The sequence below is a fragment of the Haloplanus rubicundus genome, from assembly GCF_003342675.1.
In the GTDB taxonomy this organism is placed as follows: Archaea; Halobacteriota; Halobacteria; order Halobacteriales; family Haloferacaceae; genus Haloplanus; species Haloplanus rubicundus.
Genome location: NZ_CP031148.1, coordinates 2,489,756 through 2,599,546, shown reverse-complemented (window position 1 = coordinate 2,599,546; position 109,791 = coordinate 2,489,756). Strand labels below are relative to the sequence as shown.

The 109,791-nt window shown below is 65.0% G+C and carries 119 protein-coding genes, 3 tRNA genes and 1 other RNA gene (2 of these 123 only partly in view); 65 read left to right on the top strand and 58 right to left on the bottom strand.

Annotated elements, in window-relative coordinates; translation table 11 throughout:
* Nucleotides 1-505, bottom strand: partial view of a DUF7408 domain-containing protein gene (locus DU484_RS14410; protein ID WP_114606286.1) — the beginning only. 1,295 nt of this gene lie to the left of the window's left edge; only the first 505 of its 1,800 coding nucleotides appear in the window; its start codon is at nt 503-505; its stop codon lies beyond the left edge, outside the window.
* 146 nt (nt 506-651) lie between these two features.
* On the opposite strand from DU484_RS14410, the gene DU484_RS14405 reads away from it, so the two are divergent.
* The 4 genes from DU484_RS14405 to DU484_RS14390 all read left to right on the top strand — a co-directional run bounded on the left by DU484_RS14405 (nt 652) and on the right by DU484_RS14390 (nt 5,250).
* The gene (locus tag DU484_RS14405; RefSeq protein ID WP_114586653.1) at nt 652-1,140 is read left to right on the top strand and encodes an Lrp/AsnC family transcriptional regulator; all 489 of its coding nucleotides are present in this window, start codon (nt 652-654) and stop codon (nt 1,138-1,140) included.
* The gene (locus DU484_RS14400; protein WP_114606285.1) at nt 1,137-2,276 is read left to right on the top strand and encodes a pyridoxal phosphate-dependent aminotransferase; all 1,140 of its coding nucleotides are present in this window, start codon (nt 1,137-1,139) and stop codon (nt 2,274-2,276) included. Before DU484_RS14405 ends, DU484_RS14400 begins: the two co-directional genes overlap by 4 nt.
* A gap of 73 nt (nt 2,277-2,349) precedes the next feature.
* Complete coding sequence (locus DU484_RS14395; protein WP_114586651.1) at nt 2,350-3,075, top strand: DUF7504 family protein; 726 nt, start codon at nt 2,350-2,352, stop codon at nt 3,073-3,075.
* Nucleotides 3,076-3,126: 51 nt separating this feature from the next.
* A complete protein-coding gene (locus tag DU484_RS14390; protein WP_114606284.1) occupies nt 3,127-5,250 on the top strand; it encodes a CHAT domain-containing protein in 2,124 nt (707 codons plus the stop codon).
* Here the strand turns inward: DU484_RS14390 and DU484_RS14385 are convergent.
* From DU484_RS14385 to DU484_RS14365, 5 genes are all read right to left on the bottom strand, one after another.
* Complete coding sequence (locus DU484_RS14385) at nt 5,247-5,855, bottom strand: hypothetical protein (RefSeq protein ID WP_114606283.1); 609 nt, start codon at nt 5,853-5,855, stop codon at nt 5,247-5,249. The two genes, DU484_RS14390 and DU484_RS14385, sit on opposite strands and share 4 nt — an antisense overlap.
* Nucleotides 5,856-6,014: 159 nt before the next feature.
* Nucleotides 6,015-6,605 (bottom strand): response regulator, encoded by a 591-nt coding sequence (locus DU484_RS14380; protein ID WP_114586648.1) that lies wholly within the window; start codon nt 6,603-6,605, stop codon nt 6,015-6,017.
* A 119-nt stretch (nt 6,606-6,724) separates the two neighbouring features.
* A complete protein-coding gene (guaB, locus tag DU484_RS14375) occupies nt 6,725-8,221 on the bottom strand; it encodes an IMP dehydrogenase (RefSeq protein ID WP_114586647.1) in 1,497 nt (498 codons plus the stop codon).
* Nucleotides 8,222-8,316: 95 nt separating this feature from the next.
* Nucleotides 8,317-9,552, bottom strand: a complete 1,236-nt coding sequence (locus DU484_RS14370) for an ABC transporter permease (protein WP_114606282.1) — start codon at nt 9,550-9,552, stop codon at nt 8,317-8,319.
* Nucleotides 9,552-10,280, bottom strand: a complete 729-nt coding sequence (locus DU484_RS14365; RefSeq protein ID WP_114606281.1) for an ABC transporter ATP-binding protein — start codon at nt 10,278-10,280, stop codon at nt 9,552-9,554. The genes DU484_RS14370 and DU484_RS14365 overlap by 1 nt, the downstream gene beginning before the upstream one ends.
* Before the next feature lie 83 nt (nt 10,281-10,363).
* Here DU484_RS14365 and DU484_RS14360 point away from each other — a divergent pair, with 83 nt between their 5' ends.
* Nucleotides 10,364-11,386, top strand: coding sequence for a LolA family protein (locus DU484_RS14360; protein WP_114606280.1), 1,023 nt, complete (start codon nt 10,364-10,366; stop codon nt 11,384-11,386).
* Between the two features lie 297 nt (nt 11,387-11,683).
* A complete protein-coding gene (locus DU484_RS14355) occupies nt 11,684-12,562 on the top strand; it encodes a DUF5794 domain-containing protein (RefSeq protein ID WP_114586643.1) in 879 nt (292 codons plus the stop codon).
* Nucleotides 12,563-12,584: 22 nt separating this feature from the next.
* Here DU484_RS14355 and DU484_RS14350 read toward each other — a convergent pair whose 3' ends face one another.
* Complete coding sequence (locus tag DU484_RS14350; RefSeq protein WP_114586642.1) at nt 12,585-13,037, bottom strand: universal stress protein; 453 nt, start codon at nt 13,035-13,037, stop codon at nt 12,585-12,587.
* Between the two features lie 90 nt (nt 13,038-13,127).
* Between DU484_RS14350 and DU484_RS14345 the strand changes: the two genes are divergently transcribed.
* Complete coding sequence (locus tag DU484_RS14345; protein ID WP_114586641.1) at nt 13,128-13,406, top strand: acylphosphatase; 279 nt, start codon at nt 13,128-13,130, stop codon at nt 13,404-13,406.
* 10 nt (nt 13,407-13,416) lie between these two features.
* Nucleotides 13,417-13,620 carry a hypothetical protein gene (locus DU484_RS14340; RefSeq protein ID WP_114586640.1) on the top strand — a complete coding sequence of 68 codons (204 nt, stop codon included), beginning with the start codon at nt 13,417-13,419 and terminating at the stop codon, nt 13,618-13,620.
* 6 nt (nt 13,621-13,626) lie between these two features.
* Here DU484_RS14340 and DU484_RS14335 read toward each other — a convergent pair whose 3' ends face one another.
* A complete protein-coding gene (locus DU484_RS14335) occupies nt 13,627-14,118 on the bottom strand; it encodes a pyruvoyl-dependent arginine decarboxylase (RefSeq protein WP_114606279.1) in 492 nt (163 codons plus the stop codon).
* A 169-nt stretch (nt 14,119-14,287) separates the two neighbouring features.
* On the opposite strand from DU484_RS14335, the gene DU484_RS14330 reads away from it, so the two are divergent.
* The 6 genes from DU484_RS14330 (at nt 14,288) to DU484_RS14305 (ending at nt 17,847) form a co-directional block, all read left to right on the top strand.
* Nucleotides 14,288-14,575: a DUF4242 domain-containing protein gene (locus DU484_RS14330; protein ID WP_114586638.1), complete on the top strand. Its 288-nt coding sequence runs from the start codon at nt 14,288-14,290 to the stop codon at nt 14,573-14,575.
* 57 nt (nt 14,576-14,632) lie between these two features.
* Nucleotides 14,633-14,797 carry a lysine biosynthesis protein LysW gene (gene lysW / locus DU484_RS14325; RefSeq protein WP_114586637.1) on the top strand — a complete coding sequence of 55 codons (165 nt, stop codon included), beginning with the start codon at nt 14,633-14,635 and terminating at the stop codon, nt 14,795-14,797.
* A gap of 295 nt (nt 14,798-15,092) precedes the next feature.
* Nucleotides 15,093-15,419 (top strand): 2Fe-2S iron-sulfur cluster-binding protein, encoded by a 327-nt coding sequence (locus DU484_RS14320; RefSeq protein WP_114606278.1) that lies wholly within the window; start codon nt 15,093-15,095, stop codon nt 15,417-15,419.
* Between the two features lie 78 nt (nt 15,420-15,497).
* The gene (locus DU484_RS14315; RefSeq protein ID WP_114606277.1) at nt 15,498-16,109 is read left to right on the top strand and encodes a ferritin family protein; all 612 of its coding nucleotides are present in this window, start codon (nt 15,498-15,500) and stop codon (nt 16,107-16,109) included.
* Between the two features lie 63 nt (nt 16,110-16,172).
* Nucleotides 16,173-17,279 carry a DUF3179 domain-containing protein gene (locus DU484_RS14310; RefSeq protein WP_114606276.1) on the top strand — a complete coding sequence of 369 codons (1,107 nt, stop codon included), beginning with the start codon at nt 16,173-16,175 and terminating at the stop codon, nt 17,277-17,279.
* Nucleotides 17,272-17,847, top strand: a complete 576-nt coding sequence (locus DU484_RS14305; protein WP_114586633.1) for a hypothetical protein — start codon at nt 17,272-17,274, stop codon at nt 17,845-17,847. The genes DU484_RS14310 and DU484_RS14305 overlap by 8 nt, the downstream gene beginning before the upstream one ends.
* Here the strand turns inward: DU484_RS14305 and DU484_RS14300 are convergent.
* A complete protein-coding gene (locus tag DU484_RS14300) occupies nt 17,831-18,403 on the bottom strand; it encodes a DUF7344 domain-containing protein (RefSeq protein WP_114606275.1) in 573 nt (190 codons plus the stop codon). The two genes, DU484_RS14305 and DU484_RS14300, sit on opposite strands and share 17 nt — an antisense overlap.
* Before the next feature lie 153 nt (nt 18,404-18,556).
* Between DU484_RS14300 and DU484_RS14295 the strand changes: the two genes are divergently transcribed.
* Nucleotides 18,557-18,913, top strand: coding sequence for a DUF555 domain-containing protein (locus tag DU484_RS14295; protein ID WP_114586632.1), 357 nt, complete (start codon nt 18,557-18,559; stop codon nt 18,911-18,913).
* Between the two features lie 104 nt (nt 18,914-19,017).
* Here DU484_RS14295 and DU484_RS14290 read toward each other — a convergent pair whose 3' ends face one another.
* Both DU484_RS14290 and DU484_RS14285 read right to left on the bottom strand, forming a co-directional pair.
* Nucleotides 19,018-19,182, bottom strand: coding sequence for a ribbon-helix-helix domain-containing protein (locus DU484_RS14290; RefSeq protein ID WP_114586631.1), 165 nt, complete (start codon nt 19,180-19,182; stop codon nt 19,018-19,020).
* An 86-nt stretch (nt 19,183-19,268) separates the two neighbouring features.
* On the bottom strand, nt 19,269-19,775 hold the full coding sequence (locus DU484_RS14285) for a universal stress protein (RefSeq protein WP_114606274.1): 507 nt from the start codon (nt 19,773-19,775) through the stop codon (nt 19,269-19,271).
* 90 nt (nt 19,776-19,865) lie between these two features.
* Here DU484_RS14285 and DU484_RS14280 point away from each other — a divergent pair, with 90 nt between their 5' ends.
* Both DU484_RS14280 and DU484_RS14275 read left to right on the top strand, forming a co-directional pair.
* Complete coding sequence (locus DU484_RS14280; RefSeq protein ID WP_114586629.1) at nt 19,866-20,279, top strand: VOC family protein; 414 nt, start codon at nt 19,866-19,868, stop codon at nt 20,277-20,279.
* A gap of 188 nt (nt 20,280-20,467) precedes the next feature.
* Nucleotides 20,468-20,743: a HalOD1 output domain-containing protein gene (locus tag DU484_RS14275; protein WP_222844854.1), complete on the top strand. Its 276-nt coding sequence runs from the start codon at nt 20,468-20,470 to the stop codon at nt 20,741-20,743.
* Here the strand turns inward: DU484_RS14275 and DU484_RS14270 are convergent.
* Nucleotides 20,740-21,087: a nuclear transport factor 2 family protein gene (locus DU484_RS14270; RefSeq protein WP_114606273.1), complete on the bottom strand. Its 348-nt coding sequence runs from the start codon at nt 21,085-21,087 to the stop codon at nt 20,740-20,742. The genes DU484_RS14275 and DU484_RS14270 overlap by 4 nt on opposite strands.
* A gap of 285 nt (nt 21,088-21,372) precedes the next feature.
* On the opposite strand from DU484_RS14270, the gene DU484_RS14260 reads away from it, so the two are divergent.
* On the top strand, nt 21,373-22,662 hold the full coding sequence (locus tag DU484_RS14260) for a hypothetical protein (protein WP_114606272.1): 1,290 nt from the start codon (nt 21,373-21,375) through the stop codon (nt 22,660-22,662).
* A gap of 75 nt (nt 22,663-22,737) precedes the next feature.
* Entirely contained in the window at nt 22,738-25,008 is a 2,271-nt protein-coding gene (locus DU484_RS14255; protein ID WP_114606271.1) for an NADP-dependent malic enzyme, read from the top strand.
* Nucleotides 25,009-25,085: 77 nt separating this feature from the next.
* Here DU484_RS14255 and DU484_RS14250 read toward each other — a convergent pair whose 3' ends face one another.
* Together DU484_RS14250 and DU484_RS14245 are read right to left on the bottom strand one after the other, a co-directional pair.
* A complete protein-coding gene (locus DU484_RS14250) occupies nt 25,086-26,111 on the bottom strand; it encodes a hypothetical protein (protein ID WP_157969577.1) in 1,026 nt (341 codons plus the stop codon).
* A gap of 196 nt (nt 26,112-26,307) precedes the next feature.
* Nucleotides 26,308-26,745 carry a universal stress protein gene (locus tag DU484_RS14245; protein ID WP_114586623.1) on the bottom strand — a complete coding sequence of 146 codons (438 nt, stop codon included), beginning with the start codon at nt 26,743-26,745 and terminating at the stop codon, nt 26,308-26,310.
* Between the two features lie 94 nt (nt 26,746-26,839).
* Here DU484_RS14245 and DU484_RS20060 point away from each other — a divergent pair, with 94 nt between their 5' ends.
* Both DU484_RS20060 and dph5 read left to right on the top strand, forming a co-directional pair.
* A complete protein-coding gene (locus DU484_RS20060; protein ID WP_187347710.1) occupies nt 26,840-26,995 on the top strand; it encodes a DUF7563 family protein in 156 nt (51 codons plus the stop codon).
* 27 nt (nt 26,996-27,022) lie between these two features.
* Nucleotides 27,023-27,814 (top strand): diphthine synthase, encoded by a 792-nt coding sequence (gene dph5 / locus DU484_RS14240; RefSeq protein ID WP_114606269.1) that lies wholly within the window; start codon nt 27,023-27,025, stop codon nt 27,812-27,814.
* Between the two features lie 91 nt (nt 27,815-27,905).
* On the opposite strand, the gene artA is transcribed toward dph5, so the two are convergent.
* From artA to DU484_RS14210, 7 genes are all read right to left on the bottom strand, one after another.
* On the bottom strand, nt 27,906-28,850 hold the full coding sequence (gene artA, locus DU484_RS14235) for an archaeosortase A (RefSeq protein WP_114586621.1): 945 nt from the start codon (nt 28,848-28,850) through the stop codon (nt 27,906-27,908).
* 120 nt (nt 28,851-28,970) lie between these two features.
* A complete protein-coding gene (locus tag DU484_RS14230; protein ID WP_114586620.1) occupies nt 28,971-30,044 on the bottom strand; it encodes an iron transporter in 1,074 nt (357 codons plus the stop codon).
* 54 nt (nt 30,045-30,098) lie between these two features.
* Complete coding sequence (locus tag DU484_RS14225; protein ID WP_114606268.1) at nt 30,099-31,394, bottom strand: DUF7405 family protein; 1,296 nt, start codon at nt 31,392-31,394, stop codon at nt 30,099-30,101.
* 74 nt (nt 31,395-31,468) lie between these two features.
* A complete protein-coding gene (locus tag DU484_RS14220; protein ID WP_114586618.1) occupies nt 31,469-31,981 on the bottom strand; it encodes a winged helix-turn-helix transcriptional regulator in 513 nt (170 codons plus the stop codon).
* On the bottom strand, nt 31,978-32,304 hold the full coding sequence (locus DU484_RS14215; protein WP_114586617.1) for a DUF7471 family protein: 327 nt from the start codon (nt 32,302-32,304) through the stop codon (nt 31,978-31,980). The genes DU484_RS14220 and DU484_RS14215 overlap by 4 nt, the downstream gene beginning before the upstream one ends.
* Before the next feature lie 49 nt (nt 32,305-32,353).
* Nucleotides 32,354-32,548 (bottom strand): hypothetical protein, encoded by a 195-nt coding sequence (locus DU484_RS19610; RefSeq protein WP_157969366.1) that lies wholly within the window; start codon nt 32,546-32,548, stop codon nt 32,354-32,356.
* Between the two features lie 48 nt (nt 32,549-32,596).
* A tRNA-Leu gene (locus DU484_RS14210) sits at nt 32,597-32,681 on the bottom strand.
* Between the two features lie 168 nt (nt 32,682-32,849).
* Between DU484_RS14210 and DU484_RS14205 the strand changes: the two genes are divergently transcribed.
* The gene (locus tag DU484_RS14205; protein WP_114606267.1) at nt 32,850-33,410 is read left to right on the top strand and encodes a DUF420 domain-containing protein; all 561 of its coding nucleotides are present in this window, start codon (nt 32,850-32,852) and stop codon (nt 33,408-33,410) included.
* Here the strand turns inward: DU484_RS14205 and DU484_RS14200 are convergent.
* Together DU484_RS14200 and DU484_RS14195 are read right to left on the bottom strand one after the other, a co-directional pair.
* Nucleotides 33,407-33,682 (bottom strand): DUF7521 family protein, encoded by a 276-nt coding sequence (locus DU484_RS14200; protein WP_114586615.1) that lies wholly within the window; start codon nt 33,680-33,682, stop codon nt 33,407-33,409. The genes DU484_RS14205 and DU484_RS14200 overlap by 4 nt on opposite strands.
* Nucleotides 33,679-34,056, bottom strand: a complete 378-nt coding sequence (locus DU484_RS14195; RefSeq protein WP_114586614.1) for a winged helix-turn-helix domain-containing protein — start codon at nt 34,054-34,056, stop codon at nt 33,679-33,681. Before DU484_RS14195 ends, DU484_RS14200 begins: the two co-directional genes overlap by 4 nt.
* Nucleotides 34,057-34,204: 148 nt before the next feature.
* Between DU484_RS14195 and DU484_RS14190 the strand changes: the two genes are divergently transcribed.
* From DU484_RS14190 to DU484_RS14180, 3 genes are all read left to right on the top strand, one after another.
* On the top strand, nt 34,205-34,609 hold the full coding sequence (locus tag DU484_RS14190; protein ID WP_114606266.1) for a ubiquitin family protein: 405 nt from the start codon (nt 34,205-34,207) through the stop codon (nt 34,607-34,609).
* Between the two features lie 151 nt (nt 34,610-34,760).
* Nucleotides 34,761-35,876 carry a copper-containing nitrite reductase gene (gene nirK, locus DU484_RS14185; RefSeq protein WP_114606265.1) on the top strand — a complete coding sequence of 372 codons (1,116 nt, stop codon included), beginning with the start codon at nt 34,761-34,763 and terminating at the stop codon, nt 35,874-35,876.
* 105 nt (nt 35,877-35,981) lie between these two features.
* Complete coding sequence (locus DU484_RS14180) at nt 35,982-36,632, top strand: helix-turn-helix domain-containing protein (RefSeq protein ID WP_114606264.1); 651 nt, start codon at nt 35,982-35,984, stop codon at nt 36,630-36,632.
* Here the strand turns inward: DU484_RS14180 and DU484_RS14175 are convergent.
* The 4 genes from DU484_RS14175 to DU484_RS14160 form a co-directional block, all read right to left on the bottom strand.
* On the bottom strand, nt 36,629-37,393 hold the full coding sequence (locus tag DU484_RS14175; protein WP_114606263.1) for a halocyanin domain-containing protein: 765 nt from the start codon (nt 37,391-37,393) through the stop codon (nt 36,629-36,631). The two genes, DU484_RS14180 and DU484_RS14175, sit on opposite strands and share 4 nt — an antisense overlap.
* Nucleotides 37,394-37,466: 73 nt before the next feature.
* Nucleotides 37,467-38,945: an amidophosphoribosyltransferase gene (purF, locus tag DU484_RS14170; protein ID WP_222844853.1), complete on the bottom strand. Its 1,479-nt coding sequence runs from the start codon at nt 38,943-38,945 to the stop codon at nt 37,467-37,469.
* Between the two features lie 135 nt (nt 38,946-39,080).
* Entirely contained in the window at nt 39,081-39,254 is a 174-nt protein-coding gene (locus DU484_RS14165) for a 50S ribosomal protein L37e (RefSeq protein WP_049936239.1), read from the bottom strand.
* The gene (locus tag DU484_RS14160; protein ID WP_114586609.1) at nt 39,251-39,484 is read right to left on the bottom strand and encodes an LSM domain-containing protein; all 234 of its coding nucleotides are present in this window, start codon (nt 39,482-39,484) and stop codon (nt 39,251-39,253) included. Before DU484_RS14160 ends, DU484_RS14165 begins: the two co-directional genes overlap by 4 nt.
* Before the next feature lie 120 nt (nt 39,485-39,604).
* On the opposite strand from DU484_RS14160, the gene DU484_RS14155 reads away from it, so the two are divergent.
* From DU484_RS14155 to DU484_RS14140, 4 genes are all read left to right on the top strand, one after another.
* Nucleotides 39,605-39,826 carry a YgaP-like transmembrane domain gene (locus DU484_RS14155; RefSeq protein ID WP_114586608.1) on the top strand — a complete coding sequence of 74 codons (222 nt, stop codon included), beginning with the start codon at nt 39,605-39,607 and terminating at the stop codon, nt 39,824-39,826.
* Nucleotides 39,827-39,943: 117 nt separating this feature from the next.
* Nucleotides 39,944-40,363: a universal stress protein gene (locus DU484_RS14150; RefSeq protein WP_114586607.1), complete on the top strand. Its 420-nt coding sequence runs from the start codon at nt 39,944-39,946 to the stop codon at nt 40,361-40,363.
* Nucleotides 40,364-40,396: 33 nt separating this feature from the next.
* Nucleotides 40,397-40,696: a hypothetical protein gene (locus tag DU484_RS14145; protein ID WP_114586606.1), complete on the top strand. Its 300-nt coding sequence runs from the start codon at nt 40,397-40,399 to the stop codon at nt 40,694-40,696.
* An 8-nt stretch (nt 40,697-40,704) separates the two neighbouring features.
* On the top strand, nt 40,705-41,106 hold the full coding sequence (locus DU484_RS14140) for a hypothetical protein (RefSeq protein ID WP_114606262.1): 402 nt from the start codon (nt 40,705-40,707) through the stop codon (nt 41,104-41,106).
* Here the strand turns inward: DU484_RS14140 and DU484_RS14135 are convergent.
* Both DU484_RS14135 and DU484_RS14130 read right to left on the bottom strand, forming a co-directional pair.
* Nucleotides 41,103-42,563: an RtcB family protein gene (locus DU484_RS14135; protein ID WP_114606261.1), complete on the bottom strand. Its 1,461-nt coding sequence runs from the start codon at nt 42,561-42,563 to the stop codon at nt 41,103-41,105. The two genes, DU484_RS14140 and DU484_RS14135, sit on opposite strands and share 4 nt — an antisense overlap.
* A gap of 35 nt (nt 42,564-42,598) precedes the next feature.
* The gene (locus tag DU484_RS14130) at nt 42,599-43,009 is read right to left on the bottom strand and encodes an archease (protein WP_114606260.1); all 411 of its coding nucleotides are present in this window, start codon (nt 43,007-43,009) and stop codon (nt 42,599-42,601) included.
* A gap of 105 nt (nt 43,010-43,114) precedes the next feature.
* Here DU484_RS14130 and DU484_RS14125 point away from each other — a divergent pair, with 105 nt between their 5' ends.
* The gene (locus DU484_RS14125; RefSeq protein WP_114586602.1) at nt 43,115-43,591 is read left to right on the top strand and encodes a GNAT family N-acetyltransferase; all 477 of its coding nucleotides are present in this window, start codon (nt 43,115-43,117) and stop codon (nt 43,589-43,591) included.
* Here DU484_RS14125 and DU484_RS14120 read toward each other — a convergent pair.
* The 3 genes from DU484_RS14120 to DU484_RS14110 all read right to left on the bottom strand — a co-directional run bounded on the left by DU484_RS14120 (nt 43,588) and on the right by DU484_RS14110 (nt 45,589).
* Nucleotides 43,588-44,436: a translation initiation factor eIF-2B gene (locus tag DU484_RS14120; protein ID WP_114586601.1), complete on the bottom strand. Its 849-nt coding sequence runs from the start codon at nt 44,434-44,436 to the stop codon at nt 43,588-43,590. The genes DU484_RS14125 and DU484_RS14120 overlap by 4 nt on opposite strands.
* Nucleotides 44,437-44,473: 37 nt before the next feature.
* Nucleotides 44,474-44,710 (bottom strand): DUF5822 domain-containing protein, encoded by a 237-nt coding sequence (locus DU484_RS14115; RefSeq protein WP_114586600.1) that lies wholly within the window; start codon nt 44,708-44,710, stop codon nt 44,474-44,476.
* Between the two features lie 111 nt (nt 44,711-44,821).
* The gene (locus DU484_RS14110; RefSeq protein ID WP_114586599.1) at nt 44,822-45,589 is read right to left on the bottom strand and encodes an alpha/beta fold hydrolase; all 768 of its coding nucleotides are present in this window, start codon (nt 45,587-45,589) and stop codon (nt 44,822-44,824) included.
* A gap of 158 nt (nt 45,590-45,747) precedes the next feature.
* Between DU484_RS14110 and DU484_RS14105 the strand changes: the two genes are divergently transcribed.
* The 3 genes from DU484_RS14105 (at nt 45,748) to DU484_RS14095 (ending at nt 49,687) form a co-directional block, all read left to right on the top strand.
* The gene (locus tag DU484_RS14105; protein WP_114586598.1) at nt 45,748-45,987 is read left to right on the top strand and encodes a DUF7127 family protein; all 240 of its coding nucleotides are present in this window, start codon (nt 45,748-45,750) and stop codon (nt 45,985-45,987) included.
* On the top strand, nt 45,984-48,251 hold the full coding sequence (locus tag DU484_RS14100) for a CDC48 family AAA ATPase (protein WP_114586597.1): 2,268 nt from the start codon (nt 45,984-45,986) through the stop codon (nt 48,249-48,251). The genes DU484_RS14105 and DU484_RS14100 overlap by 4 nt, the downstream gene beginning before the upstream one ends.
* Nucleotides 48,252-48,373: 122 nt before the next feature.
* Nucleotides 48,374-49,687 (top strand): MFS transporter, encoded by a 1,314-nt coding sequence (locus DU484_RS14095; protein ID WP_114586596.1) that lies wholly within the window; start codon nt 48,374-48,376, stop codon nt 49,685-49,687.
* A 13-nt stretch (nt 49,688-49,700) separates the two neighbouring features.
* Here the strand turns inward: DU484_RS14095 and DU484_RS14090 are convergent, their stop codons facing one another.
* Nucleotides 49,701-50,189, bottom strand: coding sequence for a hypothetical protein (locus tag DU484_RS14090; protein WP_114606259.1), 489 nt, complete (start codon nt 50,187-50,189; stop codon nt 49,701-49,703).
* A gap of 223 nt (nt 50,190-50,412) precedes the next feature.
* Here DU484_RS14090 and DU484_RS14085 point away from each other — a divergent pair, with 223 nt between their 5' ends.
* The 3 genes from DU484_RS14085 (at nt 50,413) to DU484_RS14075 (ending at nt 53,313) form a co-directional block, all read left to right on the top strand.
* Nucleotides 50,413-50,904, top strand: coding sequence for a CBS domain-containing protein (locus tag DU484_RS14085; protein ID WP_114606258.1), 492 nt, complete (start codon nt 50,413-50,415; stop codon nt 50,902-50,904).
* Nucleotides 50,905-50,980: 76 nt separating this feature from the next.
* Nucleotides 50,981-51,928 carry a mechanosensitive ion channel family protein gene (locus DU484_RS14080; RefSeq protein WP_114586593.1) on the top strand — a complete coding sequence of 316 codons (948 nt, stop codon included), beginning with the start codon at nt 50,981-50,983 and terminating at the stop codon, nt 51,926-51,928.
* A 74-nt stretch (nt 51,929-52,002) separates the two neighbouring features.
* The gene (locus DU484_RS14075) at nt 52,003-53,313 is read left to right on the top strand and encodes an amidase (RefSeq protein WP_114586592.1); all 1,311 of its coding nucleotides are present in this window, start codon (nt 52,003-52,005) and stop codon (nt 53,311-53,313) included.
* Nucleotides 53,314-53,401: 88 nt separating this feature from the next.
* On the opposite strand, the gene DU484_RS14070 is transcribed toward DU484_RS14075, so the two are convergent.
* The 3 genes from DU484_RS14070 to DU484_RS14060 all read right to left on the bottom strand — a co-directional run bounded on the left by DU484_RS14070 (nt 53,402) and on the right by DU484_RS14060 (nt 55,731).
* Nucleotides 53,402-53,896 (bottom strand): hypothetical protein, encoded by a 495-nt coding sequence (locus DU484_RS14070; protein WP_114606257.1) that lies wholly within the window; start codon nt 53,894-53,896, stop codon nt 53,402-53,404.
* 122 nt (nt 53,897-54,018) lie between these two features.
* Complete coding sequence (locus DU484_RS14065) at nt 54,019-55,074, bottom strand: sensor histidine kinase (RefSeq protein ID WP_114586590.1); 1,056 nt, start codon at nt 55,072-55,074, stop codon at nt 54,019-54,021.
* Between the two features lie 435 nt (nt 55,075-55,509).
* Complete coding sequence (locus tag DU484_RS14060) at nt 55,510-55,731, bottom strand: hypothetical protein (RefSeq protein WP_114586589.1); 222 nt, start codon at nt 55,729-55,731, stop codon at nt 55,510-55,512.
* Nucleotides 55,732-55,920: 189 nt separating this feature from the next.
* Here DU484_RS14060 and DU484_RS14055 point away from each other — a divergent pair.
* From DU484_RS14055 to DU484_RS14035, 5 genes are all read left to right on the top strand, one after another.
* Nucleotides 55,921-56,004: transfer RNA gene (locus DU484_RS14055), tRNA-Leu, on the top strand.
* 405 nt (nt 56,005-56,409) lie between these two features.
* Nucleotides 56,410-57,576 carry a tubulin/FtsZ family protein gene (locus DU484_RS14050; RefSeq protein WP_114606256.1) on the top strand — a complete coding sequence of 389 codons (1,167 nt, stop codon included), beginning with the start codon at nt 56,410-56,412 and terminating at the stop codon, nt 57,574-57,576.
* A gap of 121 nt (nt 57,577-57,697) precedes the next feature.
* The gene (locus DU484_RS14045; protein WP_114586587.1) at nt 57,698-58,726 is read left to right on the top strand and encodes a hypothetical protein; all 1,029 of its coding nucleotides are present in this window, start codon (nt 57,698-57,700) and stop codon (nt 58,724-58,726) included.
* A 129-nt stretch (nt 58,727-58,855) separates the two neighbouring features.
* The gene (gene dph2, locus DU484_RS14040) at nt 58,856-59,890 is read left to right on the top strand and encodes a diphthamide biosynthesis enzyme Dph2 (protein WP_114606255.1); all 1,035 of its coding nucleotides are present in this window, start codon (nt 58,856-58,858) and stop codon (nt 59,888-59,890) included.
* 42 nt (nt 59,891-59,932) lie between these two features.
* A complete protein-coding gene (locus DU484_RS14035) occupies nt 59,933-60,307 on the top strand; it encodes a TrmO family methyltransferase domain-containing protein (RefSeq protein WP_114586585.1) in 375 nt (124 codons plus the stop codon).
* Here DU484_RS14035 and DU484_RS14030 read toward each other — a convergent pair.
* Nucleotides 60,304-60,750 carry a TIGR00725 family protein gene (locus tag DU484_RS14030; RefSeq protein ID WP_114586584.1) on the bottom strand — a complete coding sequence of 149 codons (447 nt, stop codon included), beginning with the start codon at nt 60,748-60,750 and terminating at the stop codon, nt 60,304-60,306. The genes DU484_RS14035 and DU484_RS14030 overlap by 4 nt on opposite strands.
* A 91-nt stretch (nt 60,751-60,841) precedes the next feature.
* Here DU484_RS14030 and DU484_RS14025 point away from each other — a divergent pair, with 91 nt between their 5' ends.
* Nucleotides 60,842-61,741, top strand: a complete 900-nt coding sequence (locus DU484_RS14025; protein WP_114586583.1) for a DUF7847 domain-containing protein — start codon at nt 60,842-60,844, stop codon at nt 61,739-61,741.
* Here the strand turns inward: DU484_RS14025 and DU484_RS14020 are convergent.
* Nucleotides 61,738-62,235: a LabA-like NYN domain-containing protein gene (locus DU484_RS14020; RefSeq protein WP_114587278.1), complete on the bottom strand. Its 498-nt coding sequence runs from the start codon at nt 62,233-62,235 to the stop codon at nt 61,738-61,740. The genes DU484_RS14025 and DU484_RS14020 overlap by 4 nt on opposite strands.
* Before the next feature lie 103 nt (nt 62,236-62,338).
* Here DU484_RS14020 and DU484_RS14015 point away from each other — a divergent pair, with 103 nt between their 5' ends.
* Nucleotides 62,339-62,746, top strand: a complete 408-nt coding sequence (locus DU484_RS14015; RefSeq protein ID WP_114586582.1) for a DUF7548 family protein — start codon at nt 62,339-62,341, stop codon at nt 62,744-62,746.
* 63 nt (nt 62,747-62,809) lie between these two features.
* Here the strand turns inward: DU484_RS14015 and DU484_RS14010 are convergent, their stop codons facing one another.
* A complete protein-coding gene (locus DU484_RS14010) occupies nt 62,810-64,063 on the bottom strand; it encodes an MgtC/SapB family protein (RefSeq protein ID WP_114586581.1) in 1,254 nt (417 codons plus the stop codon).
* Nucleotides 64,064-64,154: 91 nt separating this feature from the next.
* On the opposite strand from DU484_RS14010, the gene ffs reads away from it, so the two are divergent.
* From ffs to DU484_RS13990, 6 genes are all read left to right on the top strand, one after another.
* An RNA gene (gene ffs, locus DU484_RS14005) (signal recognition particle sRNA) lies at nt 64,155-64,465 on the top strand.
* Nucleotides 64,466-64,576: 111 nt separating this feature from the next.
* A complete protein-coding gene (locus tag DU484_RS20475) occupies nt 64,577-64,702 on the top strand; it encodes a hypothetical protein (protein WP_262342796.1) in 126 nt (41 codons plus the stop codon).
* A 127-nt stretch (nt 64,703-64,829) separates the two neighbouring features.
* Nucleotides 64,830-65,003 carry a hypothetical protein gene (locus DU484_RS19605; protein ID WP_157969365.1) on the top strand — a complete coding sequence of 58 codons (174 nt, stop codon included), beginning with the start codon at nt 64,830-64,832 and terminating at the stop codon, nt 65,001-65,003.
* On the top strand, nt 65,000-65,908 hold the full coding sequence (locus tag DU484_RS14000) for a DUF7551 domain-containing protein (RefSeq protein WP_114606254.1): 909 nt from the start codon (nt 65,000-65,002) through the stop codon (nt 65,906-65,908). The genes DU484_RS19605 and DU484_RS14000 overlap by 4 nt, the downstream gene beginning before the upstream one ends.
* Before the next feature lies 1 nt (nt 65,909).
* On the top strand, nt 65,910-66,698 hold the full coding sequence (locus DU484_RS13995; RefSeq protein ID WP_114606253.1) for a DUF7260 family protein: 789 nt from the start codon (nt 65,910-65,912) through the stop codon (nt 66,696-66,698).
* 187 nt (nt 66,699-66,885) lie between these two features.
* Nucleotides 66,886-67,284, top strand: coding sequence for a metal-dependent transcriptional regulator (locus tag DU484_RS13990; protein WP_114586578.1), 399 nt, complete (start codon nt 66,886-66,888; stop codon nt 67,282-67,284).
* Between the two features lie 15 nt (nt 67,285-67,299).
* Here DU484_RS13990 and dpsA read toward each other — a convergent pair whose 3' ends face one another.
* Entirely contained in the window at nt 67,300-67,845 is a 546-nt protein-coding gene (dpsA, locus tag DU484_RS13985) for a DNA starvation/stationary phase protection protein DpsA (RefSeq protein ID WP_114606252.1), read from the bottom strand.
* A gap of 839 nt (nt 67,846-68,684) precedes the next feature.
* Between dpsA and DU484_RS19600 the strand changes: the two genes are divergently transcribed.
* Both DU484_RS19600 and DU484_RS19595 read left to right on the top strand, forming a co-directional pair.
* The gene (locus tag DU484_RS19600) at nt 68,685-68,858 is read left to right on the top strand and encodes a hypothetical protein (RefSeq protein ID WP_157969576.1); all 174 of its coding nucleotides are present in this window, start codon (nt 68,685-68,687) and stop codon (nt 68,856-68,858) included.
* 573 nt (nt 68,859-69,431) lie between these two features.
* Nucleotides 69,432-71,300, top strand: coding sequence for a hypothetical protein (locus tag DU484_RS19595; RefSeq protein ID WP_157969575.1), 1,869 nt, complete (start codon nt 69,432-69,434; stop codon nt 71,298-71,300).
* Nucleotides 71,301-72,009: 709 nt separating this feature from the next.
* Here the strand turns inward: DU484_RS19595 and DU484_RS13970 are convergent.
* Nucleotides 72,010-72,366, bottom strand: coding sequence for a hypothetical protein (locus DU484_RS13970; protein WP_114606249.1), 357 nt, complete (start codon nt 72,364-72,366; stop codon nt 72,010-72,012).
* A 523-nt stretch (nt 72,367-72,889) separates the two neighbouring features.
* Here DU484_RS13970 and DU484_RS13965 point away from each other — a divergent pair.
* Nucleotides 72,890-73,090: a hypothetical protein gene (locus DU484_RS13965; protein WP_114606248.1), complete on the top strand. Its 201-nt coding sequence runs from the start codon at nt 72,890-72,892 to the stop codon at nt 73,088-73,090.
* 346 nt (nt 73,091-73,436) lie between these two features.
* On the opposite strand, the gene DU484_RS13960 is transcribed toward DU484_RS13965, so the two are convergent.
* The 3 genes from DU484_RS13960 to DU484_RS13955 all read right to left on the bottom strand — a co-directional run bounded on the left by DU484_RS13960 (nt 73,437) and on the right by DU484_RS13955 (nt 79,853).
* Nucleotides 73,437-75,251 carry an outer membrane protein assembly factor BamB family protein gene (locus tag DU484_RS13960; RefSeq protein WP_114606247.1) on the bottom strand — a complete coding sequence of 605 codons (1,815 nt, stop codon included), beginning with the start codon at nt 75,249-75,251 and terminating at the stop codon, nt 73,437-73,439.
* Nucleotides 75,252-77,069: 1,818 nt separating this feature from the next.
* A complete protein-coding gene (locus tag DU484_RS19590) occupies nt 77,070-77,528 on the bottom strand; it encodes a hypothetical protein (protein ID WP_157969574.1) in 459 nt (152 codons plus the stop codon).
* A gap of 459 nt (nt 77,529-77,987) precedes the next feature.
* Entirely contained in the window at nt 77,988-79,853 is a 1,866-nt protein-coding gene (locus DU484_RS13955; RefSeq protein ID WP_114606246.1) for an outer membrane protein assembly factor BamB family protein, read from the bottom strand.
* Between the two features lie 199 nt (nt 79,854-80,052).
* Between DU484_RS13955 and DU484_RS13950 the strand changes: the two genes are divergently transcribed.
* Nucleotides 80,053-82,680, top strand: coding sequence for a hypothetical protein (locus tag DU484_RS13950; protein WP_114606245.1), 2,628 nt, complete (start codon nt 80,053-80,055; stop codon nt 82,678-82,680).
* 891 nt (nt 82,681-83,571) lie between these two features.
* On the opposite strand, the gene DU484_RS13945 is transcribed toward DU484_RS13950, so the two are convergent.
* The 5 genes from DU484_RS13945 to DU484_RS13925 form a co-directional block, all read right to left on the bottom strand.
* A complete protein-coding gene (locus tag DU484_RS13945) occupies nt 83,572-85,278 on the bottom strand; it encodes a hypothetical protein (RefSeq protein WP_114606244.1) in 1,707 nt (568 codons plus the stop codon).
* Between the two features lie 336 nt (nt 85,279-85,614).
* Nucleotides 85,615-87,039: a PDDEXK family nuclease gene (locus DU484_RS13940; RefSeq protein ID WP_114606243.1), complete on the bottom strand. Its 1,425-nt coding sequence runs from the start codon at nt 87,037-87,039 to the stop codon at nt 85,615-85,617.
* A gap of 187 nt (nt 87,040-87,226) precedes the next feature.
* On the bottom strand, nt 87,227-87,550 hold the full coding sequence (locus tag DU484_RS13935; RefSeq protein WP_114606242.1) for a hypothetical protein: 324 nt from the start codon (nt 87,548-87,550) through the stop codon (nt 87,227-87,229).
* 4 nt (nt 87,551-87,554) lie between these two features.
* On the bottom strand, nt 87,555-88,700 hold the full coding sequence (locus DU484_RS13930; protein ID WP_114606241.1) for a tyrosine-type recombinase/integrase: 1,146 nt from the start codon (nt 88,698-88,700) through the stop codon (nt 87,555-87,557).
* 186 nt (nt 88,701-88,886) lie between these two features.
* A tRNA-Gly gene (locus DU484_RS13925) sits at nt 88,887-88,957 on the bottom strand.
* A gap of 114 nt (nt 88,958-89,071) precedes the next feature.
* Between DU484_RS13925 and DU484_RS13920 the strand changes: the two genes are divergently transcribed.
* Complete coding sequence (locus DU484_RS13920) at nt 89,072-89,455, top strand: Rid family detoxifying hydrolase (RefSeq protein WP_114586565.1); 384 nt, start codon at nt 89,072-89,074, stop codon at nt 89,453-89,455.
* A 32-nt stretch (nt 89,456-89,487) separates the two neighbouring features.
* On the opposite strand, the gene DU484_RS13915 is transcribed toward DU484_RS13920, so the two are convergent.
* From DU484_RS13915 to DU484_RS13905, 3 genes are all read right to left on the bottom strand, one after another.
* Nucleotides 89,488-90,531: an NAD(P)/FAD-dependent oxidoreductase gene (locus DU484_RS13915; protein WP_114606240.1), complete on the bottom strand. Its 1,044-nt coding sequence runs from the start codon at nt 90,529-90,531 to the stop codon at nt 89,488-89,490.
* A gap of 76 nt (nt 90,532-90,607) precedes the next feature.
* On the bottom strand, nt 90,608-92,713 hold the full coding sequence (locus DU484_RS13910) for a type II secretion system F family protein (RefSeq protein ID WP_114586563.1): 2,106 nt from the start codon (nt 92,711-92,713) through the stop codon (nt 90,608-90,610).
* Nucleotides 92,710-94,329 carry a type II/IV secretion system ATPase subunit gene (locus tag DU484_RS13905; RefSeq protein ID WP_114586562.1) on the bottom strand — a complete coding sequence of 540 codons (1,620 nt, stop codon included), beginning with the start codon at nt 94,327-94,329 and terminating at the stop codon, nt 92,710-92,712. The genes DU484_RS13910 and DU484_RS13905 overlap by 4 nt, the downstream gene beginning before the upstream one ends.
* Nucleotides 94,330-94,451: 122 nt before the next feature.
* On the opposite strand from DU484_RS13905, the gene DU484_RS13900 reads away from it, so the two are divergent.
* Entirely contained in the window at nt 94,452-95,087 is a 636-nt protein-coding gene (locus tag DU484_RS13900; RefSeq protein ID WP_114606803.1) for a DUF7504 family protein, read from the top strand.
* On the opposite strand, the gene DU484_RS13895 is transcribed toward DU484_RS13900, so the two are convergent.
* Nucleotides 95,081-95,470 (bottom strand): hypothetical protein, encoded by a 390-nt coding sequence (locus DU484_RS13895; protein WP_114606239.1) that lies wholly within the window; start codon nt 95,468-95,470, stop codon nt 95,081-95,083. The genes DU484_RS13900 and DU484_RS13895 overlap by 7 nt on opposite strands.
* A 311-nt stretch (nt 95,471-95,781) precedes the next feature.
* Between DU484_RS13895 and DU484_RS13890 the strand changes: the two genes are divergently transcribed.
* Both DU484_RS13890 and DU484_RS13885 read left to right on the top strand, forming a co-directional pair.
* Nucleotides 95,782-96,183: a helix-turn-helix domain-containing protein gene (locus tag DU484_RS13890; RefSeq protein WP_114606238.1), complete on the top strand. Its 402-nt coding sequence runs from the start codon at nt 95,782-95,784 to the stop codon at nt 96,181-96,183.
* Between the two features lie 114 nt (nt 96,184-96,297).
* Complete coding sequence (locus DU484_RS13885) at nt 96,298-97,251, top strand: transcription initiation factor IIB (RefSeq protein ID WP_114449882.1); 954 nt, start codon at nt 96,298-96,300, stop codon at nt 97,249-97,251.
* On the opposite strand, the gene DU484_RS13880 is transcribed toward DU484_RS13885, so the two are convergent.
* Nucleotides 97,248-98,933: a flippase activity-associated protein Agl23 gene (locus DU484_RS13880; protein ID WP_114586559.1), complete on the bottom strand. Its 1,686-nt coding sequence runs from the start codon at nt 98,931-98,933 to the stop codon at nt 97,248-97,250. The genes DU484_RS13885 and DU484_RS13880 overlap by 4 nt on opposite strands.
* Before the next feature lie 82 nt (nt 98,934-99,015).
* Between DU484_RS13880 and DU484_RS13875 the strand changes: the two genes are divergently transcribed.
* The 3 genes from DU484_RS13875 (at nt 99,016) to DU484_RS13865 (ending at nt 102,616) form a co-directional block, all read left to right on the top strand.
* Nucleotides 99,016-100,392: a phosphohexomutase domain-containing protein gene (locus DU484_RS13875; protein WP_114606237.1), complete on the top strand. Its 1,377-nt coding sequence runs from the start codon at nt 99,016-99,018 to the stop codon at nt 100,390-100,392.
* 93 nt (nt 100,393-100,485) lie between these two features.
* Nucleotides 100,486-101,847, top strand: coding sequence for a geranylgeranyl reductase family protein (locus DU484_RS13870; RefSeq protein ID WP_114586557.1), 1,362 nt, complete (start codon nt 100,486-100,488; stop codon nt 101,845-101,847).
* Nucleotides 101,848-101,929: 82 nt separating this feature from the next.
* Nucleotides 101,930-102,616, top strand: coding sequence for a hypothetical protein (locus DU484_RS13865; RefSeq protein WP_114606236.1), 687 nt, complete (start codon nt 101,930-101,932; stop codon nt 102,614-102,616).
* Between the two features lie 7 nt (nt 102,617-102,623).
* Here DU484_RS13865 and DU484_RS13860 read toward each other — a convergent pair whose 3' ends face one another.
* Nucleotides 102,624-103,895: an amidohydrolase gene (locus tag DU484_RS13860; RefSeq protein ID WP_114586555.1), complete on the bottom strand. Its 1,272-nt coding sequence runs from the start codon at nt 103,893-103,895 to the stop codon at nt 102,624-102,626.
* 149 nt (nt 103,896-104,044) lie between these two features.
* On the opposite strand from DU484_RS13860, the gene DU484_RS13855 reads away from it, so the two are divergent.
* From DU484_RS13855 to DU484_RS13845, 3 genes are read left to right on the top strand one after another with little or no spacing between them, the layout of a single operon-like run.
* The gene (locus tag DU484_RS13855; protein WP_114606235.1) at nt 104,045-105,244 is read left to right on the top strand and encodes an MFS transporter; all 1,200 of its coding nucleotides are present in this window, start codon (nt 104,045-104,047) and stop codon (nt 105,242-105,244) included.
* 57 nt (nt 105,245-105,301) lie between these two features.
* Nucleotides 105,302-106,840 (top strand): Na+/H+ antiporter NhaC family protein, encoded by a 1,539-nt coding sequence (locus DU484_RS13850; protein WP_114606234.1) that lies wholly within the window; start codon nt 105,302-105,304, stop codon nt 106,838-106,840.
* Nucleotides 106,837-107,094, top strand: a complete 258-nt coding sequence (locus tag DU484_RS13845; protein WP_114606233.1) for a DUF7513 family protein — start codon at nt 106,837-106,839, stop codon at nt 107,092-107,094. The genes DU484_RS13850 and DU484_RS13845 overlap by 4 nt, the downstream gene beginning before the upstream one ends.
* 6 nt (nt 107,095-107,100) lie before the next feature.
* On the opposite strand, the gene DU484_RS13840 is transcribed toward DU484_RS13845, so the two are convergent.
* A complete protein-coding gene (locus tag DU484_RS13840; protein ID WP_114586551.1) occupies nt 107,101-107,433 on the bottom strand; it encodes an uS10/mL48 family ribosomal protein in 333 nt (110 codons plus the stop codon).
* Between the two features lie 104 nt (nt 107,434-107,537).
* Between DU484_RS13840 and DU484_RS13835 the strand changes: the two genes are divergently transcribed.
* Together DU484_RS13835 and DU484_RS13830 are read left to right on the top strand one after the other, a co-directional pair.
* Entirely contained in the window at nt 107,538-108,002 is a 465-nt protein-coding gene (locus tag DU484_RS13835) for a bis(5'-nucleosyl)-tetraphosphatase (protein WP_114586550.1), read from the top strand.
* A gap of 86 nt (nt 108,003-108,088) precedes the next feature.
* On the top strand, nt 108,089-109,063 hold the full coding sequence (locus tag DU484_RS13830) for a DUF5787 family protein (protein ID WP_114606232.1): 975 nt from the start codon (nt 108,089-108,091) through the stop codon (nt 109,061-109,063).
* Here DU484_RS13830 and DU484_RS13825 read toward each other — a convergent pair.
* On the bottom strand, nt 109,060-109,551 hold the full coding sequence (locus DU484_RS13825; protein ID WP_114606231.1) for a DUF5797 family protein: 492 nt from the start codon (nt 109,549-109,551) through the stop codon (nt 109,060-109,062). The genes DU484_RS13830 and DU484_RS13825 overlap by 4 nt on opposite strands.
* Nucleotides 109,548-109,791 carry the final stretch of an efflux RND transporter permease subunit gene (locus tag DU484_RS13820; RefSeq protein WP_114606230.1) on the bottom strand. The gene runs 2,243 nt beyond the window's last position, so the window shows 244 of its 2,487 coding nt (coding positions 2,244-2,487); the start codon falls outside the window, past its right edge; its stop codon occupies nt 109,548-109,550. Before DU484_RS13820 ends, DU484_RS13825 begins: the two co-directional genes overlap by 4 nt.

Genomic DNA, 109,791 nt, shown 5'->3' with positions numbered 1-109,791 from the left:
CGCCGAGGTCGGTCGGCGTGTCGACGACGGCGAGTTCGTCGAGGGTGCGACCCACCTCGTCGCCCCCGCCCGAACGGAGGACGATCCGGCTCTCGCTCCCGGCGAAGACGACGGCGTTGGTGCCGGTGGCCGCCTCGCGGGCGTCGGCGACGGCGGCAGTAAAGCGCGTCCCGCCGTCCGTCTCGACGCCCATGCTCGCGCTGCCGTCGAGGACGATCACCGTCTCCTCGACGGTCTGACTCTCCGAGACGGAGACGTAGGGGCCGGCGAGCGCGAGCGCGAGCGCGACGATGACGAGCAGTTGCAAGAGGAGGAGGGCGCTGCGCCGGAGCCGTTCGAGCAGGGGATTCGACGCGTCCCGCTCGTCGTCGTCGAGCAGGAGGCGGAGGGTGGGGAGTTCGATGCGGCGGGGGTCGGGCTGGACGAGATAGAGGACGACCACGGGGACGACGGCGAGGAGGGCGACCAGCCCCAGCGGTGTGAGAAAGGCGTCGGCGAGGGCCATATCCGAAACTCGGCGGCGCCGCCTATCGGTCTTTCGCCGCCGGTTCGGACCGCGCCGACGGTCCGCTCCCGGTATCATCCACCATCGTTCAACACGGATACTGACGCGTAGACAAACCCTTTTAGGCAGGCGATCAACTTCCGCGTATGGATACGAAACGGGAACTTGTCGACCTGCTCTTGGAGGACGCCCGCGAAGATACGGAGACGATGGCGCGCCAACTCGGCCGGTCGCAGGCCGAAGTCGAGGAGATGCTCGACGAACTCGAAGCCGAGGGGTCCATCGTCGGCTACCAGGCCGTCGTGGACTGGAGCAAGGTCGACGAAGACCACGTCACCGCCGAAGTGGAACTGAACCTCGAACTCGACCGTGACACGACGTACGCGCAGGTCGCCCGGCGGATCACGAAGTTCGACGAGGTGACCGCGCTCCATCTCGTCTCGGGCGACTACGACTTCGACGTGACCGTCGAGGCCGAGTCGATGCGCGCCGTCTCGATGTTCGTCTCCGAACAGATCGCACCGATTCCGGAGGTGACCCAGACGGTCACCCACTTCGTGATGAAGACCTACAAGAACCGCGGCCTCGAACTCACCGACCGCGACGACGACGACCGGCTGTCGGTTTCGCCATGAAGCTGTCGGACCGCGCGGCCTCGACGCCCCCATCGGGCATTCGACGCTTCTTCGAACTCGCCGAGGAGATGGACGACGTCATCTCGCTCGGCGTGGGCGAACCGGATTTCAGCGCGCCGTGGAAGGCACGCGCCGCCGCCATCCACTCCCTAGAGCGCGGGCGCACCTCCTACACCACCAACCGCGGGATGTACGACCTCCGGGCGGCCATCTCGGAGCACGTCACGCGGTACGACCTCGACTACGGGCCGGACGAGGAGATTCTGGTGACGACGGGTGCGAGTGAGGCGGTCGACCTGGCCCTCCGTGCCGTCGTCGATCCGGGGGATACCGTGGCGATTCAGTCGCCGGCGTACATCTCCTACGGTCCGGGCGTGCGCTTCTCCGGAGGCGATCCCCTCCCCGTCTCCACGCGCGCGGAGAACGACTTCGTGCTCACCTACGACGACTTGGAGCGTGCCGGGGCCGCGGACGCCGAGGCGCTGATGATCTGCTATCCGAACAATCCGACGGGTGCGACGGCTACGGCGGACGAACTCGCGGAAATCGCGACGTTCGCCCGCGAACACGACCTGACGGTGCTGTCCGACGAGATTTACGCGGCGCTCACCTACGAGGGCGAACACACGTCCATCGCGACCCTCCCCGATATGCGCGAGCGGACGGTCGTGTTCAACGGGTTCTCGAAGGCCTACGCCATGACGGGGCTCCGACTCGGCTACGCCCTCGGCCCGGCCGAGGCCATCGACGCGATGAACCGCATCCACCAGTACACGATGCTCTCGGCGCCGACGACGGCGCAGTACGCCGCCCTCGAAGCCCTGCGGTCCTGTGACGACGACGTTGCCGACATGCGCAACCAGTACGACCGCCGCCGGCGGTTCGTCATCTCGCGCTTTCGGGACATGGGTCTCGACTGCTTCGAGGCGACGGGTGCCTTCTACGCCTTCCCCGAGGCGCCGTACGACGACGAACAGTTCGCCGAGGACCTCCTCCACGACCAGGGCGTCGCACTCGTCCCCGGTCGGGTCTTCGGCGAGGAAGGACACGGCCACCTCCGCGTGTCCTACGCGACGGGGATGACGGCGCTGAAGGAGGCGCTGAACCGCATCGAGGCCTTCCTCGACGCGCGCTGAGCCGCCCGGCCGAATATTATCCGTGATTCTGTGATACGAAGTATTATTTGTCGGGATTCCGTTCACCCAATTGATGGTTGCGGGTGGTGGGATGGGGCCCGACGACGACGGTGCTAGCTTCGCTCACGCGCTGGCGACGCTGAAAGAGCAGGGTAGCGCACTCCTCGTCGTGGGCTCCGTCCCCGAAGAGATGTTCGCAGACGCGTCAGCGACGATGCTAGGCGATCCATCCGCCGACCCCCCGCGGCGGCGTCTCGTCGTGACGCCGGAACCGAACCTGTCGAGCGCAATCCGCCGGTTACGCGAAACCGGGCCGCTCTCCTCCGAGTACGCGCGACTCATTACGCGTGGGGAGGAAGCGCGAAGCGCCACGGCAACACAACAGTCGCTCGATCAGGCCAGGCCACGGACGCACGTGATCGACGGCTCGATCCGTGATCTCGGCACCACGCTCGGCGCGGTGATCGAGGAGTTCGATCTGTTCGCCGGCGGCCTCGACGCCGCCGAGTTCCGGATGGCGTTCGACTGCCTGCCGACGCTGCTCTCGACGTACGGCCGCGAGACGACGTTTCGGTTCCTGCACGTCGTGATCGCCCAGGCCCGTGCGGTGTCCGGCCTCGTCCACTTCCGGCTCCCGCGGGAGTTGAACTCGGAACTCGTCCGCCTGTTCCGGCCGCTGTTCGACGCGACGGTCGAACTCCGGATCGACGGCGGCGGACTCGATCAGCGGTGGCACTTCCGCGACCGTGATCTCACGTCGGACTGGCTGCCCCTCGAACGCCCGTCGAACGGAGTTTAATGGCAATGAATCAACAATATCCTTTTGTGAACGACGCCTGAGTTACGTACGATGAGTCGGAGCGACCGGCCGCGTGCGGACCACTTCGAGCCGGAGAGTGACACCCTCGAAGTGTCGTTCTCGACGCTCGAAGACGAGGCGGGGCTGATGGTGTCGGATCTGATCGAGCGCAACCAGTTCCGACTGTTCACCGACTGCCCCGTCTCGCCCACGCCGGTCGATCCGGACGAACACCAGTTCCCGGTCGACGCCGCCGTTGCGGTCGCCGCCGCCGAAATAGCCCTCCCCACCGTCGTCTCGGTCTGTGTGCGGAACGAGGCGGGCGAACTGCTGGCCGAGACGGACCACTCCGCCTACGAGGAGTTCCCCGACGGACGGTACAGCCTCGAACTCTGCGGGCCGATCAAGATTTACCTCCGCGTCGACGGCCCGGTGACCGTCGCCTCGGACGTGAACCGAACCCACATCGGCTTCGACGGCGTCCGCGAGGTACGGGTCGGTGCCCGCTCCCACCACGAGGGGCCGGCGGCGACGCTCACCACGACGTCGAACCCTCTCGACGTGATGGCGGCGGTGTCGGAGTTCTCCTCGGCGCTGAAGACCACGTCGCCCGAGCGGTCGTACCCGACACTCAGGGGTCACCCGCCGCTCGTCGAGTTGGGCGAACAGTTGGAGGTGCCCGACGGCGTCGCCTCGCCCGAGACGGGCGTCCAACTGGAACTGCCGGCCGAGTACGAGTCCATCTACGTGGCGGCACCGCTCGCGTACTACCTCGCCGCCGACGTGGTGCCCGGCGACCGGCCGCGGCTCGTGACCGACGACGGCTTCGAACACGACTTGGATACGGTTCGGGGCTTCGAGACGGAGGTCGAACGCGTCCTCAAGCAGACGTTCTTCCTCGACTGCGTGACGCGGACTGAGGGGTACTACTCGGTCGACCTCCACGAGCGCGGCGCCGTCGAGGCCGATCTGGATCTGAATTTCGAGTGGCTGTACGACCAGCCGCTTCGTACGCAGGTCGAGGAGTATCTCTCCCTCCCCTTCGGGGTCGTCGAGGACGAACTCCCCGAGTGGCGGATGACCTCCCACGTCGCGCCGACGCCGGAGAACGTCGAACTCCTGCCCTTCGTCACCAACGACCTCGCCGTCGTGCGGACACCGCAGGATCAGCCGGAGCCGAGTTCGGAGGTACAGACGACCGCCGCGAACGAATTCTTCCGCGACGAGTCGTTCACCCGGAGCGCGTCGGCGGACGGCGCGGCCCGGTCGTACGTCCAGCCCGAGGCGACGGACTCGCTCGAACAGTCGTGGATCGGCGACGGCGCCCCGATCGGAGCCAGCAAGGCGACGACCAACGCCTTCTACAACCGCCTCGACCGGACGCCCGCCGAGGGCAACATCGGCATCACCGTCGTCTGCAACGACCCCCGGATGGCCGACGAGCGCGACGTGGTCGACGAGGTGTACGCTTCCCGCGACGAACTCCCCTTCGACGTGCGCGTCCACCACGACCTGACGCGGGCGGAACTCCGGGAGGTACTCTCCGCGGAGGCCGACCTCCTCCACTACATCGGCCACATCGACGGCGAGGGGTTCGAGTGCGCCGACGGCAAACTCGACGCGACGACGCTCACGGCGGCCGGGCCCGACGCCTTCCTCCTCAACGCCTGTCAGTCGTACGAACAGGGGTCGGCGCTGATCGACGCGGGCGCCATCGCCGGCATCGTCACGCTGTCGGACGTGATCAACAGCGGCGCGGTGCGGATGGGACGGATGCTGGCTCGGCTGCTCAACCGCGGGTTCACCGTCGGGAGCGCCCTCGAAGTCGCTCGCGGCGATTCGATCATCGGCGATCAGTACACCATCATCGGCGACAGTAGCCTGTCGCTGGCCCGGACGGACGGCGGCCCGCCGAACGTCTGTGTCGTTCGGCGACGCTCCGGCGACCGATACGAACTGGAGTGGCAGACGCATCCGTCGACCTCCTTTGGGATGGGCAGTCTCGTGATCCCTCACCTCGACGGCGTGGACGAGCATCACCTCTGGTCGGGTGACTCTCGGACGTTCGACCTGACTCGCGAGGAGCTACGGCAGTTCCTCTCACTGGAGACCGTACCGGTGAAAATAGACGGCTCCCTCGTCTGGAGCGACGAACTCGATTTCTCGAAACTTTAGGGACCGGAGATGCCGCTGCCGTTGCCGTCGGCGGTCATGGGGCCGGAGATGCCGCTGCCGTTGCCGTCGGCGGTCATGGGGCCGGAGATGCCGCTGCCGTTGCCGTCGGCGGTCATGGGGCCGGAGATGCCGCTGCCGTTGCCGTCGGCGGTCATCGGTCCAGAAATGCCGCTACCGTTGCCGTCGGCGGTCATGGGACCGGAGATACCGCTACCGTTGCCGTCGGCGGTCATGGGACCGGAGATGCCGCTGCCGTTGCCGTCGGCGGTCATCGGTCCAGAAATGCCGCTACCGTTGCCGTCGGCGGTCATGGGACCGGAGATACCGCTACCGTTGCCGTCGGCGGTCATGGGACCGGAGATGCCGCTGCCGTTGCCGTCGGCGGTCATCGGTCCAGAAATGCCGCTGCCGTTGCCGTCGGCGGTCATGGGGCCGGAGATACCGCTACCGTTGCCGTCGGCGGTCATCGGTCCAGAAATGCCGCTGCCGTTGCCGTCGGCGGTCATGGGGCCGGAGATGCCGCTGCCGTTGCCCGCTGCTTCGGTACCGAGCTGCTGGTTCTCGTCGAGGGCCGTTCCTTCAGATTCGTTGTCACGTTCGGACATTGCAACTGGACTGTCGGCCGACGATGAATTATAATTTTTCGAGAATATCTGATAGTAAATATAATCAATTAAATGAGTTGATCCCTGACATAAAATAGGCGGAAAAAGAAATCGGCGGACGGAGCGGGGACGTACGTCGACGGGGAGCCGTGTCTCCGGTTACTCGTCTCGATCAGCGTCGTCCCGCGCCAGATCCTGGTAGATCAGCGTGAGGTCGTCGCTCTCGCTGAGTCGAGCGAGTTTGTCGTCGAGATCGGAGCGAAGATCAGTGAGATCCGCACAGAGCCGCTGGTAGTCGCTGTTCGATTCGAGTTCGAGTAGATCCTTCTCGGATTCGAGGAGCGCCTTCTTCGAAGCGAGCGAAAAGAGCCGTTTGACACCGCCATCGTACTCGTCCCGGATGCGGAGGTTCTCGACCGTCCGGACGAGTTCCTCCTCGGAGACCGGCTTGACGAGATAGTCGTCGAACGCCATGTCGACGATGTCGGTGTCGGGTTCGACCGCCGTCACCATCGCGATCCGGCAGTCGAGGTCACGTTCTCGGATTCGATCGAGCACCTCGTCGCCGGAGAGGTCGGGCATCCGACGGTCGAGCAACACGATGTCGACCTCGTCGTCGAGTTCGTCGAGCGCCGTTCGGCCGTCGCGTGCCGTTCGCACTCGGTAGGATTTGGCGAGCCACGTTCGGTAAAGATCGGTCAGATCACGTTCGTCCTCGACGACGAGGACGAGAGGGGTGTCGTCGCTCATGTGTGCACCCGAAGAGGAACCCAGCCACTCACGATAGCTAGTGGTTCGTCGACGTATATCAAAATACCCCTTGCGGAAACCCCAGAACGGGCCGTTTCCACCGCCGTCGTCGCTCGTCACTACTCCTGTGGGCTGTAGTTCGGCGCCTCGTCCGTGATCATCACGTCGTGGGGGTGGCCCTCGGTCTGTCCGGCGGCGGACACCCGGACGAACCGGGACCGTTCTTTGAACTCCGGAATCGTCGCCGCACCGACGTAGCCCATGCCCGACTTCATGCCGCCGACGAGCTGGTGGAGCTCGGAGGCGAGCGTGCCCTTGTACGGGGTGGCGGCCTCGACGCCCTCGGGGACGAACCCCTCGTCGTCGTCCTCCTCTTTCAGGTAGCGGTCGCCGCCACCGGACCGCATCGCGCCGACCGACCCCATGCCGCGGTACTGCTTGTACTTCTTGCCGTTCATCGTGATGACGCGGCCCGGCGCCTCGTCGGTGCCGGCGAAGTAGGAACCGAGCATGACGGCGTCGGCGCCGGCGGCGACGGCCTTGATCGCGTCGCCGGAGTAGCGGATGCCGCCGTCGGCGATGACCGGCACGTCGTGTCGACTGGCCACGTCGGCCACCTCCGAGACGGCGGTGATCTGGGGCATCCCCGCACCGGTGACGACCCGGGTCGTACAGATCGATCCCGGTCCGATGCCGACCTTCACGCCGTCCGCGAAGTCGACGACCGCCTCGGCGGCCTCGCGGGTGCCGATGTTGCCGACCACCACGTCCGCCGCGACGGACTCTTTGATCTCGCGGGCGCTGTCGATCACGTTCCGGTTGTGGGCGTGGGCGCAGTCGATGAAGAGCACGTCCGCGCCGGCCTCGTCGGCGGCGCGGGCGCGGTCGTCCTCGAAGGGTCCGACGGCGACGCCGACGCGGAGCGCGCCGTCCTCGTCGCGGGCGGCGTTCTCGTGTTCCCGCCGCTGGAGGATGCCCTGCATCGTGACGAGGCCGACGAGGCGGTTCTCGTCGTCGACGATGGGCACCCGTTCGATCTTGTGGTCGTACATGAGTTCCAGCGCGTCACGCGCCGTGACGCCCTCGGCGGCGGTGATGACCTCGTCGGTCATCGCCTTGCGCACCTCGTCGGACTCGCCGACTTCGAGGTAGGGCCGGATGTCGGTGCCCGAGATGATGCCGAGGACCGTGTCGTCCTCGTCGACGACGGGCGCCCCGCTGACGCCCTCGCGCTCCATCATCTCGTCCACCTCGCGGACGGTCTGGTCCGGCTCGGCCGTCACCACGTCCTCCCGCCGGATCACGAGTTCGTCCGCGCGTTTGACGCGCTCGATTTCGACGATCATCTCGTCGACGGTCATGTTGCGGTGGAGGACGCCGATACCGCCGTTGCGCGCCATCGCGATGGCGAGGTCGCTCTCGGTCACCGTGTCCATGGCGGCCGAGAGGATGGGAATGTTGAGCGTGACGCTCGTCGACACCTGCGTCGACACGTCCGCCTCGTCCGGTTCGACGTGGCTCTCCATCGGGCGGAGGAGCACGTCGTCGAACGTCAGCGACTCCGGTACTCGCAGTTTCTCCGAGAAGGGTCCCGCGTCGGGAACGTCGTTCGCCATGTAAACTGTCCTCTCGCCGCCGGGAAAAACGTTGCGAGACGGCGTCTGCGGGTGTGTCGCGTACACACACCCCGATCGCGGTCGGGTCGGCAGTCTCACTCGTACCGGAGCGCGTCGATGGGGTCGACCCGCGCCGCCCGCCACGCCGGATACAGGCCGGCGACGACGCCGACGACCACGCCGACGGCGACGGCCGTGACCATCCACACCGGCGCCAGCGCGAAGGTCACCTCCGCGTACCGTGTCGCGGCGTAGCCCACGACGAGTCCGACCGGGAGCGCCAGTACCGCCCCGATAGTCCCGAGCAGCCCCGCCTCGACGAGAAAGAGGACGAGTACGTCGCGGTTGCGCGCCCCGACCGCTTTCATGACGCCGATCTCTCGCGTCCGTTCCGTGACGCTCACGAGCATGATGTTCGCGATGCCGATGGCGCCGACGACCAGTCCGATCACCGCCACGCCCGTCACGAACCGCGTGATGCGCTCGATGACCGACGCCACCTGCGCCACGAAGTCGCCGCTCGTCCGCGCCGTCAGCGTCGCCCTCTGCGGGAGCAGTTGGCGGGCGTCCGACTCCTCGCGCAGGTACGACTCGACGGCCGCCCGCGTCGCCTCGGTCGTCGTCGGATCGGTTACGACCGTCACCTGCGGGTACGCCCGCTGGCGCACGCCCACGCTCGGGCTCTCGACGACCGTCCGGTAGAAGGGGTCGACCGGTACGTACACCCGCGACCCCTCCGCGAAGTCGCTGACGGGCAACTGCCCTTCGGTGCCGTTGACGATGCCGACGACGGTCAACTCGGCCGTCCGATTCTCCGCCAGCGAGAGCGTCAGCCGGTCGCCGACGGTGACGTTCTCGTCGAACGACTGCGCCGCCCGCTCGTTGAGCACCACCTCGCTCGTCCCCGAACGGAACCCCCGGCCGGCGACGACCGACCCCTCGTCGAACGTCTCCGGCGTCGTCGCCGTCACCCGTTGTCGGGCTATCGTGTCGTTCCCGAAGGTTAGGGAGTTCGCGTCCACCGTGCCCCGCGGGATGACGTTCGTCACCCCCGAGAGCGATTCGAGTGCCGACACGTCCCGTTCGGTGAACACCGGCTGGATCACCTGATCGAACCCCTCGTCGTCCTCGGGCGTCGCGAAGGCGTAGACGTTGTTGGCGCTCGATCCCTCGATGTCGCCGATCACCTCCGCCTTCACGCTCGCGCCGAACGTGGCGAAGACGATGACCGACGCGATGCCGATGACGAGACCGACGACGGTCAGCGTCGACCGCAGTTTGTGGCTCCGGATCGAGCGGAGAGCGATCCGGACCGCCTCGCGAGGGTCCATCAGTCGTCCGCCTCCGCGCCGAGGTCCTCGACCCGGACCAGTTCGCCGTCCCTGACGTGGACGATTCGCTCGGCCCGTTCCGCGACGTGGCGCTCGTGGGTGACGAGGAGGAGCGTGTTGCCGCGGGCGTGCAGGTCGTCGAAGATGTCGAGCACCCGCCCGCCGGTTTCGGTGTCGACGTTCCCCGTCGGTTCGTCCGCGAGGACGAGGGCCGGGTCGGCGACGAGCGCGCGGGCGATGGCGACGCGCTGGCGCTGGCCGCCCGACAGTTCGGTCGGGAGGTGGTCGGTCCGGTCGCCGAGCCCCACGTCGGCCAACAACTCCCGGGCGCGCGCCGTCCGCTCGTCGCGCGGGACGCCCGCGAAGACGAGCGGCAGGGCGACGTTCTCCACCGCCGTCAGCCGCGGGAGGAGGTTGAACGTCTGGAAGACGAAGCCGACTTCGGTGCCGCGGAGGCCCGCCCGTTCCGCCTCCGTGGCCGTCCCCACGTCCTGTCCGGCGACGACGACTCGACCCTCGGTGGGCGTATCGAGCGCGCCGATCAGGTTCAACAGCGTCGACTTGCCGGAGCCGCTCGGCCCCATCACCGCAGTGTACGACCCCTCCGGAAGCGTGAGCGAGACCCCCGCCAGCGCCTCCACGACGCCGCCCAGATCGTAGGTCTTCGTGACGTCGGTCAGGTCGACGACGGGGACCTCGTCGTCCGTCGCCGCGTCGGCGGAACTCATCGCCCCCCGTTCGGACGGGAGGCTTATGAGTCGTGTGCCACGCCGGGCGCCACCTTCTTTGAGACGTGCCCGTAACGTCACCCATGCAACCCACGTTCGGCGACTGGCGACGGCTCGTGCTCGTGGTCGTCGCGGTGTCGCTCGTGGTCGGCGCCGGCGCGGCGATCACGGGCGGCCAGTCCGGGCAGCCCTCCGGCGACGCGGTGCTCAACGACACCCGCGACCGCTACGCCGACGCCGAGAGTCTCGTGACCACCGCCGAGGTAACCGTCAGCAACGACACGGCCAACCGGACGGCGACGGTCGACGTCGCCGCCGCCGGCAACCAGTCCCGGACGGTCGTCACGACCGACAACGGAACCTACCGGACCGGCGTGAACGAATCCATCGCGTGGTACGTCGGCCCCAACCGCACCGCCGCGTGGGACCGCAACGCGTCCGTCCGTCCGACCGATACCGCCTCCGTGCCGACGAACCTCACCGACCACTCGCTCGACGGCTGGGAGAACGTCACCGCCGAGTACCTCCGGAGCGATAGCGACGACGGGACCGACGCCCACGTCGTCGAGGTGCGTCACGACGACGGCGAGGGGACCGCGACGCTCTGGATCGCCCAGTCCGATTCCCGCCTCCTCCGGGCGGAACTGACCGACGGCAGGAACCGGACGACGGTCGACTACGGCGACACGCAGTTCAACGTGAGCGTCCACGACAGCACGTTCGACCCGCCGGCGGACCGGATCGCCGTCACGTCCGTCGAGCGCTACGACTCCTTCGCGGCCGTGCAGGCAAACACGACCCTCGACCTGCCGACACTCGACGCCACCTTCCGCGAGGCGAGCGTGCTCACACGGTCGTCGTCGACGACGGTCGCTCAGGAGTATCGCGACGGCGGCGATAACGTGACCGTGATTTCGACGACGAGCGACCGCGAGTTCGACCGTGAGAACGCGACGGCGGTGACGGTGAACGGCCACGACGCGAACGTCACCGCGGTTCGTGACCGCGCCGTCGTCTACTGGACTGACGGCGGCGTGACCACGGCCGTCGTCGTCGACGCGGGCGAGGACCGGGCCGTCGAGGTGGCCCGCCGGCTGGACGAGTGAACGTCACGCAGAAGCCGTCGAAACCCTCCCTTTGTCCACCCATGACGTGGTGGAATCGGTCGTGTGTCTGCCTCCCACGCAACGTTTAATACTTCCGTGGCCCACTTTTCGGACATGGCTTCGAAGCGTTCCACCGCCACGCGTACTGCCGTTCGGACGAGTTCCATCGCGGACTCCGGCATCTCCTTTACACGCGTGGCCAATTTCAAACGCTTCGGAACCGAACACGTCGTCGACGCGGGCAGATCGAGGGCGTTACACCACCGGTCGGCCGATGGTTACGGCCGCTAGCGTGGCATGAGCGTCTCACAGCATCCGGTCGCACTCCGCCTCGAGCGACAGGTGGGCGGCGCGACCAAGCTCCTCGCCACGGTGATGGCCCTCCCGCTGATCGACGGCATCTTCCCGGCGTTGATCCTGGCTGGCGCGCTCACGTACCCGTTCGGCATCCTCGAGGCCGGCCTGCTCATCTTCGGTGGATCGGCGACCGTCGCCGTCGTCCTCGCGGAGATGGACGGATCGCCCCGCGAGCGGATGCGGGCCATCGCCCTGTTGGGCGTCGTCCTGCTCCCCGCGGCGGCCATCGAGGCGGCACTGGCGCCGACGGTCCAGACCGTCATCGATATGGCCGTCTTCCAGCGGTTCGCCGGGCTGGTCATCCTGACCGTCGCGGCGAAGACGGCGAGTGCCCGGGTCGGCGAGTACCTGCCCCGGCCGGCGGTCATCATCGGTCTCGGCCTCGTCGCCAGCCTCCAGCCCGCCGGTGCGTCGGTGACGTTCGTCACCGACTCCGGCCTCGTCCTCCGCGGCGTCGCCGCCGCGGGCGTCGGCGTCGGCTTCGCCATGCTGGTCGCGGCGCTCGGGCCGGTGCTCCAGGAGTCGGTCGACCTCGACCTGTTCCGGTTCGGGAGCGCCGTCGCCCTCGGGATGCTCGCCCTGTCGGTCCTCGGCCTGATGCCCACCGAGGCGCCCGTCGCGCTGGGCGTCCTCTGTGTGACCGCGGTGTTCTCGTACGATCCCGACGCCGCCTCGGCGGCCGAGGCGGACGGCGACGTGGATCAGGACGGGGACGCCGCCGACGCGAGCGACGAGGACGACGCCCCGGCCACCGCCGACGACGACGCCCGCCCGTCCCCGTTCCCCATCGAGGACGAGTCGCGGGCGCCGTGGCTCTGACGGCCCCGTCCCCGGCTCCGGTCTACGGTCGCGTTTCGTCCCCGTCCGTCGGCCGCTGTCGCACCGTCAACACCGGCACGGGCGACGACCGCACGACGCGCTCGGTAACGCTTCCGAGGATGAGGCGATCCAGCCCCCGTCGCCCGTGCGTGCCCATCACAATCAGATCGATGCCCTCGTCGCCCGCGTAGTCGATGATGCGTCGGTGGACGTCGCCCTCGACGACGCTCGTCCGCACGTTCACCCCGGCCGACTCGGCCGCCTCCTCGACCGACGCCACGGCCGCCGCCCCTTCGTCGTGAAGCCTGTCGACGACGATGGACTTCCCCTCCTCCACCAGGCCGTACGGCTCCCAGTCGACGACGTACAACCCGTGAACGCGAGCGTCGTACCGTGCGGCCAGACTCAGCGCGTGGTCGAGCGCCACCGCCGACGCGTCGCTGCCGTCCGTCGGCACGAGAATATCACTATACATACAGTAACGTATGTTAGCTAATCAATATAAATCTCCGCTCGCGGCGGCCGTGCGGTTCGGGTTTTTACCGATGGACCCCAATGGTCGCCCATGAGCGACCGAACGCGGGCCCGGGTGTTCGTTTCCGGCCGGGTCCAGGGCGTCTACTACCGGGCGAACACCCGCGACGCCGCACGCGCCAGAGACGTCGACGGCTGGGTGCGCAACTTGGCGGACGGCCGTGTCGAGGCCGTCTTCGAGGGCAGCGAGGCGGCCGTCGAGGAGATGATCGAGTGGTGTCACACCGGTAGTCCCGCCGCCACCGTCCGCGACGTCGACGTATCGTACGAGGAGCCACGGGCCGAATCGGGGTTCTCGATCCGGCGATGACGGGGCGACGGTGACCTCGCTCGCCCAGCTCGTCGCCGGTGTCGTCGGGGCCGTCGGCCTCGTCGTCTCCCTCGGTGCGGGTTATCTGGTCGTCCGCGGTCCCTTCCTCGGCGGTCCGACGCTCGCCCCCAGACCGTTGCTCGCGACGCTCACCGTCTTCATCGTCGGCGTCGCCGTCTTCGCGTGGGGGATCACGCAGTACGCTCGGCTGTGATTCGGTCTACCGGTCGTCGTCGCGGTAACCGCCCGAGATGGGGTGGAAGACGGCGGCGACCACCGCCGCCCCGGCGCCCGCGTCGCCGACGACGCCCTCGACGACTTGCCGCTCGCTCTCGCCCGTCCAGTGCCAGTCGCGAATCGACCGCGCGTCCGCGAGGTTCGCGTCTAGGAGCCGCTCGCACGCCGCGGCCGTCGGCGCGTCGTTCTCGACGAAGACGCCGCCCTCCTCGGCGAGCGCCCAGCCGAGGCCGGCGGCGACCCGTTCGCCCGGCGTCGACGACGTCCGCGACGCCAGGACGACCGCCACCAGGTCGCCCGTCGTCCACCGCCCCGAGTCGAGCGCGCCGACGCGTTCGACCGTCGCCCCCTCGGGGACGATGGAGGAGAGTTCGACCAGGTTGTAGTTGTGGACGTTCGCGTCGCTCAGGGCGGCGTCGAAGGCCCCGAGTTCGGTCCGTCCCGACCCCGTTCCCCAGACGACGTCAATCGGCATTCGTGCCTCCGAGCGGGGTGGGCGTCGCCACGACGGGTCGCGTCATCGACACGCGCTTTGCGGTTGCGTCTCTTAGGACTTGCTACTCACCGGTTCTCCGGGCATCCGTCGCGTGTCGGCTCCCCGTCCCCGGGTTTTAACTCCGGGCGGGCGTTTGTTAGGATCGAGTATGAACGACTACCTCATCCTCCGCGAACTGCCCGAACCGATCAGCCGTGACGACCTCCACGCAGCCGCCGAGCAGTCGGGCGAGACGCTCGAGGAACTCCGCTCCGAGGGCGTCGACATCCGCTGGGTCGACTCCGAGGTGCTGACGAACGACGACGGCGAGGTGACGGGCACCTTCTGTCACTATCAGGCCGAAAGCGAGGACGCGGTGCGCGAACACGCCGACCGCGCCGGTCTCCCGGCCACGCGGATCGACCGACAGGGCGAACCCCTCGCCGGCGAGGACTGAGCGGTCGCGGCCGAAAGGCATCCTTCAAGTCCCCCCACCACCAAAAGCCGGCCGAACATGCCCGAGTGCGTCGAATGTGGGGCCGAAGTAACCCTGCACGAGGATCTGGAAGTCGGAGAGATCGTCGACTGTGGGACCTGTGGCGCCGAACTCGAAGTCATCGGTGTCGATCCCGTCGAACTGGACGCCGCCCCCGAACTCGAAGAGGACTGGGGCGAGTAGACACGCCCGTCGCCGCCGGCGACCGATCCGTTCTTTCGTCAACACCGCGCCGCCGCTGCCGACGTATCGCCGATAAAAGACCACCCGCAGGCGTCCGAGGACAGGAAGTACCCCTACCAACTGCCCCCGAGCCCCTGCGTCTCATTACGTAGGCCGGACCGTATCGGTATATATTTTGTGTCAGACGCCAGTCCGACACGCCGGTTCGATAGGGTGAACGGCTCACACACGGACGAACTGGGTCGTCGTCGGCCCACAATAAAGAGTTTTGAGCGGGTCGGACGTACGCCGCGTCATGACCGACTACACCGTCGAGTTCGTCGGCACCGGCGAGACGATTCAGGTGCCCGAGACGCGGACCATCCTGTCGGCGTGTCTCGACGCCGGCATCGCACAGGAGTACTCCTGTCGCGTCGGGATGTGTCTCGCCTGTTCGGCCGAAATCATCGAGGGAGAGGTGACCCAGCCGGCCGCGCGGGCGCTGACCGAGGAAGAGGCCGAATCGTACGCCCTGACCTGCATGGCCCGCCCGCAGAGCGACCTGGTCCTGCACCGGGGCAAGTACCCGCCGAGCATCGAGGACGCGTCGGCGACCGACGCGGCCGCCGCGGACGACGACTGAGCGGCGGCCCACCGGAGGGGGCGCCGTCGTGATTTCTCGACCCCCGCTTTGAAATCGACCCCGTCCGTATCCGCGCGCATGGACGCCGATGGCCTCCGGGCGGCGGTCGAAGCCGAACACGCCGACGGGCTTTCCCTCCTCGGCTCCCCCGACCTCCTGGTGGCGCTCTCGGGCGGCGACCCCGACCCCGCGGCGCTGTTGCGGGCGGCCGCGGACAGCGAGTACGCCGCCCGCGAGACGTTTCGCGAGTGGGCCGACGCCGCGGCCAACCCCGCCCTCCGCGAGACGTTCGCCGGGGTGGCGGACCAGGAGGCCGACCACTTCCGACGGGTCCGGGCCGCGATGGCCGACCCCGCCGATCACGACGCCGAACGCGCCGGGCCGATGCACGCCTACCTCCGGGGTCGCGAGGACCCGATCCAGCAGGTCGCGGGCGGGATGGTCGGGCGGACGCTCGTCAGCCTGCGCACCCACGAACGGCTGATCGACTTCTTCGCCGCCGCCGACGACCGCGACCGGGCCGACCTCTTTCGGGACCTCCGGGCGGAGACGGCCGCCTGTCTCGACGACGGTCTCGCGACGCTCGACGAACGGGCCGAGGGCGACGACTGGGCGGCCGCCGAGGCCGTCGCGGGCTACACGATCCGCCTCGCGGCCGACGACCTCCGGGACGCCCTGCGGGACGCGTGACGCTGTGTACGCGCCGCGCACTGCCGTGGTACCTTTTTTCGCGCTGGCGACCTCAGATGTGGTATGAAATCACGACACACGCGGCGTGGAGCGCTGGCACTCGGCGTGGGTGTCGTCGGCGCGCTGGCGGGATGTCTCGGCGGCACGTCGGGGTCGGCCGGATCGTCCGAATCGACGGGATCGTCACCCGCGTCGTCGCCGACTGCTTCCGACGCCGACGGCCCGCCGGCGGCGGACCACGCCCCGTACGTGGCGTACGAGGCGTCCCGCCTCCGCAATGCGACGGTCTCCGGCGGCGTGACCAAGGACGGCATCCCCTCCATCGACGAGCCGTCGTTTCTCGACGCGTCGGTCGCCGCCCTCGACGACGGCGAGATCGTGTTCGGCGTCGTCCGCGGCGACGACGTGCGGGCCTATCCACAGCGCATCCTCGTCCACCACGAAATCGTCAACGACCGGCTGGACGGCGTCTCGGTCAGCGTCACCTACTGCCCGCTCACGGGGACGGTGCTGGGGTTCGAACGCGGGGAAACCACCTTCGGCGTCTCGGGCACCCTCGTCAACAGCAACCTCGTGATGTACGACCGGGCGACCGATAGTCGGTGGCCGCAGGTGCTCGCGACGGCCGTCGAGGGACCGCTCGAAGGGCGCGCCCTCCGTGAGTTCGAGGTGGTCTGGACCACGTGGGGCCGGTGGCGACGGCGCTACCCCGACACCGCCGTGCTGTCGGAGGACACCGGCTACGCCCGCAACTACGGCATCGATCCCTACGGCTCCTACGCCCCGACGGTGCGCGGGTACTACAACCGGGAGTCGACCATGTTCGATCCGCTCGCGACCGACGACCGCCTCGGAACCAAGACCGTCGTCGTCGGCGTCCGCACCGACGCGGGCGCGACGGCCGTCTCGATGGATCGGCTCCGAACACGGGGCGTCGTCGACGCGACGATCGGCGACGATCGACTCGCGTTCGTCCACGACCCCGTCCTCGACGCCGGCCACGCCTACCGCGTCCCGGCCGACGCGACCGTCGAGTCGGCGACGGACGCCGTCCGCGTCGACGGCGAGCGGTACGCCCCCGACGCGCTCCCTTTCGAGCGGCGCCACGCCATCGAGGCGATGTGGTTCGCGTGGGCGGGCTTCTACCCGGAGACGACCCTCCATGCGTAAGCGCCTCCGCCGGGCGGCGTGGACCGTCCGCGCCGCCCTCCGCCGTCGCGACGGGCGAGCGGCGTTCCTGCTCGGCGTCCTCGGCTACCCACTGCTCTATCTCGGCACCATCGGCCACCTCGCCGTCGGCGGCCGAGGGTGGTCCGTGCTGGTCGTCGACGACCCGGTGGCGCGCGCGTTCCGTCAGACCCGGCCGTTCTCGTTCGAGCCCGTCGCGCGGGTCGTCGCCGAGCCACTCGTCGTGCTCCTCTCCCCCCTCGACGTGGCCGTGGCGCTCGTCCTGGCGGCGCTGGTGGGCGCCAACCTCGCCGTCGCCGTCGCGGTGTGGCGCTCGCCCGCCGCCTGTGGCGTCGAGAGTTCGGCCGGCCTGCTGGCGGGGGTCCCCGCCCTCCTCACGGGGGCGACCTGTTGCGGGCCGGCCGTCCTCTTCGCCCTCGGCGTCGGGGCGACGGGGACGCTCCTGACCGTCTTCGGCTACGCGACGCCGCTGACGGCGCTGTTGCTCCTCGGCGGCCTACTTCTCGTCGCCCGGTCGGCCGACACGAACGCGGTCAGGACCGACGGCTGACTTCCGGCGGCTCGCTGGCGGCGTCGAGGTTCGCAGACCGGTAGTTGTGGATGGCCGCGGAGACGGCGAACAGCCCCACGACGAACGTCATCCAGAGCAGCGGCGAGAGGGCGCGAAACGGCGGGAGACCGAGCCAGATGGCGACGACGATACCGACCGCCACCGCCGAGAGGCCCAGATAGTACTGATCCCACGACAGCTGCTCCTCGCTGACGACTTCGAGGTAGATGTCCATCTCGTCGACGGTGTCGGTGGGATGAACTCGGCCGGTTTCGCGGTCGAAGCTGACCAGTCCCGTTCGCTCCAGCTTCGGCAGGTGTGACTGCTGAAGCGCCGTGTAGACGCGCTTTCGCTCCGTCGAGGTCACCTCGTCGACGGTGCAGTCGTTCTCCCAGGCTGCGATCCGTTCGGCGAGTGACCCGATGGTCGTCGTGTCGTCGTTCAACAGCGCGTACAGTGCGTACCGACGCCGTCGATTCGACAGGATATCGAACACTTCCTGCTCCGTCGGCGCGGCGGGACGATCCGTCGGCTCGTCCGACGTGTTCTCATCCATCGCCGGCGCGGTCCCCCTCTGTTTACTCATCGCTCCGTGGATACAGATAGGCTCGCTACCAGGGTATTAAACTTCGTGGCCGAGTTATCCGATCTGATACACCCCGCGCCGGCGAACCACAAGACACGAGGCACTCGACGGCGTGCGGATCGTATGAGCAACTATCTCGTCGCCATGGAGGCGGCCTGGTTGGTTCGTGATGTCGAGGACGTCGACGACGCCATCGGCGTCGCGGTCAGCGAAGCGGGCAAACGTCTCAACGAACAGGACAAGGAGTACGTCGAAGTCGAGGTGGGCGTTACCCCGTGTCCGGCCTGTGGCGAACCCTTCGATTCGGCGTTCATCGCCGCCAACACCGCCCTCGTCGGCCTCCTCCTCGAAATCGAGGTGTTCAACGCCGACGGCGAGAACCACGCCACCCGCATCGCGAAAAGCGAAGTCGGCGGCGCCCTCCGCGACGTGCCCCTGTCGGTCATCGAAGTCGTCGAAACCGAGGCCGAGGAGGACTGACCGTCGCCGGGGTGCCCCCGCTCATACTGTTTGTTGTAAGTCAGTACTGGTGGTTCGCCGGACCGTCTTGGCGAACCACCGGTACACGGTTACAACAATCCGTATCACTCGCCTTTCGTCTTCAGCCACTCGTCGAGCAGGGTCCTGATCGCCGCGGCTCGGTTCTCCCGATGGTCGGCGAAGGCGATGTCGTCGACTTCGTCGAGCGTCTCCGCGTCCAGTTCGATGGTCACTGTCTCCATCTCCGCGAGTCCGTCTCCCTCGTCCATGGAGTTGATTCCACGCGGGAGACCTACAAATAGCTCCGTCAGACGACCGTCCGGCGCGCGTGTGACTCCACGACGGCGCGGCGTGCTCACCCCTCGTAGAAGTCGGATTTTGCCCCTCGAAACGGCGAAGCGTCGTCGACGCGCTCGATTTTCGACGGCGTCCGGTGCCGGACGATCACCACGTCGTACGCGTCGTCGGTGGCGACGGTTTCGCCGACGCTACCCAACGAGGAGACGAGCCGGCCGGCGTTCTCGCTGCCGACGAACACCATCGACGCGTCCTCGGCCCGGGCCCGTTCGCGGAGGCGGGTCGCAATCGTCCCCGGGGGTGCCCGCCGGCCGACGACTTCGTACCGAAACTCCGCTGCTGGGGCGTGTGCGGTCACCGCCTCGTGGAGATGCGCCACCACCGACTCGAGGTCGAACTCCTCGCCCGGGTCGAGCCAGCCGCGCTCCCGGGCGTACGACGCGTTCCCCTCGGGAATCGCGCTGACCGTGACGACCCGTTCGTCGAGGACGGCCGCGAACTCGACGGCACGCACCAGCGCGGCTTCCGCGAGCTCCGACCCGTCGAACGGCACCACGAAGGTCATACGCGGACGAGGCGGGCCAGCGCCGTAAGCCCTCGGCCCAGTTGCGGTCGGACCGACACGGCTTTGCCGCCGGCCGTCCGCCGGGGTGACGTGATCCGACCACACCACTTCGGCGTCACCGTGACCGACCTCGACCGTGCGGTCGAGTTCTACCGCGACACCTTCGGCCTGGATTCGGTCGAGCGCTTCGCCGTCTCCGGGGCGGCGTTCGCCGCCGGCGTCGGTGTCGAGGGCGCGACGGGGCGGTTCGCCCACTTCGTCCTCGACGGAGCCCGGATCGAACTCGTCGAGTACGACCCCGCGGGGCCCGCGGCGTCCGAATCCGACGTGAACCAGCCCGGTGCGACGCATCTGGGCCTCGCCGTCGACGACCTGGACGCCTTCTACGCCGACCTCGATCCGGGCGTCGAGACGATAAGCGAGCCCCGAACGACCGAGAGCGGGACGCGAATCCTGTTCGTCCGCGACCCGGATGGGACCCTGATCGAGGTACTGGAGCCGTGAGTGGCCACCGAGCCGGAGACAAAGGAAAGGCCTTTTTGTCCGACACGACAACACAAAACGATACGAGCGATCCGGTCCCGATTCAGTATGCTCGAACCCACCATCGTGCCGCTCCCGCGACGAGTCGACTCGCCGGTCCCAGTCCCCGCGTTCGGAGACGGCACTGAATCTCCACGGAGAGTGACCCGATGACCGACGGCAACGCTTGGGGCGTGGTCTGGGACGACGACCACGACGCCTACACGATGCGATTCGGTCGCGACGGTCTCGCCCCTAGCGTCGCCGTCGCCGTGATTCTGGAGATGGCACTCGATGTGGAAACCGGTCCTCTCTTCGACTACGTCGACCCCGACGCGCTCGACGCCATCGTCGCCGGTCCCGAAACCACGGTGACGGTCACGTTCGACGTCGAATCGGCCGTGGTGACCGTCCACGGCGACGGCCACGTGTTCGTTCGGCCCTAGGCCTTCGGTTCGACCTTTCCGGCGAACGTCTGCTGGGTGATGGCGCCGTCCTCGACCACGAACGTGTCGGTACAGAACTCGTAGTCGTTGTCCGGCGTCTCCCCGTGCCAGACGATGTAGGCGTACTCGCCTTCGATTTCCTTCTGGTCGAGTTCGATCGTCGAGCCCTCCTGGGAGAACTCCTCGAACAGCCCGGCGAACAGGTCCTCGATTTCGTCGAGGCCCCGGAAGGTGCCCATGTTGGTGATGATGACGGAGTCGTCGGTGTAGTCGGCGAGACACTCGTCTAAGTCCTGTCCGGTGAACGCGTCGAGGTGGTGGTCGAGTACGTCTTCGGTCGTCATTGATCCACCTTCGTATTCGCCCCCACCGTCATGAACGTTGCCCGGACCGACGGCTCGTGGCGCCTAACCGCCGAAGTAGAGGACGGCGTACCCGAGCACCGCAGCGAGCAGAATCAGCGCCATCAGGTACTCGAACAGTCCGTCCGGTGTCGTCGTCGATGGCAGGTTCATACACCGGGCTACGACACCCCGGGTCAAGAGCGTAACGCTCGGTCGAGCCGGAATTATCACCGTCGAGAGCGCGGCCACAAGCGCTAATTGTCCGCCGCGTCTCGACTGCACCGAATGTCTTTCACGCGACGGGGCGTCCTCGCGACAGTCGCACTCGCCCAGTCGAACCTCCTCGGTGGCTGCTTCGGCGGCACCGACGGGACACAGGCGGGGAGTGGATCGACCGGTGGCGCCGACCCAACGGCCACGGCCACCCCCGAACCCACGACGGGCGAACCGACGGCGACGGCAACCGAGACGCCGACGCCGACGCCCGTCGCCAACGCCGACATGGCCGCCGCGACGACGAACGTCCTCTCGGAGTTCGAGTGGTTCCGCTCGGAGTACGACACGACGCTCACCCAGTTTCGGATCGCCGTCAATCGCGTCTACACCGTCCTCACGGAGATAGAGGACGCCGAAACCCGGACCGAATCGGACGTGACGGCGCTCCGAACGGCGACGACGGACCTCGCCGAGTTCGTGCAGGCGAACCTCGTCGACCACTTCGCGGTCGATCCGGCGCTCCGGACGGGAAACAACGTCTACGTCCGTGACCTGGAGCGCGGCGTCTCCCGGGACGACCGGGAGTTCCAGAACACCGCCATCTCGCGGGCGAAGTCGTTCTATCAGCGGGTCATATCGAACCCGTATATCTCCAACGAACTGTCTCGGCGACCCGTCTACGGCCCGCTGTACGACATGCTGGTGCCGGGCGGGTCGGACCGCATCGTCGCGCTCGTGAGCGAGGACGACGACTTCGTGACGTGGGCACATCCGGACCTCGACGACTCGACGGCCGACGACGGTATCGACCGACACACCCACGAGTTCCCGAGCGGTCACCGGACGTTCACGCACGCCCATCCCCACTCGACGCCACATCCGCTCCGCGACCACACGAACGAACCCGAACTGAACCGGCTCTACGCCTACGGCGACGACGGCGTGAGCATCCTCGTCGACGGCGAATCCCACCGCGAACGACTCGACGACTTCGAACCCGCTCTGACCGGCCTGTTCGGCCCCGTCAAGTCCGACGGCCGCACGACGGGTGTGACGCTCATGATCGGCACCGTCGGCCCGGCCTGGGACGCCGTTCCGGTGTACGTGGAGGCGTTCGACTCCGTCGACGCGGCGCAGGCGGTGACGGAGTCGACCGACCCCGTCGGCTCCGAGGGAGTCATGTCGCTCGCGGGCCGTAACTGGGAGCGCGTCTTCTACGACGCGGCCGGTACGACCATCTACGCCTACCGCCTCCGCGCCGGCCGGGCCGTGATCACCGCCCTCCCCGCCGACGTGCCGTGGGAACGCCGCCCCGAGTGGGCGGCGGACCTGCGCGGCACGTGGCTCGCGGTCGAGTGACGGCACCGCGGCGATCCCTCACGAATTTATCGCCGCGCTGGGACATTTTATCAAACGACGTGCCGTGACGGGCGTATGGGACTCGACGAAGACGCCCTCGACTACCACCGGCGCGACCCGCCGGGGAAAGTCGCCATCGAGACGACCAAACCGACCAGCACACAACGCGACCTGAGCCTCGCGTACTCACCCGGCGTCGCCGCGCCCTGTCGCGCCATCGCCGACGACCCGACCGACGCCTACACCTACACCTCGAAGGGGAACCTCGTCGGCATGGTGTCGAACGGCTCGGCCGTCCTCGGCCTCGGCGACATCGGTGCGCAGGCCTCCAAACCCGTCATCGAGGGGAAGGGCGTCCTGCTCAAGCGCTTCGCCGACATCGACGTCTTCGACTTCGAACTCGACACCGACGACCCCGACGCCATCGTCGAAGCCGTCTCCCTGACCGAACCCTCCTTCGGCGGCATCCACGTCGAGGACATCAAGGCGCCGGAGTGTTTCGACATCGAGGAGCGACTGCGCGAGCGGATGTCGATTCCGGTCTACCACGACGACCAGCACGGCACCGCCATCGTCTCCGGCGCCGCCCTGCTCAACGCCGTCGACATCGTGGACAAGGAGCTCGAAAATCTGGAGGTCACCTTCGCCGGCGCCGGCGCGAGCGCCATCGCCACCGCGGACTTCTACGTCTCGCTCGGCGTCCCCCGCGAGAACGTCACCCTCGTCGACAGCGAGGGCATCGTCACGACGGCCCGCGCCGACGCGGGCGAGGTCAACGACTACAAGGCCGCGTTCGCACAGGACCGCCCAGCGGGCGACCTGGCCGACGCCATGGACGGCGCCGACGTGTTCGTCGGCCTCGCCGTCGGGGACCTCGTCGATGGGGACATGGTGCGCTCGATGGCCCAAAACCCCGTCGTCTTCGCGATGGCGAACCCGACCCCCGAAATCGGCTACCACGAGGCAAGGGACGCTCGCGACGACACCGTCATCGCCGCGACGGGGCGTTCCGATTTCCCGAATCAGGTGAACAACGTCCTCTGTTTCCCCTTCATCTTCCGGGGGGCACTCGACGTGCGGGCGACGGAGATCAACGAGGAGATGAAAGTCGCCGCCGCCCGCGCGCTCGCGGACCTCGCGCGACAGGACGTACCCGACGCGGTGGCGAAGGCCTACGGCGACGAACCGCTCCGGTACGGCCCCGAGTATCTCATCCCGAAGGCGCTCGACCCACGGGTCCTGTTCCAGGTAGCACCCGCCGTCGCCGAGGCGGCCGTCGAGAGCGGCGTCGCCCGCCTCGACCGCGACCTCGACGCCTACGTCGAGGAACTGGAGGCACGCCTCGGCAAGGACCGCGAGATGATGCGGATCGTCCTCAACAAGGCCAAGACCGACCCCAAGCGCGTCGCACTCGCGGAGGGGACGAACGCGAAGACCATCCGCGCGGCGTCGCAGATGGTCGAGGAGGGCATCGCCCGTCCCGTCCTGCTGGGCGACCGCGAGGTCATCGAGCGGCGCGTGGCCGATCTGGGCCTCGATTTCGACCCCGAGGTAGTCGACCCCGCGGCCGCCGACCGCCTCGACGCCTACGCCGACCACCTCTACGAGGCGCGGCGGCGCAAGGGCATCACCCGCGTCGAGGCCGAGGACCTCGTCCGCACCGATACGGACTACTTCGGGAGCGTGATGGTGGCGATGGGCGACGCCGACGCCCTCCTCACGGGTCTCACCCACCACTACCCGTCCGCGCTGCGGCCGCCGCTCCAGATCGTCGGCACCGCCGAGGACGCGGAGTACGCCGCCGGCGTCTACATGCTCACGTTCAAGAACCGCGTGATCTTCGTCGCCGACACGACGGTCAATCAGGACCCCGGTGCGGCCGAGTTGGCCGAAATCGGGCGCCACACGGGCGAACTCGCCCGCCGGTTCAACGTCGACCCGCGCGCGGCCTTCCTCTCGTACTCCAACTTCGGGAGCGTCGACAACGCGGGGACGCGCAAGCCCCGACGGGCCGCCGAGATGCTCCGCGAGGACCCCGAGGTCGATTTCCCGGTCGACGGCGAGATGCAGGCCGACACCGCGGTGGTCGAGGACATTCTGGAGGGCACCTACGACTTCGCGGACCTGGCGGAGCCGGCGAACGTGTTGATCTTCCCGAATCTGGAGGCGGGGAACATCGGGTACAAACTGCTCCAGCGACTCGGCGGCGCGGACGCCATCGGGCCGATGCTGGTGGGCATGGACAAGCCGGTCCACGTCCTCCAGCGGGGCGACGAGGTGAAAGACATCGTCAACCTCGCGGGCGTCGCCGTCGTCGACGCTCAGGAGCGGGACGGCGGGGCGTAGCGTCGCTCGGCGGGACGGGCGGCCCCGGTGCCGGACCGTTTCGGCGAATCGCCGGGACTGCCTCGCGATCCCCCGGTTCAGGTCGTCTCCTCCTCCGGCGCCCGATACCCCCGGCGGGTCAACTGGAAGAGGTCGACCAGTCGGAGGGTGCCGTGGATACCCAGACACGATCCGAAGGCAATCGTCCCCAGTTTCCCGCCCGAGCCGCCGACGAAGGGCAACGTGTACACGACGACCAGACCGACACCGATGCCGGTGATCCCGATCCACCACTCGTTCGGGATACGTCTGGGATTCGTCATCCCGGCGAACGACGCGGAGTACGTGGCCGCGGCGAGCAGCCTTCCCGGGGGACCGAACCCCGTCGGGAGCAAGACCCCGCCGACCGCACCCACGAGTCCGGAGGCCAGTACGGGGCTGGCGGCCGAACGAGTGTGGATCGTGAAGGTGGCGACGGCAGCGAGCGCGGCGACCCCGATCACGGAGACGACGACCGACTCGCCGGGGAGCGCACCGCGCTCGAACGAGTCGGCGGTCGGTACCGCGACCAGCGACACGCCGACGAACGCGGTCGTTCCCAGTTTGCCACCCAGGCCATGAAACACCGGATGAGCGACGGTGAACAGCAGCCCGGCCAGCACTGCGGCGAGGGTGACCTGCCAGTACGACCCGAACACCTCCGGCGACGTCATCCCGACGAACGCGCCACAGTACACCGGGACGGCCACGCGCCGGGTGCCGACGGCGGCGGCGACACCGACGAGGCTAGCCGACACGATCGGGGAGAGTCCGAACGCCGTGACGCCGGCGAAGGTGACAAGCGTGCCCCCGCCGACGGCCACGAGGTTCCAGCGCGCCCCGTCGACGACGACAGCTCCTTGGTGGATCACGCGGCGTAGCTCCCACCACTCACATCTGATTCCGGCCCCGACTGCGAGGGCCCCCGCGGCGAGGACCGGACTCAGCAACGCGACTCCCCGTGGTAGCAGGGTTCCCCAGACGCCGAACCCGAAGAGGACGAGCGGTGGCACCGCCAGGAGGAGAAAGCCCACGACCACCGACGGCCAGGGCAGCGACCAGTCGGATGCGCTCCAGTGTGCCATGTGTCTCTTGGCCGAACGGCTCAGCTTGGAGCGATACGTGGCGGTTGCCCGTTCGACCCCGTTCGCCACGTCGACTGCGCCCCCACTCGCACGCGACGTGGTCGGCGACTGCGGGCGTCGACGGTATCGACTCGCCCAAAGTCGGTCCCGGTGTACTGTCGGAACTGGACGGCGAGACACCGGAACACGGTCCGGCTCAGTCCCCGTCGCCGATGTTGACGACGAACACCGGGACGGCCGCGTTCTCGACGACGCGGTCGGTGACGCTGCCCAGGTGTGCGAGGCGGTCACGGCCGGTCCGGCCGTGGGTACCCATGGCGATGACGTCGACGTCGGCCTCGGCCGCGTACTCGAGGATGGTCTTGTAGGGGATGCCCTCGCGGACGCCCGTGACGGCGTCGACGCCGGCGTCTTCGGCCGCCTCGGCGACGGCGGCGACGGCCGCCTCGCCCCGATCGGTCAACCGTTCGACCAGGTCCTCGCGGTCCTCGTCGGCCGCGAGTTCGAACCGCCGGTCGACGACGTACAGCGCGTGGATCGTGGCGTCGTACCGTCGCGCCATCTCCACGGCGTGTTCGAGCGTCCGGTCGACCCCCTCGCTCCCGTCCGTCGGGACGAGTATCGCGTCGTACATGACCGATCGTTCGCCCTCGGGGCACTTCAAACGCTACGGCCGTGGTGTGGGTGGCCGTAACGTACATATCGATCCCCCGCGCTCGTGTGCACGTATGCCGAGCTGTCAGAACTGTGGCTCGTTCGTCACTGACGACTACGTCCGAGTGTTCGCCCCGAGCGGCATGACCGAACCGCGCGTCTGTCCGAACTGCGAGGACCTCGTCCGCGACGGCGCGGACGTGCGACAGGCGCGCGCGAGACGCACCTGATTTACCTCCACGCGCCCCACGGCCGGTATGCTCACTTTCGTCGGTCTGGGTCTCTACGACGAGCGGTCGATCACGGTCGAGGGGCGCGACGCCCTCCGCGCGGCCGACCGCGTGTTCGCCGAATTCTACACCAGTCGCCTCGTCGGCACGAGCGTCGACGCCCTCGAAGCCCACCACGACGTCGACATCGAGGTCCGTGACCGCGCGGGCGTCGAGCAACGTCCCGAACCGATCCTCGACGCCGCCGAAGACGAGTCCGTCGTCTTCCTCACCGCCGGCGACACCATGATCTCGACGACCCACGTCGACCTCCGACTGCGGGCGATGGAACGGGGGATCGATACCCGCGTGATCCACGGCGTCTCCGCCGCACAGGCCGCGAGCGGTCTCACCGGCCTCCAGAACTACCGCTTCGGCAAGGCGGTCACCCTCCCCTTCCCGCGGGCCCACGGGGGAGACGGGGTGCCCGCGTCGGTCGTCGAGAGCGTCGCGGCCAACCGCGAACGCGGCCTCCACACCCTCGTCTACCTCGACATCAAGATCGACGACGGCCGCGGGACCGAGGCTGGCGAGACGTACATGACCGCAGACGTCGCCGCCGGACTCCTCGCCGAGGAGTGGCCCGACCGCCTCGCCGTCGCCGTCGCCCGTGCGGGAAGCCCCGACCCCGTCGTCGTCGCGGACCGCCTCTCGGCACTCGCGGACCGCGAGTTCGGCGACCCGCTCCACCTGCTGGTGCTCCCCGGGGACCTCCACCACGTCGAGGCGGACGCGCTCCGGACGCTCGGGGGCGCGCCGGCCGACCTGCTGCCCGAGTGATCAGAGCAGGAGCGCGACGACGACGCCGGCGAGGAGCCCGAGCAGAAGCACCAGGACGCCCCAGAGCATGAACCGATCGGCGCCGTCCATGTCAGTCGGCACCCGGACCGAGTTCGCCCTGTTCGGGCAGGTCGAGCGCCTCGCGGAGGTCGTACTCCTCGCGCGTGACGATGTAGAGGACGTCCTCGACGATGGTGAGGAGTTCGGGCAGTTCCCGAACCACGAGGTAGGTGACGCCGACGAGGGCGACGACCGCGAGCATCTGACTGATCACCCGATCCGAGAGGTAAAAGGAGACCTTGTAGGGGTCGGTGCCGCCGAACAGGAAGAGGACTTCGTCGACGAACCACTGCATGTACTGCTTGCCGAACACGATGCCGATGAACGTCGTCCGCGCGATGTTGAGCACGTAGATGATGGGGACGGCGATGGCGAGCGCGCGGAGCTTCCGGCCCAGCGGCGCCTCGACGGCGGCGATCAGGCCGACGAAGATGGCGATGCTTCCCAGCCCCGTACAGGCGAGGATGATGGAAAACAGGATGATATGCCCGCCGTCGGTGACGAATTTGAACGTGTTGAGATAGCCCTGATCCCCCTCGACGAGCGTCGGGGTGTAGCCGAGTAACTCCATCGCCCACTCCGTCTGGGCCGTCGTGTGGGAGATGAGGACGTGACGGGGGGCGGGAAGGGAGAGACCACCGACCGTGAGCGCCGGAATCGTCTCGAAGGGGAGGTAGACGACACCCATGACGGCGACGGCCCGCGAGAGGACGAAAAGGGAGTCACGGCCCTGATACAGCAGGTAGCCCACGTACAGCGAGGCGGGGACGGCCGCGAGCGAGAGGAAGCCCTCGACGAAGCTCTTCTGGACGAACGCGAAGTGGGGGACGAGCGCCGCCCAGAAGAGGGCGAAGACGCCCCACGCGGAGACCATCACCGTCCGCGAGTGATCGCTCGTCCGCCACCGAAGGACCGTCCCGGCGAGGAAAAGACCGACGACGAGCCACGCGAGAGCGTCGGTGAGAGGGCCAGCCATGGACGGAGTAACGACCCGGACCGATAAATTCCTTGTCGTTCATACTGTCGGCTGTAAGTCAATCACGAGATGCGCCACCCGAGGATGGCGCATCTCGTGACACAGTTACGGCCGACGGTATCAGGGAACGTTGATCGTCACGTCCGGCATGCCGCCCATGAGGCCGCCGAAGGCCGTCTCGTACCCCTCGTGGCGCGCCGTCTGGGGCTGGACGTCGACCGACAGCGTGAGCGAGTCGCCCGACTCGACGCCGTCGACGACGGCGCCGTAGTGGTAGCCGATGTCGGGGTCGAGCGTCCGGTCGAACGATCCGTCGTAGACCGTCCCGCCGTCTCGGGTGAGCGTTCCCGACAGCCCCATCGCCGGGATCACCATCCGATTGTAGCGCGTGCGCGCCGAGACGGCGAGGTAGGTGCCGTCTCCCGCAATCCCCTCAGGGGGCGACTCCAGCGCGGCCACGACGAGTCGGGCGTCGTTGCTCGTGTCCGACCCCAGCACCGTCCCCGGCAGGTTGGATTCGAGGGGGGCGAAGGCGTTCGGGAGCATGTCCATCGACATCGGATCGACGGCGCCCGGCGTGGCCGCCTCCTCGTCGAACCGCTCGAACGGAATCTCGTTTTTCGCCGCCTCGCTGTACTCGAACGGAATCTCGACGGTCACCGGGTCGTCGAACCGGTCGACGAAGGCGCCGGTCCGACGGGTCGACACCGCGCCGACGCTCAGCCGAACCGTGTAGGTGCCGTCGCCCTCCAGCCCGAAGTTCGCGCCGTAGTGAAAGCCCATGGGCTGGGAGAGCATGGGGTAGATGGCCTCCTGCGAGACGAGCGAGCCGTCGCGGCCGATTTCGAGCGACAGGCCGGTCTCGGGGAGGACCGTCTCCGTCTCGGGGTCCCAGACGCTCGCCATCAGGTGAACGGCGTCGTCGCTCTCGATGTCGGTCAGCGAGGTGGAGTCGCCGTTGACGTTCCAGAACCGGTGAGGGTAGCTGTAGAAGAGACCGACCGCGTAGTCGCCGCTCGTCGCTGTGCCCGCCATCGCCATCCCCTCGACGTGGCTCGGGTGGTAGATGCCGTCCGGGCGGTTCTCGGGAATCGGCGGTACGCCCACCGTCCGCGTCTCGATCAGGCTGGAACAGCCGGCGAGCGACAGCGACCCGGCGAGGGCGCCCGCTCGAAGCAGCGCGCGGCGCTTCATACCCTCACTCGGGACTCGCCGCCAAAACGGATTCTGGTCCGGTCGTCGAACGGCCTACTCGGGACGGGGGGTCGGGAGGACTCGGTGTCGGCGCGGCGGGACGAGGAAATTCCCGCGGCGGCGCACGAAGATGTACTCCAGAATCCCGTTGTTGACCCGTTGACGAACCGCGGGTGTCACTTCGGTCAGGTCGGTGCCGTTCATCGCCCGGCGGACCGCCTCGAACTCCGAGACGCGGCGCTGGAGCGACGGGAAGTGGAGGCTCGCCACCTGCTGGTCCGAGCCGATGTCGTCGGTCGACTCGAAATGTCGTCGGAGCAGGCGCACGTTCCCCGCCGAATCGCGGTTCGCCCGCGCCGCCTTCTGGGCGTGACCTACCCGGCCGTACTCCCGAGCGTCCGATTCGAGGTCGTCGACGAACCGGTCGATACCGCTGTCCGAACCGAGGGTGTCGCCCACCCCCTCCACCAGCCCCTCGGCGGCGTAGCCGGGGCTGAACATCTCCATCACGCGCTCCTCGTGAGTCTGCTCCTCGTACCAGTCGTCGAGTCGCTGGCGGAGGTTGGCGACGACTTTGGTCGTCCCGCCGGCGAACGGGCCGTCGTCGATGGTGACGTAGTCCTCGGTGGCCTGATTGCCTCGGAACCCGGCCTTGAAGCCCATGAACAGTGGCGACGCCTCGGGAACCGGCTTCGAGTCGGGAATCCCGGCGGCGTCCTGATGCTGGGCGGGCAGGCCGGCGCCGACGAAGCCGGTCCGTCGGGAGTCGACGGTCAGCGCGTCGGTGAGCGGTGGCACCGAGACGCCGTTGGCGGCGTCCCGCTCGCCGCGCAGGGCGCGGTCGGCCTCGAGGAGGGCGTCGGGGCGGTCGCTCGCGAGGTGAAGCAACGCGTCCTGTCGGTCGAAGGTCGGCGACTCGAACGGCGACAGCGCCGTCGGCTCGGGGAGGTCGATTCCCTCGGGCAGCGACTCGTCGAACCGCTCGAAGTAAGCCGGCGAGTACGCGATGGAGTGGAGCAGCCCCTCGTGGCTCCACGCGTACGCCCGATCCAGCGCGTCGAGCGTCTCCCCGAGGGCGTCGCGGTCGTCGGCCGAGGGCGGGCCGTCGGCGTCGAGGGTGAGATAGAGGAGGGTCTGGTGGCTCGGCAGCTGCGAGTTGCCGTGGTCGTCGTGGCGGATGTACTCCCGCCAGGCGTGCTGGCGGGCGGGTTTGGCGCTCGGATCGCCGGTCGGGACCGGTTCGTCCGCCGTCCGGTCGAGACAGGCACTCAGCGCGCTCGCTCCCCCGAGCGCGACGGCGGCTTTCAGCACCTCACGACGCGAGCGGTCGGTATCGCCGTCGAGCGGCATTCCTCGGCCTTTGGGGCCTCGACCTCAAGCGGGTTGTGGTTCGGCTCTCGAAGGGCGGCGGCGGACGGTCCGTCTCACTCGCTCACGAGGCTGTCGACCAGTCGGGTGAACCGGTCGACCAGTCGCTCGGGCACCGACGGCTCGACCAGTCGGAGCAGTTCGGCCGTCTCGTCCGGACGGGACAGGACGAGCGTCACGCGACCGCGTTCGTCGCGTCGTTTCTCGACGAGATTCTGCTCGATCAAGTGATCGAGATGCCACTCCAGCGTGCTCCGGGCGATGTCCAGATCGTCGGCGACGGGGGTGGGTGCGCTCGGCCCCGCCTCGATCAGGTAGAGCAACACGTCGCGGGCCGTCTCGCGGCGCAACACGGCGACGGCGCCGCGCTCCCACGCCTCGTACTCGGGGGTGAAGTAGTGAGTCCGGCCGTACAGCGACTCCGAGACCAGGTCGTCCGCGCGGTGGAGTTTCTTGAGGTGGTACTGGAGTTGGCCGGTCGCGAGGTCCAGATCGCGCGCGAGTTGGTTGAAGTGGACGCCCGGATGGCTCGCGACGTAGCCGCGGATACGGTCACGCTGGGCGGTCACGACGCCGACACCTCCCGACGGACGGTTCGGGCGTAGTACACCGCGGCGACGACGAGGGCGACGAGCACCACGTCGAGGCCGTGCTCGAAGAAGTGGTGGTCGGTCGGGGAGAGCATCCCGAGTGCGCTGGCGCCGACGACCGCCGACCGGCCGAGCAGCGCCGCGAACGCCGCGACGATCAGGAGATACGGGCGGGAGCGCCGGCGGACGAAGGCGGCGAAGGCGAGGCCGAGCAAGGCCGACGCGCCGAGCGTGGCGACGCCGACGACGGCGAGCAAGCCGGGCGACGCCACGCCGACGACGGCGTGTAACGGGGCGATCATGGCCGGTCTTCGGGGTCGGCGTACCTGAACGCTTCGACGGGGCGGGTCGTCACGCGTCGGCACCGTCGAGCCGTGGCTCGTCGGGTGGTGTCGGCAGAAGTTGTGCGTGGGTGATGTCCCGGATGGGAATCACCTGCATCGCCGCGGCGAGGCCGCGGTTGACGGGCGTGTGGACCCGTCGTGTGCGATGCGTGGGACCGGATTTGAACCACGGTCGAACGCTCGCGCGTTCTCCCTGCTTCAAACCCGATCGTGCATCTTTCGGCGCTCACGTTCGTTCGCGCCGGTGCGATGCGTGGGACCGGATTTGAACCGGCGGACCCCTATGGGACAGCGCCCTCAACGCTGCGCCGTTGGCCTGGCTTGGCTACCCACGCTCGCATGGGTTCTGTCGTACGCATCCAACCGTTGACGGGGGTATTTGAAATGGCTTTCCTTTTCCCCGCCGTCGATCACCCGAGTCGATATCGCGGTTCGGTACCGAACCGCACGGCGTCGCCGCCGCGACTCGTCGGGGTTTTGTGGATCGCCGACCGAGGGAAGGTATGCACCTCGACGCACGCAACCGCGTCCCGGAACTCACCGCCGTCCTCTCGCTCGCGTCGCTGGCGCTGGTGTTCGGCGCCGTCCTCGGGGCCGTCCCCCGCGGCGCCCTCCCGCGTGCGCCCGACGCCGTCGTCGCCGCCATCCCCCACGTCAACGCCGCCGTCAGCGCCGTCGCCGTCGTGACCATCCTCGCGGGCGTCGTCTTCGCTCGCCGTCGCCAGTTCCGCAAGCACCGCGCCGCGATGCTCGTCTCGGCCGCCCTCTTCGCCGTCTTCCTCGTCCTCTATCTCTACAAGGTGGCCCTCGAAGGGCCGGCCGAGTTCCCCGGCCCCGACGCCGTCTATCGGCGGGTGTATCTCCCCCTCCTCGCGATCCACATCCTCCTCGCCGTCGTCTGCATTCCACTTCTCTACTACGTGTTGTTGCTGGCGACGACCCGCCCCGTCTCGGCGCTCGTCGACACCGCCCACGCCAGGGTGGGGCGCGTGGCGGCGAGTCTCTGGATCGTCTCCTTCGTCCTCGGAAACGCCGTCTACGCGCTGCTGTACGTCGTGTACTAGTCGCCGTACAGCGAGTAGACGATGACCACGAAGCCGAGAAGCGTGAGCGTGCTCTCGATGACGACCGACTGGGCGAGCGTGAGCGACGTGAACTGGTGGCCGACCCCCGCGAGGAGGGCGCCGACGGTGACCAGGCCGAACCCGATACCGAGCGACCGGAGCGAGCGCGATCCGGTCCGGCTGTAGGCCTTGAGCGAGAGGAACGTGATGAGACTGCCCAGCAGGAGCGTCCCGGTCTTGATCGCGATGAGTGCGACGTCGAGGTGGCTCATGTTTCCTTGCGAACCTCCCCCCAGAGCGACGCGAGCCGTTCGTCCGCCGCCCGGCTCGGGCGGTCGACCGAAACGTCGAGGATCCGTTCCTCGGTGAGACCGATTTCGACCGCCTCGAAGTCGAGCCGGTAGCGGGTCGCGTGGTGTCCGTCCGGCCGGATCTCCGTGCCCTCCGCGAGCAGCGATGCCTCCGTCAGCAGGTCCAGTTTCCGGTAGGTCGTAGACATGGGGATCTCACACTCCTCGGACACCTCGCTCGCCGTCATCGGCTCGTCGAGGTGCTCGATGATGGTCCGGCAGTCGGGATCGTCGAGCGCGTCGAGGACCGACTGCAGGTCGGGCGGATCGTCGCCCGACAACGGATCGCGCACCATACGCCCCCCTCGCCGAGGCAGTCACTTATACTACCCGTTGGCGATCCGTGGTCGCGCCCGAACCGTCCGCGAGCGCCGCGAACGAGGGCGAGAAGCGAACATGTTCGGACATATCTTTTCGGATACGAACGACGTATGGCTACCTGCCATGAGCACGACGACCGAAACCGAGAGTACGGCCGAGAAGCACACCACGTCGGTCCATCTGCGTGCGACGGGACACGTCCGGGACGCCATGGAGACGCCCCACCAGGAGTTCACGTTCGAGGGTGACACCCTGCGTGACCTCCTGGAGGCGTTCTTCGAGGAGCGCCCGGACCTCGCGGAGATGTTGATCGCCGAGACGGAGGCGGAGGCGACGACCGAAGGCTGGGCCCGGCCGCCCGAGAACCTGCCGGGTACGTGGCACAAGAACCCCGAGGGCGAACAGACCAAACCCTACGCGCGGGTGCTCGTCAACGGCAAGTTCAACGAGGTCCTCGACGGCTTCGACACGAAAATCGAGGACGGCGACCGCGTGAGCTTCGTCTACCCCTTCATCTTCTGTTGCTGACGGGACGGTCCCGTCTTCGGCGTCACCGACGCCGGCCCTCTCTCCTTTTTACGTTCGACGCGAACCCGTTCGCCACGGCCGCCAGCCCACAGGAACCAGCGCTTCGGTTGATAGTTCGTGCCCCCGACGATCCAAATAGAGGTGACACCCAATGTTCGAAACGACCCGACGTCGGGCGATGCAGGCGCTCGGCATCGGTGGCGCGGCGACGGTGGCAGGGTGCAGCACGAAAGCGCCGACGGCCGCTGAGACGGAGGCTCAGCGCCAACAGGTCGAGCAGACGTCGACGCCGACGGTCGGTCAGGTGGCCGCCGATCCGACCGACGTTCCCGAGCCGACCGATCGGAGTCAGCCGACGACCCACGAGGTGACGCTGTCGGTGGAGGAGGTGACCGCCGAAATCGAACCCGGCGTCACCTTCGATTACATGACCTTCGACGGGCAGGTTCCCGGTCCGATGATCCGCGTTCGGCAGGGGGATACGGTCGATCTGACCGTCGAGAGCCCGTCGGGGAACGCCCTCCCGCACAACGTCGACCTTCACGCCGTCTACGGCACCGGCGGCGGTGCGGCGGCGACGACCGTCGCGCCGGGGGAGGAAAACGCCATGCGGTTCCGGGCGGAGTACCCCGGGGCATTCATCTACCACTGTGCCGTGCCGAACCTCGACATGCACATCAGTGCGGGGATGTTCGGCATGATCCTCGTCGAACCGGAAGGTGGCCTTCCCGAGGTGGACCGCGAACTCTACTTCGGCCAGCACGAGGTGTACACCGACGGCGAGGCCGGGCAGGAGGGCAAGCACAGCTTCGACATGAACGCGATGAAAAACGAGAACCCGACGTACGTCCTCCTGAACGGCGAGAAGTACGCCTGGGCGGCGGCCAACCGCGGTCCGATCGAGGTCCAGCAGGGCGAACGCGTCCGGGTGTTCATGGTCGACGGTGGTCCCAACCTCTCCAGCAACTTCCACCCCATCGGCAACGTCTGGAGTCGGGCCTACCGCGACGGTGGTCTCCCCGAGAACGGTGACTTCGAGGCCTACGCCGACAAGAACATCCAGACGATGAAGGTCCCGCCGGGAAGCTGTATGATCGGCGAGATGGAGACGCCGGTCCCCGAGCGGATCAAGCTGGTCGACCACGCGCTCAGCCGCGTCGCCCGGCGGGGCATGCTCGCCGAAGTCGACGTGCTCGGCGACGAGCGCGAGGAGGTCTTCGACCCCGACGCGCACGACACGAGCCACGAGGGACCGCAGTACGCCTGAGACGGATCGGCCCGGCCGTGGGGGCGACGACGACCGCTCCCCCCGTCCCGCGACGGGCCATCCTCCGCCACGCCGGTTATGGTCGCCGAGCCCGACGGTTCGGTCATGCCCACGGCGAAGCTCGCAGTCACGCTTCCGGAGGACATCTGGATCGCGGACCTCTCGACCCGGTATCCCGAGGCGACTTTCCGCGTGCTCGCCGCGCTGACCGACGAGAGCACCGGGATCGGGCTGGTCGAAATCGTCGCCACCGGCGTCGGCGACGTGCTCGACAGTCTCGACGGGGCCGACGGCGTCCGCGTGTTCGAGACCCTCTACCGCGGCGACGACCGGGCGCTCGTCCAGTTCGAGACCGACGACCCCCTGATTCTCATGTCGGTCCGGAACTCGCGGGCGCCGTTCGAGCCGCCGGTCACCATCGTCGACGGCGTCGCGGACCTGGAGATCACCGCCCCCCGGGAGCGGCTCTCGTCGCTCACCGACCAGTTCCGGACGCTCGGGCTCCAGTTCGACGTGCGGTCCGTCCGCACCACCATCGACTCGGAGTCGGTCGTGAGCGACGGCCAGCGGGAGTTGATCGAGGCCGCGGTCGAGAAGGGGTACTACGACACGCCCCGAACCTGTACGCTGACGGAGTTCGCCGACCACCTCGGTGTCGCGAAATCGACCGCTAGCGAACGACTCCACCGCGCGGAAGGGGCGATCATCAGGGCGTTCGTCGGCGACGACGCGCCGACCGGGGACGAGAGACTTTAGTCCTCGTGGCTCGCGTCGCCGTGCTCCGCACCCGCCTCCGCCGCCGGGCCACCCGTCTTGTCCCGGAGCAGCAGAATGAGACCGAAGACGATGGGCGAGAGGAAGGCGGCCACGAGCGACCCGCCGACCACCAGCGACATCGTGAGGCCGGCGCCGCCGTCGCCGCCACTACCACCGCCGCCGTCGCCGCTACCGCCGCCACCGCCGCTACCGCCGCCACCGCCGCTACCGCCGCCACCGCCGCCACCGCCACCGCCACTACCGCCACCACTGACGACTTCGGCGCCCTCGGGAGCGCTCCCGACGACGACGACGCCTTTCATGCCGAGCGCGCGGTGGGGCTGGCAGAAGTACTTGATGACGCCTTCCGAGTCGAAGGTCTGTTCGTACGTGAAGCCAGCTTCGGCGGTGAGTTCACTGGAGAAGTCACCACCTTCCTCGGCGACGACGTTGTGCTGGCCGCCCTCACCGTTCCACTCCCAGATGATTTTTGTCCCCGGATCGACCTGGACGGCCGCCGGGCCGAACGCGAAGTTCCCGCCGTTCCCAGACGCGCCAACGGTAACCGTCACCTCGCTCTGTCCGGTTGCATCGACGACTCCCTCGTAGTTCCCGACGTCACTCATCCACCCGCCGAACGGGCCGGACTGAGCCGTCGCCGTTCCGGTCGCCCCCGCACCCACCAGTCCAGCCCCGACAGCTCCGGCGCCTGCCTGCAGCAGCCGTCGCCGTCCCAGCCGAGCGTCGCGTTCCTCGCTCATTGTCGCTTTGCCGTACACACGACCCCTTCAAAAATATTGCCGGTTCCGTGTTCGCTTGCCAGTTTATATACTATCAGTCGTCGGCGGGTGCCGATTCGCTCCCGACGACGGGTCGGGAGACGTCGCGGTCGGTCGACTCTCCCTCGATGTCGTAGGGGTACTCGCCGGTCACACAGCCGAGACAGAGGTCGCCGCGTGCCCGGCCGAGCACGTCCGCGGTGGCGTCGATGGAGAGATAGGAGAGGCTGTCGGCGCCGATGATTTCGCGAATCTCGTCGATGCTCTTGTCGGCGGCGATGAGTTCGTCCCGACTCGCCATGTCGATGCCCATGTAACAGGGCGCGACGATTGGCGGGGCGCCGATGCGGACGTGGACCTCCTCGGCGCCGGCGTCACGGATCAGATCGACTAGCTGCGTCGAGGTGGTACCGCGGACGATACTGTCGTCGATGATGGTGACCGTCTTGTCCTCGACGGTGCTCTTGATGGGATTGAGCTTCAGCCGGACGGCGCGTTCGCGCTCGTCCTGTGTCGGCATGATGAACGTCCGGCCGACGTACCGATTTTTCATCAGGCCCTCGGCGAACTCCACGTCGGCCCCGTCGTCGTTCGCGGCCTCGGCGTAGCCGGAGGCGAAGGAGCGCCCGGAGTCCGGGACGGGCATCACCACGTCCGTGTCGATGCCGCTCTCGGCCCAGAGTTCGCCCCCGAGTTCCCGGCGCACGTCGTAGACGAGTTCGTCGTCGACGATGGAGTCCGGGCGGGCGAAGTAGACGTGTTCGAAAAAGCAGTGGGCCGTGGCGTCGCGCTCGACGAGTTGATAGGAGTCGAACCCCGACCCGTCGGGTTCGAGGACGATCAGTTCGCCCGGCGCCACGTCGCGGACGAGTTCGCCGTCGAGCGTGTCGATGGCCGCCGACTCCGAGGCGAGCACGTAGCCGTCGTCGAGTTCCCCGATACAGAGCGGGCGATTCCCCTCCGGATCGCGTACCCCGAGGACGGCGTCGTCGTGCATGATCGTCAGGGCGTAGGAGCCATGGATGCGTCCCATCGTCCGTTTGACCGCCCGGACGAGGTCCTCCTCCAGCAGGTTGCGCGCGAGGTCGTGGGCGATCACCTCGGTGTCGCCGTTGGAGGTGAAGGCGTGCCCGAGCGCCTCCAGCTCCGAGCGAATCTCTGCGGCGTTGACGAGGTTGCCGTTGTGCGCGAGGCCGAGCGATCCCGACTTGAAGGAGACCGAAAACGGCTGGGCGCAGCAGGCGTTGACGCCGCCCGAAGTGGGGTAGCGGACGTGACCGATGCCCGCCTGCCCGTTCAGCTGATCGAGGGCGTCGGCGTCGAACGCGTCGCCGACCAGCCCCATCTCGACGTGGCTGTGTTGCTGGAACCCGTCGTGTGTGACGATGCCCGCGGACTCCTGTCCCCGATGCTGGAGCGCGTACAGGGAGTAATAGAGGGGGCGCGCGGCGTCGCGGTCGGCCAGCGAGACGCCCACGACGCCACACTTCTCGGTCATCCCGTTCGGGGTACGGTGATCCCGCCCGTGTGCCATGGGCGTTGCTACTGTACCGTGAGGTAAAAAGCCACGCTATTGGCGCGCTCGCGCAGTGCTTGCCGGTTCGATAACCTGCCGGCTCACCGGTCGCAGCGCACGGAAACGAAAGAGTAGGTCGAGTGCGTAGAGGCGTTACTCGCCGGCCTTGCTCTGCCACTCGTAGTCGCGGCGTTTGGCGGACTTGCCGAAGCCACACGACGAGCAGACCTTCTTTCGGACGTGGTAGGATTTCTCACCGCAGCGTCGACATTTGACGTGGGTCGTCTTGTTCTTCTTCCCCTGACTCGGCGTTCCGGCTCCCGTCATGTACTTATCGTCACGACGTTGTCGCCGCGTATAATGGTTGTGTTGTCGACCGACTCGATCTCCGGCTCGCCGAGGATGCCCTCCCCGACCTCGTCGACCGGTTCGAGCACGACGTTCATATGCTGGTCGTAGCCGGCGAGGAGGCCGTGAAACGCCCGGCCGTCCTTGAGGTGTACCGTCACGTCCTCGTCCAGCGAGGCCTCCAGCACGTCGAGGGGTCGTCCACCCATGCCAACAATGGCTGGGGGTCGGAATAATAAACGTACCGAAGGTCGGGCGGTCGTCCGGCGCCGTTTCGGTGTCCTCGACGGCGACAGGGTTTTAGTATTGCACAATATAGTGATTACTGCATGGCCAACACGTGTCACTTTCAGGTACGGCGTCTCGGTGGATCAGTCGTGTTGCTCGGATTGCTACTCGGGGTGCTCGTCGATCCGTGGTTCCTGGCTCTGTCGGCGTTCGCCGGAGTCAATCTCGTCCAGAGTAGCTTCACCGACTTCTGCCCCGCCGAGCGATTCCTCCCTGCGTGTGGGGCGGCGGGAACGGACGAGTCGGAGCTGGCGGGGGACTGAGACGGGTCCAGCACCGTCTCGGTTGTGTCTGAATAATCCAATATAATAGCTCCCGATCGCGAGGTAACCGTCGTCCGCACCCGAGCGCTTATTCCCGTGTCGGGCGAACGAACCGGTATGGTCGCTCGTGTTCTGGTTCCCGTCGACGACTCCGAGATGGCGATGCGTGCGCTCCGGCACGCACTCGACACCTTCCCCGACGCCGAAATCACGGTGCTTCACGTCAGCGGCGGGCCGTCGCCCATGATGGGCGCCGCGACGGACCTCGCGCTCTCCGACGACTTCGAGGAGGCGGCCGAGGAGCGTGCGAGCGACGCGCTGGACCGTGCTCGCGCCATCGCCGCCGAGTACGACGCCGAGGTCACGACCGAGGTGCGGGTCGGCCCCCCGGCGCGGATCATCGTCGACGCCGCCGCGGACTTCGACGCCGTCGTCCTCGGCAGCCACAGCGGCAGCCTCTCCGAACGGCTGTTCGTCGGCAACGTCGCCGAGAAGGTCGTACGTCGGTCGCCCGTTCCCGTGACCGTCGTCCGGTGACGTGCTTAAGTCCGTCTCGCCCCTACGACGGGTATGACCTACCCAGTCACCTACTACTGCCCCCACTGTGAAGCCGTCGTCGAACTCGAACGCGACGGCTACCTCGCGGACAAGTCGGTGACGCCCTACCCGCTGGAGGGGTGGACGTACGTCGACGCCGACGACGACGTGGAGTCCGCGGACGGCGTCCGCTTCGTCTGTGGCGAGGACGGCACGCTCCGCGACGACGAATCCGGCTGTGGCAACCCCTTCTACCTGAGCTACGTCCGCTACGAGAACGGCGAGGAAGTCGAACCGGTCCCCGAGAGCGAGTACGTCCGGATCGGCCGGTAGTCCCCGCCGTGGACGGTGTTTATGCGCCGACACGACGTACGGCCAGTACGCTCCCCGTTCCCCTCCAGATCGGTGAGGGCATCGTCGTCCTCGTCGGTATGGGACTGCTGTTCGTCGCCGTGCTGGCCCTCGTCAGCATCTTCGCGTACACCGAACACCGCAAGGAGATGGCGTTGATCGAGTCGGGGCAGTACGCGGCCGAGAACGTCCAGCCGGCGCCGTGGGTGCTGGCGGTCGGCCTCCTCCTCCTCGCCGTCGTCCTCGCCGACGTCGTCCGCGCCGCGTGGGCCGGCACCGTCCCCGGCGATGGACTCACCTCGGCCGCCCTCGGGCTGGCCGCCCTCGCGTACTACTGGTTCCGACGGCGGGGGACTCGTGACTCCGGCGCCGACGGCGAGACGGGCGACTAACCCTTGATGTTACAGACCGGATACGTCCGTGCCACCTTGTCGCCGATGCCGAGGGCGTCGGAGACGCGCACCACCTCGTCGACGTCCTTGTAGACGCCGGGGGCCTCCTCGGCCACCGTCGCGCCGCTCTGGGCCTTGACGTACACCTGATTTTGCTCCTTGAGTTCGTCCTGCACCGTCTCGCCCCAGAACTCCTGTTTGGCCTGCGTCCGGCTCATCAGCCGGCCGGCGCCGTGGGCGGTGGAGCCGAAGGTAAGCTCCATCGACGCCTCGCCGCCACGGAGGACGTAGCTCCCCGCACCCATACTTCCGGGGATGATGATCGGTTGTCCCACGTCGCGATAGGCCGCGGGCACCTCGGGATGTCCCGCCGGGAACGCCCGCGTCGCCCCCTTGCGGTGGACGTACAGTTCGCGCTCTTCTCCCTGTACGGTGTGGACCTCTTTCTTGGCGATGTTGTGGGCCACGTCGTACAGCAGATGCATCTCCATCGACTCCCACGAGCGGTCGAAGACGCGCTCGAACACCTGCCGGACGCGGTGCATGATCAGTTGGCGGTTCACCCACGCGAAGTTGATACAGGCACACATCGCGCCGTAGTACTCCTCGGCGAGTTCGGAGCCCGCCGGCGCCGCCGCGAGTTCCTTGTCGGGCAGTTCGGCCAGCAGGTCGCCGTGGCGCTTCTCGATTTTCCGCAGGTAGTCGGTACAGGTCTGGTGGCCCAGCCCCCGGCTCCCACAGTGGATGAGGACGACGATCTGGTCGGGTTCGAGGCCGTAGGCGTCGGCCACGTCGTCGCGGTAGACGTCCGTCACCCGCTGGACTTCGAGGAAGTGGTTGCCGCTGCCGAGGCTGCCGAGCTGATTCTTCCCCCGGTCCTTCGCCTTCTGTGACACCGCGCTGGGATCGGCGTCCGGGCGGTAGCCCTCGTCCTCGCAGTGGGTCAGGTCGGCCTCGACGGCCCACCCCTCCTCCAGCGCCCAGTCGACGCCGCGGGAGAGGACGGCCTCGACGGTGTCGATCCCGCTTTCGACGATGCCGCCGCCCCCGAGGCCGGAGGGGACGTTCGCGAACAGGGCGTTCACGAGTTCCTCCTCGTGGCCCTGCACGTCGGCGTAGGTGATATTTGTTTTCATCATTCTCACGCCGCAATTAATGTCGTACCCGACCGAACCCGGCGAGATACAGCCCTCCTCTACGTCCGTCGCCCCCACGCCGCCGACGGGGAAGCCGTAGCCCTGGTGGCCGTCGGGCATGCAGATGGCGTGGCCGGTGATCCCCGGCAGATGCGTCGCGTTTCGCAACTGTTGGAGCGTCTTGTCCTCGCCGATTTCGTCGAGCAGCGCCTCGCTCGCCAGTACTCGGGCGGGGACGCGCATGTCGCCCTCGCGGGGCATCTCCCAGACGAACTCCCGAACGCGTTCGAGCCGGATGCCGTCGAACTCGCGTGTGGTCATACGTGAACCGACGTGACCGACGCGGGAATACGTTACTACACGTCCAGCACGACGTACGCCTCCCAGCCCTCGTCGGTCTCCTCGACGCGCATCTCTGAGTAGGTCACGGCCTTTACGTCCCGTGCGGTCACGTCCGCGAAGGGGACGCCGCGGGCGCTCGCCTCGACCACCCACTCCCCGTCGTCCTCGCGGACCGACGCCTCGTTGGCCACGGGGAGGACCCCGCGAACGTCGCGTTCGTAGATGAGTTGATCGAGGTAGTCGAAGAGGAGTGCTTCGAGCCCCTCGGCGCGGACGGTGAACGAGAAACGCTCGCCGGTCCCCGGAATCTCGTCGCAGGTGGCCGCCGCGAGGCCGTCCGCGGCGGCGGCGAACGCCTCGCCGAGGTCCGCGCCGGTCGCCGCGACGGCGACGTCGGCGGTGTGAGGGCGGAGTTCGTAGCTCATGGCGTCGGGGACGGGGCGGACCGTGAAAACCGTTGGTTCCGAGATGCGGCGACGATGGACGCCGACGATGAAGTTATATTGCACGCCTACGCTAGAACTGCGGTAGTGAGCGTCACCGTCGAGAAACGTGTCGATGGCCCCGGCACGAGCGACCACGCCGACGAGGCCTGGAAACTCAAAGAACGCATCCGCCGGGAGGAGGGCGTCCTCAAACAGCGCAAGCGCTTCTTCATGGACGCCTACCGGCGGGCGACGACCCACCTGCTCTACCTCGACGACGACCTGGTCGGCTTCGCGACGGTGCGACGCGACGGCTACATCCTCTTTCTCGCCGTCTCGCCGGAGCGTCGCGGCGAGGGGTTCGGCCGGCGACTCGTCGCGGAAGTCGCGGAGGACCACCGCACCGTCACCTGCCACGCCCGGGCGACGAACGAACGGGCGCTGGACTTCTACGAAGCCATCGGGTTCGAGATCAAGCGGCGGATCGAGCACTACTACGAGGACAATGGCGACGCGTACTACCTCCGGCTCGGCCCCGACGAGCGCCTGCGCGACCGGCTCTCCGAGCTGATCCGGCGCTAGGGCGCGAACTGGTCCTGATCGGTCACCACCTCGTCGATCAGGTCCATCGGCGTCGCGTCGTAGGCGGGGTTCTCGATCCGGACGCCCTCGACGGGTTCGCGGATCACCTCCGCCGGTTCACGCTCCTCGTTTTCGAAGACGAAGTCGCTCTCGATGATCTTCGACTCGGAGCCGACGACGGTGACGGGCACGTCCGCGACGCTCGCGGCGGCGACGAGCGGGAAGGTGCCGACGCGGTTGTAGAGCGTCTCGCCGACGATGCAGGTCATGCCGACGACGACGCGGTCACAGCGGTCGAGGACGTGCCCCGCGGCGCTGTCGACGAGGAGGTGTGGCTCGACGCGATCCATCTCCGCGAGGCGGCGCGCGGTCTTGCGCCCGAGGTAGCGCGGCCGCGCCTCGGTGACGTAGGCGGTGAGGTGACAGCCCTCCGCCGCCGCCACCTCGACGGCCTCCAGGACGGTCGTCGAGAAGTCGTGGGTGAGGACCGTCTCGCCGTCCTCGAACGTGGTCGCGGCGCGGGCGGCGGCCCGGTGTTTGCCCGTCTCGATCCCCTCGACGATCCGGTCGATCTCCTCGCGGGTGCGGGATTTCGCCGCCTCGACGGAGTCGACCTCGCCGAGGACGTTGTCGACGACCTCCCGCATCGCCTTGTGGAGGGAGGCGTGGGAGGGGTTGGCCCGGCGGAGCGCGCCCGCGTTCCGCTCCAGGTCGCGCTCGTAGGCCTCGACGTTCCGGTAGTCCCGGTCGAGGAGTTCCTCGAGGGCCGTGGTCGCCTTGACCGCGACCACCGACGAACTGTGGGTCTGCATCCGGCGAATCTCCTCGATGGTCTCGTCGATCATACCGTGAGGTGTCGTGTCGGCGGCAAAGAGGTTCCGGCTACGAGTCGGCGTTTCGACGGGCGTACGCGTACGCGAGGAGCGCGGTGACGAACCAGACGGCCGCCCCGACCCGGACCGCGAAGGCGGCGCGGGCGCCCCACGTCGGGAGCGTCGTCGTCGTCGAGAGGGCGGCGACGAGGGGCGCGCCGACGACGATGGTGGCGACGAACGTCACCTGCATCACCCACCCGAAGTCGACGCCGTCGGGGTCGGTTCGCTCGACGCGGTGTGGCACGGGCCGTCGTTGGCGGCCGAACGGGTAATGCGTGGCGATTTCTGCGGATTACTGTCCCTGTTTACCGGTGGTCCGCCCGGACGATCCGGTAGCGACGTACAGTAAACCGCATTACGCGTCGAGGAAGCCGCTCAGTGCCTCGTTGAACGCCGCGGGACGCTCCAGCATGGCGAGGTGGGCCGCGTCGTCGACGGTCGTCCACTCGGCGTCGGGGATGCGTTCGGCGAGCGCCTCGTGGTACCAGGGCGGCGTGAGTGCGTCGTACTCGCCGACGACGGCGAGGGTCGGCGTGTCGACCTCGTCGAGGCGGCCGCGCACGTCGAAGTCGTGGCAGGTTCGGAAGTCGCGTTCGGTGACGGCCCGCCCCGCCGCGTGGAGCATCTCGCTCGACGCCGCCACCAGTCGGTCGTCGGGGTCGTGAAAGAGCCGATCCGGACCGTGGAGGAACTCGATCGCCCGCTCGAAGTCGTTCCGGAGCCACCGAAGCAGGTCGTCGAGGACGGCGAGTCTGGCGCCGGTCCCCGCGAGGACGGCGGCGTCGAGGTCCACGTCGCGTTCGAGGAGTGCCGTCATGACGACTGCCCCGCCGAGCGAGTTGCCACAGAGGACCCGAGCGTCCGTCGCCTCGGCGACGGCGACGGCGTCGTCGACGTACGCCGAGAGCGCCTCGTAGCCCGGTTCGGCCGCCACGTCGTCGCTCTCTCCGTGCCCGCTCAGATCGAGGGCGACGACGGGCCGGTCGTCGGCGAGTCTGGCCTGGGACTTCCAGACCGCGTGCGATCCACCGCTGCCGTGGACGAACAGGATCGGATCGGCGTCGCCGCCGCGGTCGTGGCGGCGGTACGCCGTCTCCCGCCCGTGGTGGGTAACCGTCTCCATACGACCGGTAGCGTGGGGAAGGGTATAAACCCGCCCGACGCGACCGGCTGGCTGTGAACCGCAATACAACGGCGATTCGATGTACCCCCGTCACGTACCGCGATTTGTCAGAGCAAGATTTATATACTTGGATAGCTAACTTGGGGTTAGGAATTGACATGGTGAGACAACAATACGCCGGTGAGGACGAACGGTTCGTCCGCCGGTACGACTACGACGACGAGTGGGTGATCGCCGCCGACGTGGGCGTCGGCGACGACCGCCTGAGCGTCGACGTCGTCGGCGAGACGGCCATCGTCCTCGTCGACGAGGAGACGGCGATGGAGTTCGACCTCCCCGGTTCGGTCGAAAGTGTTGACACGAACAACGGCGTACTCGTCGTGAGGGGTACCCAATGAAGCTCGTCGTCAAACCACTGAAACAGAAAGACGCCGGCCGTGGACTGGCCGCCATCGACCGCGCCGCGGTCGCGGAGATGGGGCTGGAGGTCGGCGACTACATCCGCATCGAGGGGAAAGAGGGCACGGCCATCGCGCGCGTCTGGCCCGGTCACCCCGAGGACCAGGGGTCGGGCGTCATCCGCATCGACGGCCAGCTCCGCCAGCAGGCCAACGTCGGCATCGACGACCGCGTCGAAGTCGAGAAGGCGGACGTGAAACAGGCCGAACGGGTGACGGTCGCGCTCCCCCAGCAGATCGGTATCCGGGGCGACATCGGCCACTACCTCCGTGACAAGCTGACCGACAAGCCGATCACGAAGGGACAGACCCTCCGTGTCCCCTTCGGCTTCGGCTTCATGAGCGGTCGGCAGAGTCAGGCGCTCCCGCTGAAGGTCGCCGACACCGACCCGTCCGGCACCGTCGTCGTCACCGACTCGACCGAGGTGACGGTCAGCGAGAAGCCCGCCGAACAGATCCGCGAGTCGGGCGGCGAGGCCCGCGCCGACACGCCGGACGTGACCTACGAGGACATCGGCGGTCTCGACCGCGAACTCGAACAGGTTCGCGAGATGATCGAGCTGCCGATGCGCCACCCCGAACTGTTCCGGCGCCTCGGCATCGACCCGCCGAAGGGCGTGCTCCTCCACGGCCCGCCCGGCACCGGGAAGACGCTCATCGCCAAGGCTGTCGCCAACGAAATCGACGCCCACTTCCACACCATCAGTGGGCCGGAGATCATGTCGAAATACTACGGCGAGAGCGAGGAGCAACTCCGCGACGCCTTCGAGGAAGCCGAGGAGAACGCCCCCGCCATCGTCTTCATCGACGAAATCGACTCCATCGCCCCCGAGCGTGGCGAGGCCGGCGGCGACGTCGAACGCCGCGTCGTCGCGCAGCTACTCAGCCTGATGGACGGGCTGGAGGAGCGCGGCGAGGTCGTGGTCATCGGCGCGACCAACCGCGTCGACGCCATCGACCCCGCGCTCCGCCGCGGCGGCCGGTTCGACCGCGAGATCGAGATCGGCGTCCCCGACCGCGACGGCCGGCGCGAGATCCTGCAGGTCCACACCCGCAACATGCCGCTCGCCGAGGACGTGAACATCGAGGGCTTCGCCGAGTCCACGCACGGGTTCGTCGGTGCCGACATCGAGAGCCTCGCCAAAGAGGCCGCGATGAACGCGCTCCGGCGCATCCGCCCGCAGATCGACCTCGAGGAGGAGGAGATCGACGCCGAGATCCTGGAGGATCTGGAGGTCGGCCAGGACGACTTCCAGGAGGCGATGAAAGGTATCGAACCCTCCGCGCTGCGGGAAGTGTTCGTCGAGGTACCCGACGTGACCTGGAACGACGTGGGCGGTCTGGAGGACACCAAAGAGCGCCTCCGCGAGACCATCCAGTGGCCGCTCGACTACCCCGAGGTGTTCGAGGCCATGGACATGGAGTCCGCGAAGGGCGTTCTCATGTACGGCCCGCCCGGGACCGGGAAGACCTTACTCGCCAAGGCGGTCGCCAACGAGGCCGAGTCCAACTTCATCTCGGTGAAGGGGCCCGAACTCCTCGATAAGTACGTCGGGGAGAGCGAGAAGGGGGTCCGCGAGATCTTCAGCAAGGCCCGCGAGAACGCGCCGACCGTCATCTTCTTCGACGAGATCGACGCCATCGCGACCGAGCGCGGCCGCAACACCGGCGACTCCGGCGTCTCCGAGCGCGTCGTCTCCCAACTACTGACGGAGCTCGACGGCCTCGAAACGCTGGAGGACGTGGTGGTCATCGCCACCTCGAACCGGCCCGACCTGATCGACTCCGCGCTCCTGCGCCCCGGCCGCCTGGACCGGCACGTCCACGTGCCCGTCCCCGACGAGGAGGCGCGCCGCGCCATCTTCGAGGTCCACACGCGGGACAAGCCGCTCGCGGACGACGTGGACCTGGATAGCCTCGCCCGCCGGACCGAGAACTACGTCGGCGCCGACATCGAGGCCGTCTGCCGCGAAGCCTCGATGGCCGCCAGCCGCGAGTTCATCCACAGCGTCTCGCCCGAGGAGATCGGCGAGTCCATCGGGAACGTCCGCATCACGATGGACCACTTCGAGCAGGCGCTCGAGGAAGTGACCGCGAGCGTCACCGACGACGTGCGCGAGCGCTACCGCGAAATCGAGCAGCGGTTCACGACCGACGAACCCGACGTGGGCACCGAAACCGAAGCGAGTCGGACGTTCCACTAGCTCCGCCATCCCAGCGGGCCGATCTTTCGTCTTCCACCCACCGAGCGACGCCGTCGGCCTCGCCTGCGGCCGTCGGAACCGGTTCCAATACGCTATTGAGGCCGCTCCACGGACCGACCTGTATGTCTCTCTCGGTTCGCCGCCGGCGTCTCCTCCTGTGGACCGCGCTCGCCGGCGGCTTCCTGTTCGTCAACTTTCACCGGACCGCCACGGCCGTCCTCGCCGACTCGCTCGCGCGTACGTTCGACGCCACCGGCTCCCAGCTCGGCCTGCTCCACTCCTCGTTTTTCTACATCTACGCCGCCCTCCAGCTTCCGGCGGGACTCGTCGTCGACCGCTACGGGCCGCGGTGGGTCGGCGCCGCCGGGCTGGCCGTGTTGAGCGCCGGTGTCCTCTGGTTCGCACGGAGCGACACGCTGCTCGTCGCCTTCCTCGCTCGGGCCGTCGTCGGCCTCGGCGGGAGCGTCTGCTACATCGCCACCCTGCGGTTCTGTGCGAACTGGTTCCGGCCGGACGAGTACGCGACGATGACCGGCTACACCGTCGCCGCGGCGGGCGCGGGGGGCATCCTCGCGACCACGCCGCTGGCGCTCGCCATCGACCGGGTGGGGTGGCGCCTCGCCATCCTCGCGACGGGGGTGGTCACCGCCGTCGTCGCCGTCGCCGTCGCGGGCGCGGTACGGGACACACCGAGTGACGCGGGGTACGACGACGTGGGCGTCGGTGTCGGCGTCGCCGTTGCCGACGAGGACACCGCGTCCCTTTCGGACATCGTCGCCAACACCCGCACCGTCCTCCGCGAGGCCGAGACGTGGCTGATGGGCCTGCTGCTCTTTCTGGTCCTCGGCGTCAACTTCACCGTCCTCGGCCTGTGGGGCGTCCCCTTCGTCGCCGACACGTACGGCGTCTCGGTGGCGCGGGCGTCGACGTACCTCCTCGTCGGCAACGTCGGGTTCGTGCTCGGCTCGCCCGCCATCGGCGCGCTCTCCGACCGGACCGGCCGGCGGACGGAGCTCATCGTCGCGACGGCCGTCGTGTTCGCGCTCTCTTACGGGGTGCTGGTCACCGTCCCGCCGCTCCCCGTCGTCGGCGCCGCGCTCTTCTGTGCCCTCCTCGCCAACGGCGGCGTCTCCCTCGTGTTCACCGTCGGCAAGGAGCGCCACGAACCGGCCGTCGCCGGCACCGTCACCGGCGTCATCAACAGCCTCGGCTACGTCGGCGCCGCGACGCTGCCGACGGTCATGGGCGCCGTCCTCGACGCCTACTGGACGGGTGAGGTCATCAACGGTGCCCGCGTCTACACCGTCGCCGGCTACCGCGTCGCCTTCGGTATCGCGACGGCGGCGGCCCTCCTCGCCGTCGTCGCCGGCCTCTGGCTCCATCGCCGCGAGGCGCAGGTCGCCGGGCCGTCGACACCGGCCGTGGGCGACGGCTGAGGAGTGGCAACGGCTACGACGCGCCCCGCCGATACCGCCGCCACCCGGTGAGGAGGACGCCGAACACGACGAGGACGATGCCCAGTCCACGGAGCGCGATGCCGACGAACAACGCGGCGACGTTGAAGTCCCCGCTCTCCCGTTCGGTCCGGAGCGAGTAGACCGTCCCCTCGTACCGGACGGGGTAGAGTCCCTGGCCGACGGCGACGTGGTCGCTCGTGTACGAGAAGTCCGGCGCCGTCGCCGACTCGTTTCCGACGACGTACGGCGAGTCGGCCCGGGCGCGGTCGAAGACCGTCCGGCCGCGGGCCGAGAGGTTCTCGTACGCCACCACGTCGCTCGCGTCGTACGTGAGTCCGTACGCCAACTCGTCGTCCGACGCCACCTCGACGTGGTGGACGTAGTCGGGGTCGGCCGGTCCCCCGCCGCCGACGAGGGTGGCGGCGAGCAGACAGAGGATGCCGACGCCGAGCAGCGCGTGCTGGAGGGCGGGCCGAGGCATACGTCGTCCTCTCGCCCCGGCAGCATGTATGTTCTCGGTCGTCGGGACGCACTGCGACGCTGGACGCATCGACAGAGATAAAACAATAATACTGTTACTTTCGGTCTATTTGGTGTATAGTAACGATATCGAGAGCAGATTTAGTGTTCATATATAAGCTGAAACCTGTTATATCGAAAATTCTTACAGTAGTTATTAGTAGATTCAGTGAAACTATCGATCCATGATCGACGTTCCCGTCTCCGCCGTCATGACCGAGGCCGTCCCGACCGTTTCGCCGGACATGACGGCCGCCGAAGCCGCGAGCCACCTTCGCCGGGCCGACGTCCACGCCGTCGTCGTCGCCGCGGGCGACGGCGTCGAGGGCATCGTCACCGAATCGGACGTTGTCGCCGTCGTCGCCGAGGGAGGCGGGAACCCCACGGTCGACTCGTTCATGTCGTCGCCGGTGGTGACGATCAGTCCGACCACGCCGGTCGGTCTCGCCGCCGACCGGATGCGCGACGCGGGCGTAACCTGTCTCCCCGTCGTGGACGGCGCGGAGTCGGGGGTCCCGGACGCCCGACCGGAGTCCGGCAACGGCGGCCGCCCTCTGGGGCTAGTCACTCGGACCGACATCGCGCCGTATCTCTCCCGACACCGCCTCGACGTCGACTGGGAGGGCGACCCCCTCTCGCTCGACGGGACGGGGACGCCGGAGCGGTCGGCGGAGTGATATCGTCGACGCACAGCCGGCTAAGCGGGGTCGGCCCTTCCCCGGGTTTTTCTACCGCGGATGACGGTGTGTGGGTATGCGGTACACCGGTCCCCTCGCCCTCGCCGTCGCCGTCGCCCTCTACGCCGGCTCCCGCGTCGTGCGCCGATTCGGCGTCGACGAGACCCTGTTCGGGGTGGCCATCGGCCCGCCGGCGCTGTTGGTGCTGTCCGTCGCGGCCGTCGTCCTGGCGGCGTACGGGGGGTACCGACTCGTCGGGGGGTTCCTCCTCGCTCACACCGCGAGCAAGCGCCGCCGCCACGACGTGCGGAACGTCCTCCGGCTCGTCTTCGGCGCCCTCGGGCTCGTCGCCGGCTTCGGCGTCGTCACCCGCGACTGGGTGAGCGTCCTGTTCTCGCTCGGGGTCGTCGGCTTCGCCATTACCTTCGCGCTCCAGGGGGCGCTCGCCTCCATGATCGGCTGGTTCTACATCGTCATCAAGCGCCCCTACGGCGTGGGCGACCGGATCGCCATCGAGGGCACCCGCGGCGACGTGGCCTCCATCGACCTCTTCGTGACGGAGGTGTGGGAGATCGACGGCGACCTCGTCTCCAGCAACCAGCCCTCGGGGCGCATCGTCACCGTCCCCAACAGCGTGGTCCTCTCCTCGCACGTCGTCAACTTCCACGGGGAGGGCGTCCCGCACGTCTGGAACGAACTCTCGGTGCAGGTGGCCTACGAGACGGACCTCGACTTCGCGGCCGACGTGATGATCGACGCCGCCGTCGACCACCTCGGCGACGAGATGGCGGCGGGCGTCGCGGAGTACCGCGAGCGCCTCGCCGAGACGCCCGTCGAACTCGACGTGAACGACCGCCCGACGGTCAACGTCGTCCAGAAGGAGTCGTGGGTCGAACTCCGGTTGCGCTATCTCGTTCACCCGCGCCGCGGGACACGGGCGCGCAACGCCCTGTACCGGGACATCCTCGACCGCTTCGCCGACGCACCCGACCGGGTGGCGTTTCCCGTCGGTCGCAATCGCTAAGCGGGACCCCGCTCGGCGCCGGGCGAACTTCCCCCTCCCGAAGGATTATGCGCCGGGGCATCCGGTAGGTGGATATGCACTCCGATCCCCAGCCGCTCGCCCCGCTCGCTCGCTCGCTCCGGGCGGGCGACCGCCGACCGACGGCGCTGGTCGACGACCTGTGTGACCGACTCGACGCCGTCGACGACGACGTCGGCGCCATGCTCCCCGAACCGGGTCGTCGCGACCGACTGATCCGGGAGGCGACGGCGCTCGACGCCCGCCACGACGACCCCGCGAGCCGGCCGCCGCTGTTCGGCGTCCCCGTCGGGGTCAAGGACATCTTCCACGTCGACGGCTACCTCACCGCAGCCGGGTCGTCGGTCCCGCCCGCGGCCATCACCGACGCGGAGTCGGCGGCGGTCACCCGCCTCCGCGACGCCGGCGCGGTCACCTTCGGCAAGGCTCGAACCACCGAGTTCGCCTACTTCGACCCGCCGAAAACGCGCAACCCGAACGACCTCGGACACACGCCCGGCGGTTCCTCTAGCGGGTCGGCCGCGGCCGTCGCCGCGGGGATGTGTCCGCTCGCGCTCGGCTCCCAGACCGTCGGCTCCGTGATCCGGCCGGCGGCCTTCTGCGGCATCGTCGGCTTCAAACCGAGTTACGGGCGGATTCCCCTCGACGGCGTCGTCCCCTTCGCCCCCTCCGTGGATCACGTCGGGACGTTCACCGCCGACGTGGCCGGCGCGTCGCGGGCGGCCGCGGTGCTCTGTGACGGGTGGGAGCCGGTCGACCCCGACGCGCCGCCGGTCGTCGGCGTCGTCGAGGGACCGTATCTCGACCAGGCGACCGACGCCGGGCGGGCGGGCGTCGAGGCCGGCGCCGACGCCCTCAGCGACGCGGGCTACGAGGTGCGACGCGTGTCGGTGTTCGACGACATCGACGCGGTGAACGCGAACCACGACGCCCTGGCCGCCGCGGAGTTCGCGCTCACCCACGCCGAGTGGCACGCCGCCTACGGCGACCGGTACGCCCCGGAGTCGACCGCCCTGATCGAGGAGGGACGGGAGGTCGGCGTCGACGAACTGGCCGACGCTCGCGCCGCCCGCCTCGACCTGCGCGAACGCATCGGGGAACACGCCCGGGAGGTCGGCGTGGATCTGCTGATCTCGCCCGGCGCCCCCGGTCCGGCGCCCGAAGGCATCGACGACACCGGCGATCCGATCATGAACCTGCCGTGGACCAACGCCGGCGTCCCGGCGCTCACCGTGCCCTGCGGTCGGGTCGGGGACCTGCCCCTCGGACTGCAGGTGGTCGCACCCTTCGGCGGCGACGAGTCCTTGCTGGCGTGGGGCGAGGACGTCGCCGACGCCGTCGCGGACGTGGGCGCGGTGGACGCCTGATACGAATTAGTGTAACTGTTCGCCGGTGGTTCGCCGGGACGGTCCGGAGAACCACCGGTAATGACTTACACTAATCCGTATGACCGGCCTATCCGGTCGGCGTTTCGGTGCCCGAGGCCGTCGACGTGCCCGCCTGTGCCTGTGCCTGCTCGAACGCGGAGGCCGGGAAGAGGCCACTCACCTCCTCGAACGAGAGCGTCTCGATCAGGGCCGCGGGGTCGCCGGAGACGCGCATCACGCCGAACTGGGAAACGGTGTCGTCGACGCTGACCGAGACGTTGCCCGTCCGGTTCCGGAATTCGTCGACGGCGTTCCGTGTCAGTTCGGCCCGTCGCTGCTGGAACTCCCGCTGTGCTTGCATTCGGTCGAGTTCGCCCGACTGGACCTGTGACTGAATCTCCGACTGCAGTTCCTGGAGCGACTGCTGGTCGGGCTGGACGGCGAGTGTCACCGTCGCGGACTCCGTCTCCTCGCCCCCGGCGCCGCCGTTGTGGTTCGAGAGTGCGCTACAGCCGGCCATCGAGGCGGCGGTTCCCGTGCCGGCGAGCTGGAGAAATCGCCGTCGACCCGTGTCGTCGAACATTCGGCAGCTCTTAGGTGACGAGTGATAAAAGCCCTCGGCTCTCGGACGGCGTATTGTGAGTCAGTACCCCGAGACGCCCCGGCGAACCACCGGTACACAGTTACAATACACCGTATCAGTCCTCACGGACCGCCGTCGCCGGGCATGCCCACCGGCGTCGTCGTGAACTCGAAGCGCGCGCCGCCACGCTCCCCTTCGGTGACGCCCACCGTCCAGCCGTGGGCCTCCGCGATGGTCCGGACGATGTAGAGGCCGAACCCCGTGCCGTCCTCCGACTGCGTGACTCCGGGGTCGAACACTCGCTCACGCTCCGCGGCGGGGATGCCGGGTCCGTCGTCGGCGACGGCAAAGCCCGCCCCCGTCTCGGTGACGGCTATCGACGGCCCGGCGTGTTCGCCGCCCTCGTCGCCGCTTTTGTGTCGGTCGTCCGTGGAACCGTGCTCCACACTGTTTCGAAACAGGTTCTCGAACAGTCGCTGGAGCCGCGACTCGTCGCCGTCGACGACGAGCGTCGTTTGCACGTCGAGGCTGGCGTCGCTGGCGTCGATCATCTCCCACGCGCTCCGGGCGGTGTCGCCGACCGACACCGGTCGGGCGTCGATCACCGCCTGCCCCTCCATGGCGACGGTGAGTACGTCGTCGACGATGCGTTCGATCCGTTCCAGCGAGTCGGTGACACGCTCGATGTCCGCGGGTTCGCCGTCGGCCTGGTAGCGGTCGAGATACCCCGTGGCGACGGCGAGCGGGTTTCGCAGGTCGTGGACGAGAATCGTCGCGAACTGCGTGAGGCGGTCGTTCTGTGCCGCGACCTGCCGCTCCCGCTCGCGGCGGTCGGTCACGTCGCGACCCACGCCACAGAACCCGATGGTGTGCCCGTCGTCGGTCAGCTTCCGCCCCGTGAGTTCGAAGCGAATCCGTCCTTCCGTCGTATCGGCCCACGCCTCGACGACCGTCTCCCCCTCGTCGAAGATTCGCTGGACTGCGGCTTCGACTGCCGGCCGGTCGGCGTCGACGAAAAAGTCCACGGGCCGCATTTCCGCTATCCGCTCGTCGTCCAGGGCGAAGAGTTCGTTCAGGCGGGTGTTCCAGAAGATCAACCGACCGCGTTCGTCGTAGACGTAGAACACGTCGTCGAGTGCGTTCAGGGCGTTCTGCAGCGTCCGGCACGGCTCGGGCATCGCTCTCGGCGAGCGTTCGACGTGCGTCGTCTTAACCGTACGTATCGGTAGTGTCGTGACTCGGCGGTAGAAACGAATCGGGAGAAGTCCCGGTTTGGACCCGGACGGGAGACGTTTTCCACGACCCTTACGGCCCTGCTGGTTCCCCAGGTTCCCGAACCGCATTCACACGCGGTCCGGTACTTGGCCTTCGCGCCCCGCCGCCATGGCGGCCGGGAATCGGGTCGCTGCGGTCCTCCGTCGAGGCGTGTACCTCGTTCCCCTCTTACGGGGGCTTCGGTTGTACCTCTCGTCTGCGTCACTCCGTTCGGAGCGATGCAGTCGTCCGGTGAGTCCCCGTGACTCCACCCGGACTTTGGTGTACGTTACCAATCCACATAAACGTTTCGGCGGCCGTCCCGGACGGCGAACGCGACCACGGGCGGATGCCCTCGATCAGCAACGGTCGCCCTCGTCGGGGGGCCACTCACACGCGTCGCCCGCGGTGAGGTCGTGTTCGTCCACGTACGCCGAGAGGCAGGCGTAGTTACAGAAGTACGTGGGCGAGCCACAGTCGTCGTCGCAGTCGCGGACACAGATGGGGTCGTGGTCGAAGATCCGCGACTCACAGTACGCACACGCCTCGTCCGCGTCGGGTGTGTCGACCGTCGTGGCCATGCTTCCGCGGAGGGCAGGGACGGTGAAAACGTGTCGGGATGCCGACGGTCGGCTCTCGTGGGGGACGGACGGAGCACGTGTCCGGCGGGCGGTCTCCCGAACGCCGCCGTCGGCGCGGTCGGACCCCGACAGTCGCCGGACGAGAAACCACAGGACGCAAATACCGGGGCGCACAAGCGAGGACCGCGTGCGAGGGTAGCCAAGCCTGGAAACGGCGGCGGACTCAAGATCCGCTCCTGTAGAGGTCCAAGGGTTCAAATCCCTTCCCTCGCATCGTAGCGAGGCCCCACCACGGGCCGAGCGAGATGCACGAGGGGATTTGAAGCAGGGAGGACGCACGTCCGACCGTGGTTCAAATCCCTTCCCTCGCATCGCCCGGTTCACGCCGGAAGATGCGGAAGACCGCTCTCGGAGCGCTCTTCCCTCGCAAAAACCTTCTCGCGACGCCAGCCGCGGAGTACCGACTGATACGGTGTATTGTAAGTCAGTACCGGTGGTTCGCCGACCCGTCTCGGTGAACCACCGGTAAACAGGTACAACAACCCGTATGATAGGGGGGTATCGTAACGGTCCAGCGATTCTCACCGGACCGTCTCGGCGAGAATCGCTGCTGACTTTCGATGATCCCTATGCGCACCCCCGCGATTCATACTTTCGCCTCACGTACACATCGCGCACATGAAACTCGCGCTCGTCGGCGTCGGGCAGGCCGGAGGGAAAGTGATGGAGGCGCTCATGGAGTACGACCGCCGTGCCGGCGTCGGCTTCGTCGCGGACGCCATCGCGGTCAACACGGCCCGGGCGGACCTCGTCGGTCTCGACGCCACTCCCCTCGACCACCGGATCCTGATCGGCGGGGCGCGACTCAAGGGCCACGGGACCGGTGCAGACAACGAACTCGGTGCCGAGGTGGCGAGCGAGGACATCAACGAAGTGATGGGTGCCGTCGACGAGGTGGCGGTCCACGAAATCGACGCGTTCCTCGTCGTCGCCGGTCTCGGCGGTGGGACGGGAAGTGGCGCCGCGCCCGTCGTCGCCCGCGAACTCCGGCGGCGCTACGCCGAACCCGTCTACGGGTTGGGTATCCTCCCTGGCCGGACGGAGGGGAGCATCTACGCCCTCAACGCCGCCCGCTCGTTCCTGACGTTCGTCGAGCAGGTGGACAACCTGATCCTGTTCGACAACGACGCGTGGCGGGAGAGCGGCGAGAGCCTCCGGACGGGCTACGACCGACTCAACGTGGAGATCGCCCGCCGTCTCGGCGTACTCTTCTCCGCGGGCGAAATCACGGAGGGACAGGCGGTCGGCGAGTCGGTCGTCGACGCCAGCGAGATCATCAACACCCTCGGAAGCGGCGGGATATCGACGGTCGGATACGCCGCGACGGCAGTCGAGCGCCCGAAAGCGCGCCTGTTTGCCAGACGGAAGCCGGCACCGGACGTGGGTGACGCGACCAACCGGGTCCTGTCGACGGTTCGCCGGGCCGCGCTCGGACGGCTCACCCTCCCCTGCGAACTCGCGGGCGCCGAACGCGCCCTCCTCGTCGTCGCCGGCCCCCCGGAGTATCTCGACCGCCGCGGGATCGAACGCGCCCGGCGCTGGCTCGAAGAAACGACGGGAAGCATGGAGGTCCGCGGCGGCGACTACCCCCTCGACTCGGACTACGTCGCCGCAGTCGTGCTGTTCTCGGGGGTCACCGACGTGCCCCGGATCGAGGAACTCAAAGGGGTCGCAGTCGAGGCCCAGCGCCGGATGCAGGAGATCGAATCCGAGGGGCCCGAGGGCCTGCACGACCTGACGTGGAGCGGCGACGGCGACGAGGACGGCCTCGATCCCCTGTTCTGATACGGGTATTGGAAGTCAGTCCCGGTGGGTCACCGGACCGTCTCGGCGACCCACCGGTAACCGGGTACAATACTCCGTATCAGGGGAAGGGCTATCCCTTCAAGTGTCATTGTATTGGTGTATGAGCGACGAGGCCACGGCGGAGACGGACGAGCATCGCTCCTTGCAGGGGTGTGAACCTCGGGACACGCCGGGTCCCGCGGCGCGCGTGCGGAACTGGTGGCACGACCGCGGGAGCGGCGCGGCGTACGACCGCCTCGACGGCCGGCTGTCGGCGTACTGTGCGGAGTTCGGTGCGCTGTTGGACGAACTGGACCGTCTCGAAGCATCGCGAGGAGGCGACGAACCGGCTGTCGACCGGGATTTCGTGACGCACGTCGAGACGCTACTCGACAAGTCCGCGCGACATCTCCAGCACGGCCACATCGATCAGGCGTGGGTCTGCTTTCACGCGGCGCGGCGCGTCGACCTCTACGGCTACGAGGCGTACGACCGACTGCGCGACGGGGAGTCGGAACTCGTTCGGGAGCGCGCCGTGGAGATTCACCGCCAGGCGACCGATCGATTGACCGGGTGGCGGCGCGAGGCCGTCTCCGACCTCCTCCTCGACCGGAGCGGGCAGGTTCGGCGGGACCCGTCGGTGCACGCGGTGATCCGGGCGCGATACCTCGTCGACGAGGCGAACCAGAACAACCACGCCAAGCGCCGCTACCTCCAGCGCCAGTTGCGCTACCTGCTCGGACTCGGCATCGTCGCGCTGACGGTGTTCCTGTTCGGCGTGACGCAGGTGAACCCCTTCGCGGCGTCGGACGTGACGCTCCCGACGTTCGTGCTCTACGTCCCGCTGGTCGGTGCGCTCGGCGCCGCCCTGTTCGGCGTGCGCTCGGCGTCGAAGACCGCCACGTCGACGAACGTCCCGCAGAACTTCACGCCGCTCGGGGTGGTGCTCGCCCGCGTGTTCATCGGTAGCCTCTCGGCCGTCGCGCTGTATTTCGGTCTCACCGCGGGCGTGATCGACGTCGTCGACGGTGGGACGCTCACCCCGGCGCTCCTGTTGCTCGTGGCGTTCGCGGCGGGCTACTCCGAGCGCCTGGCGCCGCAGGCGGTCGAGCGGGTGTCGGGGATCACCGGGCGGACCACGCCGAACTGATACTGTAACGGTTCACCGGTGGTTCGCCCGACCCTCTCGGCGACCCACCGGTACTGGCGTACGAGAACCCGTCCGACGCGCCACCCCGAAGCGCGGACCTTAACCGCCCACGCCGGCAACGGAGCGGTAATGAGTCAGGACGCGTCTACCGAGGGGGACCTCCGGAACACCGGCATGTCCCTCAAACACGACCGGGAGTGGGATTACGAACTCGACCGCATCGTCGAGGCGGTCGAGGAACGGAACGCCACGAAGGTCGGCCTCCAGTTCCCCGAGGGGCTGAAGCGTCGCGGTCCCGCCGTCGCCGACGACCTCCGCGCGCTCACCGACGACGACGTGACCTACATGCTCTCGGGCCAGCCCTGTTACGGCGCCTGCGACCTCGACACCTACCTCATGCGCCGGACGGACGTGTTCGTCCACTTCGGCCACTCGCCGATGAAGGAGTCCGAGAAGATCATCTACGTCCCCCTCTTCTCCAACGTCGACCCCTTCCCGATGATGGAGGATGCGCTGGCGGAACTGCCCGAGGAGGACGTGGGTCTCGTCACCACGGCCCAGCACATGAACCGCTTCGGGGAGATGAAGTCGTGGCTCGAATCGGAGGGCTACACCGTCCACACCCGGAAGGGCGACGACCGTCTCACCCACGAGGGGCAGGTGCTCGGCTGTAACTACGCCTCCGCGGACATCGACGCCGATCAGGTGCTCTACGTCGGCGGCGGGAAGTTCCACCCGCTCGGCTTGGCGATGGAGCATCCGGACAAGAAGGTCGTCATCGCCGACCCCGTCAACAACGTCGTCACCGTCGCCGACACGGAGAAGTTCATGAAGCAGCGCTACGGCGCCGTCCACCGCGCGATGGACGCCGAGAAGTGGGGCGTCATCTTCTGTACGAAGATCGGACAGGGCCGCTGGGAGATGGCGGAGGAGATCGTCAACGACAACGACGACGCCTACCTCATCACGATGGACGAGGTGACGCCGGACCGCCTCCGCAACTTCGACATGGACGCCTTCGTCAACACCGGCTGTCCGCGCATCACGACCGACGACGGCCCGCAGTTCCACAAACCGATGCTCACGCCGGGCGAGTACCGCATCGCCGTCGGCGACGAACCCCTCGACTCCCTCTCGTTCGACACGTTCCACGGCACCTGGTGATCGCTCCCCACGCTTTTCTCCCCTCCCGTTCTTCCGCTCTCCATGGAGTGTGACCCCATCGGCACCGTCCACACCCCCTTCGAGACGACGAGCGAGGCGCCCCGGCAGGGCTTCCGCGACGACGCCGAGGGTATCCTCGATGTCGATCCGGCGTACCGCGAGGGGCTGACGGGCTTCGACGGCGACCGGGTCGTGGTGGTCTGGTGGGCCGACCGCGCCGACCGGTCGGTGCTGACGCTGGATCGCGACCCCGGCCGCGGCGTCTTCACCTCCCGCTCGCCCGCGCGGCCGAACCCGGTCTGTGTCACCGAGTGTGCCGTGGAGACGGTCGACCCCACGGCCGGCCGCCTCGACCTTCGCGGGGTGGACATGGCCGACGGCAGTCCGGTGATCGATCTGAAGGTCCCGCTCGATTAGCCCTCCAGCGCGGCCGCCACGTAGTCGACCGCCTGTTCGGGTGTGTCGACGGCCTCGACGCCGGCGACGTCGTGGGTGCCGAGACCGGCCACCGGCCGGTCGAAGACGCCGGCGAACCCGAGTTCGGAGAGCGTCCCGGCGCCGCCGTCGATAGCGACGACCGCGTCGCCGTTCATCACGACCATCGCGTTTCTGGCGTGTCCCAGCCCCGTCGCGACGGCGGTGTCGACGTACTCGTTGGCGTCGCGGCGGTCGGCCGTCGGCAGGATGCCCACCGTCTCGCCGCCGGCCTCGCTCGCGCCGGCACAGACCGCCTCCATGACCCCGCCGAGGCCGCCACAGACGACGACGTACCCTCGCTCGGCGAGCAGGCGGCCGACCGCCCGCGCCCGCTCCGCCGTGGCCTCGTCGACGCGACTCCCACCGATGACGCTGACGCGCATGGGTGGTCGTCGGCGAGCGACGGGTTATACGTTGGCCCCGCCGTCCGGGCATCTCACCAGCTTTATGTGTTCGGTACACCCCTCCATGGGTATGTCAGCGGTTCAGTCCCTCCGGACGGCGGTCGACGCGCTCTCGCGCAACCCCGTCCTCTTTCTCGGTGGTCTCGCCTACGCGCTGGTCGTCCTCCCACAGCGCGCCCTCCAACTCGCCTCGGTGCCGCTCGCCCCGGCGGCGCTCCAGTTGCTCACCTTCTTTCTCACGCCCTTCGTCGTCGCCGGCGTCGTCGGGATGGCCCGCGAGGCGCTCGACGGCGACGCGTCGGTCGGGGCGTTCACCGCGACGGGCAAAGGACGGTACGTCGACCTTCTGCTCGCGACCCTCGTCGAGTTCGGCATCCAGTTGGCGTTCGGCATCGCCTTCCTCGTGCTCGCCCTCGTCACCGTCGTCGCCGCCGGTGGCTCGGTCGGTCCCGTCGGCCTCGCCGGTGCGGCCCTCGGTGTCGTCCTCGCGCTCGCGTACCTCGTCGTCCTCTTTCTCGTCCAGTTCTACCCCGTGGTCGTCGTCGTCGACGACGCGGGGCCGGTCGACGCCGTCACCGGAAGCGTCGACTTCGTCCGGAGTAACGTCGCCAGCACGCTCGGCTACAGCGTCGTCACGGTCGTGTTGGGTGGTCTCGCCGCGCTTCCCGTCTCCGGGTTCGCCGCCTACCGCTTCCTGACGAGCGGGGCGGGGTCGGGCGAGACGCCCGGACCCATCGGCGGCGGGATGAGTCCGGGTGGTCCCGGCGCCGGTGGAACGCCGGGGATGGGCGAACTGTTCGGCGGCGGGGTTGGCCTCGGCCTCTCGACGCCCGAGGTGGTCGCGCTCTCGCTCGTCTCCGCGGCGACGACGGCGCTGTTTTTCGCCTTCCGGCACACCTACGCCACGGCCTTCTACCGGCTGAACGGACGGTCGGTCGAGGAGCGCGTGCTGGACGACGAGTGGGACTAAAGCAGGAACGTCTCTTCGCGCTCCGAGAGGTCGAGAAAGGAGTCCGCGGCGTCGACGAGTTCGTCGGCGGTGGAGGAGCCGAAGGCCATCACCTCGACGCGGACGCCCTCGTGGCGGAGATGCGAGCAGAGCCGGGAGAAGTCGCCGTCGCCGGTACACAGCACCACGACGTCGACGTGGTTCGCGAGGGTCACGGCGTCCAGGCTGATGCCGACGTCCCAGTCGGCCTTCTTCGTGCCGTCGCCGAAGGTCTTGATGTCCTTGATCTTGGTCTCGAAGCCGATGTCCTGGAGCGCCTCGAAGAAGCGCTCCTCCTCGGGTGAGTCGGCACGGATGACGTAGGCGATGGCGCGGACGAGTTCGCGCTCGGAGACGCCTTTCGAGAGGAGCGCCGAGTAGTCGATGTTGCGGGAGTAGAGACTCTGAGCCGAGTGATAGAGGTTCTGCGCGTCCGCGAGCATCGCGACGCGCTGGTTCGTGTGGATGTCGGTCACGTTGGCCTCACTGGAGCGCGCGCGACTAAATTCCTTGCTCATCGCCCCGCCGCCTCGGCGGCGATACGAGCGATTTAACCCGCCGGCGGGGGGAGGATGGGGTATGCGAACGGAGCAGGCCGCGCCCGCCCTGGGCATCGCCGGCTGTCTCGCCGTCGTCGTCACGCTCGCCCTCCCCTATCTCGTCGCCACCGGCTGGGGACCACAGCTCGGCCGGTACTACGCCGCCGGCCCCCTCGGCGTCGGCGCCGTTCTCTTTTTCGCCCTCGTCGGCGCCGTGGTCTTCCTGGCGGGCGTGCGCGGTCGGACCGACCCGACGACGGCCGCAGGCATCGCCCTCGCCCTCGGCGTCGTCGCCCTCCTCGTTGCCCTCCTGTGGGCGGCCTCGGTGTCGCTTCAGCCACTCTTCGGCTTTCCCGCGTCGTGGATCGTCGATCACCGGTGGTACGTCGTCGTCGTGACGGCGGTGATCCCCGCCGCCGCCGCGCTGTACGCGCGGGCCGTGCTCTGAGGCGCTGGACTTGCCGCGCCGACGCCGTCCGGCCGCTCGGTCGAGCACCCGGAGTTGGGGCGTTCACACGACGAGAAAGGCCAGGCCGCTCAGAACGACGACACCGAGCACGAGAGACACGAGCCACCCCAACCGGTGGGTCCCGAGAAGCCACGCCAACACGGCTTTGAGGAATGTGTTCGCGATGGCCGCGATGACGATGCCCGTCGTGGCGACCTGCGTCGAGACCGTCCCCTCCGCCGCGAGTCGACTCAGCGTGATCGTCATCGCGTCGACGTCGGCGAGGCCGGAGAAGAACGCGGTCACGTACACCCCCGAGGCGCCGAACCACTCGTTGGCGTAGTCGGCGACGAGCAACACGGTCGCGAAGATGGCTCCGAAGAGGAGGGCCGGCCGCAGGCGAAACGGGTTCGTGAGCGTGTCCGGTTCGACCGTCTCGTCGGTGGCAGTCCGCCAGTACAGCGCCACGGCAGCGATCACACCCACGGTAGTCATCCCTCCCAGCGGTAGTGCGACGTGTGGGAGCAAGTCGGGGTTGACGACTGCGATCTCGATGAGTGCTCGCGGAAACATCACGATAGAGGCGGTGACGACCGCGAATGCGCAGACGTGATGCAGCGCCGCGTTCCGGGTCGTCTTCTCCGCCATCGAAACCGTCGTTGCGGTCGAGGAGACGAATCCCCCGACGATCCCAGTGAGGGCGATACCCCGTTCGGGGCCGAGCGTTTGTCCGAGCAGGTACGCCACGAATCCGAGGCCGGTGACGAAGACGACCATCAACCAGACGAATCGTGGATTGAGCCCGTAGAAGGCATCGAGCGACCGATTCGGTAGTGCGGGGAGCACGACGAGGACGACGAGGATAAACTTCGCCGACGCCCGGCGTTCGCTCTCTTCGATCCGATCGACGAATTCGTGTACCGGATCTTTCACCGAGAGTAGGACCGTGACGGCGCCCCCAGCGATGATCGCGACGACCGCACCCCGATCCGAATGCGTCGTCATTGCGCCGAGGACGATCGTGACGAGGGCAGCCACGAGCGTCGTCAATCCGATATCGCCCTCGTACCGGATCTTCCCGACGTACGCGACGGTGAGTGGCACGACGAGTGTGCCGACGACGAGCGGAAGGACGGCCGGAAAGAACGCCTGAACGAGCGCTCCGTAGAGGGCGATCAGCGGAAACGTCCGACTTCCGGCGAACGATCCGCCCGACTCGCTTTGCTCCCGTTCCAGCCCGATGAGTGCCCCGAGACCGGCCGCGAGGAGGAGGCGCAGGACAATCTCGCTGAGGGGAGCGACCGAAGGATCGACCATCGTGTAGCGTCTCTATCCGCTGGCTTGTCAAACGATAGGGATGGAACGGCCGGTGAGTCGAAAGGCCCTTAAGAGGAACCGGCATACGATAGAGTGGACTAGGTCGGGCAGTTAGGCCCTGCTCTCCCACCCGCACTACGGTCTTGAGCGGGGACCGAACTCGGGGGCGTCCGGTCAGACCGGTTCGGGCCCCGGGAGCCAACGTGGAAGCCTCGTCCTTCGGGGACAGCGGTCCGCGGCGCGCATCCGCAGGGACGCTCCGTCGCGGTTCGTCGGTGGCACCGGGTCAGGCGCGGAAGCGAGCAGCCCACCGCCGGACGCCCGTCGCTCGAAGGATCGCGGGGTGGAGGAGGCGACCGGGACTCCCCGGAGCGGAACGCCGGGCAATCCCGCCGTCCACATTCATATCGTTCTCGACCCACGAGTCGCGTCGCCGTCCGAGATAGTGGCTAACGTTGCCCGATCGATAAGCGTAAATACATTGCTAATTGTTAGCATGGTACGAGACAACGTATGAAACAGAAAGACATGGTGTTGCTCCGCGAGGAGTGCAGCGACGGTAACGAACGCGCCTGCCACACGCTCGAACGACTCTGTGACAACGGACGGGACGGCGCCTGCCAGTACGTCCTGAAGTGACTCGATTCTGCTGAACTCGTCGCCGCCGAGTGACCGATAGCGTCGCCGCTACGACGCGCCTGCTCGTCGACTGGTGTGATTTAGGCGAGCCGAAAGCGCTTTATTCTTTTAGGTTGCCCTAAATCCTATGCCGAACGACGACACGGACGGCGGCCCGTCGACGCGGTGGGCTGCGACCACGGACGGCGGCGCAGTCGTCGTGGGCCGTTCCGGAACGGACACCGCGGACGTGCCGACGGCTCGGGCCGGGGCCGGCGGTCCGGCGCTCGACCGACGACGAGTCACGGTGAGCGACCGATGATCGGCGACACGCTCGCCGAACTCAGGACTCGCATCGACGCCCTCACGAGCGACGACGGCGCCTACTACCTCGTCTGCGGGCGCACGGGCGACCGACCGGTCCCCGCCGCGGGAGCTCGGTTCCCGGATCGGGAGTCCGCCCGCACCGCCGCCCGAACGGTCGAGCAGTACCGCGCCTACCTCCGGCGCTACGACCCACGATATCCACACTTCGACGTGATCGTCTGTCAGGACGACCGGGCGACCGAGGACTCGGCGGCCGACCCCGACCCGGACACGTGGACGCTCTCCACGCCCGTTCTCGACGGTGCGGCCGCCCAGCCGTCGAACCGGGACTTGGTCGAGTTCTGTCATCGCGTCGCGGCCGCCGTGTTCGAGACGCTCTCGGACGCCGGCCACGACGCCACCGAGCGGGCGATCACGAGCGATTACGACGCCGTCGCCGACGCCCTCGCCGATCCGGACGGCCTCTGCCTGTACCTGCTCGAACGGATGGCGACGACGCTCGACCGACGACTGACGCCGACCGCACAGGCCAGGGTGCTCACCGACGCGGCGACCCGCCTGGCGCCCGTCGATCCGGTCGAGGACCCGCTCTCGGATACTCTCGGGTCCCTCCAGCGTCGCGGCCTGCTCGGGGCCTATCGTCAGTCACCGTGGGCGGCCGACCTCGACGCAGGCACCCGATCCGTCGACGTCCACCTGTCCGAGTACGCGCTCTTCCCACGGCGCGGCCGACTCCCCGTCCTCCCGCTCGTCGTCGGTCTCTATCGACGGCACCCGGATCGTCCCCCATCGTCGCTCCGGGCCGTCGACGACGGCGATGGCTGGCGGCTCACGCTCGCTCTCGACGCCGACGCCGAACCGAACGGACTGATCAGTGCCCCGATTCGCTCCGACGCCTGAGATGACCGTCACCACCCACATCGAGTCGGCGCAGTCCCGCGTCCGTGCGGAACGGGAGGCGGTCGAGCGAAAGCGCGAGGCGGTCGAGACGTTCGCCGAGCGCGTCGCCGACCTGTCGACTGACCCGACGCCGTCGGCCGCGGCCGGCGTCACGGCCACTGCCGGCCCGCGCCGACACGGCGAGTCGGGCGCGGCCGACCGCTGTCGCACCGTCCGGACCGCCTTCGCCGAGACGATCCGTCCCCACAGCCTCGACGACACGGACGACTCCGAGCCTCTCCTCTCGACCATCCGGGCCGAGTTGACGGACGGCATCGCCGTCGCCCTCGCTCCGACGACGGACGTGCCGTTCTCGGCGGAACTCAAGAAGGCGATCGTCGCGGAGACGCACGCCCGACGGGTGGAAGCCGAGACGCTGGTGGCCGCCCTCGACCGCGAACGGTCGGCACTCGGCGACGCGGCGTCGACCGTCGAGGCGGTCACCGGACGGCTCGCCGACGCGGACGAGACGCCGCTGACCGACCTCGGATTCGACGCGCTCCGGGTGCGCCACGAGACGCTCGCTACCCATCGCGACCGCTGTCGGGACCTCGCCCACCGACGACAGGCGTTTCTCGACGAGTCCACCGCGCCGAACTCGGGGGCAGGGATCGACCACCGGACGCTCGTGCCGTGTCTCTACGCGGACTTCCCGGTCGATCACCCCGTCCTGTCGACGGTCGCCCGTCTCGACGCGGTGTGTCTGAACTGTCAACGCGCCGTCCGGGATCACCTAGTGCGGAGGGCCTGACCGTGCAGGGACTCACCCGACGGCGCCGGGGGCGCCTGTGGGCGGGCGTCTACGCCGGCTTCTTCGGCGTGCCGGAGGACGAGAAAACGGACGACGCGGACGACACGGAGGAGTGAGCCGTGGCGCCTGCGGCCAACCGACGCGGACTGGTCGACGCGTGTCCCACTCGCCAGGAGCGTCGCGGACGATGACCGGCACCCCCCAGTACCTCCTCGTCCTGTACCGCGCCGAGCGTCACGGGAACGTCCCCGTTCCGCCCGGGACGGTCGCCGACGCCGTCGGCCGCTCGCCCGCCGCGACGACCGAGATGCTCCAGCGTCTCGACGAACGGGGACTGGTCGCGCACGAACCCTACGACGGGGCGGCGTTGACGGCGGAGGGCCGCGAACGGGCGGCGGACCTGTACGGGACGTACGTCACGCTCTCGCGCTTTTTCGACGAGGTGCTCGACCTGCCGGACCACGAACGGGAGGCGATGACGCTGGTCGGGGCGATCAGCCCGACCGTCGTCGACAGACTCGCGACGACGCTGCTCGATGCCGACGCCGCGTCGGCCGACGACCGGCCCGATTCGCCGCGGCAGTAGGATGGGGGTCGGAGATTAGTTCGTCGCCGATTCGAGGACGAGCGTGTCGTCTTCGAGGTAGTGGTCGAGGACGTGGGCGTGTTCCTCGACGTCGATCAGCTGCTCGCGGAGCATCTGTGCCGTCGCGTAGTCGCCGAGCCCCTCTGCGAGTTCGACGTGTTCGCGGTAGCTCTCGATGATGTCGCCGTACATCTCCAGGTCGTTCGCGAGCGACGTGCGGATGTCGTAGACGTCCTCGTCCTCGGGTTCGACCGTCGAGGCTTCGGTGAGCGCCCCCATGCTCGCGTTCGGGACGCCGCCGATGGCCTGCAGGCGCTCCGCGATTTCGTCGGCCGCCTCCTCGACTGCCTCGTACGCCTCCTGCAGGAAGACGTGGATGTCGAGGAACTCCGCGCCCTCGACGTTCCAGTGGTGCTTGTGGAGCTGGTGATAGAGGACGTACGCGTCCGCGAGGTCCGTGTTCAGCGCCTCGACGATCTGTTCCGTCTTCTCCTCGTCCAGCCGCACCGGGTTCTCGCCGACCGTGCCCGCATTCTGACGAACGTTCTTCTGGGTGTTCATTACATCCGGTACTTCGTGCGCCACCGTCTTAAACTTTTCAGTAGTCAGACAATTTTTCGCACGGCCTAAAAATCGGCATCCGTACCGTGAGTACGAGTGTCTCGGCGCTCGTATGTGGTGTTTGACGCCCTATTCGCCGTCGGAGCAATCGGTCCGGCTTCGGAAGATGTATATGTATTATGATATTTTGTGAGCGATCCGATTCCGGCCGGGACGTAGGGCCACGGCGGTCTGCCGAGCGTCGTGTCACGGCTTCTTCCGTCGGACACGAGATACTCGCCCGTGTCGGTGTGGCCGTCGAGTTCGGGTACCGTGAGCGAACGGGCCAAGAGCCGACCGAAGGGAGGCCCGCTGGCTTCTGATCGAGCTTTTACAAGCGAGCGAAGCGAGCGCAGTAACAGGTCGTAGTGCGCCGGCCGGGATTTGAACCAAAACCAGACGTGCTCGCTCCCTACGGTCGCTGCGCGCGACTGGTAGGGTTCAATCCCTCTGGGCGATTTTCCTCACTTCGTTCGGAAAATGCGCCGGCCGGGATTTGAACCCGGGCCATGAGCTTGGAAGGGCGCTCGCGTCAAACGCTCGCGCTGAACCCTACAAGCCGCGTAATCGGCATTTCGGGGGTACACCCAATCTGCGACACTTGTGTAAACGTACACGAGTGGCATAAAACTATCGGATTAACTGACACGATGGTACTCAGAAAATCCCTGCGTAGCACTAATTTCGGCAGGTGGTGGCGTGTTTCGACTTATACGTATAGGATCTGACTTATATCGAGAATCTGTTAATTTCTTGAATATTCCTTAGAATAATAACGCTACGCTCAAAACATATACCAGATGGGTACTGACCCTTCCAACGAGATCGACGCTCTCGCTATCAAGCTGGAATACCTCATCGCACAGAATGAGGAAGTGCTGGCGGAGTACGAAGAAGAGCATACTCCATTCTCGGAGTCTTCGGATTCGAGGAGTTCCCACATGGAAACTGACCCAACGGAACTGTTTTCCTGAGTAGACCGGCGGGTTGAGATGACTATGTGCCACCCAACGGAAAATCAACGCTCCCCGAGAGCCGGCCACCGGGAATACGTATTCGTCGGTCACCACTCTCGCTCTTCATGCGCTATCTGGGGAAGACTCGATAGAGTGGTTTCGTCCGTTCGGTAGCACATAGTCATCTCTACCACAAGACCAGCACGTAGTACCCCGCGCGAGTACTGAGCCTTCGAGGTGGGTGGAACTCTCCGTGTATCGAGCAGACTGAAAAATGACCCAGTCGCTCCGAACGTAGAGGCTGCTTCTTACGCCGTGACATACGCCGCCGGATTTCTCTCCGCTATTTCGGCGGATCTTGAGCCTCCAACCCCAAGGGTTCGACCAGCGAAGACGCCCGTGTAATCTCGAAAAATTCAACGCTGTCTTGCGGTTTTCGCCGGCTTTATAATGCTGGACGTTGTCTATACAGTGAAGGTAATTCTCGGGGCGTCAACCTCTGTCCAGCCGTTGCTGACGTGATCCAGTTGGCTGACACCGAAGCATGGAGGTGGGTGTATACTCCGCGCAGTATGTCCCTTCATTTCAACTATGCTCGCAGAACAATCTATAGCGACTGAATCGACAGATGAACTCACACTCGAAGAAGTACGAAACCGGCTAAATGACCTAATTCATCGCGGTTTCGAATCTCCCGACACTTCTCTCATTAAGGCACTTCCTGTATCGGGCAAAAGCTATGGTAGTATCAAGTGGGCGGCACAGACGGGACAGCTACTGACCGTGTTTGCTCCGCGTCACGAACTTCTGAATGAGTACAAGGACTATTGTGAGGAGTTCGGACTGACGTACAAGAGGATTCCATCATTCTATCGAGATTGTGCGAGTTTCGAGAAGAATAGTGACGAAGAATATGAACCCATAGATGGCGCGGCGAAAGAACTCCAGAGAGACTACAATCGGGGTTTTAACGGAGTTACCCTTCACAATCACCATCCCAATACACCCTGCCAAGCCGATGGTGACTGTCCATTCATTTCGAAGCGAGACGATGATCCCTCCGAGTACGATGTTCTTCTCGGCACGTATCGGCACGCATACCCGGAGAAATGGATCAAGGGGAGATACGTTGCCTTCGATGAGTTTCCCGAAGATGCCTTCCTGAAGACGTTCGACGACGGAATCGAACCCATCGTTTCGGCTTATCTCGACGATTACGAGGATCAACTGCCCTTCCGTGACTATCGAGACTTCCTCGGACGAATGGCTAGTCCGGACGTGCAGGACCATATTGAGACATGGAAGGAGAATCCCAGTTGGACCTATGATTACGGACACGTTCGACGCAGTCCGAATCCGTCTGCTCACGCGCTGGCTCCGATGGCAATATTGGCTCTCATAGAGGAGGAACGACTCGATAACAATTGGGGATACTCCGATCTTGGATATGGCCGTGTGGCGGTCTGTAATCCGAAAAAGAACAAGTGGACCTTCCACCTTCCTCCTGACCTAAGTTGTGCTGAGAGTGTCGTTGCACTCGATGGAACTCCTAACGAAACCCTGTGGCAGGTCGTGCTTAACGAGCAGATACAGTCCCTTTCCCTTCTCGATGATGAAGAACGGGAAACGTATCTACAGGATGTTCTCGGCTATCGCTTCGTGCAGACGACAGACGCATGGAAGCCCATACAGGGTAAAAAAGGAGCATCGCCACCGAAGGATTTGGCACTCATTGAGGGGATCTGCCAGACTGAGGGAGAAGAACTCGCTCTCATTAGCTCTCAGAAGGCTATCCGCCAGTACCGAACGGAAGGTCTGAGCGAGCTCACAGAGGCGGAGACAGTAGAGCATTACTGCAACCTGAAAGGCATGAACGATTTCGGGAAGGAACGTTTGGGACTCGTATTGGGGTGTCCTTTCCCCGAAGATGACCTGATTGAGAAGTGGGCCGCCCTTGCAGGCGAATCCGCTGAACGGAAAGATGATCCTAATGGAGAACCCCTCCGAGGTCCACGTACAGACTTTGGTCCCTTCGGAAACGAAGTGATGCACACATTGGTTCACGACGAAGTGTTGCAGGCGGCAATGCGTTTCGGACGTGAGAAGGAAAACGGAGTCCGCGGAGCCACCGTGTATCTGCACACCTCTGCAATTCCCCCGTGGTTTCCCGTGGAGAAACGAATCCCGAATATCCATTCATGGATTCGTGGAGATAAGGGGATGCGAAAAACCGTTGAGGCGATCACCCAGATTGATAGCTGGCAAGATAGCGTCTGGAAGACGACAGACGTGTATCCTCTTATCCCTGAATTTTGTCGGCGAACGATCAGGTATCGACTTGACGACCTTGTCGAGGAAGGCTATATTCACTTCGAAGGGAAACAGGGAAAAATAAAGTGCTACACGAACATCTGCCTTGAAGACGCTGGATCATTCGGTCACGTTGAGTTTCCGGAGTGAGTTACGGAAGTGTTGCTAATGGGTTGTATAGGGAGAGTTCCGAAAGAGAATTGTAAGCCTTGGAGGGTGTTACAGCGTCGGGATTAGAGTCTGCTCTGAACTGGTCTGTGGTCTCCCCCTCGAAGGATTCCTACCCTCCGGCTTCAAGTACAGTTTCTCGAAAATTCGGGGGAGCATCTATGTCGCAACCGGAGGTTGCTCACCAGTGGAACCCATGCAGTCACTTTCTTCGAGACGCCATGCGACTGATTTCGGCGCTCTCAGTAGCTGTCTATTGAGGATGTTGGATGGCTGTCTCCCCGTTGTTTAGATCTCCCCGAACCGCCTAATACAGGGGCATAGAAAACAAATAGCTAACATTATGGACACAGGCCGATGGATTGACAAGCCTGATTTGCTGATTGTGAAAAACCGTCCTGTCGAATATGACTGATTACCTTTCCAGCAAGTTTGGAACACGAAAATCCCGCAGCTCCACCCCCGACCGGCCCTGTGAATCCATTCGCTGCAACACCACACAATATAGCTGTTCCAAGTTGAGCAACCCCGGAAACAATTTTATTGTTAATAATGTACTCCGCAGCTTGATATAGTTGTTCGCAGGCAGAACATTTTGTCGATTTGCTCATGTGAGGGTAAAATCATTTCCAAGTATATATTAGTTGGTCCGAAAAGGGCGCACTAAAACGCATGAAAAACAGCACGTTAGTTATTCCACTTCTCTGTGCTTCACAACGTCGCCATTCTGGACGTCGAAGATCTCCGTTCGAACGATTTCATTATCGGAGATGAAATCTCGTGTGATTTTCGTATCAACGAGCCCGTCATCACGGAAGGTGAGCACCGCCTCAAGAATTGTGTCTTCCCTATCATCGTCGAAGCGGAATACCACCATGTAGTCGTTCTCACGCTCCGGACCGAGCTCAAGAACATCGTACCCAGCGAACTCATACTCCTTCTCCGAATGGAAATATGACTCAATCGCTTGGAACGTATCAGTGTTGACCGCGTGCCGCCATTTTTCGTCGCGTTCGTTTCCGACGACCTTTTCGACGGGTTTGGCCATACCTGTTATCCTTTGTCATGGGTGTCTATAACCCTTGGGTGATTATTTAGCGCTGAGCACAACCAAGTGATACTTTTTATCTCTCCCATAATTCTGGAAGAAACTGGTTTACAGTGACCGATGTGCCGGTGTAGTGACTGGCTGATTCGCTCCACACTTTCGTCAATTTCGAACCACAGACGACCAATCTCGCAGAGCAAGCCACTCATGATGCGCTCGTATACGCCAGGTGATGTCCCAACCCGGTATTTCACCGCATGGAGATGCTTGCTTTCAGGCGCCTCTATGCGTGGTTTCGCTCAATCACACACTACCTCTCGAAGCTCGTCGCACCGGTAGTCAGCTTGGTTGCCGAGATGGTTGACACTCAGTGATTTCATCGATGGTACCGAGCCTTAGAGTCGGTTAACGATCAGGGAGGGCTTGTTCCAGCCTCACCTCTATGCGTCGTTACTCTTGAGATAAAGAGCAGTTTATACTCAAATACCAAAGGCCAAATGTTGCTCTCTCGTACCATCAATTAATGAGCGAGTCAGAAGACGGGGCTACAAGGCCAACAATATCAGTTGCGGTTGTAGACAATTCACACACAAACGAAATTCCGGAGAATATTGACTCTGATCTCTATACGACAACAAGACCAGAGTCCTCGTTGGTTGAGTTTGCGGCTGATCCTGATGGAGAACTGGCAGAGGCCCTCAGGCGGAACGGATTTGACGTGTGAATTGGTCAGAGAGCGAGTAGATCGCACAGTAAAAATTCTCTGCGCTAATATACCTCCAAGTCATCTCTCCTCCCGCTCTATGCGTGGTTACTCCGCTTCACCGCACCCTTCAGGTATCGACACGTCAGTCACCAGCGTCGTTGTAGAGATTGTTGGGTGTTTGACATAGATACAGTAGGTGAGATACCCCACGATTTTTCTGGGGAGCTGTAAGCCTTCGAGGGTGTTACGGCAGCGGAGTAGAGCCCGCTCTAAATTCGTTCGCTACCCTCCCCTCGAAGGATCGTTTCTCTCCGAGTCAAATACTACCCCTCGAAGCTCTCGGTGTAGCTGAGATCACACTTCATCAGTTGTTCGCGTTGTAGTCAGCTATTGCTTGGAGTACGTCTTGGAATGATGCATTGCCAGAATTGTAGTCTCCAATTGTTCCCAGCACATCTTGGAAGGACGTCTCACTACTCTCGCTGTCTTCCACGGTTAGTGTCGTTGTAGTGTCTGCGTAGCCGTCCTTACTGACTGAGATGGTGTATTCGTCTGGATCGTTAGTGTTTATCGACAGGGTTGCCTCACCATTCAGATCCGTCGTCACCGACAGATTGAGATCGGATATTGAGACTGTCGCATCTTCCACTGAGTCGCCGGTTGTGTTGTCGCTCACTGCCACGGTCACATCAGTCGTTGTTCCAGCCGTAATTTGTGATGCCGAAAGCGACACATCAAGAACCCCGTCAGGTGATGAATCGGAAGGAACCGTATCCGGGGCTGGGAAGATGGATAACGTTGCGCTTGCTGGGTCTTGACTAAAAGTCTCTGCTGAGGCGACTACAACATCGTTATGCTGATAAATATCGTAGATGTCTCCCTCACTGGCTAGAGATATCGCCCAGTCTCCCACTTCACCTGTAGTTGTATCAAGGGACACGAATTCTCCGTTATTACGACTTACAAGTACCGTGTTATCACCCGGATAAAATCCTATATTTGGTTGACCACTATTCTCTGCTACAGAACGACTCCACTCAATTTCCCCAGTCGTTACACTCCGAGCAGCAATTTCAGTCTCGTACTCGCCTGTGGATGTTGATGGGAATCGTAAATTATAGAATAAATCTGAAGTAGTACCGCTACGAATACGCTGAGTGACATCAGTATTAATTGACTGCTCCCAGAGAGTCTCGCCACTTGGAGAGGCGACGCCACGAAGTCGTTCGTCGTCTATAACGACATATTTTTTCTCACCGGGTCGGCTATCGATCTGGTGAACATTCACGCCAGACAGTACGAGGTCCGGTTCGTCGCTGAATGATGAGAAAATTTGGACCACAACTATCCCCCCCTCATTAACCAGTCCGAAACTCCTAACGACTAGGTAATCTTCAGATTCCTCGATTAAAAAGGAACTCGTGGGATTTCCTGACGAGATTGGTCCGGCTATAGGGACTGTATGTGTTTCGTTTACCTCGCCTGTTGTTGCATTAAGATCCAAAATCTGATGCCCAGTCGTCGTTGCGAACATTACGTAAATGTCCGGGTCTGCTGGAGAATAGGGAAGGGTTGCTTCCACAAACTCTCCTGGAAGTGAGACTGTCTTATCCCAGCGCACATCACCAGTCGTGGTATTGACTCCAAGGAGTCGCTTCTCTGTAGCACCTTCTGCCCGGCTAGTGATGAGAAGCGTCTCCTCGCCTGCCTCTCGGAGTACCAATGAAGAGAAATCTACCTCTCCAGGGTACTGAACTGTCCACTGTTGCTCTCCAGACGAACGTTCGTAGGCAATCACTGTGGATTGGTCGATCTCAAGAACTCTATCAGCAGTGACGGTAACTGGATTTTGGGTAGTGGAGATGGCACGACTCCAGCGTTCCTCGCCTGTTTGAATATTCAATGCCAACAGCCGGTCGCCGTCAGTCGGTGATGAATCTACAATGTAGAGTTCTCCCTCACCGACTGTTTGGGTAATTGATCCATCGAACTGTGTAGTCCAAAGTGGTTCGGTAAATGTGTCTGGAGGACTAATCGCTGACGCTCTAGAGGTGAATGTAGGTTGACTATGACTGATGTTCATAGCCTGCCCACGACCAGCGAGCCTACCGAGCCCTGTTCCTGCTGTAACGCCCATTACCCCCATCTGAAGTAGCGTCCGTCGATCAAGCTCTTGCATGGTTGACTTGCCTCACCTTGTCGGATCTTTCATGCTCCAAACTGGAGCCATAATTTGGTGAGCTAAACTGTACATATTTCTTTCACGTCTTGTATTTTGGGCTTGTGACATAATCGAAATCATCCGACTATGACCGCCTCTGCAGTACTTTGTACCGAAATCACAGCATTATCCTTGCGTAATTGCCATTCACTACACTTTCTGGTCACCTCTTGAGGTATCGCCATGTTAGTCCTCAGCTTTGTAGTCGGGATCGTTGGGTATCCCACATAAGGACAGTAGGTGGGATACCCTACGATTTCACTGTAGGGTTCCAAGCCTTCGAGGTGGTTTTCAGCCAGGGGATTAGAGTCCGCTCTAAATTCGTGAGCTATCCCCGCCCTCGAAGGCTCGATTCTCTCCGGTAAAAATACGACCTCTCGAAGCTCCTGGTGAAGCTGGGATCATTCCTGTCGAACTGCTCGCGATAGCTCGTGAAACAGTACAGGCGACTTCAGAGAGGGTTAGGCTCCATTCAGTCAGTTTGTCCGAGTCGCCACGCGACTGATTCCAGTGCTCTCGGTAGCCGGCCACACGTTCTCGTATTCGTAGTTTGGCAAATTGCTCGCTCAGTCAAGTTCGAAGGCTACGGTGCCATTCGTTTTAATATGGGTGGCGTTTGAGTGAGGTTCGAACACCCGTTGACCCTGTTTGAACTGCTCGTACTCTGACTCATCAAGTAGAACGTAACCTGGAATTATGTGTCCAGTCCCTTCCCTTCCGCAAACTGCGGCAGTCTTTGGTAATCCAATTGGTTCTACGGCAACCACGTAGTTCCGTCCTCTCCCGCTCTCCGGTAGATGTTCTTCGCAACGAACAAGTGCCATAGAATGACAAATGATTCTCCTCTCACATAATATATAGGTCGCGGAAACAAAGAAGGGAGGCTTGGTTCCCCTTCGCTCCATGCGTGGTTATTCCACATGAGGACAGTAGGTGAGATACCCTACGATTTCTCGGAGAAATTGTAAGCCTTCGAGGTGGTTTACGATCAAGTGTTAAAGTCCGCTCTAAACTCACTCGTTCTCTTCCCCTCGAAGGCTCGGGACCCACTCAATCCTCGTCGACAAGTACGGCTTCCCAAACGACGCAGGCAGTCTTCGCCAGTCAGCTTCCGTCGACCTCGTGCAAGTTCACCTTCCGGACTGTCGACTGCTACTCCTCTGTCGTTCCGAGTCATCGAGGAGATCGTGTTGACACCCAACGATTTCATCAGAGGTTCCGGGCCTTAGAATCGGTTTTCGATCAGGGATTCAATTCCTTGGAACTGTTCGTAAGAACACTCAGTAGGAGGGCTTGCTTCCTGTCGCCTCTAAGATTAGTTTCACTCCGATTCACAGACCACTCTTCGTTGAGATCGGGATCGTTCTCCCGTAGGATCTCCACATCGGTCGACAACTCCGAGTCAATCTTCCGGCGTACACGAGACACAACTTGATACCGGAGGTCGTCATCGACGTTGCCCCCTCTATGAGTTCCCGTTCTCGGTCGGTCAATAGGACGCGACGGTGTCCTTGTCCCGGCGAAGTATGAATATCCGACAGACAGTACAACGAGAAGTACGACTGCCAGCACAAGGTTTCGCTCGCTACGGTCGGCGGTCCTGTCGTTCTACAACCCGCTGTTGAGTGTCCACGCTCCAGACTGACGGTGGGGTTGTCACCGAAGAAACTGTGGAGGATGACCAACTCCTCCAGGCATCGAACCATACCTCAAGCCGCCCTTATCCGGATATTGATACGGAGTGGGGAAGAAAAGATATTAAAAAAGAACACACGATCAATTCGAGATTCGACTACGTATATATCGTATTGTCTCATCAAACTGGTTAGATGGGGCAGATTTCGCTTCTGCATGTTGGAAGCTCATACTATGATATGTATCCCGCACTTCTACCCTCCGGCTGTTACCGCTCTCATCTGTCCAAACTGAAGAAATCATCTCGTATGGGAGAGCTACGGCTATAGTTGATTCATTGATGACAGCGACTACATCATGACCGGCTACCAGAGCAACATCTCTCGTACTTACTTCCATATACTTTGTATAATCTTCTGAATGTCCACCATGGAATATGTCGAGATCCCAATTATGGGTCAAAAGTGCGATATGAAATGGAATTAATCCATTTTCAATATGCGTTTCTATTGGAGGGTAGTACGTCGCGTGACCCGTTAATCTATCTCTCGTGACTGTGCTACCCGAACTGGCAATAACCTCCTCAAGCTCTTCACTCATAATAAATCCAATCAGAACAATATCATATCAAACTTATCTCCCCTATCTCAGTTAATACACAAGGAGTCTTTCTTTATATGATATTCTGTATTTCTTCAACGGTCCCTAATCGCGTATACGGGAGAAGGAGTGATAACCAGTTGGGACTCTACTGTCCCGGTATTCGAAACTTTTCGATATACGCTTCACCCTATCTTGAAGGATCGCCACGTCAATCTCCAGCTTCGTGGTCGAGATCGTAGGGTTTCCCACATAAGGACAGTAGGTGAGATACCCTACGATTTCACTGGGGGGTTCCAAGCCTTCGAGGGTGTTACGGCGGCGGAGTAGAGCCCGCTCTAAATTCGTTCGCTATCCTCCCCCTCGAAGGCTCGGTACTCAGTCAATCCTCGTTGACAAGCACGGTTTCCCAGACGTACATCTCGTTCACATTACGTCCCAAACGACGCAGGTACTTGGTCAGTTGTTCGCGTTGTAGTCAGCTATTGCTTGGAGTACGTCTTGGAATGATGCATTGCCAGAATTGTAGTCTCCAATTGTTCCCAGTACATCTTGGAAGGACGCATCACTACTCTCGCTGTCTTCCACGGTTAGTGTCGTTGTAGTGTCTGCGTAGCCGTCCTTACTGACTGAGATGGTGTATTCGTCTGGATCGTTAGTGTTTATCGACAGGGTTGCCTCACCATTCAGATCCGTGGTCGCCGACAAACCAAGAGCAGAGAGTGAGACTGTTGCATCTACAACTGCGTCGCCGGTTGCACTGTCGGTAACTGTGACGCCTACATCTGTTGTCGTCCCGGAAGTAACCGATGAAGGCGAAAGTGACAGACTGAGGTTGCCCTCAGATGGCGACTCGGTCGGTGAGTCAGACCCGTCAGAGGGTGAATCAGATGACGAGTCAGAATCCGGCGCAGGGAACATCGAAAGACTCGTCGACTCCGGGGCATATGTGTCAGTTGTCGTCATAACGAATCCGTCTTGATTCGCTCGATAAAGATCATAATTGTCTCCTTCAGTGGTGAGCGAAATTGCCCACTCCTCTACTGTCCCAGTAGCCGCATCGAGAGCTAAGAAATCTCCATTAGCACGCCCCACAATCACCGGATCGCTATATGATCGCAAATTGATGTATGGTGGTCGGGAATCTTCTGTTTGCATATTCTCGTAGATTGTACGACTCCACTCAACCTGCCCCGTTGAGATCTGTCTGGCCGCAAGTTTGGCCGTGTAACCTGCTGATGCAGGTGTATTCGTCAGGTGATAAAAGAGTCCGTTAACCCATCCCCCAATCTGGTGGTTGATATCAGTATCAATGGACTGCGTCCAGAGTGTCTCCCCACTTGGGACTGCAACGGCGCGGAACTGTCCCTCGTCGATGATTCCGTATTTCAGATCCCCACGTCTGCCGTCAATCTGAGGAATCCTCGGTCCAGAAAGTGTGAGAACTGGATCACTGTCGAAGGACTCGAATACTCTCACGACCTCAGTTGATGATGAACCTGTGTAGCTAGAGCTGTTCACGAGAGTGTAATTTTCAGGATATTCCCTCAGAGAGACAATGAGGGAGTCTGATGATGCGATCGGTTCGGCTACAGGGATGGTGTACGTCCCAAAGACCTCGCCAGTGCGTGCATCAAGATCAAGGATACGGTGACCATCGGCCGTTGCGAACATCACATATTCGTTTGGTGAAAATGGGAGGGTTGCCTCCTGATGTGCCCCTGGAAGCGAGATAGTCTTGTTCCATATTATTTCTCCAGTCGATTGATCAACACCCAAGAGTTGATTATCCGTAATCCCTTCCTCTTCACTGGTGACGAGAAATGTTTTTTCTCGAACAAGACTCGTTGTAAGCCGCCTATGCTCCCCTTCACTGGGGTATTCGATAGTCCACTGCTGACTGCCGGATGGCGGATCGTAGGCCGTTATTGTCGACCCCTGTTGCACGAGAACATTGTCCTCAAACGGCCTTATATCAATGAATTCACTGGAGAAGTCGCGTTGCCAGCGCACCTCGCCAGTTTCTGCATTAATCGCAAGTAATTGAGTCGAATCTATGTCATTCTGTGGAGATACCCGAACGTATACCGCTTCACCACCATATGCATATCTCGCATAGGTGTCTCCATCAAACTGTTTGGTCCAGAGTGGTTCAGTAACGGGGTCTGGCAGGCTAATCGCTGATGTCTCTGTCGTGTATGCGGGCGCCTTATCGGGGCTGGTCCCAGTTGCCTGCCCACGACCAGCGATCCCACTAAGGCCAATTCCTGCTGTAACACCCATTACCCCCGTCTGAAGTAGCGTCCGTCGATCAAGTTCTTGCATGGTTGACTTTCCTCACCTTGTCGGATACTTTCATGCTCCAAACTGGAACAGTAATTTCGAGAGCCAAACTGTACATATTTCTTTCACGTTTTGTATTTTTGGCTTGTGGTAAAATCGAGAGATTCCAATTACGACGACAATGAAGTATCTTCTACCTTTATCCGAAATATAATGTATACCTATTACACATACATGCGTAATGGTCAGAAGGCGGTCATTCCTTGGGTTACTCGGCACGGGGGCTATTGGTGGATGGACTGGGCGAGTCAAGGGACAGTTACCCTCAACTGGACAAAAACAGGCGGAACAGTCGGCTCAACAAACGGACTGGCTCCAACAAACGAAGCTGACAGCCGATGATGGCAGTACTGAAGACCTTTTCGGTAGCGCAGTTGCACTATCGAATCAGACTGCTCTCATTGGAGCGTACGGTGATGATCCAAATGGGGAACATTCAGGGTCGGCATATGTGTTCTCGCGAAATACTGGCGAATGGGATCAGCAGGCAAAGCTAATTCCCGACGATGGGGATAGCGAAGACAGCTTTGGGGATGCAGTTGCACTATCGAGGGAAACAGCACTTATCGGCGCTCACTACGATGAGGCTCCTAATGGAAACACAGCGGGAGCAGGATCAGCATATGTGTTTTCGCGTAATAACGGCGAGTGGACGCAACAAGCCAAGCTAATTCCCGCTGACAGCGGGTCTGGAGACTTGTTTGGAACGTCCGTTGATATAGAAGAGGAAACAGTACTTATTGGCGCACCTGGGGATGGCGACGGTGACAACCGAACAGGCTCTGCGTATGTATTCAATCGCACTGATGATGATGAATGGACACAAGAAGCGAAACTCACGGCAAATGATAGTGCTGACGAAGACTTCTTTGGGGACCCGGTCGCAGTAGCGGGAGAAATCGCTCTTATTGGTGCGTCCAGGGATAATAATTCTAATGGAGATTCCGCAGGCACAGCGTACGTATTCTCCCGGGATAACGGAGAGTGGCGTCAGCAGGCCAAACTGACCCCCGAAGATGGCGATAGTAGCGACGTTTTCGGAATATCTGCCGCACTGGCGAAAGAAACGGCGCTTATCGGAGCAAGAAACGATACATCAGCATACGTGTTCTCCCGGGATGACGGAGAGTGGAGCCAGCAAGCCAAACTGACGCCAGATGACTATGATAGCACTAGTGACTTTGTTCCATCACTTACGCTATCAGGAGACACGGCAATCATTGGGGTCCCAGCTCCTACGGAGTCAGCTGACACCTTGTCACCATATATCTTCACTCAAACAAATGGAGAGTGGAGCCAGCAGGCCAAACTAACGCCGGATGATGGCGATTCCGAAGACGAATTTTCCGGCATAGTGGCACTCGATGATGGGACCGCGTTTGTTGGGGCACCGGGTGATTCAGCACTCGGCAATCATTCAGGCGCAACGTATGTGTTCAAGAACAATAGTGCAGAAAACACGCCAGTCTCAGGATTTGACCCGTCTGTCCATGGGTTTGGCTTTGCCAACTACGATACTGGGTCAACACCGGATTCCGACGAGGTGTTTACTGCTGTTCGGACGACATTTCTTCCCCAATTAGAGGATATGGGTATCGCTACCTCGGCGCCAGGATTTGTTCCCGCCCTTGCGAGCGCATTATATTTGGCTCTTGATGGTGGTCTAACGGGGGGGCACTGCTTAGGAATGGTACACACTGCACGAAAGTATTCCTCAAGTGGTGTTCCTTCTCTCCCAGAATATTCTACATCTGTAGAAACGGCCGCCGATATCATCGATAATCCTGAAACGACCGACGGCTTGGATCCTGTCGAAGTAGACATAGACGAAATTCAGCACTCACAGGCATTCGATCCCATATTCGGCTTCAGATACTTTGCCCAAGTCTTCGCTCCTGATGTAGGTTCCGGTTCGATCAATCACGAGGATGTGCTGAACGCAATCGAAAACCAAGTCACCAAGGGCACCCCGGCATCTGTGTCGTTAGTCGATTCGTCTGTGTCATCGCTCGTTGATCGATTCTTGGGTGGCCACCAGGTTCTCGCATACGAGGTACAACGTGAGTCTGACTTCTTGGTTTCAGTCCCGATCTATGACCCGAACTATCTGGCCGAAACATATCAGCAAGGCGGAGAGACACAACTGGTGTTTTCTCGCTCCTCAAAGGATGAGGATTTTTCTGTCTCTTATACTGGTATCGATGGGGATACTTATGACCGAGCGATGTTCTTAGCTGAAAAGCCAGACCCAGATTTATCATTATTCAGTGTCGGTGGAAATAACGAGGGATTCGAAACCATCCTCTCCCAGGGCCTTGAGAGTTTCATATCTGTCGGTGTTAAATCGCCAGTAATCCTGAATGTGACGGGACCTGATGGCCAGCTTGTCCCAGAGTCACCGATACCCAACGACAAGATCCGAGAAGAGACAGAGTACGAAGGACTGTACTATTTCTTTGACGCATCGGCCGGCGACTACGATATCATCGCCACGGGAACGGATAACGGAGAGTACACAGTTGAAATAAAAGGCACCACAGCGGAAGGTGGCACAATTAACGATAGCTATACAGCATCGATTGAGGAGGGAAAATCACAGACACTTACAGCAACTGTCCCAGAGGATCCTACTCAAGAAGGAGCCGTTACGGAGGGCGACAGTAGCCCCCTACCGACCGAGCCCGGCGAACCAACCTTCCAAGACGTATTAGGTGTGATCCAAGCTTACAATGCTGACGAAACATACAACGGTGTTGAAGTTAGCTTTAGAGACGTTTTGGAGGTAATCAGCGCGTACAACGCTGACTGAATAATATCGGTGTGAAAGGAATCTGTCTGACGTTTTCGGTAGTAGGTGAGATACCCTACGATCTCGCTCGGTAGCTGTAAGCCTTCGAGGTGGTTTACGGCGGTGGATTGGAGTCTGCTTTCAATTCGCTCGTTCATCTCTCCTCGAAGGTTCGCTTCTTGAACAGATCCTTGTCGACAAGCCGAAATTAACCGGACGGTGTACGACCTTGATCTTTTTCGGAACTCCTGCTATACTACCCATTAGCTACACTTCCGAAAGACCTCAATTTCCAGTCTCAGCCCACCAATCTCGCTGACGGGCTTACCTACTCTGCCGATTTTCGATCTGGGTAGTGTTCTAACTGCCCCATTTGTTTCGACAGTCGACGTTCTAACAGCCTCTGTTTATCAATAGAATACATCCCCTTTCGTCACCACAAAAAACGCAATAGCGGTTAGTGTGCGTCCCTCTGTTGGAAGCTGTTGCTGATGCTCTGCTGTATATCTCAGTTGTGGGAAGTGGAGATCGGTGTACCTCTACTTTCGAGAACATCTATTACGCTGATTTCTAAGTTAATTGTAAGCCTTCGAGGTGCTTGTTGATCCTTCCTATTAGTGCGGCAGAGTAGTTATTACTAATTACTATACTAACAGCTGTAACTACGCTAATTGCAAGCCTTGGAGGTGGCTTAGTTATTCTTCGTTATTATGCTGTGCTGTATATACTACATAATTAGTATAATAACAACCGCATTAACCGAACTACTCACTACCGTATACAGCTACTATACGTTACGTCAATTGTCGATAAAAAGAAGATGGTCATCACCCCTCGATGCGTTGACGCGCTCCGTTTGTTTTTCTCGAAGTCTGACGTACTAAGTCTATACGTGAGAGGTCAGAAACCCCCCTACTCCACCTGCCCGAACTCCGTGAACTCCGCCAGCCGAACGTCCGACCAATGATACGCGTTCCCACGTCCGCCGCGCCGGTGAGTGACGTATCCTTCCTCGTCCAGTTCTTTCATCAGTTCACCGACCTGCTTCGTCCCGACCGACGTGTCCGCCGCTATCTCTTTGTTCGTCAGCTCGCCATCGGGCCATGACTCCGAACGACGTAGCGCGTTAACGACTTCCTCCATTCCATCCGACCAGGTATCAACCTCCAAGGCTTCGTCGGGAGTGACCCATTCCGGAAGTCGAGACGTGTGGACGTAGACAGTTGCACCCTTCTCACCCTTCGAGGGAGTACGGCCGAAGCGCATCACAGCCTGGAGGACTTCCTTCTCGACAACGTCTTGAAAGAGCTTGTTGCCGGGCCATTGGAACTCAAGACCTTCGCCACGGGTTGGTTGTCCGTCGTTTCGCTCTTTCCGTTCGACTGCTCTCCCGTCGAGAGCACCCCATCGTTTGACGGCCTCGTTCTCTGGTGGATGTGGACTCCCAATTACTGCACCAACACGAGTTTCCGCGAATTTGTTACTGCCCTTGAGATTGCCATAGTGTTCCGCCCCCTCGATGAATTGATGCACCATGGAAGAGTCGTACTGTTCCTGCGCTTGCTTCGAGGTGATGACTGCCGGATGAGTTCCCTCCCGCTCGTAGATCCCCTCCAACAGCGCTCCGTCTGATTTGGTATTGATGTGCTTGCCGCTCTGATGTGGTTTCGAACCAGCATCCGTTTGCTTGATCTCGAGTCCAAGAACGTTCCGTAGGTACTCTCGTTTCTCTGTGTCCGACTCAAGCACTTTCTCGTGTTCTATCCAGTCACCACCGAGGGCCAGTCGCCATTTGGTTACTGTGGGAGTTCCGTCGAGGGCGATGACACTCTCTGACGCATAGAGTGGTGGTGGAATGAGAACCGTCCATTCGTCTTCGGGACTTCGGACGGCTCTCCGCCCCGCTCCAAGGGTGGCAGTTTCCCACTCGTTATCCAGCAGATCAAACTCAAGTCCAGCATGGGTGAGGAGTGGAGCATGAGCGTGGAATCCGGGTTTCCGTTGTAGAAGGAGTCTCGTGTCCCGGTGAGAATAGAAGCCAAGGTCGCTCACCCATTCCCTGACCTCGTCTTCGTATTCTGAGTTGTTTCGTCGACGGATCAGATCCTTCCAGTTCTCGAATGGAAGAGCATCCTCAGCATCCAGGTAGTTACTGATCGCTCTCGTCGCATCATTGTGTGTCGGCTCGAAGAAGTAGGCATCACCAGGAAACTCGTCGATAGCGACGTAGCGGTCTTCGAGGTAGTCTCGATTGTGAGCTTGGAGGTAGTGTCCGATCAGCACGTCGTAGTTCTCGGGATCGAACTCCCGCCGCTCCATGTATCGACACTTCCCTTGTTGTTGACAGGGTAGTGGTCGACCGAAGTATTGGCGAGCGTTTTCGTGGATTTCTGCTCCGGAGATCCCCGACTCATAGACTTCGTTGACTTGCTCCTCCAAGGGTAGATCCTCTCCCATCGTTTCGCAGTCATGTTGAAAGGCAGGTAGTGAGAGAAAACTCAGACCCATCTCCTCACACCACTGCGTGTACTGACCGTAGAGTTCCCGTCGAGAAGTGAAGACAGTAAGTGGGTTTCCCGTCGTCTCTGCCCACTCAATGACTCCGTAGCTCTTGCCCATTGCCGGGAGAGCTTCTACAAGAGTAGTATTGTCTTGGTCGAAAGCGCGGCGAATAGAGGCATCGAGGCGGTCCCGAACTTTGGAGAGAGTTAGTGGTGGATTCGAGTTCGTTGGTAGAGGAATACTATAATCCGCGGAAGGTCAGTGTTAAATGGTGTCGAAGTTTTCCAGAGAGGCCACTACTACTGATCCAATAGAGGACCATTTTTCCTCCACTATCGGTCAGGGTGGCTTTGATGAATATATAAGTAGGGTCTCGCAGCACAGCTTCTTTCTTCTGACGCTAATTCAGATGCAGAAGTCGATCGGTAGACCACTCAGAAACCGAGATTGGATTTAGTCTGGATCCACATGGCTTCCCTCGATAAATTCCTTGATTCTTGATGGTAACTCTTCTTCTGGGTCTATATTGAAGATAGAGTGAATAGGTGAGTCCACGGCAATCGGGCGTCCCATCTCTACGACATTATCTCCATGTTGCTCAGAGTGCGAGGAGAATATGATTGCATTTAGACTATCAGATTTGTTGAGTAGGCCGATAATCTGTTCGTTGGCCAGCCTCTGCCACTGGCTGACTGTGCCGCCATGATAACTTTCCGTCTCCCTTCTCTGCATCTGCTCAATTACGATGTAGGGCAAATCAATGAAGACGACACTAGGTTGGAAACCGGAAACTTGGCTTGAAGCGGAGCGAATCGTGTTCATCACCCAATCATTCAACTGAATCTCGTCGTACTTCGGGAAGTCAAACTCCATCGCATATGCATTCATAACCACTACTTGGCCCAGTTCGTTCACAAAGATTTGAACGTCGCCATGGCCGTCCGTATCCATCGGATCAATCTCGTGGTCCAAATGCCCCAGAGGATCAATCTTCTCCCGAAGCTCATCCATTTCAGAGGCAGTCCTAGGGATTCTACCTTCGTATTCAGTCACCCGCCCGCCTTCGTAGTAGTCGAGCAACTCGATATGGAACTTATCACCATCTACCGTTACAGAATTCTCTTCCCATCTGTTTCGAAGAAGTTCAGCAATGGAGTCAGCAAGTTGATCTATATGCTGATCTTTTGGCGGCGTGTCCGAGGAGATTCGAAGGGCGAAGCTGTCTTTACCTATATTGATTTGATTCCAAACTTTGTCGCTGATCGTCTTACCGGTAATCTCCATCTTTTCATCGAATGGCACCTGGCTGGTCTTCCGCTTGCACTCAATAGAAACGTCAGTGCAGTCTTCTGTTACGACTATGTCGCGGCCTCCTACACTACCCTCTTTGACCAACTTGGTATCGAAGCCACGTCGGTGGAAAATCGAAGCCGTCTCCAATTCGAACAAGGCGTCTAGGGTTTCATCCCGATTTAGTAACCGTTGGACGTACTCTTCGGCGATATCTGGGCCAGTCTCATCTGCTTCAATCACACCCAATTCGTCAAATACCTCTATGGCTCTACCAGCGTAAATCACGTCTACAACAGGCAAGAGCATCCTGATGTTGCCTGTCCTGAAATAACGGTTCGTCTCCTCCCTAGTCGTGACAATCCGGCTGAACAGGGGATGAGCTTCCCTTGCATTGGCAATAGACATCTCGCTCTCGGGAGCTTCGTCAAGACTCACGCGTTCTCCGTGTCGATTCAAGCCCTTTCTCCACTCGGAAAGTTGGTCTTCAAAATTGCTGTGTCTATCTAAGAATTCAGACAGAAGCTGCTCATACCGCATCACATCATATTGGTCTAACTCCACGGTTTCTCTTTCTGAATCGTCCATGAACGCATATTTTCAATCCTCCTCATCAAGTTTGTAACGACATTTTTCAAAAATCTGACAATTAAATATAGTTTGAAATTTCTAGTATATGCTTACTAATCTACTCTCAGATTTCCAAATGCAAGACTCGCGCTATGTATTCAGCATGCTCGCGAAAATCTATTACTGATTGAGGATTTCAACGAGCTCAGATTTCTTTAGTCCACCCCATTTCCTCTGACCGCTCTTCGAACCCTTCGGACTCAAGAATATGCTCCATAGCAGGATGCATCACGTTGTTCGTCGTCACTTCGGAGACACCGTGTGCTTGACTCAAGGCTATGAACTCGTTAAAAGCGGCTCGTCCGATTCCTTTGTCTTGTAAGTGAAGCTTGACATCGATATGCTCGATTTTCCCAGGAACACCTTCGATAGCTCCGACGCGTTCACCGTTCAGCAGTATATCATACCCTAACATCGCTTCAATGAGGGTCACGTCCTCCGGATCGACTTGAGTAGTATCGTCTTCCATTATTTTACCACATTGAATCGGCGGCTTTTGTCGCGGCATCGACCGACCCACGGGTGTACCGCATCGTCGTCTCGACGTTCTTGTGCCGAAGCTGGTTCTTCGCCAGATAGATGCCCTCCTGTTCGGCCCACATTGAGGCCGCTCCATGACGGAAGGAGTACCAGGACAGGTTACGTCCCTGCTGGTCGAGATCAGCTTCCTCGGTGAGTTTGTTCAGCACGCGATTCAGTGTCCCTGACCCGTAGGTGTTCCCTGTCCGGGTGAGCCACACCGCGTCCCGTCCGTCGTAGAGGTCGTAGCTCCCGCGTTCCGAGAGCCAATTGCTCACGGCGGTAACTGATTTGCTGGAGAGCGCACACTCCCACTCGGCGTCGTTCTTCGTGGACTCGTCTTTGGGGACGAGCATCTTCTTATTCTCTAGGTTGAACCACTCCACCTTCGCACGCCCCACCTCGATGGGTCGAAGCCCACAGTCTGATGACACGGAGACGATGGAGGGGATTTTCCACGAGTTTGCCCGCTCGAACTCTTCTGCAGCGACCTCGGACTTGGGCATCTCGAATCGTTGTGAAAGATACGCCTTGATCTGGTCGCGCTCTGGTCGACTGACACTGTGGTAGCTCTTGACGGAACTGACCGCGAGGGCGGCTTCGTAGAGCGCCCGCATCTCCTCGGGGTAGAACTTGTCCTTGGTGGACGAATCCGAGTTGGTGTCCAGCGGGATCTCGTGACTCCACTCGGGGATATCCTTGTTCCGCTTCTCGCGGAAGAACTTGAACAGTCGCTTCAGTGATTTCTCGAACGTGTAGACGTAGGTTTCAGGATGCGTCGTTCGTCGGACGAGAAATTCGATCAGTTCGGTTGCATCCTCTGGTGTGAACTCTTTCGTGTAGCTTCCTTCGCGTTCCCACAACCAGCGGTAGGCTTCTTCGACCTTGTAGTGGGTCGTCCGCACCGTAGCATCAGCGTAGCCTTCTCGCTTGTATGTGTCCCGCCCCTCGATGAGTAGCCATTCGAGGAAGGTTTCCTTGAAGTCTCGATAGTCGTCTCCGAGAAGCGCGGAGAAATCATCAAGTCGTTCTTCCGTTGCCTCTGCTACCGGGGGAACCGGAAATTCGACCGTCTCAGTGGTGTCTTCCTTGAGTTGCATGAGTCACACTCCCCGGCTCGGCATTAGCTGAAGCCCGTGGTTTCGGGGCTTCCTTGCCTACCCACACTAATCGCCACACGGCGGCGGGGTAATCTCCGTTAGCCGAACCGGAAGATTTTCTCTATATTTGGTTTCTGACTGTTTCGTGCCGCAAAATGAGCGTACGAGGCGTGAAACGCCGAGTCATGCGCCGGCCGGGATTTGAACCCGGGCCATGAGCTTGGAAGGCTCAGGTCCTACCACTAGACCACCGGCGCGCACGCCACTCTTTCGGACGGCGGAATAAGGCCGTTTCCCTTCGCGGCCGACGACGGACCGCCCCACATCCGCACGAAACGGTTATTCGCCCGGCCGCCGAGAGGGCACGCGTCATGGACCCCGTCACCACCGACGACGCGCCGACGTTCACCGACGCTTACTCGCTTCCCATCGGACAGGGGATGATCCACGGCGAGACGCTGCATACGGCGATGTTGCCCGGCGACCCGGAGACGGGCGACATCGTCGGCGAGACGATGGCCGAACAGGCCGAACGAACCCTCGAAAACGTCGGCGCAGTCCTCGAGGCCGGCGGGTCGTCGTTCGACGACGTGATCAAGGTCACCGTCTACGTCACGGACCTGGACGCCTTCGAGGAGTTCAACGCGGTGTACGAACGGTACGTCTCCGAGCCGTATCCGGTCCGGTGTGCCGTGGAGGTGGCGGACCTCTACGAGACGGTCATGGTGGAACTCGACGTCGTCGCCGCCGTGTGAGCGATCGTACGGGTCATCGGAAGTCGATCGTCTCAGTCGTCGGCCGCGGACTCGGCCGCCTCGGCTTCCCGAAACGCCCGCGCCGTCTCCCGGAGCGACTGCGAGACGGCGGGCACTTCGTCGGGGTCGACCGGTCCCTGCGCCTCGATCTCGTCGACGCTCCGCGGGAACGCCCGGAGGTCCATGTGGATGGCGATGCCGGCCTTCGCGCCCTGCCCCATCGCCACGGGAATCTGGTTGTGACCCTGCACGAGGTCGCCGACGGCGTGGACGCCGTCGACGCTCGTCCGGCCGTGGTCGTCGGCGACGACGGTGCCGTCGTCGTTCAGATCACAGCCCAGATCGGCCGCGAGGGCGTTGTTGTACTCCGAGCCGTACATGGGGAAGCCGCCGCGGTACTCGCGGACGCTGCCGTCCTCGAACTCGAAGCTCTCCAACCAGCCGTCGGGGCCGCGGTTCATGCCCGTGATCTGCTCGTCGATCACGTCGATGGGGTGGGCGTCCAGCATGCGCTCGGTCTCGTCGCTCCAGGTGGGGTCGTCGCCGCGGGTGAGGAGGTCGACCTCGTCGGTGAAGTTGAACATGATCATGGCGACGTAGGCGGCGCTGTCGCCGTGGCCCATCACGTACACCGACTCGTCGACGAACATGTAGGCGTCACAGTGGAGACAGTAGTGGAGCCCACGCCCCGTCGGCGGGAGCGGCGGGTCCGGTTTCACGTCGCTGAAGCCAGTCGCGAGGACGACCCGCCGGACGTCGACGTCGTCGCCGTCGTCGACGGCGAGGTGGAACCGCTCGTCGTCGCGGCGGTCGATCCCGTTCACGAAGCCGCGACGGTAGGTGGCGCCGTACTCTTGAACCTGCTGTTGAGCGGTCTGCAGGAACTCGACGCCCGAGACGTCCTCGGTGATGCCGATGACGTTGTGCGTGTCCTGCATCATCGCGGCGCGGCCCCCGCCGCGGTTGACGATCACGGTGTCGTGGCCGAGACGGGTGGTGTAGAGAGCGGCGGTCAGGCCGGCCGGCCCGCCGCCGACGACGGCGACGTCGTAGGTGGTCTGGTCGCTGTCGGTCATCGATGCGAGATAACGGTTCCCCCGGGTTAAGTGTACCACGTCTGTGCGTCCGGGGGCCCGGACCGCAGTAGCGGTATCACAGCAGTACGAACGCGAATACGAGGTAGGTGAGCACGAGGAGGCCGGCGGCGTGTTTGACGCCGTCGGCGACGCCGCCCTCGGCGAGCTGGCCGGCGATGAGGCCGGAGCAGACGGCCTGCACGGCCGAGATGTGGAAAAAGAGGAGTTCGTAGGCGCTGGTGTTCACGTCGGTGCCGGTGAACGCGCCCGTGACGCCGGTGCCGGGTGCGTTCGCCGCGGGGGCGGCCGTCCCGCCGGCTTCCTGGACGGCGGGGATGAACGCGACGGTCAGCGCGGCGATGATGCCGAGGAAGACGAACACCGAGATGTAGATGACGAGGATGTAGGTGAGCATCTCCTGTTGGCGTTCGCGGCGGAGGCGACGGGTCGCCTGTGCCTCGTCGGCGGCGATGCGGAGCACGGGCGCGATGTCGCCGCTCGCGCTCATGGCGTTCGTGATGAGGGTGACCGCCTGAGCCACCATCCGGACGCGGGTTCGGGCGGCGAACCGCCGGAACGCCGTGCTCACGTCGGCCCCCCAGCGTACGTCCCGGCGGGTTCGCTCCACCTCGGCTTCGAGGCCGCCGAGGTCGGTGTCGGCCACCCGCCGGAGGCTCTCGACGACGCTCATGCCGGCCTCGTTGACGCTCGCGAGGCGGGAGAGGAAGTCGGGGACCGCGCGCTCGATGGCCCGGACCCGCCGTTTGTGTACCTCGTGGAGGACGGCGAAGACGGTCATGACGAAGATGGTCGCCTCGATGACGGGGAGGTCGAGCGTCTGGAGCGCCGAGGGGCCGAGCGGAATCGGGACGGCGCGATAGAGCACCCACCCGACGCCGAGTGGCACGGTGACGACGAAGCTGATCCACGGATGTTCGAGGACGCTCCGTAACGGCGCGTTCGCCCACGACCGAAGGGCGCGCAGGCGGTCGTATGCCGCGAGGCGTTCGGCGTTTCGGCGCCACAGGCCGTCGCCGCCGTCGTCGCCGAAGACGGCGACGCCACCGTCGGAACGGGCCGCGGCGCCGTCGCCGCCGGGGACGCCCAACACGTTGCCCACGTCGCGACTCACGTCCGTCAGCGCCGTCTCGTGCTGGGTCAGGCTGTCGATGTAGACGACGAACCCCGCGCTCGCGAGCGGGATGCCGATGTAGCCGACGAATCGCACGATGGAGATGGTGTCCTCGATGACGAGGCCGATGACGACGAGGACGGTGATGAAAAAGAGCGGCCCGGCGACGAGGACGGTGACGTACACCTCGGCGAGCGTCGAGACGAGTTCGAGATACTGCTCCTGCTGGGCTTCGGCCTCCTCTTGGTAGCGCTCGTACTGGTCGCGCAGGAACGACGAGAGGTTACGCCCGCTCCCGAGGACGCTCGCGAGGTTGTCGGCGAACTCCGACAGCCCCTCGCTCGGCGTCCGCTCAGCCGTCCGCTCGACGGCGGTCAGGATGTCCGTCGAGAAGGTGTTCATGTCCCTGACCGCGACGCCGACTTCGCGGGCCGCCTCGCCGTAGATGTCCTCGTTGCGGGCGAGCGTGTCGAGCACCTTCGGGAACGGCATCCCGCTCCGGGAGAGGGCGTAGACGAACGCGATGGTCCGCGGGAGCGTCGCCTCGATCTCGCTCGCGCGGGCGTTCGCCAACTGGTCGAGATACGCCCACCGCGCCCAGTAGGTGCCGAGCGCGAGGGCCGTCCCGAGGGTCGCCCCGAAGAACAGAAAGAGGACGAACAGGCCGAGGAGGGTCAGATCCTGAAGGCGGGTGAGGCCGGCGAGAAAGGAGAGCGCCGGGGGGACGACGGCCAGAATCGACTCGCGGCTGATCGAGAAGAGATCGACCAGCCACGTGGCGACGTAGACGCCGAGGATGGCGCCACAGACGCCCGCGAGGCCGCTGATAAAGAGGGTTCGGGAGGCGAACACCCGGTGGGTGGTGCCGACGTGGGTCGCCCGGAGGCGCTCCAGTTGCCAGGATCGCCGCGAACTCCGCCCCACGTAGTCGCCGAAGATGGGGACGGCGAGTCGCGAGACGAGCAGGTCCGCACGGCGACTGACCGGCGAGAGCACCACCGGGAGCGCGAGGACGACGACCAGCACGAGCGGGGCGAGCGGCCCGATCACGGCGTCGCTCCGTCGGCAGCGATCCGTTCGAGGACGCGCTCCGGATCGGCGTAGTACTCGTTGACCAGGGCGGTGAACCGTCGGTAGTCGGTGATGCCCCGATCCTGCAACGTCGTCAGGAACTGCCGTCGGTTCCGGAGCTCCTCCAGCAACTGGGTTCGCGTCCACCCGCGGTCGTCCCGAATCTCGTCGAGCAGCGAGCTGTCCTGTCGGTCGAAGGTGTCGGTGTCGGCGTCCCAGGTGAAGGCGTTGGAGTAGTCGAGTTCACCAGTTCGCTGGTCGATACCGCCGATTTCGCTGATGGCGGCCGAGCGTCGCACCCGTTCGCCGTCGAGGCGGGTCAGCCGCTGGACCGAGAGCAGGTCGAGCGACTGGATCATCGCCCGCGGGACGTTGATCGGCTCGTTCTCCAGTCGGTTGATCACCGTCTCGATGCTGTCGGCGTGCATCGTCGAGAACGTGGTGTGGCCTGTGTTCATCGCCTGAAAGAGCGTCACCGCCTCGTCGCCCCGCACCTCGCCGACGATGATGTACTCGGGACGGTGACGAAGCGCCGACCGGAGGAGGTCGTACATGTCGATGTCGGCGCCCTCGTGGAGGCGTTCGCGCGTGACGCTCGAGAGCCAGTTGTCGTGGTACAAGGAGAGTTCGCGGGTGTCCTCGATGGAGAGCACCTTCGAGCGCGGGGGAACGAACATCGACACCGCGTTCATCGAGGTGGTCTTCCCCGAGGCCGTCCCGCCGGCGAAGATGAGCGACTTGTTGTGTTCGATGGCGAGCCACAGGTAGGCCATCTGCTCGACGTTGAACGTGCCGTAGTCGATGAGGTCGATGGGCGTGAACGGCTCGTCGGCGTACTGGCGGATGGTGAAGGCCGACCCGCGTGGGGTCACCTCCTCGCCGAGGGCGAGTTCGATCCGGGAGCCGTCGGGAAGGGTCGTTCCGATGACGGGGTCGCCGACGCTGATGTGGCGGCCGGACTGCTGGGCCAGTTGGACGACGTAGTTGTCGAGTTCGTCGGGATCCTCGAAGATGATGTTCGTCTCGATGTCGGTGTACTCGTCGTGGTAGACGAAGATGGGCAGGTCGTAGCCGTCACACGACACGTCCTCGATGTGGGGGTCGTGCATCAACGGGTCGATGCGGCCGAAGCCGCGAAAGCCCCGAACGAGGTAGTAGAGGAGTTTGTAGAAGGTGTGCATGTCCACGTCGACGCCGTACTCCTCCAGCAGCGACTCCAGTTCCGTCGCGAGCACCGACTCGTCGGCCGGGCCGTCGTCGTCCCGGTAGAGCAGTGGGTCGCGGATATCCTCCAGCACGCGGTCACGAAGCGTCGTCTCGACGGGGTTCAGGTCGGGTTCGACCGCGTGATAGTGGTTCTCACTCTCCTCGTCGTCGCGCGTGATCACGACGTACGCGAAGGGGGCGTTCACCCAGTAGCGGTCGAGTTCCTCGTGGCCGGGCGGCACGTCGAACCCCGCGAGTGGCCCGTCCTCGCCCGGCCGGAACGGACGGACGTCGAGGGTCGATCCCCGGAGCATCTCGTAGGTCCGGACGAGCCGTCGACGGAGGCCGTCGAACGTCCCGTCGTACCCCGACGCCGCGTCCTCGGACATCGTTCGTCGGCGCTATGCGAGGCGCTAACTTAAACGTGCGCCCGAGGGCATCGCACGCGATAATTAGGTTTCGAGGACACAAGCCCCAACGATAATGGTTCTCGCCGTGATGGCCCCGGATGATGGCATATTCGGCTCCCGGCGTCGTTCCGGTCGACGGATTCGCCCCGGGCACGTCGATTCTACTCTCCGGGCCGCCGCTCACGCGCAAGCGCGAACTCGTGATCCGCCTCCTCGGCGGTGACGACGACGAGGGCGCGATCATGGTGACGACGAAGATGGGCGCGGGCAAACTGCTGGAGCTGTTCCGGGAGTGGGACGGCGACCGGCCGTCAGACCGCCTCGACGTCGTCGACTGCGTCACGAAGGAGCGGGGGCTCGGACAGGTCCGCGAAACCGAGACGACGTCGTACCTCTCGTCGCCGCGGGACATGACCGGACTCAGCATCGCCCTCTCCGGGCTCTTCCAGCGGTACCACCGGAACGGGGCGCCGATGCGGTTCGGTATGCACTCGCTGTCGACGTTTCTGATGTACCACAACCTCCAGCGGGTCTACCGGATGGTGCACGTGCTGAGCGGACAGGTCGAGAGCGCCGACGCCTTCGGCGTGTTCGTCGTCGACTCGCCGACCGCTCGCGAACTCGACATGCTGAGTCAGTTGGTCGACGGCGTGGTCGAGACGCGGGAGACGGAGACGGAGTGTGAACTCCGGCTCCGCGGCCTCGGCGGGCGCGCGGCCGGGTGGCAGGCCTACTGATCCGACCGTACCTCGTCGAGCGCGTCGATACCGGCGTCGACGAGGGTATCGAGCGAGGGAGAGCCGTCCTTATCCAAGGTGACCGCGATTCCGGAGAACTCGTCGACCGGAAAGTGGAGTACGACGGCTTTCTCGAACCGTCGGACGGCGACGCCCATGCTGCCGAACAGTCGGAAGGACTCCTGGACCGGCGGATCACTGATTCCCTCGACCACGAGTTGTTTGACCTTCTCCTCGAACTCTCCCGGCGAGTACATCTCGACGACGTCGTCGCGGACGTGGATCACGTCGTGTTCGTCGCCCCCGTACCAGACCACCAGCCGGAGCGTGTCGGGCGTCAGGGTCCGATACCGCTCGGCGAGCGACTGGGCGGCGTCTTCCATACACCAGGCGAGACGTGGTCGGAACTAATACTTTTGTGGGACCGACGGGCGACTCCGGGCCGTCGCCGGCCGACCGGTCGGAATTGTAATAACTGTTCAACACCGACGGCGCGGGCCGGCTCGCCGACGTTCCCACCGCTGCCCGCGAATTCGGCGCTTTTCCACGCCGAGGGACGCGACGATGCCCCACGTCGGCCGGCGCGTCGCGCTCGACCCAGTGTGTCGACCCCGGCGCCGTCACCTCACGAGCGAAATTGTACGCTTCCCACACAAGTCTTTTAACCGTGTGGTGCCTACTCAGCGGCGATACAATGCCGGATTCGATGTCCGAACAACTCCAGCGGGACATGGAGTGTGAAGGACTCCTCGAGTGTTTCCACGGGCTCAAGCAGCTCGACAAGGCGTGTTTCCGGGCGCTCGTCGAGGCCGACGAACCGCTGACCGTCGACGAGATCGCGGACGCGGTGGACCGCGAGCGGTCGACGGCCTACCGTGCCGTCCAGCGGCTGCTCCAGACGGGCTTCATCGGGAAAGAGCAGGTCAACTACGACCAGGGCGGCTACTACCACGTCTACTCCCCGACCGATCCCTCGAAAATCGCCGACGACATGCAGCGCATGCTCAACGACTGGTACGCGAAGATGGGCCAGCTCATCCGCGAGTTCGAGGACAAGTACGAAGCCGCCGAGGCGGGCCAGCCCGCGGAGGGCTGACACGGGTCACGACGCCGTCGGTCACCCCGCCGTTCGCCCGACGGCGCCGATTCCGTGGCCCGCGCGACGACACCGGCCAAAGTTTTAAATAAGAGGTTCGCCACGACACTTATAATGGAACGTCCGAGCCGCCAACGCCAGCGGAGCCAGGAGACGGAACAGGAAGCGGACGAATCCGTTGACTGTCCCGAGTGCGGGTCAGACAACATCGTCACGGACGCGGATCAGGGAGAACTCGTCTGTGACGACTGCGGACTGGTAATCGACGAACGGCAGATCGACCGCGGGCCGGAGTGGCGGGCGTTCAATCACTCCGAGCGCCAGAGCAAGTCCCGCGTCGGCGCGCCCATCACCGAGACGATGCACGACCGCGGGCTGACGACGACCATCGACTGGAAGGACAAGGACGCCTACGGGCGGTCGCTCTCCTCCGAGAAGCGCTCGCAGATGCACCGGCTCCGAAAGTGGCAGGAACGGATTCGGACGAAGGACGCGGGCGAGCGCAACCTCCAGTTCGCGCTCTCGGAGATCGACCGGATGGCCTCCGCGCTCGGCGTGCCCCGGTCGGTGCGTGAGGTGGCCTCGGTGATCTACCGACGCGCGCTCAACGAGGACCTCATCCGCGGGCGCTCCATCGAGGGCGTCGCCACCGCCGCCCTCTACGCCGCCTGCCGACAGGAGGGCATCCCCCGCTCGCTCGACGAGGTGGCCGAAGTCTCCCGCGTCCCGCAGAAGGAGATCGGTCGTACCTACCGCTACATCTCACAGGAGCTCGGACTGGAACTCAAGCCGGTCGATCCCAAGCAGTTCGTCCCTCGGTTCGCCTCGGCGCTCGACCTGAGCGAGGAGGTCCAGGCCAAGGCGACGGAGATCATCGACGTCTCCGCGGAGCAGGGCCTGCTCTCTGGCAAGTCCCCCACGGGCTTCGCCGCCGCCGCCATCTACGCCGCGTCCCTGCTCTGTAACGAGAAGAAGACCCAGCGCGAGGTGGCCGATGTGGCCCAGGTGACCGAGGTTACCATTCGTAATCGGTATCAGGAACAGATCGAGGCGATGGGCTTCCGCTAGCGGACGAAGACGACGACCTCTCGGTTCCACAGCGACAGGCGATACGTGCTCGACTCGTAGCCCTCCAGCCGCGCCGCGAGCGCCGCCCGCCGACTCGCGTCGGCGACGACCACCGGCGGCTGGGACTCCAGCGCGTCGAGACCGGCTTCCTCGCGGACGCCGTCCGTCTCCGCGCCCAGCCGCTCCAGATACCACGGGAGCGGGAGCCGGTTGCCCCACGCGTCGCTCACCGGCGGGCGATCCGGTCGGTCGTCGTACACCGGCACGAACTCGGGACCGTAGAAGAGCACGTCGACCCCGTCGTTGCCCTCGATGGCCGTCGACACGTCGGCGACGAAGGGATCGAGATCGTCCGCCGGCTGGGCGTGGTGAGCGAGGGGATTCTCGGGCGTCGTCGGCCCGTAGGCCGTCCCCGCGGCCGCGACGCCGAGTTGCCCCGCGACGGCCAGGGCGAGCAGCGCCGCGACGGCGACGCCGACGGCGTCGTCGCGGGAGAGCGACCGCGAGGCGTAGCGGCCGAGCAGCCCCACCGCCGCGGCCGCGGGGACGACGGCCGGGGCGACGGTGTGGACGGTCAGCCACGCCGCGCTCTCCTCGGTGATCACCGGGAAGACGAGCAGCGACGCCCCGGCCCAGTAGGCGTGGAAGGCGATCACCGGTCGCGTCTCCCCCCGGCCGTACCGATCCGCGAGAAAGCCCACGGCCGCCAGCCCGACGACCACCGCCGACGCCGCGAGCAGCGTCTCGACGTGCGCGCTCAGGTAGGGGAGCAGTTGGTGTTCGCCCCCCTGTCGCCGGCCGACGACGCGCACCCCGTAGAAGGCGCGGGCCGCGCCGAGAAACGCCGCCTCGACCGCCGCCGGCGACGGACGGATCGAGCCGTCGACGCGTGGCGCGTAGAAGAACAGGTGGACGACGAGGAAGACGCCGACGGCGCCGAGCGCGGAACGGGTGGTGCCACGCAGGCGCTCGACCGCCCGTTCGAGGTGGTCGCGGGCGCCCTCCCCCGCGTCGACGAGGCGGCGCTGGTCGACGGTGAGCGCCGCGGCGGCCAGCCAGCAGAGCAGGTAGCCGACGACGAAAGCCGATGCCGCGACGGCGACGGCGAGCGCCGCGGCACCGAGATAGCGGTAGGGGCGGGCGGCGGCCGCGTCCTCCGCGTCGAGGACGCGAACCGTGCAGCCGACGACGACGAGGCCGAAGACGGCGAGGGGGAGGTCACCCCGCAGGAACCGGCCGTAGTAGAGGAGGGTGGGGCTGACGGCGAGCAAGCCCGCCATGGCGACCGTTTCGGTGTCGGTCAGCCGGTAGCGCGGGGTCGCCGACGCGTCCGCCGACCGCCGCCGCCGGAAGAGCAGAGCGAGAAGCGGCGAGCACCCGCCGACGACGGCGACGACGGCGCGGGCCGTCGCGTCCGTCGCGCCGACGGCACCGAGGACGAACCGCTCGACCACGTAGAGGAAGGGGCCGCCCGCGACGGGGCGGTACTCGAAGGCGCCGGTGTCGAGGAATCGGAGGCTCCAGTAGCCGACGCGCGCCTCGTCCCAGTGGAAGGGCCGGGACCCGAGGCCGACGAAGCGAGCGAGGAGTGCGAGGAGGGTGACGGCGACGACGGCGAGGACGACGCGGTCGACGGGGGCGGACCGTGGCCCCGAACCGTCAGACGGATCGGCCGCTGACATACCGGTCCATCCGCCGGGGCGCGGGTGAACTTTTCGATACGATCACCGACCGATACAAACCGCTGGATGTCGGAGAGTCGATATGGACCTCTTCGGGACCGCGGGCATCCGCGGGGACGTACGGACGGCGGTGACGCCGGAGCTCGCAGTGGCGGTCGGCCGGGCGGTCGCTCGCGACGCGACCGGCGAGGCGTCGAAGACGCCTCGGAACACGGAGGTGGTGATCGGTCGCGACGGCCGAACCACCGGCGGGGCGCTCGCCGCCGCCGTCGAGGCCGGCGTCCGCTCCGGCGGCGCGTCGGTCCGTCGCCTCGGCGTCGTCCCCACCCCCGCCCTCGCTTTCGCCTCGCTGGGGCGTCACGGCGTGATGCTCACCGCCTCGCACAACCCGCCCGGCGACAACGGCATCAAATGTTTCGTCGACGGCGTGGAGTTCGACCGGGAGCGGGAGGGGGAGATAGAGCGCCGCGTCGACGCCGACGCCCCGCCGGTCGAGTGGGACGCGTGGGGCGGGAGCCGGGGGGTGTCGGTTCTCGACGCCTACCGCGCGGCCGTCGGCGACTACGCCCGCGGGTTCGGCGCGCCCCTCGACGGCCTCCCCGTCGCCGTCGACTGCGGCAACGGGATGGGGGCGCTCGCGACGCCCGCGGTCCTCGGCGAACTCGGCGCGTCGGTCGAGACGCTGGAGGCGAACGTCGACGGCCACTTCCCCGGCCGCGAGAGCAAGCCGACGCCGGAGTCCCTGACCGCGCTCCGCCGGTTCGTCGCCGACGGCGACGCTGCCCTCGGGATCGGCCACGACGGCGACGCCGACCGCATCGTGATCGTCGACGGTTCGGGCGAGGTGGTCCACGAGGACACGGTCTTGGCCATCCTCGCGGAGCGATACGTCCGGGCGAGCGACGCCACCAACCCCGTGGTCGTGACGACTCCCAACGCCTCCGCGCGGATCGACGACCGGGTTCGCGAGGCCGGCGGCCGGGTCGAACGCGTCCGCCTCGGCGCCCTCCACGAGGGGGTGGCGCGGGTGCGAGCCGACGGTGGCACCGTCGTCTTCGCGGCCGAGCCGTGGAAACATCTCCACCCCGACTTCGGCGGGTGGATCGACGCCGTCGCCAGCGCAGCCGTCTTCGCCCGCCACGTCGCGAGGGAGGGGCTGGACGGCCTCCGGGCGCCGGTCGCGGAGCGTCCCTACCGGAAGGTGAGCGTCCCCTGTCCCGACGACGCGAAGGCGGCGACGATGGACCGACTGCGGACGACGCTCCCCGAGGCGTTCCCCGAAGCGAGCGTCGACACCGATCACGGCGTTCGCCTCGAACGACCCGACGGCTCGTGGCTACTCGTCCGTCCCAGCGGCACGGAGCCGTACGTCCGTCTGTACGCCGAGAGCGAGGCCGTCGACGACCTCGTGGCGACGGCGCGGGCGGAAATCGAGCGCGCAGTCGAGACGGCAGAGTGACGCCACGGACTGGTCGCTTCGACACTTCCGTCGTCACGCACCCGACGAATCGGGAATAAAGAGTTTTCCCACCGCGGGAGCGACGACTTAGCAATGACTACCCACGAGTACGACGTCGTCGTCGTCGGGGCGGGGACCGCCGGCTGTTACGCCGCGGCCAGCGCCGCTCGTGACGGCCTCGACGTCGTCGTCGTCGAGCGGAAGGACGAGGCGGAGGCGGGCCACATCGCGTGTGGCGACGCGCTCAAGGGCGCGGACGCGTTCCCCGAGGCCATCCCGAAATCGAAGATACAAGATTCGTTCACCAACACCGGCGTCGACCACGGCCGGTTCGAACTCCCCCAGCACGACACGGTGCTCGACATCCCGGTGCCGGGCGAACTCGCCGTCATCGACCGCCACGCGTTCGGCCGTCGCATCATCGAGAGTGCCGAGGCCGCCGGCGCCGAGTTCCACTACGACACCGTCGTCCAGGACGTGGTACAGGACGGCGCCCGCATCACCGGCGTCCGCGGGATTCGGAAGGGCGACCCCGTCACCTACGAGGCCGCGGTGACCGTCGACGCCGCCGGCGCCCTCTCCATCCTGCAGGACAAGGCCGACTTCGAGAGTGCCACCTTCGACACCAACGTCTCCTACTCGCAGTTCTGTTCCGCCTACCGCGAAATCGTCGAGGTGCCCGAGGAAGTCGAGTGGGACGACGCCCTCGTGTTCAAGCCGACCCAGCGCGCCGCGGGCTACCTCTGGTATTTCCCGCGGACGAGCACGACCATCAACGCCGGCCTCGGCTTCCAGATGACCGAGGAGCCGATGAAGTTGGTCGAGGACCTGCGCCGTGACCTCCAGAAGCGCCCCGAGTTCCGGGGCGCGGAAGTCAAGGACAAACTCGGCGCCGCCCTCCCCACTCGCCGCCCGTACGACTCGGCCGTCGCACCGGGCTTCGTCGCCGTCGGCGACGCGGCCGGCCACGTCAACCCGACCACCGGCGGCGGCATCGCGGGCGCCGCCTACGCCGGCACCTACGCCGCCGAGGCCATCGCCGACGCCATCGACGACCCCACCGAGGCCGCGCTCTGGGAGTACAACGAGCGCGTCATGGACCACTTCGGCGGCCGGTACGCCGGTCTGGACGTGTACAACGTCCTCTCGACCGCCGTCGACGTCGACGACCTGATGGGCCTGCTCGCGTCGCTCCCCGGCGAGAAACTCGCGGAAGCTCTATATTCGGGATCGACCTCCATGGGACTCGGCCTGAAGATCAAGAGCGCGATCAAGAGCTTCGGCTACTGGGGGACGATCCTCGATTTCTACCGGACCAAGCAGTTAGCCGAGGAACTGATCGGCCGATACGAGGCGTACCCGTCCGACCCGTCGGGGCTCGCGGCGTGGCAGAACGACCGCGACGACCTGATGGAGCGGGTGTACGAGACGACGGGCGCGGAGCCGAAGTACTAGCCGCCGGCCCCGGCCACCTTGGTCGATGGACCACGGCGAGGATCGGAGACAACGTCACATACGTGTGTTATATTTGTCAAGTATGCATCCGACGCGACGACGCTGTCTCCGCCGTATCGGCGGACCCCTCCTCCTGACCGGCCTCGCCGGTTGTACTGGCGACGGCCCCGGTGGAGCCGACGGCGACGGCGAGGACTCGGCGACCCCGACGGGGACGAGCGGCGAACTGCCTCCGGATACGAACGGGACTGGGACCTGCGGCGACGGTACGAGCGGCACCCGGCCCGCGGGAACCGGCGGTCCGGGCGTGACGCTCGTCTCGGTCGACGCCTGCCCGGCCCTCCCGGTTCGGCCGGCGGTCGAGGTCGTCCGCGAGGCCGCGACCCCCGAGCATCCGCCGCGGCTGCGAACGCGGCTCACGAGCACGGCCGACGAGCCGGTGCGCGTCGGCGAGGGCCGGGCCGTCCACTTCGAACACGTCACGGACGACTCCGGGGCGCTCGTGCTCCTGCCGGGTGACGGCGAGTACCCCGCGACCCCCGACTGCTGGCGGCTGCACGAGGGCATCGCCACGACCGAGGAGTACCGGACGTTCGAGATCGAGCCCGGCGAGTCGAGCAGCCGCCCGGTCGACCTCTACGCGACGCCCGGCGGTGACGGCTGTCTCCCCGTCGGCGAGCATCGCTTCGAGACGACCATCTCCGTCGTCTCCGAGGCGGCCGAACCGGAGTCGTCGGCACGATGGGGGTTCTCGATCCTGCTGGAGTAGGTGTCGGTCACACCGCCTCCCGCCCCAACCGCTCTATCGTCCCGCTGAACACGTCGACTGCGATGCGGATGGTCTCCTCGTCCACGTCGAAGGTGGGGGAGTGGTGGCCGCCGGGGTGGTCGGTGCCGACGCAGACGAAGGAGGCGAGGCCGCCCCGGTCCTGTACGTGTTGCATGAGGTAAGTTGCGTCCTCGCTCCCCCCGAGGTCGTCGCTGTCGAGGATGGAGTCGACGCCCTCGACCCCGCCGGCCACGTCCGCGACGATACCGGCGAGTGCGTCGTCGCTCTCGCCGCCCGGCGCCCGGCCGCCGTACTCCACTTCCACCTCGCAGTCGTACATCTCGGCGGCGGAGCGCAGAATCCGCTGGGCGTGGTCGTCCATGTAGTCCCGTAACTCGGCCGTCTCGCCGCGAACCTCGCCCTCGATGAACGCCTCCTCGGGGACGATGTTCGAGGCGGTGCCGCCGCCGACGAGGCCGGCGTTCACGCGGGTGGCGCCCGCGTCGTGGCGGGGAATGGAATAGAGGTTCTGGATCGCCGTCGCCATCGCCTGCACCGCGTTGCGGCCGCGTTCCGGGTGGCCGCCGGCGTGGGACGATTGGCCCGAGAACTCCGCGCGGAAGTGCTGTTGGGCGAGGAAACCGTCGACGCCCGCCACCACCTCACCGGTCGGGTGATCGAGGCCGACGTGGAGCGCGAGGAGGTACTCCACGTCGTCTAAGTGGCCCCCCTCGGCCATCGGCTCGCCGCCGGAGACGATCTCCTCGCTCGGCTGGAAAAACACCTTGAGCGTGCCCGAGAAGTCGCTCTCGGCGATGGCGTCGATAACGCCGACGCCGACGGTAGCGTGGGCGTCGTGGCCGCAGGCGTGCATGAAGCCCTCGTTCTCGGAGCGAAAGCCCATGCTCGCGGGGTCGTGGTCGTCGGCCTCCGCCTCGGTGATCGGCAGGGCGTCGATGTCGACCCGGAGGCCGACCGTCGGTCCCTCGCCTCGCTCCAGGACCGCGACGAGACCGGTGTAGCCGCCGGCGAGTCGCTCCACGATGTCCTCTCTGGCGCCGGCCTCGACCGCTCGGCGCGTCCACTCGTCGAGTTCGTCGTCGTCGGGGACGCCCCGGCGGTCCTCGGCGAGAACTTCGGGGCCGACGTAGAGTTCGTCGAGCGGGCGTTTCTCGAGTTCGTCGACGAGGCGGGCGGTGGTGTAGAACTCCCGCCACGCGGGTTCGGGATGGCGGTGCAGGTCGCGGCGCAAGTCGAGCAGGTCGTCGGTGACGCTCATACCCTGCCAAGGCGTGGCGGGGGGCATAAGTTGTCCCCCCGTCGAGGGTGGTGCCCGGCTTCGTTCACCTGTTCGGCGACTTCGCCGCCACCGCGCGGTATCGGAACGCCCATGTCGGCGTTTCGAGTAGGGGGCACCGCTTCTCATCGATGACGACCGGACCATCCCGGACGACCCGGCAGACGTGGGGACTCGTCGCCGGCGCCAGCCTCGTCTCCACGGGACTGGCCGCCTACGAGATCGTGCCGGCGAGCGTGACGCCGCTCGTCCGCGAGTCGCTGCGGATCGACTCGACCGCCGCCGGACTCCTGGTCGGCGTCATGTTCGGCACGGCGGTGGTGACGAGCCTCCCGGCCGGCGCGGCCCTCGACCGCGCCGACTCCCGGACCGCGATGGCCGTCGCGACGCTGGCGCTGTTCGTCGCCGGGGGCTGGGGGTGGCTCGCGGGACGGAACGGCGACTACCGGTCGATACTCGCCTCGCGGGCGCTCGGCGGCGTCGCCTACGTCGTCGTCTGGAACGCCGGCATCGACATGGTGAGCCGGGCGGTCGACGGCGACAACCGGGCGACGGCCGTGGGCATCTTCACCGCCAGCGGGCCGGTCGGGTTCGCGCTCGGGCAGGGGACGGGGCCGCTCGTCGCCGGGGCGTTCGGCTGGCCCGCCATCTTCCCCGCGTTCACCGGGGTCGCGCTCGTCGGCCTCCTCGTGTTCTGGCCGGCGAGTCGGGGACTCGGACGGAACCGGGACGACGCTCCGTCCGTTCGCGAGTTCGGCGCCGTCCTCCGCGACCGGACCGTCTGGACCGTCGGGGCGCTCGGGTTTCTCGGCTACGCGCTGTACCTCTTCGTGAACACTTGGGGGTCGTCGTATCTCTCCACGGAGGTCGGCCTCTCGCTGGCGCTGAGCGGACTCCTCGTCGCCGTGTTCCCCGCCATCGGCGTCGTCTCCCGCATCAGCAGCGGGCTGCTCTCCGACCGGCTGTTCGGCGGTCGTCGCCGGCCGGTCGTCCTCGGGTCGTTCGGCCTCGCGGCCCCGCTCGTGCTGGGATTCACCCGCCTCGACTCGATCCCGCTGCTCCTCGTGGTCCTGCTGCTCACCGGGTTCGCGATCCAGCTCACCCTGGGGCTGTCGTTCACGTACGTTCGGGAACTGGTCGAATCCCGCGTCGCCGCGACTGCCGTGGCCTTCCAGACGAGCGTCGGACTGGCGGGCGCGTTCGTCGCCCCGACCGCGGGCGGTGCCGTCGTCGACGCCGCCGGCTTCGACGCGGCGTTCGCGCTCGCCGGCCTCCTCGCCGTCTGTGGCGTCGTCCTGGCGTGGCGGGCACCGGAGCCGGCGAATCGGTGATCGCCGCCGGACCGGTTCCGGACCATTTTACTCGGTCCGCGGGCGACGTGCGCCCGCATGAGCGAACACGACTTACCCGACGACCCGCCAGATGCGTCGCGCATCCAATTTTACGGCGGCCGGGGCATGAGCGCCCTCCCGCTCGCCGTCTTCATCGTCTGGGCCATCGTCCAGAGCGGCCTCCTCGGCATCGGCGATACGTCCGGCCTCGTCATCGGCATGCTCGTCGGCCTCATCGTCGGCATGCTGTTCGTGAAGGGGAACTGGAAGAGCTACGCGGACACCATCTTCGAGGGGATGACCCAGCGCGTGGCCGCCACCGCGGTGGTCGCGTGGCTCTGGGCCGGCATGTTCGCCGACACCATCCAGGCCGGCGGCTTCGTCGACGGCCTCGTCTGGGCCTCCTCGGCCGCGAACGTCGGCGCGGCGCTCTTCCCGGCGCTCACGTTCATCTTCGCCGCGCTGCTGGCGACGGGCATCGGCACCGGCTACGGCACCGCCGTCGCCTTCACGAGCCTCGTCTTCCCCGCGGGCGTCTTGCTGGGCGCCGACCCCGTCCTGATGTTCGGCGCCATCCTCTCGGGGGCCGTCTTCGGCGACAACCTCGCGCCCGTCTCCGACACCACCATCGTGAGCGCGGTGACGCAGGACGCCGACATCGGCGGTGTCGTCGCCTCGCGGTTCAAGTACGCCCTCGTCGCCGCGGTCCTCGCGCTGGCGAGCTACATCGTCGCCGGGGGGGCGATGGCGGGCGAACCGCTCGACGTGGGCGCCAGCGCCGCGGCGGGCGCCGGCCCCCTCGGCCTCGTCCACCTCGCCTCCATCGCCATCGTCATCGGGACCGCGGTGCAGGGGCGCCACATCATCGAAGCCATCTCGTGGGGGCTGATCACCTCGGTCGTCCTCAATCTCGCGCTCGGTCTCGCGCCCGCGTCGGCGATGCTCGTCTTCCGCTCCACGTCCGAGTCGGGGGTCGCGGCGACCCTGAACGGTCTCCCCGTCCTCGGCGCCCTGATCGAGGTGTCGCCCGACGCCACGAGCGCCGTCGGCGGCAGCCTCTACACCGGCGCGCTCGGGTTCTTCCCGCTCATCGTCCTCGTCCTCCTCATCGTCGGCGCGGCGCAGGTGATGCGCGCCGGCGGCGGCTTCGCCGCCATCGAGGAGTGGCTGCTGGAGAACGTCGCGACCACCGTCCGCCGAGCGGAGACGACCATGGTCATCGGCACCGCCATCGTCAACGCGACCATCACGATCAACACGGCGGCCGAAATCGCCATCGCGCCCTTCATCCGCACGCTCGGTCAGCGGTTCAACATCAACGGCTACCGCCGCGCCAACATCTTGGACGCCAACACGTCCGCGCTCGGCTACATCTTCCCGTGGGGCGGGGGCGTCCTCGCCGGCTACGCGGCGATGATCCAACTGCCCCAGCAGTTCGACTGGTTCACCGAGGCGATGCTCGCCAACCCCGCCGCGGTGTGGCCCTACGTCTTCCACGGCTGGTTCCTCGTCGCCGTCTTCCTCGTCGCGGCGTGGACCGGCTACGGGCTGGAGTACGTTCCCGACCGGCAGAGCGAGGAGGTGGCGCGCGTATGAACCTCGGCAAGCTGTTCGCGGGCTGGACGTTCCGGACGAACCGACCGACGTACGCCGTCGGCGACGAACTCACTGCCTTCGTCACGGGCTACGAGGACGGCGTTGCACAGGTTCGGATCGGCGATACGATCATCACGCTCGCCGACGCCGACCGGGGACTCGACGACCGACTCGTCCGCCTGCGCGTCACCGAGTTCGACGCCGACGACGCGACGGGCAGCGGCGAACTGCTGGGCGTCGTCGACGACGCGTAGAACCGGTCAGTCCCGTCCTTGGCCGAGCGGTTTCTTGCGGTCGACTTCGATTTCGACGTGGACGTGCTCCGGGAAGTCCATGTGGCCGACCCGACCGGCCACCTCGTCGTTGCCGTGAATCTCCAGCCGGCGGGTGTAGGTGGTGTAGGTCCACGCAGGGAATCGGTCGCCGGGGCCGAGCGTTCGATACTGCGGGACGGTGAGTCGCTCCGGCGGCGCGGAGTGGGGTCCCTTGCACTCGGCGCCCTTGCGCTCGACCAGCTCCTTGATGTCGGTGACGAGCCCCTCGAGGGCGTCCCGGTCGCCGCTCTGGAAGCTGAGTTTGGTGACGAAGGCCATCGGTATACTCCACCCTGCGCGCTCGATGCCCAAAAGCGCACCCGTCCGCCCGGCGCGCTTCCGGGCTTGAAATCTTTATACGTTGTGACCGTTTACTGCCGGTAATGACGGTCGAAGCGACCAGTGCTGGAGCCATCCTCTTCCGCGACACCCGCGGCCACCGGGAGTATCTCCTCCTGAAGAGCCGTCCGGGGGACTGGGAGTTCCCCAAAGGCGGGGTCGAAGGCGACGAGGAGCTTCAGCAGACTGCGATCAGGGAGGTTAGCGAGGAAGCCGGCATCGAGGACTTTCGCCTCATCGACGGTTTCCGCGAGGAGTACGACTACGTCTTCGAGGCCGGTGGCAACACCATCCACAAGACGGTCCACCTGTTCATCGCCCGCTCGTTCGAGGCGAGCGCCGAACTCTCGAACGAACACCGCGACCTGCAGTGGCGCGACTACGAGCAGGCGATCAACACCATCACGCAGGACGGCCCCCGCGAAATCCTCGAACAGGCCCACGAGTATCTCGACGAACTCGTCGACGAGGCGGAGGCCGCAGAGGGTGGACGGACGTATCTCGGCTAGCCCGTGATACGGGGAGTCGTACCTGTGTACTGCTGGCTCGCCGAACCACCGTGGCGAATCCGCGGTACTGACGTCCGACTACCCGTATGACCTACCCCGGCGACGCCGAGTTCGGCTTCGAACTCGTCACCTGCCGCTGGGCCGAGCGCGCGTGGCCGCCGGACCGCGAGACGGACGCCGTCCCCGTCGTCGCCCGCCAACTCGGCACGCAGCGGCGGCGCTGGGACACCGTCGTCGTCGAGGCCGATCCCGACGCCCTCGACGCCCGCGCCCAGTTCGGCGAACGAGCGCTCGATTCGGACCTCCTGCATATCGTCCGGAACGCCCCCGCGGAGTGGGCGTGGTACCGCGACGCCCTCCCCGACCCGGGCTACCCGTGGCGCTACGTCCGCGCCGCGGTCCACCGCGCCGACGCACGGGGAATAGTCGAGACGCGGCGACGGGGGAATCGCATCGAGATTCGGCGGATCGCCCCCTACCCCGACTGGGTGCGCCGGATCGTGGCCGTCGAGAACAAACCGGATCTTGACGCCAGCGCGGCGCGGGCGCTCGCCGACCAACTCGACCACGACGTGCACACTGCGCTCGCCGACGAGGTGTGGGTCGCCACCGCCGCCACGGGCGCGACGGTCGAACCCGCCCTGCTCGAGGACCTGCCGGTCGAGGCGGGCGTGTTGGCGCTCGATTTCGCCGGCCCCGAGGCGACGGTGGCGTGGCACCCCGCGACGCTCGACCCGACGAGCGACACGTCGATGCCGGCCGACGAGAAGGCGGACAAGCGCCTCGAAATCGCCGAGCGGGCGTACGGCTCGGGGTGGCGATCCTACGTCGAGACGATGCGCTCGGACTGCCGGTGGTTCGAACTCCGTGACCGCGCCGACGCCTTCGTCCCCTGGTGTGTGGCGAAGTCGTGTCACCAGACGGCCGCGGCGTGTTCGGGCTCCTGTCCCGAGTTCCAGCCCGAGCCGCCGGCGTGGCGCACCCGCGGGTGGCCCATCGAGGGGGGACCGGGCAAGGGGATCGAACGACTGTTGGCGGACCGGCGGCGACGGCGGCGCTAGACGACTTCGACGTCGACGTCGTCGCGCTCGACGGTCAGTTTGAACGTCGGGACGGTGCGGTAGACGACTTCGACGACGCCCTTTCGCCGGAGGCTCTGGAGTGCCTCCCGGACCGCGTCCACCTCGGGGTCGGCGTCGAACGCCTCGCGCACCTTGTGGAGGACGCTCACGACGCTCTCGGAGCGCTCGTCGGGGCCGGCGACCACCTCGAACACCTGCGCTTCGAGTTCGGGGACGCGGATGACGTCGACGCCGTCCTCGTCGCCCTCGACGCCCGGTTCGACGCCCGTGAGTTCGGCCGCCTCCGGCGTCGCGCAGATGTAGCTGTCCTCGTTGCGGTAGTAGTAGTCGCTCAGGTGTCCTTCCAGGTAGCCGTGGACCTCGCTCCCGCTCTCCATCCCCCACTGCTCCTGCAGTTCCTTGTTCTTCGTCGGCTGGAGGCGGACGACGTCCGCCAGCCGCTCGCGTTCCGCTGCCGACAGTGTCATCGGCCGCCGATTCGGGCGTCCCCCATATCCGTGTTCCGCTCTCCGGCCCCGTCGACGTGCCGCGCCCAGAGGACGAGGACCGAGGGGAGGACGACGATGGACGTGAGGTAGGCGTAGAGGACGCTGAGAGCGATCAACACCCCGAACACGCCGACGGCGGGGTTGAGCGCGAGCGCGAGGACGCCGACGCCGAACACCGTCGTCAGCATGCTGCCGGTGAGCGCGCCGCCGGTGCCGACC

Bases quoted from the DNA above. Each gene is read 5' to 3' on its own strand.
- DU484_RS14405 (WP_114586653.1), top strand. From the start codon at position 652: ATGGATACGAAACGGGAACTTGTCGACCTGCTCTTGGAGGACGCCCGC.
- DU484_RS14400 (WP_114606285.1), top strand. From the start codon at position 1,137: ATGAAGCTGTCGGACCGCGCGGCCTCGACGCCCCCATCGGGCATTCGA.
- DU484_RS14395 (WP_114586651.1), top strand. From the start codon at position 2,350: ATGGTTGCGGGTGGTGGGATGGGGCCCGACGACGACGGTGCTAGCTTC.
- DU484_RS14390 (WP_114606284.1), top strand. From the start codon at position 3,127: ATGAGTCGGAGCGACCGGCCGCGTGCGGACCACTTCGAGCCGGAGAGT.
- DU484_RS14385 (WP_114606283.1), bottom strand. From the start codon at position 5,855: ATGTCCGAACGTGACAACGAATCTGAAGGAACGGCCCTCGACGAGAAC.
- DU484_RS14380 (WP_114586648.1), bottom strand. From the start codon at position 6,605: ATGAGCGACGACACCCCTCTCGTCCTCGTCGTCGAGGACGAACGTGAT.
- guaB (WP_114586647.1), bottom strand. From the start codon at position 8,221: ATGGCGAACGACGTTCCCGACGCGGGACCCTTCTCGGAGAAACTGCGA.
- DU484_RS14370 (WP_114606282.1), bottom strand. From the start codon at position 9,552: ATGGACCCTCGCGAGGCGGTCCGGATCGCTCTCCGCTCGATCCGGAGC.
- DU484_RS14365 (WP_114606281.1), bottom strand. From the start codon at position 10,280: ATGAGTTCCGCCGACGCGGCGACGGACGACGAGGTCCCCGTCGTCGAC.
- DU484_RS14360 (WP_114606280.1), top strand. From the start codon at position 10,364: ATGCAACCCACGTTCGGCGACTGGCGACGGCTCGTGCTCGTGGTCGTC.
- DU484_RS14355 (WP_114586643.1), top strand. From the start codon at position 11,684: ATGAGCGTCTCACAGCATCCGGTCGCACTCCGCCTCGAGCGACAGGTG.
- DU484_RS14350 (WP_114586642.1), bottom strand. From the start codon at position 13,037: ATGTATAGTGATATTCTCGTGCCGACGGACGGCAGCGACGCGTCGGCG.
- DU484_RS14345 (WP_114586641.1), top strand. From the start codon at position 13,128: ATGAGCGACCGAACGCGGGCCCGGGTGTTCGTTTCCGGCCGGGTCCAG.
- DU484_RS14335 (WP_114606279.1), bottom strand. From the start codon at position 14,118: ATGCCGATTGACGTCGTCTGGGGAACGGGGTCGGGACGGACCGAACTC.
- DU484_RS14330 (WP_114586638.1), top strand. From the start codon at position 14,288: ATGAACGACTACCTCATCCTCCGCGAACTGCCCGAACCGATCAGCCGT.
- lysW (WP_114586637.1), top strand. From the start codon at position 14,633: ATGCCCGAGTGCGTCGAATGTGGGGCCGAAGTAACCCTGCACGAGGAT.
- DU484_RS14320 (WP_114606278.1), top strand. From the start codon at position 15,093: ATGACCGACTACACCGTCGAGTTCGTCGGCACCGGCGAGACGATTCAG.
- DU484_RS14315 (WP_114606277.1), top strand. From the start codon at position 15,498: ATGGACGCCGATGGCCTCCGGGCGGCGGTCGAAGCCGAACACGCCGAC.
- DU484_RS14310 (WP_114606276.1), top strand. From the start codon at position 16,173: ATGAAATCACGACACACGCGGCGTGGAGCGCTGGCACTCGGCGTGGGT.
- DU484_RS14305 (WP_114586633.1), top strand. From the start codon at position 17,272: ATGCGTAAGCGCCTCCGCCGGGCGGCGTGGACCGTCCGCGCCGCCCTC.
- DU484_RS14300 (WP_114606275.1), bottom strand. From the start codon at position 18,403: ATGGATGAGAACACGTCGGACGAGCCGACGGATCGTCCCGCCGCGCCG.
- DU484_RS14295 (WP_114586632.1), top strand. From the start codon at position 18,557: ATGAGCAACTATCTCGTCGCCATGGAGGCGGCCTGGTTGGTTCGTGAT.
- DU484_RS14290 (WP_114586631.1), bottom strand. From the start codon at position 19,182: ATGGACGAGGGAGACGGACTCGCGGAGATGGAGACAGTGACCATCGAA.
- DU484_RS14285 (WP_114606274.1), bottom strand. From the start codon at position 19,775: ATGACCTTCGTGGTGCCGTTCGACGGGTCGGAGCTCGCGGAAGCCGCG.
- DU484_RS14275 (WP_222844854.1), top strand. From the start codon at position 20,468: ATGACCGACGGCAACGCTTGGGGCGTGGTCTGGGACGACGACCACGAC.
- DU484_RS14270 (WP_114606273.1), bottom strand. From the start codon at position 21,087: ATGACGACCGAAGACGTACTCGACCACCACCTCGACGCGTTCACCGGA.
- DU484_RS14260 (WP_114606272.1), top strand. From the start codon at position 21,373: ATGTCTTTCACGCGACGGGGCGTCCTCGCGACAGTCGCACTCGCCCAG.
- DU484_RS14255 (WP_114606271.1), top strand. From the start codon at position 22,738: ATGGGACTCGACGAAGACGCCCTCGACTACCACCGGCGCGACCCGCCG.
- DU484_RS14250 (WP_157969577.1), bottom strand. From the start codon at position 26,111: ATGGCACACTGGAGCGCATCCGACTGGTCGCTGCCCTGGCCGTCGGTG.
- DU484_RS14245 (WP_114586623.1), bottom strand. From the start codon at position 26,745: ATGTACGACGCGATACTCGTCCCGACGGACGGGAGCGAGGGGGTCGAC.
- DU484_RS20060 (WP_187347710.1), top strand. From the start codon at position 26,840: ATGCCGAGCTGTCAGAACTGTGGCTCGTTCGTCACTGACGACTACGTC.
- dph5 (WP_114606269.1), top strand. From the start codon at position 27,023: ATGCTCACTTTCGTCGGTCTGGGTCTCTACGACGAGCGGTCGATCACG.
- artA (WP_114586621.1), bottom strand. From the start codon at position 28,850: ATGGCTGGCCCTCTCACCGACGCTCTCGCGTGGCTCGTCGTCGGTCTT.
- DU484_RS14230 (WP_114586620.1), bottom strand. From the start codon at position 30,044: ATGAAGCGCCGCGCGCTGCTTCGAGCGGGCGCCCTCGCCGGGTCGCTG.
- DU484_RS14225 (WP_114606268.1), bottom strand. From the start codon at position 31,394: ATGCCGCTCGACGGCGATACCGACCGCTCGCGTCGTGAGGTGCTGAAA.
- DU484_RS14215 (WP_114586617.1), bottom strand. From the start codon at position 32,304: ATGATCGCCCCGTTACACGCCGTCGTCGGCGTGGCGTCGCCCGGCTTG.
- DU484_RS14205 (WP_114606267.1), top strand. From the start codon at position 32,850: ATGCACCTCGACGCACGCAACCGCGTCCCGGAACTCACCGCCGTCCTC.
- DU484_RS14200 (WP_114586615.1), bottom strand. From the start codon at position 33,682: ATGAGCCACCTCGACGTCGCACTCATCGCGATCAAGACCGGGACGCTC.
- DU484_RS14195 (WP_114586614.1), bottom strand. From the start codon at position 34,056: ATGGTGCGCGATCCGTTGTCGGGCGACGATCCGCCCGACCTGCAGTCG.
- DU484_RS14190 (WP_114606266.1), top strand. From the start codon at position 34,205: ATGAGCACGACGACCGAAACCGAGAGTACGGCCGAGAAGCACACCACG.
- nirK (WP_114606265.1), top strand. From the start codon at position 34,761: ATGTTCGAAACGACCCGACGTCGGGCGATGCAGGCGCTCGGCATCGGT.
- DU484_RS14180 (WP_114606264.1), top strand. From the start codon at position 35,982: ATGCCCACGGCGAAGCTCGCAGTCACGCTTCCGGAGGACATCTGGATC.
- DU484_RS14175 (WP_114606263.1), bottom strand. From the start codon at position 37,393: ATGAGCGAGGAACGCGACGCTCGGCTGGGACGGCGACGGCTGCTGCAG.
- purF (WP_222844853.1), bottom strand. From the start codon at position 38,945: ATGGCACACGGGCGGGATCACCGTACCCCGAACGGGATGACCGAGAAG.
- DU484_RS14165 (WP_049936239.1), bottom strand. From the start codon at position 39,254: ATGACGGGAGCCGGAACGCCGAGTCAGGGGAAGAAGAACAAGACGACC.
- DU484_RS14160 (WP_114586609.1), bottom strand. From the start codon at position 39,484: ATGGGTGGACGACCCCTCGACGTGCTGGAGGCCTCGCTGGACGAGGAC.
- DU484_RS14155 (WP_114586608.1), top strand. From the start codon at position 39,605: ATGGCCAACACGTGTCACTTTCAGGTACGGCGTCTCGGTGGATCAGTC.
- DU484_RS14150 (WP_114586607.1), top strand. From the start codon at position 39,944: ATGGTCGCTCGTGTTCTGGTTCCCGTCGACGACTCCGAGATGGCGATG.
- DU484_RS14145 (WP_114586606.1), top strand. From the start codon at position 40,397: ATGACCTACCCAGTCACCTACTACTGCCCCCACTGTGAAGCCGTCGTC.
- DU484_RS14135 (WP_114606261.1), bottom strand. From the start codon at position 42,563: ATGACCACACGCGAGTTCGACGGCATCCGGCTCGAACGCGTTCGGGAG.
- DU484_RS14130 (WP_114606260.1), bottom strand. From the start codon at position 43,009: ATGAGCTACGAACTCCGCCCTCACACCGCCGACGTCGCCGTCGCGGCG.
- DU484_RS14120 (WP_114586601.1), bottom strand. From the start codon at position 44,436: ATGATCGACGAGACCATCGAGGAGATTCGCCGGATGCAGACCCACAGT.
- DU484_RS14110 (WP_114586599.1), bottom strand. From the start codon at position 45,589: ATGGAGACGGTTACCCACCACGGGCGGGAGACGGCGTACCGCCGCCAC.
- DU484_RS14105 (WP_114586598.1), top strand. From the start codon at position 45,748: ATGGTGAGACAACAATACGCCGGTGAGGACGAACGGTTCGTCCGCCGG.
- DU484_RS14100 (WP_114586597.1), top strand. From the start codon at position 45,984: ATGAAGCTCGTCGTCAAACCACTGAAACAGAAAGACGCCGGCCGTGGA.
- DU484_RS14095 (WP_114586596.1), top strand. From the start codon at position 48,374: ATGTCTCTCTCGGTTCGCCGCCGGCGTCTCCTCCTGTGGACCGCGCTC.
- DU484_RS14090 (WP_114606259.1), bottom strand. From the start codon at position 50,189: ATGCCTCGGCCCGCCCTCCAGCACGCGCTGCTCGGCGTCGGCATCCTC.
- DU484_RS14085 (WP_114606258.1), top strand. From the start codon at position 50,413: ATGATCGACGTTCCCGTCTCCGCCGTCATGACCGAGGCCGTCCCGACC.
- DU484_RS14080 (WP_114586593.1), top strand. From the start codon at position 50,981: ATGCGGTACACCGGTCCCCTCGCCCTCGCCGTCGCCGTCGCCCTCTAC.
- DU484_RS14075 (WP_114586592.1), top strand. From the start codon at position 52,003: ATGCACTCCGATCCCCAGCCGCTCGCCCCGCTCGCTCGCTCGCTCCGG.
- DU484_RS14070 (WP_114606257.1), bottom strand. From the start codon at position 53,896: ATGTTCGACGACACGGGTCGACGGCGATTTCTCCAGCTCGCCGGCACG.
- DU484_RS14065 (WP_114586590.1), bottom strand. From the start codon at position 55,074: ATGCCCGAGCCGTGCCGGACGCTGCAGAACGCCCTGAACGCACTCGAC.
- DU484_RS14060 (WP_114586589.1), bottom strand. From the start codon at position 55,731: ATGGCCACGACGGTCGACACACCCGACGCGGACGAGGCGTGTGCGTAC.
- DU484_RS14050 (WP_114606256.1), top strand. From the start codon at position 56,410: ATGAAACTCGCGCTCGTCGGCGTCGGGCAGGCCGGAGGGAAAGTGATG.
- DU484_RS14045 (WP_114586587.1), top strand. From the start codon at position 57,698: ATGAGCGACGAGGCCACGGCGGAGACGGACGAGCATCGCTCCTTGCAG.
- dph2 (WP_114606255.1), top strand. From the start codon at position 58,856: ATGAGTCAGGACGCGTCTACCGAGGGGGACCTCCGGAACACCGGCATG.
- DU484_RS14035 (WP_114586585.1), top strand. From the start codon at position 59,933: ATGGAGTGTGACCCCATCGGCACCGTCCACACCCCCTTCGAGACGACG.
- DU484_RS14030 (WP_114586584.1), bottom strand. From the start codon at position 60,750: ATGCGCGTCAGCGTCATCGGTGGGAGTCGCGTCGACGAGGCCACGGCG.
- DU484_RS14025 (WP_114586583.1), top strand. From the start codon at position 60,842: ATGTCAGCGGTTCAGTCCCTCCGGACGGCGGTCGACGCGCTCTCGCGC.
- DU484_RS14015 (WP_114586582.1), top strand. From the start codon at position 62,339: ATGCGAACGGAGCAGGCCGCGCCCGCCCTGGGCATCGCCGGCTGTCTC.
- DU484_RS14010 (WP_114586581.1), bottom strand. From the start codon at position 64,063: ATGGTCGATCCTTCGGTCGCTCCCCTCAGCGAGATTGTCCTGCGCCTC.
- DU484_RS20475 (WP_262342796.1), top strand. From the start codon at position 64,577: ATGAAACAGAAAGACATGGTGTTGCTCCGCGAGGAGTGCAGCGACGGT.
- DU484_RS19605 (WP_157969365.1), top strand. From the start codon at position 64,830: ATGCCGAACGACGACACGGACGGCGGCCCGTCGACGCGGTGGGCTGCG.
- DU484_RS14000 (WP_114606254.1), top strand. From the start codon at position 65,000: ATGATCGGCGACACGCTCGCCGAACTCAGGACTCGCATCGACGCCCTC.
- DU484_RS13995 (WP_114606253.1), top strand. From the start codon at position 65,910: ATGACCGTCACCACCCACATCGAGTCGGCGCAGTCCCGCGTCCGTGCG.
- DU484_RS13990 (WP_114586578.1), top strand. From the start codon at position 66,886: ATGACCGGCACCCCCCAGTACCTCCTCGTCCTGTACCGCGCCGAGCGT.
- dpsA (WP_114606252.1), bottom strand. From the start codon at position 67,845: ATGAACACCCAGAAGAACGTTCGTCAGAATGCGGGCACGGTCGGCGAG.
- DU484_RS19600 (WP_157969576.1), top strand. From the start codon at position 68,685: ATGGGTACTGACCCTTCCAACGAGATCGACGCTCTCGCTATCAAGCTG.
- DU484_RS19595 (WP_157969575.1), top strand. From the start codon at position 69,432: ATGCTCGCAGAACAATCTATAGCGACTGAATCGACAGATGAACTCACA.
- DU484_RS13970 (WP_114606249.1), bottom strand. From the start codon at position 72,366: ATGGCCAAACCCGTCGAAAAGGTCGTCGGAAACGAACGCGACGAAAAA.
- DU484_RS13965 (WP_114606248.1), top strand. From the start codon at position 72,890: ATGAGCGAGTCAGAAGACGGGGCTACAAGGCCAACAATATCAGTTGCG.
- DU484_RS13960 (WP_114606247.1), bottom strand. From the start codon at position 75,251: ATGCAAGAGCTTGATCGACGGACGCTACTTCAGATGGGGGTAATGGGC.
- DU484_RS19590 (WP_157969574.1), bottom strand. From the start codon at position 77,528: ATGAGTGAAGAGCTTGAGGAGGTTATTGCCAGTTCGGGTAGCACAGTC.
- DU484_RS13955 (WP_114606246.1), bottom strand. From the start codon at position 79,853: ATGCAAGAACTTGATCGACGGACGCTACTTCAGACGGGGGTAATGGGT.
- DU484_RS13950 (WP_114606245.1), top strand. From the start codon at position 80,053: ATGGTCAGAAGGCGGTCATTCCTTGGGTTACTCGGCACGGGGGCTATT.
- DU484_RS13945 (WP_114606244.1), bottom strand. From the start codon at position 85,278: ATGGGCAAGAGCTACGGAGTCATTGAGTGGGCAGAGACGACGGGAAAC.
- DU484_RS13940 (WP_114606243.1), bottom strand. From the start codon at position 87,039: ATGGACGATTCAGAAAGAGAAACCGTGGAGTTAGACCAATATGATGTG.
- DU484_RS13935 (WP_114606242.1), bottom strand. From the start codon at position 87,550: ATGGAAGACGATACTACTCAAGTCGATCCGGAGGACGTGACCCTCATT.
- DU484_RS13930 (WP_114606241.1), bottom strand. From the start codon at position 88,700: ATGCAACTCAAGGAAGACACCACTGAGACGGTCGAATTTCCGGTTCCC.
- DU484_RS13920 (WP_114586565.1), top strand. From the start codon at position 89,072: ATGGACCCCGTCACCACCGACGACGCGCCGACGTTCACCGACGCTTAC.
- DU484_RS13915 (WP_114606240.1), bottom strand. From the start codon at position 90,531: ATGACCGACAGCGACCAGACCACCTACGACGTCGCCGTCGTCGGCGGC.
- DU484_RS13905 (WP_114586562.1), bottom strand. From the start codon at position 94,329: ATGTCCGAGGACGCGGCGTCGGGGTACGACGGGACGTTCGACGGCCTC.
- DU484_RS13900 (WP_114606803.1), top strand. From the start codon at position 94,452: ATGGCATATTCGGCTCCCGGCGTCGTTCCGGTCGACGGATTCGCCCCG.
- DU484_RS13895 (WP_114606239.1), bottom strand. From the start codon at position 95,470: ATGGAAGACGCCGCCCAGTCGCTCGCCGAGCGGTATCGGACCCTGACG.
- DU484_RS13890 (WP_114606238.1), top strand. From the start codon at position 95,782: ATGCCGGATTCGATGTCCGAACAACTCCAGCGGGACATGGAGTGTGAA.
- DU484_RS13885 (WP_114449882.1), top strand. From the start codon at position 96,298: ATGGAACGTCCGAGCCGCCAACGCCAGCGGAGCCAGGAGACGGAACAG.
- DU484_RS13880 (WP_114586559.1), bottom strand. From the start codon at position 98,933: ATGTCAGCGGCCGATCCGTCTGACGGTTCGGGGCCACGGTCCGCCCCC.
- DU484_RS13875 (WP_114606237.1), top strand. From the start codon at position 99,016: ATGGACCTCTTCGGGACCGCGGGCATCCGCGGGGACGTACGGACGGCG.
- DU484_RS13870 (WP_114586557.1), top strand. From the start codon at position 100,486: ATGACTACCCACGAGTACGACGTCGTCGTCGTCGGGGCGGGGACCGCC.
- DU484_RS13865 (WP_114606236.1), top strand. From the start codon at position 101,930: ATGCATCCGACGCGACGACGCTGTCTCCGCCGTATCGGCGGACCCCTC.
- DU484_RS13860 (WP_114586555.1), bottom strand. From the start codon at position 103,895: ATGAGCGTCACCGACGACCTGCTCGACTTGCGCCGCGACCTGCACCGC.
- DU484_RS13855 (WP_114606235.1), top strand. From the start codon at position 104,045: ATGACGACCGGACCATCCCGGACGACCCGGCAGACGTGGGGACTCGTC.
- DU484_RS13850 (WP_114606234.1), top strand. From the start codon at position 105,302: ATGAGCGAACACGACTTACCCGACGACCCGCCAGATGCGTCGCGCATC.
- DU484_RS13845 (WP_114606233.1), top strand. From the start codon at position 106,837: ATGAACCTCGGCAAGCTGTTCGCGGGCTGGACGTTCCGGACGAACCGA.
- DU484_RS13840 (WP_114586551.1), bottom strand. From the start codon at position 107,433: ATGGCCTTCGTCACCAAACTCAGCTTCCAGAGCGGCGACCGGGACGCC.
- DU484_RS13835 (WP_114586550.1), top strand. From the start codon at position 107,538: ATGACGGTCGAAGCGACCAGTGCTGGAGCCATCCTCTTCCGCGACACC.
- DU484_RS13830 (WP_114606232.1), top strand. From the start codon at position 108,089: ATGACCTACCCCGGCGACGCCGAGTTCGGCTTCGAACTCGTCACCTGC.
- DU484_RS13825 (WP_114606231.1), bottom strand. From the start codon at position 109,551: ATGACACTGTCGGCAGCGGAACGCGAGCGGCTGGCGGACGTCGTCCGC.